Origin of the sequence: Pseudomonas sp. 11/12A (assembly GCF_000800055.1) — a bacterium.
Classification (GTDB): domain Bacteria; phylum Pseudomonadota; class Gammaproteobacteria; order Pseudomonadales; family Pseudomonadaceae; genus Aquipseudomonas; species Aquipseudomonas mohnii.
This window is the reverse complement of record NZ_JUGV01000001.1, coordinates 5,768,565-5,883,907: the sequence shown is the minus strand read 5'-3', so window position 1 is coordinate 5,883,907 and position 115,343 is coordinate 5,768,565. Positions and strand designations below refer to the sequence as shown.

General features: G+C 60.3%; 99 protein-coding genes, 1 tRNA gene and 2 pseudogenes (2 of these 102 cut by a window edge). 45 read left to right on the top strand and 57 right to left on the bottom strand.

Annotation, left to right across the window (positions count from 1 at the left end):
- The 9 genes from gltB to GQ39_RS26950 form a co-directional block, all read right to left on the bottom strand.
- Positions 1 to 3,513, bottom strand: partial view of a glutamate synthase large subunit gene (gltB, locus tag GQ39_RS26990; RefSeq protein ID WP_047536480.1) — the 5' portion only. Its footprint begins 933 nt before the window's first position; 3,513 of the gene's 4,446 nt are visible here — the first part of the coding sequence; its start codon is at positions 3,511 to 3,513; the stop codon falls past the left edge of the window.
- A 349-nt stretch (positions 3,514 to 3,862) separates the two neighbouring features.
- Positions 3,863 to 5,461, bottom strand: coding sequence for an AAA family ATPase (locus tag GQ39_RS26985; protein WP_047536478.1), 1,599 nt, complete (start codon positions 5,459 to 5,461; stop codon positions 3,863 to 3,865).
- A 10-nt stretch (positions 5,462 to 5,471) separates the two neighbouring features.
- Positions 5,472 to 6,572, bottom strand: coding sequence for a 3-dehydroquinate synthase (aroB, locus tag GQ39_RS26980; RefSeq protein ID WP_047536476.1), 1,101 nt, complete (start codon positions 6,570 to 6,572; stop codon positions 5,472 to 5,474).
- Between the two features lie 152 nt (positions 6,573 to 6,724).
- Positions 6,725 to 7,243, bottom strand: a complete 519-nt coding sequence (gene aroK, locus GQ39_RS26975) for a shikimate kinase AroK (protein WP_047536474.1) — start codon at positions 7,241 to 7,243, stop codon at positions 6,725 to 6,727.
- Positions 7,244 to 7,247: 4 nt separating this feature from the next.
- Positions 7,248 to 9,320, bottom strand: coding sequence for a type IV pilus secretin PilQ (gene pilQ / locus GQ39_RS26970; RefSeq protein WP_047536470.1), 2,073 nt, complete (start codon positions 9,318 to 9,320; stop codon positions 7,248 to 7,250).
- Positions 9,321 to 9,333: 13 nt separating this feature from the next.
- Entirely contained in the window at positions 9,334 to 9,861 is a 528-nt protein-coding gene (locus GQ39_RS26965; RefSeq protein ID WP_047536468.1) for a pilus assembly protein PilP, read from the bottom strand.
- Positions 9,858 to 10,481 carry a type 4a pilus biogenesis protein PilO gene (locus GQ39_RS26960; protein WP_047536466.1) on the bottom strand — a complete coding sequence of 208 codons (624 nt, stop codon included), beginning with the start codon at positions 10,479 to 10,481 and terminating at the stop codon, positions 9,858 to 9,860. Before GQ39_RS26960 ends, GQ39_RS26965 begins: the two co-directional genes overlap by 4 nt.
- Positions 10,478 to 11,044 carry a PilN domain-containing protein gene (locus GQ39_RS26955; protein ID WP_047536464.1) on the bottom strand — a complete coding sequence of 189 codons (567 nt, stop codon included), beginning with the start codon at positions 11,042 to 11,044 and terminating at the stop codon, positions 10,478 to 10,480. Before GQ39_RS26955 ends, GQ39_RS26960 begins: the two co-directional genes overlap by 4 nt.
- Positions 11,044 to 12,105, bottom strand: coding sequence for a pilus assembly protein PilM (locus GQ39_RS26950; protein ID WP_047536463.1), 1,062 nt, complete (start codon positions 12,103 to 12,105; stop codon positions 11,044 to 11,046). The genes GQ39_RS26955 and GQ39_RS26950 overlap by 1 nt, the downstream gene beginning before the upstream one ends.
- A 215-nt stretch (positions 12,106 to 12,320) precedes the next feature.
- Between GQ39_RS26950 and GQ39_RS26945 the strand changes: the two genes are divergently transcribed.
- The gene (locus GQ39_RS26945) at positions 12,321 to 14,759 is read left to right on the top strand and encodes a penicillin-binding protein 1A (protein WP_425272121.1); all 2,439 of its coding nucleotides are present in this window, start codon (positions 12,321 to 12,323) and stop codon (positions 14,757 to 14,759) included.
- A gap of 209 nt (positions 14,760 to 14,968) precedes the next feature.
- Here the strand turns inward: GQ39_RS26945 and GQ39_RS26940 are convergent, their stop codons facing one another.
- From GQ39_RS26940 to rpmE, 3 genes are all read right to left on the bottom strand, one after another.
- Complete coding sequence (locus GQ39_RS26940; protein ID WP_047536459.1) at positions 14,969 to 16,237, bottom strand: malic enzyme-like NAD(P)-binding protein; 1,269 nt, start codon at positions 16,235 to 16,237, stop codon at positions 14,969 to 14,971.
- 182 nt (positions 16,238 to 16,419) lie between these two features.
- Positions 16,420 to 17,208 carry a thermonuclease family protein gene (locus GQ39_RS26935; RefSeq protein WP_047536457.1) on the bottom strand — a complete coding sequence of 263 codons (789 nt, stop codon included), beginning with the start codon at positions 17,206 to 17,208 and terminating at the stop codon, positions 16,420 to 16,422.
- A gap of 35 nt (positions 17,209 to 17,243) precedes the next feature.
- Positions 17,244 to 17,462 (bottom strand): 50S ribosomal protein L31, encoded by a 219-nt coding sequence (gene rpmE / locus GQ39_RS26930; protein ID WP_018929146.1) that lies wholly within the window; start codon positions 17,460 to 17,462, stop codon positions 17,244 to 17,246.
- Between the two features lie 292 nt (positions 17,463 to 17,754).
- Between rpmE and GQ39_RS26925 the strand changes: the two genes are divergently transcribed.
- From GQ39_RS26925 to GQ39_RS26880, 10 genes are all read left to right on the top strand, one after another.
- Positions 17,755 to 19,974 carry a primosomal protein N' gene (locus GQ39_RS26925; protein ID WP_047536452.1) on the top strand — a complete coding sequence of 740 codons (2,220 nt, stop codon included), beginning with the start codon at positions 17,755 to 17,757 and terminating at the stop codon, positions 19,972 to 19,974.
- Between the two features lie 169 nt (positions 19,975 to 20,143).
- A complete protein-coding gene (argS, locus tag GQ39_RS26920; RefSeq protein WP_047536450.1) occupies positions 20,144 to 21,880 on the top strand; it encodes an arginine--tRNA ligase in 1,737 nt (578 codons plus the stop codon).
- Between the two features lies 1 nt (position 21,881).
- Positions 21,882 to 22,592 carry an SPOR domain-containing protein gene (locus GQ39_RS26915; RefSeq protein ID WP_047536448.1) on the top strand — a complete coding sequence of 237 codons (711 nt, stop codon included), beginning with the start codon at positions 21,882 to 21,884 and terminating at the stop codon, positions 22,590 to 22,592.
- 233 nt (positions 22,593 to 22,825) lie between these two features.
- Positions 22,826 to 23,356, top strand: coding sequence for an ATP-dependent protease subunit HslV (gene hslV / locus GQ39_RS26910; protein ID WP_007975582.1), 531 nt, complete (start codon positions 22,826 to 22,828; stop codon positions 23,354 to 23,356).
- A 55-nt stretch (positions 23,357 to 23,411) separates the two neighbouring features.
- Positions 23,412 to 24,749 carry an ATP-dependent protease ATPase subunit HslU gene (gene hslU / locus GQ39_RS26905; protein ID WP_047536446.1) on the top strand — a complete coding sequence of 446 codons (1,338 nt, stop codon included), beginning with the start codon at positions 23,412 to 23,414 and terminating at the stop codon, positions 24,747 to 24,749.
- Between the two features lie 136 nt (positions 24,750 to 24,885).
- Entirely contained in the window at positions 24,886 to 25,263 is a 378-nt protein-coding gene (locus GQ39_RS26900; RefSeq protein WP_047536444.1) for a gamma-butyrobetaine hydroxylase-like domain-containing protein, read from the top strand.
- A gap of 259 nt (positions 25,264 to 25,522) precedes the next feature.
- On the top strand, positions 25,523 to 27,202 hold the full coding sequence (gene phaC / locus GQ39_RS26895) for a class II poly(R)-hydroxyalkanoic acid synthase (RefSeq protein WP_047536442.1): 1,680 nt from the start codon (positions 25,523 to 25,525) through the stop codon (positions 27,200 to 27,202).
- 156 nt (positions 27,203 to 27,358) lie between these two features.
- Entirely contained in the window at positions 27,359 to 28,213 is an 855-nt protein-coding gene (phaZ, locus tag GQ39_RS26890; protein WP_047536441.1) for a poly(3-hydroxyalkanoate) depolymerase, read from the top strand.
- Between the two features lie 112 nt (positions 28,214 to 28,325).
- The gene (gene phaC, locus GQ39_RS26885) at positions 28,326 to 30,008 is read left to right on the top strand and encodes a class II poly(R)-hydroxyalkanoic acid synthase (RefSeq protein ID WP_047536440.1); all 1,683 of its coding nucleotides are present in this window, start codon (positions 28,326 to 28,328) and stop codon (positions 30,006 to 30,008) included.
- A 59-nt stretch (positions 30,009 to 30,067) separates the two neighbouring features.
- Entirely contained in the window at positions 30,068 to 30,688 is a 621-nt protein-coding gene (locus GQ39_RS26880) for a TetR/AcrR family transcriptional regulator (RefSeq protein WP_047536438.1), read from the top strand.
- A gap of 194 nt (positions 30,689 to 30,882) precedes the next feature.
- Here GQ39_RS26880 and GQ39_RS26875 read toward each other — a convergent pair whose 3' ends face one another.
- The 3 genes from GQ39_RS26875 to GQ39_RS26865 form a co-directional block, all read right to left on the bottom strand.
- Positions 30,883 to 31,749, bottom strand: a complete 867-nt coding sequence (locus tag GQ39_RS26875; protein WP_047536436.1) for a phasin family protein — start codon at positions 31,747 to 31,749, stop codon at positions 30,883 to 30,885.
- 10 nt (positions 31,750 to 31,759) lie between these two features.
- Complete coding sequence (locus GQ39_RS26870) at positions 31,760 to 32,182, bottom strand: phasin family protein (RefSeq protein WP_047536435.1); 423 nt, start codon at positions 32,180 to 32,182, stop codon at positions 31,760 to 31,762.
- A gap of 250 nt (positions 32,183 to 32,432) precedes the next feature.
- Complete coding sequence (locus GQ39_RS26865) at positions 32,433 to 32,708, bottom strand: polyhydroxyalkanoic acid system family protein (RefSeq protein WP_047536433.1); 276 nt, start codon at positions 32,706 to 32,708, stop codon at positions 32,433 to 32,435.
- Positions 32,709 to 32,863: 155 nt separating this feature from the next.
- On the opposite strand from GQ39_RS26865, the gene ubiE reads away from it, so the two are divergent.
- The 11 genes and pseudogenes from ubiE to GQ39_RS33905 all read left to right on the top strand — a co-directional run bounded on the left by ubiE (position 32,864) and on the right by GQ39_RS33905 (position 41,008).
- Positions 32,864 to 33,634, top strand: coding sequence for a bifunctional demethylmenaquinone methyltransferase/2-methoxy-6-polyprenyl-1,4-benzoquinol methylase UbiE (gene ubiE / locus GQ39_RS26860; protein ID WP_007989286.1), 771 nt, complete (start codon positions 32,864 to 32,866; stop codon positions 33,632 to 33,634).
- Positions 33,634 to 34,257 (top strand): ubiquinone biosynthesis accessory factor UbiJ, encoded by a 624-nt coding sequence (locus GQ39_RS26855; RefSeq protein WP_047536431.1) that lies wholly within the window; start codon positions 33,634 to 33,636, stop codon positions 34,255 to 34,257. Before ubiE ends, GQ39_RS26855 begins: the two co-directional genes overlap by 1 nt.
- Positions 34,254 to 35,858 (top strand): ubiquinone biosynthesis regulatory protein kinase UbiB, encoded by a 1,605-nt coding sequence (gene ubiB, locus GQ39_RS26850; protein WP_047536429.1) that lies wholly within the window; start codon positions 34,254 to 34,256, stop codon positions 35,856 to 35,858. The genes GQ39_RS26855 and ubiB overlap by 4 nt, the downstream gene beginning before the upstream one ends.
- Before the next feature lie 115 nt (positions 35,859 to 35,973).
- Complete coding sequence (gene hisI / locus GQ39_RS26845) at positions 35,974 to 36,375, top strand: phosphoribosyl-AMP cyclohydrolase (RefSeq protein WP_047536428.1); 402 nt, start codon at positions 35,974 to 35,976, stop codon at positions 36,373 to 36,375.
- Positions 36,368 to 36,700, top strand: coding sequence for a phosphoribosyl-ATP diphosphatase (locus GQ39_RS26840; protein ID WP_047536426.1), 333 nt, complete (start codon positions 36,368 to 36,370; stop codon positions 36,698 to 36,700). The genes hisI and GQ39_RS26840 overlap by 8 nt, the downstream gene beginning before the upstream one ends.
- A gap of 25 nt (positions 36,701 to 36,725) precedes the next feature.
- Positions 36,726 to 36,998 (top strand): twin-arginine translocase TatA/TatE family subunit, encoded by a 273-nt coding sequence (locus tag GQ39_RS26835; RefSeq protein WP_047536424.1) that lies wholly within the window; start codon positions 36,726 to 36,728, stop codon positions 36,996 to 36,998.
- A gap of 10 nt (positions 36,999 to 37,008) precedes the next feature.
- Positions 37,009 to 37,464, top strand: coding sequence for a Sec-independent protein translocase protein TatB (gene tatB / locus GQ39_RS26830; protein ID WP_047536422.1), 456 nt, complete (start codon positions 37,009 to 37,011; stop codon positions 37,462 to 37,464).
- Positions 37,461 to 38,255, top strand: coding sequence for a twin-arginine translocase subunit TatC (tatC, locus tag GQ39_RS26825; RefSeq protein WP_047536420.1), 795 nt, complete (start codon positions 37,461 to 37,463; stop codon positions 38,253 to 38,255). Before tatB ends, tatC begins: the two co-directional genes overlap by 4 nt.
- Positions 38,252 to 38,959 (top strand): 16S rRNA (uracil(1498)-N(3))-methyltransferase, encoded by a 708-nt coding sequence (locus GQ39_RS26820; protein ID WP_047536419.1) that lies wholly within the window; start codon positions 38,252 to 38,254, stop codon positions 38,957 to 38,959. The genes tatC and GQ39_RS26820 overlap by 4 nt, the downstream gene beginning before the upstream one ends.
- A gap of 132 nt (positions 38,960 to 39,091) precedes the next feature.
- A pseudogene (locus GQ39_RS33910) lies at positions 39,092 to 40,150 on the top strand (methyl-accepting chemotaxis protein); the annotation flags it as partial.
- The gene (locus GQ39_RS33905) at positions 40,145 to 41,008 is read left to right on the top strand and encodes a methyl-accepting chemotaxis protein (RefSeq protein ID WP_442961753.1); all 864 of its coding nucleotides are present in this window, start codon (positions 40,145 to 40,147) and stop codon (positions 41,006 to 41,008) included. The pseudogene GQ39_RS33910 and the gene GQ39_RS33905, both read left to right, overlap by 6 nt.
- Positions 41,009 to 41,151: 143 nt before the next feature.
- Here GQ39_RS33905 and GQ39_RS26810 read toward each other — a convergent pair whose 3' ends face one another.
- The 19 genes from GQ39_RS26810 to hutU all read right to left on the bottom strand — a co-directional run bounded on the left by GQ39_RS26810 (position 41,152) and on the right by hutU (position 65,060).
- Positions 41,152 to 41,886 carry an amino acid ABC transporter ATP-binding protein gene (locus GQ39_RS26810; protein WP_047536416.1) on the bottom strand — a complete coding sequence of 245 codons (735 nt, stop codon included), beginning with the start codon at positions 41,884 to 41,886 and terminating at the stop codon, positions 41,152 to 41,154.
- Positions 41,879 to 42,838, bottom strand: coding sequence for an amino acid ABC transporter permease (locus GQ39_RS26805; protein WP_047536413.1), 960 nt, complete (start codon positions 42,836 to 42,838; stop codon positions 41,879 to 41,881). The genes GQ39_RS26810 and GQ39_RS26805 overlap by 8 nt, the downstream gene beginning before the upstream one ends.
- A 162-nt stretch (positions 42,839 to 43,000) precedes the next feature.
- Positions 43,001 to 43,798, bottom strand: a complete 798-nt coding sequence (locus tag GQ39_RS26800; protein WP_047536412.1) for a transporter substrate-binding domain-containing protein — start codon at positions 43,796 to 43,798, stop codon at positions 43,001 to 43,003.
- A gap of 223 nt (positions 43,799 to 44,021) precedes the next feature.
- A complete protein-coding gene (mdoH, locus tag GQ39_RS26795; protein ID WP_047536410.1) occupies positions 44,022 to 46,592 on the bottom strand; it encodes a glucans biosynthesis glucosyltransferase MdoH in 2,571 nt (856 codons plus the stop codon).
- Positions 46,585 to 48,399, bottom strand: coding sequence for a glucan biosynthesis protein G (locus GQ39_RS26790; RefSeq protein WP_047539198.1), 1,815 nt, complete (start codon positions 48,397 to 48,399; stop codon positions 46,585 to 46,587). Before GQ39_RS26790 ends, mdoH begins: the two co-directional genes overlap by 8 nt.
- Before the next feature lie 321 nt (positions 48,400 to 48,720).
- Positions 48,721 to 49,158, bottom strand: a complete 438-nt coding sequence (gene dtd, locus GQ39_RS26785) for a D-aminoacyl-tRNA deacylase (RefSeq protein ID WP_047536408.1) — start codon at positions 49,156 to 49,158, stop codon at positions 48,721 to 48,723.
- The gene (pip, locus tag GQ39_RS26780; RefSeq protein ID WP_047536406.1) at positions 49,155 to 50,126 is read right to left on the bottom strand and encodes a prolyl aminopeptidase; all 972 of its coding nucleotides are present in this window, start codon (positions 50,124 to 50,126) and stop codon (positions 49,155 to 49,157) included. Before pip ends, dtd begins: the two co-directional genes overlap by 4 nt.
- A gap of 104 nt (positions 50,127 to 50,230) precedes the next feature.
- On the bottom strand, positions 50,231 to 51,148 hold the full coding sequence (locus tag GQ39_RS26775; protein ID WP_047536405.1) for an alpha/beta hydrolase: 918 nt from the start codon (positions 51,146 to 51,148) through the stop codon (positions 50,231 to 50,233).
- Between the two features lie 150 nt (positions 51,149 to 51,298).
- Positions 51,299 to 52,246, bottom strand: coding sequence for a choline ABC transporter substrate-binding protein (locus GQ39_RS26770; protein WP_047536402.1), 948 nt, complete (start codon positions 52,244 to 52,246; stop codon positions 51,299 to 51,301).
- A 457-nt stretch (positions 52,247 to 52,703) separates the two neighbouring features.
- Positions 52,704 to 53,171, bottom strand: a complete 468-nt coding sequence (locus GQ39_RS31975) for a DUF3757 domain-containing protein (RefSeq protein WP_081997985.1) — start codon at positions 53,169 to 53,171, stop codon at positions 52,704 to 52,706.
- Positions 53,172 to 53,479: 308 nt separating this feature from the next.
- Complete coding sequence (hutG, locus tag GQ39_RS26760) at positions 53,480 to 54,283, bottom strand: N-formylglutamate deformylase (protein ID WP_047536398.1); 804 nt, start codon at positions 54,281 to 54,283, stop codon at positions 53,480 to 53,482.
- 10 nt (positions 54,284 to 54,293) lie between these two features.
- Positions 54,294 to 55,499, bottom strand: a complete 1,206-nt coding sequence (hutI, locus tag GQ39_RS26755; RefSeq protein WP_047536396.1) for an imidazolonepropionase — start codon at positions 55,497 to 55,499, stop codon at positions 54,294 to 54,296.
- Between the two features lie 125 nt (positions 55,500 to 55,624).
- Positions 55,625 to 57,157, bottom strand: a complete 1,533-nt coding sequence (gene hutH, locus GQ39_RS26750; protein ID WP_047536394.1) for a histidine ammonia-lyase — start codon at positions 57,155 to 57,157, stop codon at positions 55,625 to 55,627.
- Between the two features lie 130 nt (positions 57,158 to 57,287).
- Positions 57,288 to 58,811: a histidine ammonia-lyase gene (gene hutH, locus GQ39_RS26745; protein WP_047536392.1), complete on the bottom strand. Its 1,524-nt coding sequence runs from the start codon at positions 58,809 to 58,811 to the stop codon at positions 57,288 to 57,290.
- A 163-nt stretch (positions 58,812 to 58,974) separates the two neighbouring features.
- Complete coding sequence (locus GQ39_RS26740) at positions 58,975 to 59,805, bottom strand: quaternary amine ABC transporter ATP-binding protein (protein ID WP_052193646.1); 831 nt, start codon at positions 59,803 to 59,805, stop codon at positions 58,975 to 58,977.
- A complete protein-coding gene (locus GQ39_RS26735; protein ID WP_047536390.1) occupies positions 59,802 to 60,653 on the bottom strand; it encodes an ABC transporter permease in 852 nt (283 codons plus the stop codon). The genes GQ39_RS26740 and GQ39_RS26735 overlap by 4 nt, the downstream gene beginning before the upstream one ends.
- 70 nt (positions 60,654 to 60,723) lie before the next feature.
- Entirely contained in the window at positions 60,724 to 61,692 is a 969-nt protein-coding gene (locus GQ39_RS26730; protein ID WP_047536389.1) for an ABC transporter substrate-binding protein, read from the bottom strand.
- Positions 61,693 to 61,761: 69 nt separating this feature from the next.
- Complete coding sequence (locus GQ39_RS26725) at positions 61,762 to 63,234, bottom strand: purine-cytosine permease family protein (RefSeq protein ID WP_047536387.1); 1,473 nt, start codon at positions 63,232 to 63,234, stop codon at positions 61,762 to 61,764.
- Between the two features lie 137 nt (positions 63,235 to 63,371).
- Complete coding sequence (hutU, locus tag GQ39_RS26720) at positions 63,372 to 65,060, bottom strand: urocanate hydratase (protein WP_047536385.1); 1,689 nt, start codon at positions 65,058 to 65,060, stop codon at positions 63,372 to 63,374.
- Positions 65,061 to 65,513: 453 nt separating this feature from the next.
- On the opposite strand from hutU, the gene GQ39_RS26715 reads away from it, so the two are divergent.
- A complete protein-coding gene (locus GQ39_RS26715) occupies positions 65,514 to 67,151 on the top strand; it encodes a methyl-accepting chemotaxis protein (protein WP_047536383.1) in 1,638 nt (545 codons plus the stop codon).
- A gap of 6 nt (positions 67,152 to 67,157) precedes the next feature.
- Here the strand turns inward: GQ39_RS26715 and GQ39_RS26710 are convergent, their stop codons facing one another.
- Together GQ39_RS26710 and hutC are read right to left on the bottom strand one after the other, a co-directional pair.
- Positions 67,158 to 67,730, bottom strand: a complete 573-nt coding sequence (locus GQ39_RS26710) for a HutD/Ves family protein (protein WP_047536382.1) — start codon at positions 67,728 to 67,730, stop codon at positions 67,158 to 67,160.
- Positions 67,727 to 68,437, bottom strand: a complete 711-nt coding sequence (gene hutC, locus GQ39_RS26705) for a histidine utilization repressor (protein ID WP_161793960.1) — start codon at positions 68,435 to 68,437, stop codon at positions 67,727 to 67,729. The genes GQ39_RS26710 and hutC overlap by 4 nt, the downstream gene beginning before the upstream one ends.
- A gap of 146 nt (positions 68,438 to 68,583) precedes the next feature.
- Here hutC and GQ39_RS26700 point away from each other — a divergent pair, with 146 nt between their 5' ends.
- On the top strand, positions 68,584 to 69,948 hold the full coding sequence (locus GQ39_RS26700; protein ID WP_047536377.1) for a formimidoylglutamate deiminase: 1,365 nt from the start codon (positions 68,584 to 68,586) through the stop codon (positions 69,946 to 69,948).
- Positions 69,949 to 70,054: 106 nt separating this feature from the next.
- Here GQ39_RS26700 and GQ39_RS26695 read toward each other — a convergent pair whose 3' ends face one another.
- Positions 70,055 to 70,624, bottom strand: a complete 570-nt coding sequence (locus GQ39_RS26695) for a lipocalin family protein (protein ID WP_047536375.1) — start codon at positions 70,622 to 70,624, stop codon at positions 70,055 to 70,057.
- A gap of 31 nt (positions 70,625 to 70,655) precedes the next feature.
- Positions 70,656 to 70,910: a lipoprotein gene (locus tag GQ39_RS26690; protein WP_047536373.1), complete on the bottom strand. Its 255-nt coding sequence runs from the start codon at positions 70,908 to 70,910 to the stop codon at positions 70,656 to 70,658.
- Between the two features lie 285 nt (positions 70,911 to 71,195).
- Here GQ39_RS26690 and GQ39_RS33900 point away from each other — a divergent pair.
- Together GQ39_RS33900 and GQ39_RS33895 are read left to right on the top strand one after the other, a co-directional pair.
- Positions 71,196 to 72,230: pseudogene (locus GQ39_RS33900) on the top strand (HAMP domain-containing protein); the annotation flags it as partial.
- A 93-nt stretch (positions 72,231 to 72,323) separates the two neighbouring features.
- Positions 72,324 to 73,088, top strand: coding sequence for a methyl-accepting chemotaxis protein (locus GQ39_RS33895; protein WP_442961752.1), 765 nt, complete (start codon positions 72,324 to 72,326; stop codon positions 73,086 to 73,088).
- A 354-nt stretch (positions 73,089 to 73,442) separates the two neighbouring features.
- On the opposite strand, the gene GQ39_RS26680 is transcribed toward GQ39_RS33895, so the two are convergent.
- The 5 genes from GQ39_RS26680 to GQ39_RS26660 form a co-directional block, all read right to left on the bottom strand.
- Positions 73,443 to 74,045 (bottom strand): DUF924 family protein, encoded by a 603-nt coding sequence (locus GQ39_RS26680; RefSeq protein WP_047536370.1) that lies wholly within the window; start codon positions 74,043 to 74,045, stop codon positions 73,443 to 73,445.
- A gap of 3 nt (positions 74,046 to 74,048) precedes the next feature.
- The gene (locus GQ39_RS26675; protein WP_047536368.1) at positions 74,049 to 75,059 is read right to left on the bottom strand and encodes a class 1 fructose-bisphosphatase; all 1,011 of its coding nucleotides are present in this window, start codon (positions 75,057 to 75,059) and stop codon (positions 74,049 to 74,051) included.
- Positions 75,060 to 75,330: 271 nt separating this feature from the next.
- A complete protein-coding gene (locus tag GQ39_RS26670) occupies positions 75,331 to 76,701 on the bottom strand; it encodes a DUF3999 domain-containing protein (RefSeq protein ID WP_047536366.1) in 1,371 nt (456 codons plus the stop codon).
- Entirely contained in the window at positions 76,698 to 80,285 is a 3,588-nt protein-coding gene (locus GQ39_RS26665; protein ID WP_047536365.1) for a DUF2339 domain-containing protein, read from the bottom strand. Before GQ39_RS26665 ends, GQ39_RS26670 begins: the two co-directional genes overlap by 4 nt.
- Positions 80,286 to 80,443: 158 nt before the next feature.
- Complete coding sequence (locus tag GQ39_RS26660; RefSeq protein WP_047536363.1) at positions 80,444 to 82,894, bottom strand: glycogen/starch/alpha-glucan phosphorylase; 2,451 nt, start codon at positions 82,892 to 82,894, stop codon at positions 80,444 to 80,446.
- A 255-nt stretch (positions 82,895 to 83,149) separates the two neighbouring features.
- Between GQ39_RS26660 and GQ39_RS26655 the strand changes: the two genes are divergently transcribed.
- The gene (locus tag GQ39_RS26655) at positions 83,150 to 83,587 is read left to right on the top strand and encodes a YkgJ family cysteine cluster protein (protein ID WP_047536361.1); all 438 of its coding nucleotides are present in this window, start codon (positions 83,150 to 83,152) and stop codon (positions 83,585 to 83,587) included.
- A 228-nt stretch (positions 83,588 to 83,815) separates the two neighbouring features.
- Here the strand turns inward: GQ39_RS26655 and typA are convergent, their stop codons facing one another.
- Positions 83,816 to 85,636: a translational GTPase TypA gene (typA, locus tag GQ39_RS26650; protein WP_047536358.1), complete on the bottom strand. Its 1,821-nt coding sequence runs from the start codon at positions 85,634 to 85,636 to the stop codon at positions 83,816 to 83,818.
- A gap of 139 nt (positions 85,637 to 85,775) precedes the next feature.
- The gene (thiI, locus tag GQ39_RS26645; protein WP_047536356.1) at positions 85,776 to 87,230 is read right to left on the bottom strand and encodes a tRNA uracil 4-sulfurtransferase ThiI; all 1,455 of its coding nucleotides are present in this window, start codon (positions 87,228 to 87,230) and stop codon (positions 85,776 to 85,778) included.
- 328 nt (positions 87,231 to 87,558) lie between these two features.
- Here thiI and glnA point away from each other — a divergent pair, with 328 nt between their 5' ends.
- From glnA to ntrC, 5 genes are all read left to right on the top strand, one after another.
- Complete coding sequence (glnA, locus tag GQ39_RS26640) at positions 87,559 to 88,965, top strand: type I glutamate--ammonia ligase (protein ID WP_047536354.1); 1,407 nt, start codon at positions 87,559 to 87,561, stop codon at positions 88,963 to 88,965.
- A 182-nt stretch (positions 88,966 to 89,147) separates the two neighbouring features.
- Complete coding sequence (locus tag GQ39_RS26635) at positions 89,148 to 89,567, top strand: cupin domain-containing protein (protein WP_052193644.1); 420 nt, start codon at positions 89,148 to 89,150, stop codon at positions 89,565 to 89,567.
- Positions 89,568 to 89,592: 25 nt separating this feature from the next.
- A complete protein-coding gene (locus GQ39_RS26630) occupies positions 89,593 to 90,108 on the top strand; it encodes a DUF4124 domain-containing protein (protein ID WP_047536352.1) in 516 nt (171 codons plus the stop codon).
- Between the two features lie 315 nt (positions 90,109 to 90,423).
- Positions 90,424 to 91,509, top strand: coding sequence for a nitrogen regulation protein NR(II) (glnL, locus tag GQ39_RS26625; protein ID WP_047536351.1), 1,086 nt, complete (start codon positions 90,424 to 90,426; stop codon positions 91,507 to 91,509).
- Positions 91,506 to 92,942, top strand: coding sequence for a nitrogen regulation protein NR(I) (gene ntrC, locus GQ39_RS26620; RefSeq protein WP_047536349.1), 1,437 nt, complete (start codon positions 91,506 to 91,508; stop codon positions 92,940 to 92,942). The genes glnL and ntrC overlap by 4 nt, the downstream gene beginning before the upstream one ends.
- 739 nt (positions 92,943 to 93,681) lie before the next feature.
- Here the strand turns inward: ntrC and GQ39_RS26615 are convergent.
- Positions 93,682 to 94,122 (bottom strand): hypothetical protein, encoded by a 441-nt coding sequence (locus GQ39_RS26615; protein ID WP_047536348.1) that lies wholly within the window; start codon positions 94,120 to 94,122, stop codon positions 93,682 to 93,684.
- Between GQ39_RS26615 and trmL the strand changes: the two genes are divergently transcribed.
- On the top strand, positions 94,121 to 94,576 hold the full coding sequence (gene trmL, locus GQ39_RS26610; protein WP_047536346.1) for a tRNA (uridine(34)/cytosine(34)/5-carboxymethylaminomethyluridine(34)-2'-O)-methyltransferase TrmL: 456 nt from the start codon (positions 94,121 to 94,123) through the stop codon (positions 94,574 to 94,576). The genes GQ39_RS26615 and trmL overlap by 2 nt on opposite strands.
- A 114-nt stretch (positions 94,577 to 94,690) precedes the next feature.
- On the opposite strand, the gene secB is transcribed toward trmL, so the two are convergent.
- From secB to GQ39_RS26595, 3 genes are read right to left on the bottom strand one after another with little or no spacing between them, the layout of a single operon-like run.
- On the bottom strand, positions 94,691 to 95,176 hold the full coding sequence (gene secB / locus GQ39_RS26605; protein WP_047536344.1) for a protein-export chaperone SecB: 486 nt from the start codon (positions 95,174 to 95,176) through the stop codon (positions 94,691 to 94,693).
- Positions 95,177 to 95,232: 56 nt separating this feature from the next.
- A complete protein-coding gene (gene grxC / locus GQ39_RS26600) occupies positions 95,233 to 95,487 on the bottom strand; it encodes a glutaredoxin 3 (protein ID WP_008149430.1) in 255 nt (84 codons plus the stop codon).
- Between the two features lies 1 nt (position 95,488).
- Positions 95,489 to 95,902 (bottom strand): rhodanese-like domain-containing protein, encoded by a 414-nt coding sequence (locus GQ39_RS26595; RefSeq protein ID WP_047536339.1) that lies wholly within the window; start codon positions 95,900 to 95,902, stop codon positions 95,489 to 95,491.
- A gap of 153 nt (positions 95,903 to 96,055) precedes the next feature.
- On the opposite strand from GQ39_RS26595, the gene gpmI reads away from it, so the two are divergent.
- From gpmI to GQ39_RS26575, 4 genes are all read left to right on the top strand, one after another.
- A complete protein-coding gene (gene gpmI, locus GQ39_RS26590; RefSeq protein WP_047536337.1) occupies positions 96,056 to 97,585 on the top strand; it encodes a 2,3-bisphosphoglycerate-independent phosphoglycerate mutase in 1,530 nt (509 codons plus the stop codon).
- Between the two features lie 239 nt (positions 97,586 to 97,824).
- The gene (locus GQ39_RS26585) at positions 97,825 to 99,120 is read left to right on the top strand and encodes a murein hydrolase activator EnvC family protein (protein ID WP_047536335.1); all 1,296 of its coding nucleotides are present in this window, start codon (positions 97,825 to 97,827) and stop codon (positions 99,118 to 99,120) included.
- A 31-nt stretch (positions 99,121 to 99,151) separates the two neighbouring features.
- Positions 99,152 to 100,471: a S41 family peptidase gene (locus GQ39_RS26580; protein ID WP_047536333.1), complete on the top strand. Its 1,320-nt coding sequence runs from the start codon at positions 99,152 to 99,154 to the stop codon at positions 100,469 to 100,471.
- 2 nt (positions 100,472 to 100,473) lie between these two features.
- Complete coding sequence (locus GQ39_RS26575) at positions 100,474 to 101,250, top strand: divergent polysaccharide deacetylase family protein (RefSeq protein WP_047536331.1); 777 nt, start codon at positions 100,474 to 100,476, stop codon at positions 101,248 to 101,250.
- A gap of 54 nt (positions 101,251 to 101,304) precedes the next feature.
- Here the strand turns inward: GQ39_RS26575 and GQ39_RS26570 are convergent, their stop codons facing one another.
- The 7 genes from GQ39_RS26570 to GQ39_RS26540 all read right to left on the bottom strand — a co-directional run bounded on the left by GQ39_RS26570 (position 101,305) and on the right by GQ39_RS26540 (position 107,378).
- Entirely contained in the window at positions 101,305 to 102,060 is a 756-nt protein-coding gene (locus tag GQ39_RS26570; RefSeq protein WP_047536329.1) for a substrate-binding periplasmic protein, read from the bottom strand.
- A gap of 236 nt (positions 102,061 to 102,296) precedes the next feature.
- The gene (hisF, locus tag GQ39_RS26565; protein ID WP_007897430.1) at positions 102,297 to 103,067 is read right to left on the bottom strand and encodes an imidazole glycerol phosphate synthase subunit HisF; all 771 of its coding nucleotides are present in this window, start codon (positions 103,065 to 103,067) and stop codon (positions 102,297 to 102,299) included.
- A 91-nt stretch (positions 103,068 to 103,158) separates the two neighbouring features.
- Positions 103,159 to 103,908, bottom strand: coding sequence for a 1-(5-phosphoribosyl)-5-[(5-phosphoribosylamino)methylideneamino]imidazole-4-carboxamide isomerase (hisA, locus tag GQ39_RS26560; RefSeq protein ID WP_047536324.1), 750 nt, complete (start codon positions 103,906 to 103,908; stop codon positions 103,159 to 103,161).
- Between the two features lie 92 nt (positions 103,909 to 104,000).
- Positions 104,001 to 104,264, bottom strand: coding sequence for a DUF2164 domain-containing protein (locus GQ39_RS26555; protein ID WP_047536323.1), 264 nt, complete (start codon positions 104,262 to 104,264; stop codon positions 104,001 to 104,003).
- Positions 104,265 to 104,903 carry an imidazole glycerol phosphate synthase subunit HisH gene (gene hisH / locus GQ39_RS26550; RefSeq protein WP_047536321.1) on the bottom strand — a complete coding sequence of 213 codons (639 nt, stop codon included), beginning with the start codon at positions 104,901 to 104,903 and terminating at the stop codon, positions 104,265 to 104,267.
- Complete coding sequence (gene hisB, locus GQ39_RS26545; RefSeq protein WP_047536319.1) at positions 104,903 to 105,496, bottom strand: imidazoleglycerol-phosphate dehydratase HisB; 594 nt, start codon at positions 105,494 to 105,496, stop codon at positions 104,903 to 104,905. Before hisB ends, hisH begins: the two co-directional genes overlap by 1 nt.
- 217 nt (positions 105,497 to 105,713) lie before the next feature.
- Entirely contained in the window at positions 105,714 to 107,378 is a 1,665-nt protein-coding gene (locus GQ39_RS26540) for an OFA family MFS transporter (protein ID WP_047536317.1), read from the bottom strand.
- 289 nt (positions 107,379 to 107,667) lie between these two features.
- Between GQ39_RS26540 and GQ39_RS26535 the strand changes: the two genes are divergently transcribed.
- The 8 genes from GQ39_RS26535 (at position 107,668) to GQ39_RS26500 (ending at position 114,950) form a co-directional block, all read left to right on the top strand.
- Positions 107,668 to 108,072, top strand: coding sequence for an acetyl-CoA sensor PanZ family protein (locus tag GQ39_RS26535; protein WP_047536315.1), 405 nt, complete (start codon positions 107,668 to 107,670; stop codon positions 108,070 to 108,072).
- Between the two features lie 78 nt (positions 108,073 to 108,150).
- Positions 108,151 to 110,376 carry an AsmA family protein gene (locus GQ39_RS26530; RefSeq protein WP_047536313.1) on the top strand — a complete coding sequence of 742 codons (2,226 nt, stop codon included), beginning with the start codon at positions 108,151 to 108,153 and terminating at the stop codon, positions 110,374 to 110,376.
- Positions 110,373 to 111,440 carry an A/G-specific adenine glycosylase gene (gene mutY / locus GQ39_RS26525; RefSeq protein ID WP_047536311.1) on the top strand — a complete coding sequence of 356 codons (1,068 nt, stop codon included), beginning with the start codon at positions 110,373 to 110,375 and terminating at the stop codon, positions 111,438 to 111,440. The genes GQ39_RS26530 and mutY overlap by 4 nt, the downstream gene beginning before the upstream one ends.
- Entirely contained in the window at positions 111,437 to 111,709 is a 273-nt protein-coding gene (locus GQ39_RS26520; RefSeq protein ID WP_047536309.1) for an oxidative damage protection protein, read from the top strand. The genes mutY and GQ39_RS26520 overlap by 4 nt, the downstream gene beginning before the upstream one ends.
- A gap of 103 nt (positions 111,710 to 111,812) precedes the next feature.
- Positions 111,813 to 111,888 (top strand) — tRNA-Phe (locus tag GQ39_RS26515).
- A 234-nt stretch (positions 111,889 to 112,122) separates the two neighbouring features.
- A complete protein-coding gene (locus GQ39_RS26510) occupies positions 112,123 to 112,560 on the top strand; it encodes a hypothetical protein (RefSeq protein ID WP_047536308.1) in 438 nt (145 codons plus the stop codon).
- A 448-nt stretch (positions 112,561 to 113,008) separates the two neighbouring features.
- A complete protein-coding gene (locus GQ39_RS26505; protein WP_047536306.1) occupies positions 113,009 to 114,088 on the top strand; it encodes a hypothetical protein in 1,080 nt (359 codons plus the stop codon).
- 70 nt (positions 114,089 to 114,158) lie between these two features.
- On the top strand, positions 114,159 to 114,950 hold the full coding sequence (locus tag GQ39_RS26500; RefSeq protein WP_047536304.1) for a TSUP family transporter: 792 nt from the start codon (positions 114,159 to 114,161) through the stop codon (positions 114,948 to 114,950).
- Positions 114,951 to 115,059: 109 nt separating this feature from the next.
- Here GQ39_RS26500 and GQ39_RS26495 read toward each other — a convergent pair whose 3' ends face one another.
- Positions 115,060 to 115,343 carry the 3' portion of a hypothetical protein gene (locus tag GQ39_RS26495; protein WP_047536302.1) on the bottom strand. It continues 166 nt past the right edge of the window, so the window shows 284 of its 450 coding nt (coding positions 167-450); the start codon falls outside the window, past its right edge — the gene reads right to left on this strand; the stop codon is at positions 115,060 to 115,062.

Here is a 115,343-nt window from a genome sequence, read left to right as displayed (position 1 = left end):
GATGATTTCCAGCAGATCGGTACGGCCGATCAGCTCTTCGAGGGAGCGCACACCCAGCTTGGCCAGCCACTCGCGGGTTTCTTCGGCGACGTAGGTGAAGAAGTTCACCACCATGTCGACGGTGCCGATGTAGTGATCCTTGCGCAGCTTCTCGTTCTGGGTCGCAACGCCGGTAGCGCAGTTGTTCAAGTGGCAGATGCGCAGGTATTTGCAACCCAGGGCGATCATCGGCGCGGTGCCGAAGCCGAAGCTTTCAGCGCCGAGGATGGCGGCCTTGATCACGTCGAGGCCGGTTTTCAGGCCGCCGTCGGTTTGTACCCGGACTTTGCCGCGCAGGTCGTTGCCGCGCAGGGTCTGGTGGGTTTCGGCCAGGCCGAGTTCCCACGGGGCGCCCGCGTATTTGATCGAGGTCAGCGGCGATGCACCGGTCCCGCCGTCGTAGCCGGAGATGGTGATCAGGTCCGCGTAGGCCTTGGCCACGCCGGCAGCGATGGTGCCGACGCCCGCTTCTGCTACCAGCTTCACCGAGACCAGCGCTTTCGGGTTGACTTGTTTCAGGTCGAAAATCAGCTGCGACAAGTCTTCGATCGAGTAGATGTCGTGGTGCGGCGGTGGCGAAATCAGGGTCACGCCCGGTACTGCATAACGCAGCTTGGCGATCAGACCGTTGACCTTGCCGCCCGGCAGTTGACCGCCCTCGCCTGGCTTGGCGCCTTGGGCGACCTTGATCTGCAGCACTTCGGCATTGACCAGGTATTCCGGGGTCACGCCAAAACGGCCAGTGGCAACTTGCTTGATTTTCGAGCTACGGATGGTGCCGTAGCGCGCAGGGTCTTCGCCGCCTTCACCGGAGTTGGAACGCGCACCGAGGCGGTTCATGGCTTCGGCCAGGGCTTCGTGAGCTTCCGGCGACAGGGCGCCCAGGGAGATACCGGCGGAGTCAAAGCGCTTGAGCACCGATTCCAGCGGTTCGATCTCGCTGATGTCCAGCGGCGTGTCGAGGGTTTTGACTTTCAGCAGGTCGCGGATCATCGACACCGGGCGGTTGTCCACCAGCGATGTGTATTCCTTGAACTTGCTGTAGTCGCCCTGCTGCACAGCGGCTTGCAGGGTGTTGACCACGTCCGGGTTGTACGCGTGATATTCGCCACCGTGGACGAACTTCAGCAGGCCGCCTTGCTGGATCGGCTTACGCGGGCTCCAGGCTTCGGTGGCCAGGGCTTTCTGCTCGGCTTCGATGTCGACGAAACGCGCACCCTTGATGCGGCTTGGCACGCCACGGAAGCTCAGGTTGCAGACTTCCTCGGACAGGCCGATGGCTTCGAACAACTGCGCGCCACGGTAGGACGTGATGGTCGAGATACCCATCTTCGACAGGATCTTGAGCAGGCCTTTGGTGATGCCTTTACGGTAGTTCTTGAACACCTCGTAGAGGTCACCCAGCACTTCACCGGTACGGATCAGGTCACCCAGCACTTCATAAGCCAGGAACGGATAAACGGCAGAGGCACCGAAACCGATCAACACCGCGAAGTGATGCGGGTCACGCGCTGTCGCGGTTTCCACCAGGATGTTGGAGTCGCAACGCAGGCCTTTTTCGGTCAGGCGATGGTGCACCGCGCCGGTGGCCAGGGAAGCGTGGATCGGCAGTTTGCCCGGGGCGATGTGACGGTCACTCAGTACGACCTGGGTACGACCGGCGCGCACGGCTTCTTCAGCCTGATCGGCAACGTTGCGGATCGCCGCTTCGAGGCCGACGCTTTCGTCGTAGTTCAGGTCGATGATCGCGCGCTCGAAGCCCGGACGATCGAGGTTCATCAGCGAGCGCCACTTGGCCGGGGAAATGACCGGCGAGCTGAGGATCACGCGCGAGGCGTGCTCCGGCGACTCCTGGAAAATGTTGCGCTCGGCACCGAGGCAGATTTCCAGCGACATGACGATGGCTTCACGCAGCGGGTCGATCGGCGGGTTGGTCACCTGCGCGAACTGCTGGCGGAAATAGTCGTACGGCGTGCGCACGCGCTGGGACAGCACGGCCATCGGCGTATCGTCGCCCATGGAGCCCACGGCTTCGTAGCCCTGTTCGCCGAGCGGACGCAGCACCTGGTCGCGCTCTTCGAACGTGACCTGGTACATCTTCATGTATTGCTTGAGCTGGTCGACGTCGTAGAACGCCGAACCGTGGTCGTTGTCTTCCATGGTCGCCTGGATGCGCAGGGCGTTCTTGCGCAGCCATTGCTTGTACGGATGACGAGACTTCAGGCGGTTGTCGATGGCATCGGTGTCGAGGATCTGACCGGTTTCGGTGTCCACGGCAAAGATCTGGCCAGGGCCCACACGGCCCTTGGCGATCACGTCTTCAGGCTGGTAGTTCCAGACACCGATTTCCGAAGCCAGGGTGATGAAGCCGTTCTTGGTGGTGACCCAGCGCGCCGGACGCAGACCGTTACGGTCGAGCAGGCACACCGCGTAGCGACCATCGGTCATGACCACGCCGGCCGGGCCGTCCCACGGTTCCATGTGCATCGAGTTGTATTCGTAGAACGCACGCAGATCCGGGTCCATGGTCTCGACGTTCTGCCACGCAGGCGGAATGATCATCCGCACGCCACGGAACAGGTCGATGCCACCGGTGACCATAAGCTCGAGCATGTTGTCCATGCTGGAGGAGTCGGAACCGACGCGGTTGACCAGCGGGCCGAGCTCTTCCAGGTCCATCAAATCGTTGGTGAACTTGGTGCGACGGGCCACGGCCCAGTTGCGGTTGCCGGTAATGGTGTTGATCTCGCCGTTGTGCGCCAGGAAGCGGAACGGTTGAGCCAGCGGCCATTTCGGCAGGGTGTTGGTGGAGAAGCGCTGGTGGAACACGCAAATCGAGGTTTGCAGGCGCTCATCGCTCAGGTCTGGATAGAAGGCGGTCAAGTCCGCCGGCATCATCAGGCCTTTATAAATGATGGTCTTGTGGGAAAAGCTGCAGACGTAGTGATCGACGTCGGCGGCGTTGGCCACGGACGAGCGACGACGGGAAGTGAACAGCTTGACGGCCATGTCCTGGTCGCTCAGGCCTTCACCGCCGATGTACACCTGCTCGATCTGCGGCAGGCGCTCAAGGGCCAGGCGGCCGAGGACGCTGGTATCGATCGGTACTTTGCGCCAGCCGACCAACTGCAGGCCGGCGGCCAGGATCTCGCGGTTCATGTTCTCGCGAGCGGCTTCGGCTTTGACCGGGTCCTGGTTGAAGAAGACCATGCCCACGGCATATTGCTTGGGCAAGTCGACGCCGAACGTTTCCTGGGCGATGGCTCGCAGGAACACGTCCGGCTTTTGAATTAGCAGACCGCAACCGTCACCGGTCTTGCCGTCGGCATTAATCCCACCGCGGTGGGTCATGCAGGTCAGGGCCTCGATGGCCGTTTGCAAAAGGGTATGACTGGGCTCGCCCTGCATATGAGCTATCAGGCCGAAACCGCAGTTATCCTTGAATTCATCTGGTTGGTACAGACCTGCTTTCATAGACACTTTCTCACCAGGCTGCCTCTTGTCGAGGCAAATTTCTTTTTAATTCAACCACTTACCATCCACGCCGAACGTACGCCGGCTTTGCGGGGGCAAAAGGGAGGTCATTGTACACACCGTCACTGGGCCTCACAAATTTGACGACGAAATGTCGCAAATTCATGTCGCATTTGTGAAAGGTTTAAAGCGATCTGCTGTGCTAGTCAAAACTTTTTTAATTTTGACCGCAACGACTCAAAGACTACTGTGACGCAGACACCACAAGGCACGCAGCCCGAAGGGTTGCGCGCACTCGTAGAAATTTTGAGGTGCTTGGAGAGGCGGCCTGGGTAAGGCCGCCGAATCTTCAGCGAGTTGTTGCCAGTTCCTGTTGGACGCTGGCGACAGTGCGAGGCCAAGGTTTACCAGCCTGAACCTTCGCTGGCAAGGCCTTGATGGCGGAAACGGCTGCATCACGATTGGCGAAACTGCCGTAGGTAATCACATAGAGCGGCTTGCCGTTGAGGACTTTCTTGAAGTAGCGGTACTCGCCGCCCTGCTCCTTGACGAAGTTTTGCGCGGCCGCTTCAGAGCTGGTGCCGAGGATCTGCACCACGTAGTTGCCCGGAGCCTGACCGGCGTACCAGGTGCCGCCCGCGGCCTTGGCCACGGCGGCAGGTTTCTCGACTGGCTTCTCGACCGGCTTGGCCGCTGGTGCGGCTTTAGCCACGGGCGCGGGTGCAGGCTTGGCCGCTGGAACCGGCGCTGGCTTGGCGGTAGCGACTTGAGTCGGAGCAGGCGTCGGCTTGGCTGCGGGTGTCGGTGCAGGACCAGCAGGCACGCCCACAGGCGGCGCAGTCGTGGTCACGGTCGGCGGCGTGGCGCTGGAGCCTTCGACCGGCACGCCATCATCTCCCTCGGAAATGCCACCCGCAGCTTCGGCCAGCGGACCACGCATGACCGGTTGCGAATTACCGACCAACGGCAACGGCATCGGCTGCGTATTGCCGGCGAATTCGACAGACGGCGCACCACCGTTGGCTTGCGGTTTGCCCTGGCCAAGTGGCAGTTGCGCCTGTTCGTTGGCAGGCGCACCCGTGGTCGGCGCTTTGTTGCGACCCGGCATCAACCAGGCGGCGGCCACCGCGACCACGACGACGGCGGAAATCGCCAATACGTGTTTCTTCGGCATATTGAACCCCATACTTGGACGCTTGACCGCTGTGCGGCTGGCAATCATGGCTTCGATCATGGCATCGCGGGCGACCTGATTGATGTTGCCAGGCCAACCGTCGGAGCTTTCATGAATATCAGAGATCTGATCCGCGGTAAAAAGTTCGATACCCCGGCCAGCGCCTTCGAGGCGCTGGTCCAGGTATTCGCGAGTTTCCTCTACGGTATAAGGCTGCAGCTCGATGACGTGGAAACGCTCTTCCTCCAGGCTCAACTGCTCCAGCTGAGCGATCAGGGAGGACTCACCGAACAGGAACACGTGCGGACGGCCTTCCGGCGCGCCGGCGGCCAGGGCCATCAAGGCTTCGAGCGCGGACTCGTCGAGTTGCTCGGCGTCATCCACCAGCAGATAGACTTCCTGACCGGTCAGCGCCAGTTGCACCACCTGCGCCAGAATCGCGCCGACCTCGGCCTGGGCAACGTCCAGCGCCTGGGCAACCTGCCGGAGAATGCCAGCCGAATCGCCTGCGCCACGGGCGGAAACCACCACGCTTTGCACGGACTGTTTGTTGGTGCTGGCCACCAGGGCCTGACGCAACAGCGTCTTGCCGCTGCCTTGGGGCCCTGTAACGACCAACAGCAACTGGCTGTAACGCGCCAGGTGGTGCAGCTGTCCCAGCACCGGTTTGCGCTGGGCCGGGAAAAACTTGAAGCCAGGCACCCGTGGAGCAAAAGGGTCATGACTCAACTGGTAATGGCCGAGGAAAGCCTCGTCCGCATGCAAACTAGTCATCGCGATCTTATTAACCTTTAAGCTGAGCCAGGGCGCGGTAATCCGCTCCCAGCGTGGCCTGTAAAACCTCTTTCGGATAATCGTCGGTCACCACTGCCTCGCCCATTTGGCGCAGCAGCACCAGGCGCAAACGACCGTCGATCACTTTTTTATCAATTGCCATATGTTCGAGAAAATCGGCTTCCGTCATCTCCTCGGGCGGGATGACCGGCAGCCCGGCGCGCTGGAACAGACGAATGCCGCGATCACGGTCCTGTTCGCTGATCCAGCCCAGGCGGGCGGACATTTCCAGCGCCATTACGGTGCCAGCAGCGACGGCCTCACCATGAAGCCAGACACCATACCCCATGTGGGTTTCGATGGCGTGACCGAAGGTGTGGCCCAGGTTCAAGGTGGCACGAACACCGGTTTCCTTTTCGTCGGCGCCGACCACCGCTGCCTTGGCCGCGCAGGAGCGTTCGATGGCGTAGGTCAGGGCTTGCTGATCCAGATTACGCAGGCGATCGACGTTGTCTTCGAGCCAGGTCAGGAACGGCTCATCGCAGATCAGCCCGTATTTGATGACCTCAGCCAGACCGGCGGACAGTTCGCGGGCCGGCAGGGTATTAAGGGAGGCCGTGTCGATCAGCACCACATTCGGCTGATAGAAGGCACCCACCATGTTCTTGCCCAGCGGGTGGTTGATCCCGGTCTTGCCGCCCACCGAGGAGTCCACTTGCGACAGCAGTGTGGTCGGAACCTGAATGAAATCGACGCCGCGCTGATAGCAGGCGGCAGCAAAACCGGCCATGTCACCGATCACACCGCCACCCAGAGCGATCACCGTGGTACGGCGGTCGTGCCGTGCGGTCAGCAGGCCATCGAAGATCAGTTGCAGGGTTTCCCAGGTTTTGAAGGCTTCGCCGTCGGGCAACACGACGGAAATCACCGAGAACTGCGCGAGGCTGCGAGTCAGACGTTCAAGATAGAGCGGCGCGACCGTTTCATTGGAGATGATTGCCACTTGCCGTCCGCGAATATGCGGGGCCAGCAGCTCAGGCTGATCCAACAAACCTTCGCCAATATGAATCGGGTAGCTGCGCTCGCCTAGATCGACCTTGAGTGTCTGCATGTGTCCCCACAGTGAAGATGGAATCAGGCGTTCCGCCTTGAGTTAACGAATGTCCACGGCCTTTGCTGTTATTGACGCCGCCGGGTCGCCGTTCGCCACAACCTTGAGCGGTTGCGGCAGGACGCCGAGGATAGCGCATTTCGCGCCGCGCATTAACGGGGAGGCAGCTGCTGCAAGCGTTCCAGGATATCGAGCACGACCATGCGTGGCGGCCGCTCATCGGTTTCCACCACCAGATCAGCGATTTCCCGATACAGCGGATCGCGGATCGCCAGCAGATCCCGAAGGGTCTTGGCCGGATCGGCGGTGCGCAACAAGGGCCGATTGCGGTCGCGGGACGTACGGCCGACCTGCTGCTCGACAGAGGCATGCAGATAAACCACCCGCCCACCGGCGTGCAGGGCCCGACGATTGGCTTCGCGCATTACTGCACCGCCGCCGGTCGCCAGCACCACACCATCGTAATCGCACAGCTCGGCAATCATTGCCTCCTCGCGGTCACGAAAGCCCGGTTCGCCTTCTTTATCGAAGATCCATGGGATATTGGCGCCCGTGCGTAATTCAATTTCCTTATCGGAATCTTTGAATGGCAAGCGCAGCTCTTTGGCCAGCAACCGGCCGATGGTGCTTTTTCCAGCGCCCATCGGTCCTACAAGAATCAAATTTCGCACAGAATCAACGACTCACAGCAATCGCCTGGTTATTCATGATACGCGGAGTGAGAAACACCAACAGCTCGGATTTTTTCTCCGAAACCACGTCACGCCGGAAAAGGCGGCCAAGATACGGCACATCGCCAAGAAATGGCACCTTATCTACAACCTTGCTTTGAGTATTTGAGAAAACACCGCCAATGACGATGGTCTCTCCATCGTTGACCAGGACCTTGGCATTGACCTCGTTTTTCTTGATGGGCGGCACATCCTGGACCTTGTTCAGGTAGTCCGGTTCGTCCTTGGTGACCTTGACCTCCATGATGATCCGGTTGTCCGGAGTGATCTGTGGCGTCACTTCCAGCGACAGCGATGCTTCCTTGAAGGACACCGAAGTCGCGCCGCTGGAACTGGCTTCCTGATAGGGAATCTCGGTGCCCTTGAGGATTTTGGCGGTTTCCTTGTCGGACGTGACGACCTTGGGTTGCGAGACGATTTCCCCGTTTCCGGTCTTCTCCATGGCCGTCAGCTCAAGGTCCAGCAAGACGTTATCGGTGATGAACGCAATGCCGATCCCCGAGGTGTTGTTCGCCGCCCCTAAATCGACGAACGGTGAGTTGGTGCTGGTGCTGCCCGGCGTGCCAATGGTCGAGGAGCCGTTGGCGCCGTTGCTCACCCCGGATGTATTCCAGTTGCCCCTGTTCTGGACGGAACCGCCCCAGCGCACACCCAGGCTTTTGTCGTAATCGACGTTGGCTTCGACGATTCGCGCTTCGATCATGACCTGACGCACCGGAATATCCAGCTGGGCAACGATTCGCCGCAGTTCGTCGAGTCGATCCTGGGTCTGGTAGGCGATGATGTTGTTGGTACGCTCATCGACGGTAATAGAGCCCCGTTCGTCGACTTTCGCCTCGGCACTGGTCACCGACTGGAAGAGTTTGGCGATATCCGCCGCCTTGGCGTAATTGACCTGCAACAGTTCCCGCCGTAGCGGTGCCAGATCGGCGATCTGTTTTTGCGATTCCAGCTCCTGACGTTCCCGGGCGGCAATTTCGTCGGCCGGCGCCACCAGCAGGACGTTACCGATCTTGCGCTTGTCCAGCCCCTTGGTTTTCAGCACCAGATCCAGCGCCTGATCCCAAGGTACGTTCTGCAGGCGCAGGGTAATGCCGCCCTGCACGGTGTCGCTGGCGACCAGATTGAGATTGGTGAAATCAGCGATCAGTTGCAGCACCGAGCGCACGTCGATGTCCTGAAAATTCAAAGAAAGTTTTTCGCCGCTGTAGGCATGGCGGTCGGCATCCCGCTTTTGCAGGTCGTCGGCGGTCACCGGACGGACGCTGACGGTCAGTTTGTTTTCGGTCTGATAGGTCGAGTAGTCGAAGGCGCCGCCGCCGGGCTCGATCGTGATGGTGGCCCGATCACCCGTGGCGCTGGCGTTGACGAACTGTACCGGCGTGGCGAAATCCTTCACATCCAGACGCACGCGCAAGGGGTCGGGCAATTGGGTCCTGGCAAACCCGACGATGATCTTGCCGTCGCGCTCCTGAATGTCCGGCGCAATCGACGGATCCGACAGATCGATCAGCACATTGCCTTCGCCCTGGGTACCCCGCTGGAAATCCACACCGCGTATAGCCTTGCTCGATGGCATTGGGGGGCGCGCCGGAGCCGGCGTTGTGATGGTGGGAGATGTGGTCGCCGCGATTTTGCCGCCCTGCCCGACCACCACAAACAGGTTGTTGCCCTCGACTCGCGTGCTGTAGGGGGCCGATTGGGTCAAATTGATGATCAGACGCGTACGATCCTCGACTTCCACCACTGTCGCGCTTCGGGCATTGCCAGCGCCCAGGTCACGGGTTTTGTTCGCCAATTGACTGACGACACCCGGCAGATCCAGTGCGATCCGCGCCGGTGATGCTGTGGTGTAACCCTGAGGGGCCGGTGGCGGCTCGTCGAATGCCAGCTTCAACTCGACGCGGTCTCCCGGCAGCGCCGCAACATCCAGCGCCTTGAGGCTGGCCGCTTGTGCCATCGGCGACAACAACGCTATCCATAGCGTCATTCCGAGGGCTGAGAAAGTCCTGTTCATTTTTCCAGTTCCACTATGAGTGCTCTTTCAGAGGGAGGGTCCGCGGCCGTTCCAGCCAGGCACCTTCGCCGTCGGGGACGATTTCGACCACATCCACTTGTGAGCCGCTGATGGCGACGATCCGCCCGTCATTACGCCCCAGGTAATCACCGACTTTCAGCCTGTGCACCCCGCCAGCCCCGCGCAGCAATGCAAAGGAGCCCGCCGCATTGGAGATCGTGCCGACCATTTCAAACTGCTCGATGTTGAACCCCTCAAGGTATTGCTTGATTCGGTCGGGGTCGGGCTTGACGTTGCTTGAGCCGTGTTTCTGACCGGACAGGTCGATTCTGACCTGGGGTGAAAACGGGCTGCGCAGGTTGGCTGCGTTGTAAGTGAATGTCGGGTAAGACCGGATTGTGGGCGTTGGTTCAATCTTGCCTGGTGCGCGCAGGCGCATTTCGTCCAGGTAGGCATCCAGGTCGCCGAAGTCATCGCCACCGCCACAGCCGGCAAGGACGACGAGCGACACGACCATCGATAAACAACGAATCGGGCTCATTGATGCGCCCCCTGATCGTTGTAGCGATAGGTCTTGGCAAGGATGCTCATGCGCAGCTTCGGGCCGCCGTCGGGTTTGGCCGGTGCCAGGTCGAAATCATGCAGGGTAACGATGCGCGGCAACCCGGCCACACCACTGACGAACGTGGCCAGGTCGTGATAGGTACCGGTAACGGTGATCTGGATCGGCAGTTCGATGTAGAACGGCCGGGTCACCTCCGGCAGCAGCTTGATCTCTTCAAACTCCAGCCCGCTACCCAGACCTGTGCGAGTGATGTCCTCCAGCAAGCCGGGCACTTCGGTATCACTGGGCAGTTGCCGCAGCAGCACACCAAAAGAGTTTTCCATCTCTTTCAGTTGCTGGGTATAGCGCGCCAGATTCGCCGCCCTGTACGCCTTGCTTGCGAACTGCTCCTTGAGGGCCGTCTCTTCTTCGCGCTTGAGGTCGAGCTGGCTCTGAACCTCACTTGTGGAAATGCTGTAACCGAGCGCCAGGACCAGAATCATGACCAACACGCCCACCAGAACCTTGATCGCTGGTGGCCAAGAACCGATGTTGTGGGTGCCCAGTTCGTGAATATCGATCCTGCGCAGCTCTTCCAGCCATCCGGAAGGACTCATTGTTCATCCTCCACGGCGGCCGGTTGAGTCTGACGAACGGTCAACTGGAAGACATTGGCCTGATCCAACTGACCCGCAGTGGTCGCTTTGACTTCAGTCAGGCTCGGTGCATCGAACCAGTCCGAAGCGTTCAAGTTGCGCATCAGGTCGGAAACACGATTGTTGGATTCAGCGGCGCCAGAAATCGACAAGGTTTTGCCCACCCTTTTGACTTCGGTGAAATACACCCCGTCGGGCAGGGTCCGCGCCAGCTGATCAAAAATTCGCCCACTGATCGGCCGATTGCCTTGCAGGTCCTGGATGATGCGCATGCGCTCGAGCAATTGCTGGCGACGCGCCTTGAGATCGCTGATCTGTTTGATCCGCTCGTCGACCACGACAATCTGCTGATTGATGTAATTGTTACGGGCGACTTGCCGTTCAATGGCGCCGTTGATGGCTTGATTCGCGACCAGCACCGCACCCGCCGATCCCACCAGCACGCCTGCCAAAATCAATAAAAAACGTTTTCGACGCTCCTCGCGCCGCTCTTCGCGCCAGGGCAAAAGATTGATCCGCGCCATCAGTCGAAGCTCCTGAGGGCCAGCCCGCAGGCAATCATCATGGCCGGCGCGTCGCTGGCCAGCGCGGCGGCGTTGACCTTGGCGCTCAACGTCATTCCGGCAAATGGGTTGGCCACCTGGGTCGGTGTGCCCAACCGCTCCTCGATCAACCGTTCCAGCCCATAGATTGACGCGGTGCCGCCGACCAGCAGGATGTGATCGATAGCGTCGTATTGGCCGCCAGCGAAGAAAAACTGCAATGAACGCGATACCTGTTGCACCAGCGCCTCGCGAAACGGCTGCAACACTGCACTGACGTAATCATCCGGCAAACCACCCTGCTTCTTTGCCAACCCCGCCTGTTCGAGGGTCAGGCCGTAGCGGCGCTGAATGTCCTCCGTCAGCTGCCGGCCACCGAACAGTTGTTCGCGGGTGTAGATGATGCGCCCGTGGTGCAATACGCTCAGGGTGGTCATGGTCGCCCCGATGTCGACCACTGCCACCAGGCGGTCCTTGGGCAGCACCGATTGATTGGCCAGCAACCCGAATGATCGTTCCAGGGCATGAGCCTCGACGTCGACCACGCGAGCGGTGAGGCCGGCAAGAGCCAGGGCTGCCTCACGGACCTCGACGTTTTCCTTGCGGCAGGCCGCGAGCAGCACATCGACCCGCTCGGGATTGCGCGCTGAAGCGCCCTGCACTTCAAAGTCGATGGCGACTTCGTCCAGCGGATAGGGAATGTACTGATCGGCCTCGATCTTCAGCTGGTTTTCCATGTCGTCGTCGCAAAGTCCGGCGTCCATCTCGATGGTCTTGGTGATCACCGCCGAGCCAGCCACCGCCACAGCCACGTTCCTGAGGCGGGTTCTGGCCTTGATCAACACGCGAGAGAGCGCCTGGCCCACAGCATCGAGCTCGGCAATATTTTTTTCGATAACGGCGTTGGCGGGCAGCGGTTCGACCGCATAGGCCTCGACCCGATAACGGGCGCCCTGGCGGCTCAGCGCCAGAAGCTTCACCGAAGTGGAGCTGATGTCGATACCCAAAAGCGTATCGGCCTTTTTGTTGAAGAGTCCTGGCACTGGCAATTCCCTATGACTATCCGTGAGTTACGGACTCTGCTTTGTGTTTTGCGTTCCATCCGCCCGTCTTGACATCAGCGCAAATGACGCTTCTGGCGGAAAAATGCTTATAATGCCCAGCGTTTTTTTCCGCTTTTCTCAAGCGCGGGTCGTTCGCCTTTAGCCTGAACCCTGATGCCTAATTCATTCTTTGCCCTGGATATCCAAAAGCCTTGATTCGTCTGCTGAAATTTTTCGGTTGGTCCATCGTCGCGGTTTTCTGCGGACTGCTTCTGGGTCTGAGCGGGGCGTTTCTCTACCTTAGCCCCGGATTGCCGTCCGTAGAGGCGTTGCGAAGCATCCAGTTGCAGATCCCTTTGCGGGTCTACAGCAGCGATAACAAGTTGATCGCAGAATTCGGCGAAATGCGCCGTACACCGATCCGTTTCGCCGACATTCCCCCCAACTTCATTAATGCGTTACTAAGTGCTGAAGACGATAACTTCGCCAACCACTATGGCGTCGACCCCAGCAGCCTGATGCGTGCCGCCACCCAATTGGTGAAAAGCGGGCACATCCAGTCCGGCGGCAGCACCATCACCATGCAGGTGGCGAAGAACTTCTTCCTGACCAGCGAACGCAGCTTCTCGCGCAAGACCACTGAAATCCTCCTGGCCTTGCAGATCGAACGGCAACTGACCAAGGACGAGATCCTCGAGCTGTACGTCAACAAGATCTATCTGGGCAACCGCGCCTACGGCATCGAGGCGGCGGCGCAGGTCTATTACGGCAAGTCGATTCGAGACGTCAGCCTCGCGCAGATGGCGATGATCGCCGGCCTGCCCAAAGCCCCGTCGCGCTTCAACCCGCTGGCCAACCCGGCCCGCAGCAAAGAGCGTCGCGACTGGATCCTGGGGCGCATGTACAAGCTCGGCAAAATCAGCGAGGCCGACTACACCACCGCGATCAACGAACCGCTGAACGCCAGCTATCACGTCCCGACGCCGGAAGTGAATGCGCCGTACATTGCCGAGATGGCCCGTGCCGAAATGGTCGGCCGTTATGGCAGCGACGCCTACACCGAAGGTTTCCGCGTGACGACCACGGTGCCGAGCAATCTGCAGGAAATGGCCAACACCGCCGTCCACGAAGGCCTGATGACCTATGACCAGCGCCACGGCTATCGCGGCCCTGAGTCGCGCCTGCCGGGCAAGACCCGCGAGGCCTGGGCGACCGAGCTGACCAAGCAGCGCACCATCAGCAGCCTTGAACCGGCCATCGTCACTCAGGTCGAGAAGAACGGCCTGCAGGTGCTGACCCGCAATGGCGACGAGCACGTCAGCTGGGACAGCATGAAATGGGCGCGTCCGTTCCTGAACACCAACAGCATGGGCGCTAATCCGAAGCAGCCGTCCGACGTGGCCCAGGTCGGGGACCTGATTCGCGTGCAACGTCAGGCGGACAATTCGTTGAAGTTCAGCCAGATCCCGCAGGCCCAGGGCGCGCTGGTTTCACTTGATCCGCAAAACGGCGCGATCCGCGCGCTGGTCGGTGGCTTCGCCTTCGAGCAGAGCAACTACAACCGCGCCTTGCAGGCCAAACGCCAGCCGGGCTCGAGCTTCAAGCCTTTCGTCTACGCCGCTGCGCTGGATAACGGCTACACCGCCGCCAGCCTGGTGAACGACGCACCGATCGTGTTCGTCGATGAGTACCTGGACAAGGTCTGGCGTCCGAAAAACGACACCAACACTTTCCTCGGCCCGATCCGCTTGCGCGAAGCGCTGTACAAGTCGCGTAACCTGGTGTCGATCCGCCTGCTGCAGGCGATGGGCGTTGGCAAAACCATCGACTACATCACTCGCTTTGGCTTCAACAAGCAGGATCTGCCGCCCAACCTGTCCCTGGCCCTGGGCACCGCGACCCTGACGCCAATGGAGATCGCCACCGGCTGGAGCACCTTCGCCAACGGCGGCTACAAGATCACCCCTTACATCATCGACAAGATCGAAAGCCGCAACGGCGACACGCTGTTCGTCGCCAACCCGGCAAGCGTGCCGAAAGGCGGCGCCGCCAACGACGGCATCGCCGCACCGTCCGCCCAGGCCTTCACGGTCAACGCAATGCCGGGTGAAGCGCCAACCACCCAACCGGCGCCACAGGCACCGGCCGTGGCTGAGCGCATCGTCGATGGCCGTACCACTTACATCCTCAACAGCATGCTTGAAGATGTGATCAAACTCGGCACCGGCCGCCGTGCACTGGCCTTGGGTCGCCCTGACATCGCCGGCAAGACCGGGACCACCAACGAGTCCAAGGACGCCTGGTTCTCCGGTTACAACGCCGATTACGTGACCACCGTCTGGACCGGCTTCGATCAGCCGGAAAGCCTGGGGCGCAAGGAGTTCGGCGGCACCGTCGCGCTGCCGATCTGGATGACCTACATGGGCGCCGCGCTCAAAGGCCTGCCACCCCATACACAACCGGAGCCGGAAGGCATCCTGAGCTTGCGCGTCGACCCGGTCAGTGGCCGTGCGGCAAGCCCAGGCACGCCTGGAGCCTACTTCGAACTGTTCAAGGCCGAAGACACGCCACCGTCGGCCAGCGAACTGGGCAACGGCAATGCGCCGGGCAGCCCGCTGCCAGCGGATGAATCGGCGCCGATCGACCTGTTCTAGAGAAGCAGCCCGTAGGAGCGAGCCTGCTCGCGATGGTCGTCAACAATGACGCGGGTAGTCTGAATACCCGCGTTGTCTGACTATTTTTCGCGAGCAGGCTCGCTCCTACAGGGTTTGGCATCGCACACAACTGCGCCATCGACCCTCCAGACAACAAAAAAGCCCCGACTCTCACGAGCCGGGGCTTTCTTTTGAAGCGCTACAACGGCTTAGCCGTTGAACACGTCATCCACGCTTTTGAGCGGGTAGTTCTTCGGATACGGCAGGGTCGCCACACCGGTCTCGATTGCGGCCTTGGCCACAGCGTCGGAGATCAGGGTGATCAGGCGCTTGTCCATTGGCTTCGGAATGATGTACTCACGACCGAATTCCAGCGGCGCACCACCGTAGGCATCACACACGTCCTGAGGCACTGGCAGCTTGGCCAGTTCACGCAGGGCGTTGGCCGCAGCCACTTTCATTTCCTCGTTGATGCGCTTGGCGCGAACGTCCAGGGCACCACGGAAGATGAACGGGAAGCCCAGTACGTTGTTGACCTGGTTCGGGTAGTCGGAACGACCGGTGGCCATGATCACGTCATTACGGGTCGCGTGTGCCAGTTCCGGGGAGATTTCCGGATCAGGGTTCGAGCAAGCGAACACGATCGGGTTGGCCGCCATGGATTTCAGGCCTTCAGCGCTCAGCAGGTTCGGACCGGACAAGCCGACGAACACGTCTGCACCTTCCAGAGCGTCTGCCAGGGTACGTTTGTCGGTCGCGTGGGCAAAGACAGCCTTGTACTGGTTCAGGTCGTCACGGCCGGAGTGGATCACGCCGGTACGGTCAACCATGAAGATGTTTTCGATGTTCGCGCCCATGCTGACCAGCAGCTTCATGCAGGAGATCGCGGCAGCGCCGGCGCCCAGGCAAACGATCTTGGCTTCCGGCAGGGTTTTACCGGCGATTTCCAGGGCGTTGATCATGCCAGCGGCGGTCACGATAGCGGTACCGTGCTGGTCATCGTGGAATACCGGGATGTCGCACTGCTCGATCAGAGCACGTTCGATCTCAAAGCACTCAGGCGCCTTGATGTCTTCCAGGTTGATGCCACCGAAGGTGATGGAGATGCGCTTGACGGTGTCGATGAAGGCTTGCGGGCTTTCGGAGTCGACTTCGATGTCGAAAACGTCGATGCCGGCAAAGCGCTTGAACAGCACGCCCTTGCCTTCCATGACTGGCTTGGAGGCCAATGGGCCGAGGTTACCCAGACCCAGAATCGCGGTGCCATCGGAAATGACTGCAACCAGGTTGCCTTTGCCGGTGTATTTGTAGGCCAGTTCAGGGTCGCGAGCGATTTCGCGTACTGGTTCGGCTACGCCGGGGCTGTAGGCCAGCGACAGGTCGCGGGCGGTAGCGGTGGCCTTGGTGAGCTCGACGCTCAGCTTCCCTGGACGAGGATTGGCATGATATTCGAGAGCGGCAGTTTTCAAATCAGACATGGGGGCATTCCGCTTTTACTGTTGGACAGACTGGTCAGCGAGGATACGCGCCTCGCAAAATCCCCACAAGACTGACCGGTCACCCCTGTCAAGCACCCTGACCTACGACTTTGGGCCAAGAGCCGCGGAACACAAGGGATAGACTGTTCACAATCGACATAAAAAATGTCTACAATTTTTTATCAGTGCGCGACCTGAAGCATCGCTGGATCGGTCAACGGCAACATCCAGCGCGCCTGCCCCTCCTTGAGACCGCCCTTGCGCGAACGATCCAGCACCCAGCCGCGAGCCTCGACTTGCTTGCCTTTGAGGCCATCAAGCGTGGCAGCGGGGAATCTGTCCAGCATATTGGGTGCAACGCGCAATACAACCGAATCCTGCAACTCGATCCAAACCCCGCCGCGATTGCGCTGAACCTTGCTCACACGACCGCTGAGCACGGCAAACCCGGAGGTATTGATCTGCTCCGCCTTTAGTACAGGTGACTGGCGCCACACACCAAGGCCGGCCTGTCGGGCGCTGCGTTCTGCCGCTTGCTGACAGTCGACCAAATCGACATTGGGTGCGACTGCCACTTGAAAGCCGAGTCCTTCGGCGAGCATCTGCGCTTCGAGGTTGGCACCCTCGGCACCGTAGACATGGGCCAGGGTACGGCCGTAGTGATCCTTGCCTTCCTTGCCGGGAAGCAATCCGACCCGTCCGCCGCTCGCGGCCACCAAGGCTTCGAGACGCTTTCGCGCCGCCACGGCAAATGGTTCGTCGGACCGGCCTTTCTTGCCCAGCTCCGGCGTATTCAAGCCGATCATGCGCACACTGCGACCATCCGCGAGGCGCAGCGTGTCACCGTCCACTACCCGCTGCACCGCGACCGATGCCAGACCACTCGGTGCCGGGCAGAAGGCCTGGGCGCCGGAGAGCCAAATCGCGGACACAAAAAAGGCGCCCGCAAGGGACGCCTTTTTCATCAGCATGGAAAAACCGAAACGGCCTCCCAAGTTGATCGGCCTTAGGCCTTTTTCGCGCCGAAAGCACCGAAACGGTCTGCGAAACGCTGAACGCGGCCGCCAGTGTCCAGAGTCTTTTGCTTACCGGTGTAGAACGGGTGGCATTCGTTGCAAACGTCGATCGCCAGGGCTTTGCCGTAGGTCGAACGGGTTTCGAACTTGTTGCCGCAGCTGCAGGTAACAGCAACTGCTGGGTATTCTGGATGGATATCAGCTTTCATGATGTCTTCCTCGGGCTAGCGTGCCGCCACCCAACACTATTGTTGAATACCGCACGTAATTAGGCCGCGGATTCTACCAGACAATGCCAATCACGCAAGCTGTCCCTGAGACCGACCGTCTGCTAGGCTCCCGAGCCTGAACACATTCCCCTGTGGGAGTGAGCTTGCTCACGAAGAGGGAGTGTCAGTCTGCATTTATGTCGCCTGACACAATGCTTTCGCGAGCAAGCTCGCTCCCACAGGCTATGCATGAAGCCTTTTTTCCAGTGTTCGTTGATCGAGATCCCCCCGCGTGCCCGACGCCATCCTGCGCCTCGCTTTGCCTTCGCCGCTGCGCCGCCTGTTCGACTACCGAGCTCCGACCGGGGTCCTGCGCGCCCAGTTGCATCCCGGCATGCGCCTGCGGGTGCCGTTCGGCCGGCGGGAGATGATCGGGATTCTGGTGGAGGTCACCGACACCAGCGAAGTCCCGGCGGAAAAACTCAAGCCCGCACTGGCATTGCTCGATGCCACGCCGCCGCTGCCACCCGCCCTGTTCAAGCTATGCCTGTGGACTTCCCAGTATTACCAGCACAGTCTCGGCGACACCTTGAGCTGGGCGCTGCCGGTGCTGCTGCGTCAGGGCGAACTGGCCGAGGCGCGCCAGGAGCGTTTCTGGTCCGCTGCCCCCGGCGCCAGCCTCGATGACCCGCGCATCGCCCGCGCCCCGCGCCAACGTGAAGCGCTGGCGACGCTGGCCCAGCACCCCCACGGCGTCGCACATCAATTGCTGAGCAAACTGATGCTGAGCAAGGACAGCCTCGACCTGTTGCTGGCTAAAGACCTGGTGCAGGTAGAGATACGCAAGCACGCCCCTGGCGCACGCCACGAACACTGGCTGGCGCAGCCTGAACTGCCGCTCAATCCGGAGCAGCGCGCCGCTTATGAAGCGATTCGCGCCGGGTTCGACAGTTATCACGCGTTCCTGCTGGCCGGCGTCACCGGCAGTGGCAAGACCGAAGTCTATTTGCAACTGATCCGCGAAACCCTGGAGGCCGGTAAACAAGCGCTGGTGCTGATCCCGGAAATCAACCTCGGCCCGCAGACCCTGGCGCGCTTCGAACAGCGCTTCAATGCGCGCATCGCCCTGATCCACTCGGCCGTCAACGATCGTGAACGCCTCGATGCCTGGCTCGCCGCCCGCGACGGCGAAGCCGATATCATTATTGGCACCCGCTCGGCACTGTTCACGCCGATGAAGAATCCCGGCCTGATCATCATCGATGAAGAACACGACGGCTCGTATAAACAGCAGGAAGGCCTGCGCTACCACGCCCGCGACCTGGCCTTGGTGCGCGCCCGCCAGGAAAACATCCCGATCGTGCTCGGCTCCGCCACACCTTCGCTGGAAAGCCTGCACAACGCCTACACCGGACGCTACGGCCTCCTGCGCCTGAATGAGCGCGCCGGTGGCGCCAAGCAGCCACGCTTCCTGCGCCTTGACGTAAAAAGTCGCCCACTGGACAGCGGCATTTCCGGGCCGATGCAACAAGCCATCGGTCAGACGCTGGCTGCTGGCCAGCAAGTATTGGTGTTCCTCAATCGCCGCGGCTTCGCACCGACCCTGCTCTGTCACGATTGCGGCTGGATGTCCGAATGCCAGCGCTGCGATGCGCGGATGACCGTGCACCAGCGCCACGGCGAGTTGCGCTGCCACCATTGCGGCTACGTCGAGCGAGTGCCGCGCCAGTGCCCGAAATGCAACAAGGTCGATTTGCGTCCGGTGGGGGCAGGTACCGAACGGGCCGAAGAGCGACTGGGCATTTTGTTCCCCGACTACCCGGTTTTACGGGTCGACCGCGACAGCACTTCGCGCAAAGACGCCATGAATCAGTTGTTCGCGACCATCCAGAAAGGCCAGCCCTGCATCCTGGTGGGCACGCAAATGCTTGCCAAAGGGCATCACTTTCCACGGGTGACCCTGGTGTCGATTCTCGACGCCGACGGCGGGCTGTTTTCCGGTGACTTCCGTGCCAGCGAGCGCATGGCACAGCTGATTGTCCAGGTCGCCGGGCGTGCCGGGCGTGCCGAAGAGCCGGGCAAGGTGATCATCCAGACGCATTTGGCCGATCACCCGCTGCTGGTGCAATTGACCGAGCAAGGTTATTTCGCCTTTGCCGAGCAAGCCTTGAGTGAACGCCGCGCGGCAGGCCTGCCGCCCTTTGCGCACCTGGCACTGCTGCGAGCCGAAGCGCACAAGCCGGGACAGGCCGAAGGATTTCTCGACGAGGCGTGCAGCGAGGCCGAACGCCTGCTGGCCGAACAGGGTTTGACCGGCATCGAATTGCTGGGGCCGGTACCGGCACCGATGGAACGCCGCGCCGGACGCTATCGTGCACAGCTATTGTTGCAAGCCACCGCGCGGGGGCCGCTGCATCGCTTGCTTGCCAGTTGGTTGCTGGTGCTGGAGCAGATGCCGAGCGGGCGGGCGGTGCGCTGGTCGCTGGATGTGGATCCGGTCGATTTGTATTGATTTGGGTACCTCCATCGCGAGCGAGCGTGCTCACGATGGGGCCTTAATTGTCACCACACATCCACATCCTGCCTGCTAAGGTTGGCAAGCCCGTCTTCGCCACGGATAATGCCCAGTTTTTCCACCAGCGCACGATGCGCCGCCGCGCCAGCGGTCGAAAGAGAAGACCATGAAAGACACCATTCGCCAGCTGATCCAACAAGCCATCACCCAACTCGTCAACGAAGGTGTGTTGCCTGAAGGCCTGACGCCGGCGATCCAGGTGGAAAACTCTCGCGATAAGAAGAACGGCGACTTCGCCAGCAACATCGCCATGATGCTGGCCAAGCCTGCCGGCATGAAGCCGCGTGACCTGGCCGAGAAAATCATCGCCGCGCTGCCGGCTGACGAAAATGTCGCCAAGGCCGAAATCGCCGGCCCCGGCTTCCTCAACTTCTTCCAGAACACCGATGCCCTGGCGACCCGCCTGGACGCCGCCCTGGCCGATGAGCACATCGGCGTTCGCAAGGCCGGCCCGGTGCAACGCACGGTGGTTGACCTGTCGGCCCCGAACCTGGCCAAGGAAATGCACGTCGGCCACCTGCGCTCGACCATCATCGGCGACGGCGTGGCACGGGTGCTCGAGTTCCTCGGCGACGAAGTGATCCGCCAGAACCACGTCGGCGACTGGGGCACCCAGTTCGGCATGTTGATGGCTTATCTGCAGGAAAACCCGATCACCAGCGACGAACTGTCGGACCTGGAAAACTTCTACCGCGCCGCCAAGCAGCGCTTCGACGAATCCGAAGAGTTCGCCGATCGCGCCCGTGGCCTGGTGGTCAAGTTGCAGGCCGGTGACCCGGACTGCCTGGCGCTGTGGACCAAGTTCAAGGACATCTCGCTGTCCCACTGCCAGAAGATCTACGAACTGTTGAACGTCAAGCTGACCATGGCTGACGTGATGGGCGAAAGCGCCTACAACGACGACTTGATCAACGTGGTCAACGACCTCAAGGCCGCCGGCATGCTGGTCGAGAGCAATGGCGCCCAGTGCGTGTTCCTCGATGAATTCAAGAACGCCGACGGCGATCCGCTGCCGGTGATCATCGTCAAGGCCGATGGTGGCTACCTCTACGCCACCACCGACCTGGCCGCCGTGCGCTACCGCAGCGGCAAGCTCAAGGCCGACCGCGCGTTGTACTTCGTCGACCAGCGTCAGGCCCTGCACTTCCAGCAAGTGTTCGCCGTGGCGCGCAAGGCCGGCTTCGTGACCCACCCGATGGACATGGAGCACATGGGCTTCGGCACCATGAACGGCGCTGATGGCCGCCCGTTCAAGACCCGCGATGGCGGCACCGTGAAGCTGATCGATCTGCTGACCGAAGCCCAGGAACGCGCCTACACCCTGGTCAAGGACAAGAACCCGGAACTGGCCGAAGCCGAGCTGCGCAACATCGCCAGGGTCGTGGGCATTGGCGCGGTGAAATACGCCGACCTGTCCAAGCACCGCACCAGCGACTACAGCTTCAACTTCGACCTGATGCTGAACTTCGAAGGCAACACCGCCCCGTACCTGCTGTATGCGTATACCCGCGTGGCCGGCGTGTTCCGCAAACTCGGCAAGGACTTCAGCGAAGTCGACGGCCAGATCGTCCTCGAAGCGCCCCACGAACACGAACTGGCGGCAAAACTCGCGCAATTCGGCGAAGTGCTGAATAACGTGGCTGAAAAAGGCACGCCGCACATTCTCTGCACTTATCTGTATGACGTCGCCGGCCTGTTCTCCAGCTTCTACGAGAACTGCCCGATTCTCGCCGCCGATACCCCGGCGCAAATGCAGAGCCGCCTTCGCCTCGCCGCGCTGACCGGACGCACCCTCAAGCAAGGCCTGGAACTCTTGGGCCTGGAAACTCTGGAGCGTATGTAAGTTGGCTGCTAAGAAAAAACCTGCACCCAAGCGTGGCGCCAGCCGTTACCAAGCTCCAGCGAAGCAGCCGATTCCGGGTTGGCTGTGGATGGCCATCGGCCTGACGGTCGGCGCATTCATCGTATTCCTGATGAAGCTGGAGCCGGGCAAGGGCAGCGATACGGTCAAACGCGAGAAGGTGGAGCAACAACAGAAAGCCACCAAGATCGCCGAGGCCAACAAGACCCCGCCGAGCCCGACGCAACCGGTGAAGCCGAAGTACGACTTCTACACCTTGCTGCCGGAATCGGAAGTCATCGTGCCGCCGGATGCCGTGCCGGAAAAAACCCTGCCGACGCCGCAAGTGCCGGCCGTTCCGACGACGCCGGTTACGCCGGCGGAAGCGGCGAAGATCGACACCGCCCGCGCTCAGGCGGCGCTGTCCGGTATCACGCCGCCACCCGCGCCACCCGTCACCAAAGCCGCGCCGGTGACCAAGTTCTTCCTCCAGGCGGGTTCGTTCCGCAAGCAAACTGACGCCGACAAGGTTCGTGCGCAGATCATCCTGCTCGGCCAGGCGGTGGCGGTCGAATCCGGCACAGTGAAAGACGAGACCTGGTATCGGGTTCTGGTCGGACCGTTCAGCAACCGCGAACAACTGACCACCGCCCAGAAACAACTGGCCGGCGCCGGCTTCAGCAACCTGTTGTTACAACAGCGCCAGAGCCGCTGATCCTGCCAAGGTTATCGCGTCATCGTTCTTCGCTGGTAAGCCAGCTCCTACAGAATATTCGCCAAACCCTGTAGGAGCTGGTTTGCCAGCGAAGGCGCGCTTCCAGGCAATACATCCTTCACCCCCCGCCCAACCGCTCGTCCCTCAACACCCCCCACAGTTGAAATCCATTCCACCACCCCCATATGAGTGGGCATAAGGCATTTTCGCCCCGCTGCGTGGAGACTCTTCCCTTGACCACCATCGTTTCAGTTCGCCGCCACGGCAAAGTCGTCATGGGCGGCGACGGCCAGGTATCCCTTGGCAATACCGTGATGAAAGGCAACGCGAAAAAAGTTCGCCGCCTGTACCACGGTCAGGTCATCGCCGGTTTTGCCGGCGCCACCGCTGACGCCTTTACCCTGTTCGAACGTTTCGAAGGCCAGCTGGAAAAGCATCAGGGCCACCTGGTTCGTGCCGCCGTCGAACTCGCCAAAGAATGGCGAACCGACCGTTCACTGAGCCGCCTCGAAGCCATGCTCGCCGTCGCCAACAAAGACGCCTCGCTGATCATCACCGGCAACGGCGATGTGGTTGAACCTGAAGATGGCTTGATCGCCATGGGCTCCGGTGGCGCTTACGCCCAGGCCGCCGCCAGCGCACTGCTGAAGAAAACCGATCTGTCGGCCCGGGAAATCGTCGAGACCGCCCTGGGCATTGCCGGCGACATCTGTGTATTCACCAACCACACCCAGACCATTGAGGAGCAGGACTGCGCCGAATAAGTCCGCTCTGGCCATCGCGCCACGGCTCATTCTTGCTTGAGGTCCGCCAAATACTATGTCCATGACTCCCCGTGAAATCGTCCACGAACTCAATCGCCATATCATCGGCCAGGACGATGCCAAGCGCGCCGTCGCCATTGCCCTGCGCAATCGCTGGCGCCGGATGCAGCTGCCCGAAGAGCTGCGCGTTGAAGTCACCCCGAAAAACATTCTGATGATCGGCCCGACCGGCGTCGGTAAAACCGAAATCGCCCGTCGCCTGGCCAAACTGGCCAACGCACCGTTCATCAAGGTCGAAGCCACCAAGTTCACTGAAGTCGGCTACGTCGGCCGCGACGTCGAATCGATCATTCGTGACCTGGCCGATGCGGCGATCAAGCTGCTGCGCGAACAGGAAATCATCAAGGTTCGCCACCGCGCCGAAGACGCCGCTGAAGAGCGCATCCTCGACGCGCTGCTGCCGCCACCGCGCATGGGCTTCAGCAACGACGATGCCCCGACCTCGGATTCCAACACCCGTCAGCTGTTCCGCAAGCGCCTGCGCGAAGGTCAGCTGGATGACAAGGAGATCGAAATCGAAGTCGCCGAAATCGCCGGCGTCGATATCTCCGCGCCACCGGGCATGGAAGAAATGACCAACCAATTGCAGAGCCTGTTCGCCAACATGGGCAAAGGCAAACGCAAGAGCCGCAAGCTCAAGGTCAAGGAAGCGCTGAAAATGGTGCGCGACGAAGAAGCCAGTCGCCTGGTCAACGATGAAGAGTTGAAGGCCAAGGCACTGGAAGCGGTCGAGCAGCACGGCATCGTGTTCATCGATGAAATCGACAAGGTCGCCAAGCGCGGCAATGTCGGCGGCGCCGATGTGTCCCGCGAGGGTGTGCAGCGCGACTTGCTGCCGCTGATCGAAGGTTGCACCGTCAACACCAAACTGGGCATGGTTAAAACCGACCACATCCTGTTCATCGCCTCGGGCGCTTTCCACCTGAGCAAGCCGAGCGATCTGGTGCCGGAGCTGCAAGGTCGCCTGCCGATTCGTGTCGAACTGAAGGCACTGTCGCCGGAAGACTTCGAACGCATTCTCAGCGAACCGCACGCTTCGCTCACCGAGCAATACTGTGCACTGCTGAAAACCGAAGGCCTGACCATCGAGTTCCAGCCAAGCGGCATCAAACGCATTGCGGAAATCGCCTGGCAGGTCAACGAGAAAACCGAAAACATCGGTGCCCGTCGTCTGCACACGTTGCTTGAGCGCCTGCTTGAAGAAGTGTCGTTCAGCGCCGGCGACCTGGCCAGTGCCCATGACGACAAGGCGATCCAGATCGACGCTGACTACGTCAACAGCCACCTCGGCGAATTGGCGCAGAACGAAGACCTGTCCCGTTATATCCTGTAAGCAACACTTGTAGGAGCGAGCCTGCTCGCGATGAACCCGAGAGCGACGCGTTTGTTCAGACAACACGCGTTATCGTTAACGGCCATCGCGAGCAAGCTCGCTCCTACAGGGTTCCACCCCTAACAGAACTCAGGTCATGACCCAACTCCCCACCGACATCAAACTGCACAAAGCCTCGAAAACCCTGACGCTCAAATACGCGACCGGCGAGGAATTCACCCTGCCCGCCGAATTCCTTCGCGTGCACTCTCCTTCCGCCGAAGTCCAGGGCCACGGCAAACCCATCCTGCAATTTGGCAAGATCAACGTTGGCCTGAGCAAGATAGAACCGGCCGGTCAGTACGCACTGAAATTGACCTTCGATGACGGCCATGACAGCGGCCTGTTCACCTGGGAATACCTCTATGAGCTGGGGCGCCGTCGTGACGCACTCTGGGAGGATTATCTTGCCGAGCTCAAAGCTGCCGGAAAAACCCGCGACCCGAACGAATCCGTCGTCAAGCTGATGCTCTAGCCTGAGCCTCTTGCTCTTTAGAGGGCATTTTCTAATTTCATCTGTTTGAATGCTTGGCCGTAAGGTCAGTCATTGGCCTGCTTGCGAAAAAAATTAAACTCGGGTAACCAATGGAGCTGGCAAGTTCCCTGCAGTGTTCTCTGCGAAACAAAAGCAGCGATGCAGCACTAACGGTCACCCGAGCAGTAGTACCTGGCATTGGCTGTGTAGCTGCACAGCAGGCCCCGGGTACTCGTCTCAGGACAATGGAGCGTCGTAGATGAGTAACAAGAATAACGATGACTTGAAGTATCAGGCCTCGGAAAACACCTTGGGACTGAATCCTGTCGTTGGACTGCGTGGAAAGGATCTACTGGCTTCTGCTCGAATGGTGCTCAGGCAGGCCATCAAACAACCGGTGCACAGCGCCAAGCATGTTGCGCACTTCGGCCTTGAACTCAAGAACGTGCTATTCGGCAAATCCGCACTGCAACCGGGCAGCGACGACCGTCGCTTCGCCGATCCGGCCTGGAGCCAGAACCCACTCTACAAACGCTACCTGCAAACCTACCTGGCGTGGCGCAAGGAACTCCACGACTGGATCGATGACAGCAAACTCTCGGCCAGTGACGCCGCTCGCGGGCACTTCGTGATCAACCTCATGACCGAAGCCATGGCCCCGACCAACACGGCGGCCAACCCGGCGGCCGTCAAACGCTTCTTCGAAACCGGCGGCAAGAGCCTGCTCGACGGCCTCTCGCATATGGCCAAGGACCTTGTGCACAACGGCGGCATGCCGAGCCAGGTCAACATGGGAGCGTTCGAGGTCGGCAAGAGCCTCGGCGTGACCGACGGGGCGGTGGTCTTTCGCAACGATGTGCTGGAGCTGATCCAGTACAAGCCGATTACCGAGCAAGTCCACGAGCGTCCATTGCTGGTGGTGCCGCCACAGATCAACAAGTTCTACGTTTTCGACCTGAGCCCGGACAAGAGCCTGGCGCGGTTTTGCCTGCGCAATAATGTACAGACCTTCATCGTCAGCTGGCGCAACCCGACCAAGGAACAGCGCGAGTGGGGTCTGTCGACCTACATCGAGGCGCTCAAGGAAGCGGTCGACGTGGTCACCGCCATCACCGGCAGCAAAGATGTGAACATGCTCGGCGCCTGCTCCGGTGGTATCACCTGCACCGCCCTGCTGGGCCACTACGCTGCGATCGGCGAGAACAAGGTCAACGCCCTCACCCTGCTGGTCAGCGTGCTCGATACCACGCTGGACAGCGACGTCGCCCTGTTCGTCAACGAGCAGACCCTCGAAGCCGCCAAGCGCCACTCCTACCAGGCCGGCGTACTGGAAGGCCGCGACATGGCGAAAGTCTTTGCGTGGATGCGTCCCAACGACCTGATCTGGAACTACTGGGTCAACAACTACCTGTTGGGCAACGAACCGCCGGTGTTCGACATCCTGTTCTGGAACAACGACACCACCCGGTTGCCCGCCGCGTTCCATGGCGATCTGATCGAGATGTTCAAAAACAACCCGCTGATTCGCCCCAATGCACTGGAAGTGTGCGGCACGCCCATCGACCTGAAGCAGGTCACGGCCGACATCTTTTCCCTGGCCGGCACCAACGACCACATCACCCCGTGGAAGTCCTGCTACAAGTCGGCGCAACTGTTCGGCGGCAATGTCGAGTTCGTGCTGTCCAGCAGCGGGCATATCCAGAGCATCCTGAACCCGCCGGGCAATCCGAAATCCCGTTACATGACCAGCACCGAAATGGCTGCCAATGCCGAGGAGTGGCAAGAGAATTCCACCAAGCACACCGACTCCTGGTGGTTGCACTGGCAGGCCTGGCAGGCCCAGCGTTCGGGCGAACTGAAAAAGGCCCCGGCGAAACTGGGCAACAAGGCTTATCCGGCAGGCGAGACTGCGCCAGGCACTTACGTACACGAGCGGTAACTGACGCACCCCGCACTTCCTGTAGGCGCGAGCTCGCTCGCGATGGACGTTAACGAAAACGCATGCTGTCTGAATTAACGCGTTGCCTTAACATTTTTCGCAAGCAGGCTCGCGCCTACAGGGGTCGGGGATGAATTCATAAACAGGGCCAGAAGCATGCCGCAACCGTTCATATTTCGTACCGTCGACCTGGATGGCCAGACCCTCCGCACGGCGGTACGCCCCGGCAAGCCTCACTTGACGCCCTTGCTGATTTTCAACGGCATCGGCGCCAACCTGGAGCTGGTGTTTCCGTTCGTCGCGGCACTGGACCCGGACCTGGAAGTCATCGCTTTCGACGTGCCCGGTGTCGGTGGCTCTTCGACGCCGAATCGACCGTATCGCTTTCCGGGCCTAGCCAAACTGACGGCACGCATGCTCGACTACCTCGACTACGGGCAGGTCAACGTCATCGGCGTGTCCTGGGGCGGAGCCCTTGCCCAGCAGTTCGCCTACGACTATCCGGAGCGCTGCAAGAAACTGGTGTTGGCCGCCACCGCCGCAGGCGCGGTGATGGTACCGGGCAAGCCGAAAGTGCTGTGGATGATGGCCAGTCCGAGGCGCTACATCCAGCCGTCGCACGTGATTCGCATTGCACCGATGATCTACGGCGGCTCATTTCGCCGCGACCCGACACTGGCCGCGAGCCACGCGGCAAAAGTGCGTTCGGCAGGCAAGCTCGGTTACTACTGGCAACTGTTTGCCGGCCTCGGCTGGACCAGCATCCACTGGCTGCACAAGATCCATCAGCCGACCCTGGTACTGGCGGGCGATGACGATCCGTTGATCCCGCTGATCAACATGCGCTTGCTGGCCTGGCGGATTCCCAATGCCCAGCTGCACATCATCGATGACGGCCATCTGTTTTTGATCACACGAGCCGAAGCGGTGGCGCCGATCATCATGAAATTCCTCGAAGAAGAACGACAACGCGCCGTGATGCATCCGCACCCGGCGCCATTGGGCGGTTAGCGGCTCATTGACGGGTGGCAGGACGCCGCGCCGCGCAACAACCCGAAACAGCGTCTATGGTGTTCTGGTTCGGTTGTGTGTTTTTGGCCTGAAGACGAAGGAGTGTTGACTCATGCGTGACAAACCAGCGCGGGACACTTTGCCCACTCCCGCCGCGTTCATCAACGCACAGAGTGCGATTACCGGCCTGCGCGGCCGGGATCTGATTTCGACCCTGCGCAGCGTTGCCGCCCATGGCCTGCGCAACCCGGTGCACAGCGCCCGGCACGCCCTGAAACTGGGCGGGCAGTTGGGCCGTGTGCTGCTCGGTGAGACCCTGCACCCGACCAATCCACAGGACAGCCGTTTCGCCGACCCGGCCTGGAGCCTCAACCCGTTTTACCGTCGCAGCTTGCAGGCCTACCTGGCTTGGCAAAAGCAGGTGAACAGCTGGATCGACGACAGCAACATGAGCCCGGACGATCGTGCCCGCGCGCATTTCGCCTTCGCCCTGCTCAACGATGCCGTGTCACCGTCCAACAGCCTGCTCAATCCACTGGCGATCAAGGAGATCTTCAACTCCGGCGGCAACAGCCTGGTGCGCGGGATCGGTCACCTGGTGGATGACTTGCTGCACAACGACGGCCTGCCCCGGCAAGTCACCAAACAGGCTTTCGAAGTCGGCAAGACCGTCGCCACCACCACCGGCGCCGTGGTGTTTCGCAACGAATTGCTGGAACTGATCCAGTACAAGCCGATGAGCGAAAAGCAGTATTCCAAGCCGCTGCTGGTGGTTCCGCCGCAGATCAACAAGTACTACATTTTCGACCTGAGCCCGCACAACAGCTTTGTCCAGTTCGCCCTCAAGAACAGCCTGCAAACCTTCGTGATCAGCTGGCGCAACCCGGATGTGCGTCACCGCGAATGGGGCCTGTCGACCTACGTCGAGGCGGTTGAAGAAGCCATGAATGTGTGCCGGGCGATCACCGGTGCCCGCGAAGTCAACCTGATGGGTGCCTGCGCCGGCGGGCTGACCATCGCTGCGTTGCAAGGTCACTTGCAAGCCAAGCGGCAACTGCGCCGGGTCTCCAGCGCGACGTATCTGGTAAGCCTGCTCGACAGTCAACTGGACTCGCCAGCGACCCTGTTCGCCGACGAACAGACCCTGGAAGCCGCCAAGCGTCGTTCCTACCAGAAAGGCGTGCTCGACGGTCGCGACATGGCCAAGGTGTTCGCCTGGATGCGCCCCAACGACTTGATCTGGAGCTACTTCGTCAACAACTACCTGTTGGGCAAAGAACCCCCGGCGTTCGACATCCTCTACTGGAACAACGACAACACGCGCTTGCCGGCGGCCCTGCATGGCGACCTGCTGGATTTTTTCAAGCACAACCCGCTCACCCACCCGGGCGGCCTGGAAGTGTGTGGCACGCCGATCGACTTGCAGAAGGTCAACGTCGACAGCTTCAGCGTGGCCGGTATCAATGACCACATCACACCGTGGGACGCGGTGTATCGCTCGACGCTGCTGCTCGGTGGTGATCGCCGCTTCGTGCTGTCCAACAGCGGACACGTGCAGAGCATTCTCAACCCGCCGAACAACCCGAAAGCCAACTACGTCGAGAACGGCAAACTGAGCAGTGATCCACGGGCCTGGTACTACGATGCCAAGCACGTCGATGGCAGCTGGTGGACCCCTTGGCTGAGCTGGATTCAGGAACGCTCGGGGGCGCTAAAGGAAACCCAGATGGCCCTCGGCAACCAGAACTATCCACCCATGGAGGCGGCACCCGGTACTTACGTGCGCGTGCGCTGACACTCAACGACCCACGGCCCCGACCGGCCGTGGCATCACCCGATCAATAAGAAGACTGGATGAAAACCCGCGACCGCATCCTCGAATGTGCCCTGCAGTTGTTCAATCAGAAGGGCGAACCAAACGTCTCCACCATGGAAGTTGCCAACGAAATGGGCATCAGCCCCGGCAACCTCTACTACCACTTCCACGGCAAGGAGCCGCTGATTCTCGGGTTGTTCGAACGCTTCCAGAATGAGCTGGCCCCGCTGCTCGACCCGCCATCGGACGTTGAACTGGCACCGGAAGATTACTGGCTGTTCCTGCACCTGATCGTCGAACGCCTGGCCCACTACCGGTTTCTGTTCCAGGACCTGTCGAACCTGGCCGGCCGCCTGCCGAAGCTGGCCAAGGGCATCCGTAACCTGCTCAATGCACTCAAGCGCACGCTGGCGTCGTTACTGGCGCGATTGAAAGCCCAGGGGCAATTGGTCAGCGACACCCAGGCACTGGGGCAACTGGTGGAGCAGATCACCATGACGCTGCTGTTCTCGCTGGACTATCAGCGGATTCTCGATCGCGAAGGTGAAGTGCGATTGGTGGTCTACCAGATCATGATGCTGGTGGCGCCTCATCTGCTGCCGCCGATCAAGGTGGCGACGGAGCGACTCGCGATGCAGTACCTGGAAGACCACGATTAATGCTGATCACACCTATCCCTGTGGGAGCGAGCCTGCTCGCGATGGCGGTGTTTGAGTAGGAAATTTTTTTGAATGTGATGGCCTCATCGCGAGCAGGGCTCGCTCCCACATCAGGTTTGTGGTGCTTTCAAATGCAACCACAAAAAAAACGCCCGGCCTTGGCAGGCCGGGCGTTCTTTTGAGCCCTGAAAAAATCAGGACTGACTGGTTGGCGTCGAAGGTGCCGGCGCGGCAGTCGGGGTTACAGCAGGGGTCGGCGCGGTCGCGGAGTTCGACGAGCTGACCGGTGCTGCCGGCGTTGCGGCAGCCACTGCTGGTTTTGGTGCGGCAGCTTTTGGAGCGGCCGGTTTTTTCACCGCTGGCTTCTTCGCAGCGGCAGGTTTTGCTGCTGGTTTGGCTGCCGGCTTGGCCGCTGCGGTTTTCGCTGCAGGCTTGGCGGCGGCAGGCTTGGCAGCAGGTTTAGCGGCGGCTTTTGCGGCAACCGGTTTAGCCGCTGGTTTGGCTGCAGCGGGTTTGGCAGCGGCCGTTTTCGCCGCTGGCTTGGCAGCAGGTTTAGCCGCCGCTTTAGCCAGTGGCTTGGCAGCGGTTTTGGCGGCTGGTTTAGCCGCTGGTTTGGCGGCCGCGGTTTTCGCCGCCACAGGCGCAACCTTGGCACCGGTGAGCTTTTCGATCTGCTTGGTCAGTGTATCGACCTTGCTGTGCAGTGCCTTGACTTCGTTGCGGCTCGGTACGCCCAGGCGCGAGATGGCGCTGTTCAGACGCTTGTCGAAAGCGCCTTCCAGCTCGTCCCACTTGCCCAGTGCACGATCTTTCACGCCGCTGATGCGCGACTTGGCCGAAGAAGCGGAGTCCTTGGCGGCGTCGACAGTTTTGCCAACGGCGCTCTTGGTCAGCTTCTCGGCTTTTTCGCCGTCCTTAACCAATGCATCGAAGAGTTTGCTGCCGTCAGTGTCGATCTTCGAGTACACGCCTAAACCCGCCAGCCAGATTTTTCGGGAGTAGTCTTCGACTTTCCCGATCCACGAGCTGCCTTCTTTTTCAGTATTCTTTTTGCCAGCCATCCCGTTCTCCTTAAGATTTACGCGCGACGCGTTCGAGCAATGCCGTCAGCTCATCGAGCTTGGCAGAGAGTGTCTCAACGTCATGTTTAGACGGAATGCCGATACGATTCAAGGCACTTGCGACACGCGTGTCGAACGCCTTCTCCACTTTGTCGAGTTGAACTTCGACCTTGCCTTTGAAAGTGCGCACTTCGCCTTTTGCTTCATCGATCTCGGCATTCGCCGCTTCAAGCTTCTCAGTGACCGCTTTTTTGCCTTTCTTTTCAACAGTTTGACCAGCCTTGATCAACTCTTGAAAGTAGTCGCTGCCCTCTTGGCCAACCTTGGTGTAGGCACCCAGGCCTGCCAGCCAGATCTTGCGGGCATAGGATTTGACGTCGCTCAGGGCGGTGGTCGATGCGTCGATTTTTTTCTTCAAAATAACTTTGGCCATGGTGCACCTCACGCGCAAAAGGTTTGAGGAACTGCCCGTGAAAGTGTCGGGCTCTGGCACAAAGTAGGGAGAAAAATTAGAAACGGCACCCTAACAACTGACATAAACAGCAAGCAGAGCAAACACGAAACCTGTGGGAGCGGGCTTGCCCGCGATGGCGGTGGGTCATCCAATAAAGATGCTGGATGTGCCGGCCTCATCGCGGGCAAGCCCGCTCCCACAGGAACCTCATTTCATGGAAAGCACCTGATCAGGCCAAAGCTTTATCCAGCGCCTTTTCGATTTCCGATTTGATCATGCCGCTCATGGCCGACATCATCAGGCCCAGTTCCACATCGACCTTGATCGAATCGTCACTGACATGCACCGCGCCTTTCACACCCGAGCGCTTGAGGTTCAAGGTGTCGCCAGACCACTGCGGCTCAAGGCCATATTGATCGGAAAGTTTCTGCGCCAGCTTGTTGGCCTTCTCGCGAGCCGCTTCCTTACCCAGGCCGTGGGCACGCTCAACACTAATATGGGCCATCGAATGACTCCTGCTTTATGAATGCTTGTTCGGTGAATCTTGACCACTGATGCGGCAAAACGTCCCGAGGGTGATCCATCTTACCTTCAGCCTTGCCAAGACAAAGCATCCCTTGGGGATTAGAATGTCGCGCATTCTATTTTGGTGACAGCGATATGACTGATCAGCGCAAAGGCAGCGATGCCGAACCCACCACTCACTTCGGCTTCAAAAACGTTCCGGAAAGCCAGAAAGCGGAAAAAGTCGCTGAGGTTTTCCATTCGGTAGCCGCCAAGTACGACTTGATGAACGACCTCCTGTCGGGTGGCATGCACCGCCTGTGGAAGCGTTTTGCGATCGAATTGTCGGGTGTACGCACAGGCAATCGCGTGCTGGACATCGCCGGCGGTACCGGCGACCTGACCCGCAAGTTCTCGCACCTCGTTGGCCCGACCGGCCAGGTCGTGTTGGCCGACATCAATGAATCCATGCTCAAGGTCGGTCGTGACCGCCTGCTGGACCTCGGTGTGGCCGGCAACGTCGAATTCGTCCAGGCCGACGCGGAAAAACTGCCGTTCCCGGACAACCACTTCGACTGCGTGACCATCGCCTTCGGCCTGCGCAACGTCACGCACAAGGAAGATGCCCTGCGTTCGATGCTCCGCGTACTCAAGCCAGGCGGCCGCCTGCTGGTGCTGGAGTTCTCCAAGCCGACCAACGCGCTGATGTCCAAAGCCTACGACGCCTACTCGTTCGCCTTCATGCCGCTGATGGGCAAGCTGATCACCAACGATTCGGAAAGCTATCGCTACCTGGCCGAATCGATCCGCATGCACCCGAATCAGGAAACCCTGAAGTCGATGATGGTCGAGGCCGGTTTCGACCGCGTGACCTATCACAACATGACCGCGGGCATCGTCGCCCTGCACCGCGGCATCAAGCCCTGATGCTGCTCGCCGGCCTGCTCGCCAGCGTTGAACTCGGTCTGAACCGGGTGCTGCGCCTCGACAGCACGGCGCTGCCGCGGCTGGCGCATTTGAGCGGCAGGGTGATTGCCGTCGATTGCCGCAGCCCGGCGTTTCAAGTGTTCATCCTGCCCAGCGACGAAGGCCTGATGCTGGCTTCCCAGTGGGAAACCGGTGCCGACTGCACCTTGCGGGCCCCGGCCTCGAGCCTGCTGAAACTGGCGATGAGCAAGGACAAGACGTCGGTGCTGCATGGGCCCGAGGTCGAGCTTGAGGGTGACAGCGGTGTATTGCTCGAGCTGGCAGCCATCCTTCAGGACCTGGAGCTGGACTGGGAGTACGAACTCTCACGCTGGCTCGGCCCTGTCGCCACACAACTGGTCGGTGGTCACCTGCGCAGCCGCGCCCGCTGGTATCAGCAAGGGTTCGCCAGCCTGGGCCAGAACCTTGGCGAATACCTGGCCGAAGAATCGCGCACCCTCGTCGGTCAGCGCGAAGCCGAAGCCCGATTCAGTGAACTGGACCAGATCAAGCTCGATCTGGAACGTCTCGAGGCGCGTTTCGAGCGCCTTTCCCGATCCCTCGACCCAAGCGATAACGCATGAAGCTGCTTGCCGTCCGCCGTTTGTTGCGCATCCAGCGCGTCGTGATCCGCTACCGCCTCGATGACCTGCTGTTCGCCCTGCCGCTGCCCTGGTTTCTGCGGGCGCTGCGTTACGCCCTGCCGTGGCGCTGGTTCCCGCGCAAGACGCTGGACCTGAGCCGAGGCGCGCGACTGCGCCTGGCGATGCAGGACCTGGGGCCGATTTTCATCAAGTTCGGACAGATCCTGTCCACCCGCCGCGACTTACTGCCCGAAGACATCGCCGATGAGCTGATGAAGCTGCAGGACCGCGTCCCGCCGTTCGATTCGCAGCTGTCGGTCAAGCTGATCGAAGAGCAGCTCGGCAAGAAAATCAGCGAAGTCTTCAGCCGTTTCGATGTCGAACCGCTGGCCTCGGCCTCGGTGGCGCAGGTGCACGCCGCGCAGCTGAAAACCGGCGAAGAAGTCGTGGTCAAAGTGATTCGTCCAGGGCTGAAACCGGTGATCGCCCAGGATCTGGCGTGGCTGTTCATCCTCGCCCGCGCCGCCGAAAAACTCTCGGCCGACGCTCGCCTGCTGCACCCGGTGGACGTGGTCAGCGACTACGAAAAAACCATCTACGACGAACTCGACCTGCTGCGCGAAGCCGCCAACGCCAGCCAGCTGAAGCGCAACTTCGACGGTTCGCCGTTGCTGTACGTGCCGCAGGTCTATTGGGACTGGTGCCGGCCGAAAGTGCTGGTGATGGAGCGCATCTACGGCATCCAGGTCACCGACCTGGCGACCCTGGCCGACCAGCGCACCGACATGAAGATGCTGGCCGAACGCGGCGTGGAGATTTTCTTCACCCAGGTGTTCCGCGACAGCTTCTTCCACGCCGACATGCACCCTGGCAACATCTTCGTCAGCACCGTGAACCCGTGGAGTCCGCAGTACATTGCGATCGACTGCGGCATCGTCGGCAGCCTGACCCCGGAAGACCAGGATTACCTGGCCCGCAACCTGTTCGCGTTCTTCAAGCGTGATTACCGTCGCGTGGCGCAATTGCACATCGATTCGGGCTGGGTGCCGGCGGAGACCAAGCTCAACGAGTTCGAAGCGGCGATCCGTACCGTGTGCGAGCCGATTTTCGAAAAACCGTTAAAAGATATTTCATTCGGCCAGGTGCTGATGCGCCTGTTCCAGACCGCGCGGCGCTTCAACATGGAAGTGCAGCCGCAACTCGTACTGCTGCAAAAAACCCTGCTGAACATCGAAGGCCTGGGCCGTCAGCTGTATCCGGACCTCGATCTGTGGAACACCGCCCAGCCGTTCCTGGAGCGCTGGATGCGCGAGCGGGTCAGCCCCAAAGCCTTGCTCGGCAATGTGCAGAGCCAGTTCGAGCAGATCCCGCACCTGGCCAACATGGCCCGCGACCTGCTCGAACGCATGTCCCAACCCCATGCCAACGACCCGCCGCCACCCTGGCATCGACCTCGTGACGACTGGTTCCTGCGCCTGCTCGGTACCGCGCATCTGGCCGGTGGCGCCCTTCTCGCCGCCGGTGGGCCGTTGAACCAGTTGGCGTATTGGCCGGCCGGCATCATGATGGCCGTCGGCTTGTATCTGGTCGTTCGTCGATAGCCGGATTGAGCTGCAAGCGATAAGCTTCAAGCTTCAAGCGATTCGTTAGCACGACGCAGATTGTTTTTTACTTGCAGCTTGCAGCTTAAAGCTCGCCGCTGCTCCGGGACGGAACATGAAAAACTGGCTGGACGAGATCAAATGGGACGCCGATGGCCTGGTGCCGGCGATTGCCCAGGATCACAAGACCGGGCGCGTCCTGATGATGGCCTGGATGAACCGTGAAGCACTGGCGTTGACCGCTGCCGAGAACCGCGCCATTTACTGGTCGCGCTCCCGTGGCAAGCTGTGGCGCAAGGGCGAAGAGTCCGGCCACGTGCAGAAGCTGCACGAAATGCGCCTGGACTGCGACGCCGACGTGATCATCCTGATGGTCGAACAGATTGGCGACATTGCCTGCCATACCGGCCGCCAGAGCTGCTTCTATCGCGTCTTCGAGAACGGCGACTGGACAACCGTCGACCCGGTCCTGAAAGATCCTAATGCCATCTATTCCGCAGGACACAAACATGAGTGACACTCTGACCCGTCTGGCCGCTGTGCTGGAAGAGCGCAAAGGCGCCACTGCCGATAGCTCGTACGTCGCCAGCCTGTACCACAAGGGCTTGAACAAGATTCTGGAAAAAGTCGGCGAAGAGTCGGTCGAAACCATCATCGCCGCCAAGGACGCCGCCATCAGCGGCGACTGCAGCGATGTGATCTATGAAACCGCCGATTTGTGGTTCCACAGCATGGTCATGCTCGCCCAATTGGGGCAGCATCCACAGGCTGTACTCGATGAACTGGACCGTCGCTTCGGTCTGTCCGGACACGCCGAGAAAGCCTCGCGCCCGTCCGCCTGAATAACGATTAGAGAGGAGCAGCAGCATGGGCATTTTTGACTGGAAACACTGGATCGTCATCCTGGTTGTCGTGGTACTGGTGTTCGGCACCAAGAAACTGAAAAACCTCGGCACCGACGTCGGCGAATCGATCAAAGGCTTCCGCAAAGCCATGAACGACGACGAAAAACCGGCTGATCCGACCGCGACGCCGGCCCAACCTGTTCCGCCCGCTCAACCACAGCCCTCTGTCAACCAGCCGCACACCATCGACGTGCAGGCGCAAAAAGTCGAAGAGCCGATCCGCAAAGACGTGTGAGCACTGACTAATGTTTGGTATCAGCTTCTCTGAACTGCTGCTCGTCGGCCTCGTCGCCCTGCTGGTGCTGGGCCCCGAGCGTCTGCCGGGCGCTGCGCGCACCGCTGGCCTGTGGGTCGGGCGTCTGAAGCGCAGCTTCAACGCGATCAAACAGGAAGTTGAACGTGAAATCGGTGCCGACGAGATTCGTCGGCAACTGCACAACGAGCACATCCTGTCGCTTGAGCAGGAGGCGCGGAAGATCTTCACGCCGACCCAGCAGGAGCCGACGCCGGTGGAGCATGTGGGCGAGCAGTCGATCCACACACCCGCGGCACCCACGCCAACGACTGCGACAGCTCCCGTTGTCGCGACAACCGAAGCGGCGCCCGTTGTGGCGGCACCTGCGGTTGAACCCGCTGCTCCAGCCGCCGCGCCTGTCGCGCCGGCTCCTCATGACCCAACACTGCCGCCGCGAGCCCCATGAGCGATCTTCCTGAAAACGACCAGCACATGCCGCTGGTTTCGCACCTCACCGAGTTGCGTACCCGCCTGCTGCGCTGCGTAGCGGCGATCTTCGTCATCTTCGCCGGGTTGTTCGCCTTCACCCAGCAGATCTACACCTTCGTCTCGACGCCGCTGCGCGCCTATTTGCCAGCAGGCGCGACGATGATCGCCACCGATGTGTCGTCGCCATTCCTGACGCCGCTGAAACTGACGATGATGGTGTCGCTGTTCCTGGCGATCCCGGTGATCCTGCACCAGATCTGGGGCTTCATCGCGCCGGGCCTGTACAAGCACGAGAAGCGCATTGCCGTGCCCTTGCTGATCTCCAGCATCATGCTCTTCTACACCGGCATGGCGTTCGCCTATTACCTGGTGTTTCCGCTGATATTCAAATTCTTCGCCGCCGCCACGCCGGCCGGCGTGGAAATGATGACCGACATCACCAGCTACCTCGACTTCGTCATGACGCTGTTCTTCGCCTTCGGCGTCGCGTTCGAGATTCCGGTGGCCGTGGTGCTGCTGGTCTGGATCGGCGTGGTCGACGTCAAATACCTGAAGAAAATCCGCCCGTACGTGATCATCGGCTGCTTCGTGGTCGGCATGATTCTGACGCCGCCGGATATCTTCTCGCAGACCCTGCTGGCCGTACCGATGTGGCTGCTGTTCGAGATCGGCATCCTGTTTGGCAGCCTGGTCAGCAAGCGCGGCGAACATCCGGACGATCAGCCGGCTGACGATCACAACGACCAGCCGCCAGCGACCCAAGCGTGAACCTCCTGCTCCTTGAATCGGCCGACTTCATCGCGGCCGACCGGGTGATCTTGCGTGATCGCCGGTTGACCCACATGCAGGAAGTCCACCGCTGCGAAGTCGGCGACAGCATGCGTGTCGGGCGTATCGACGGGCTGATGGGTTCGGCCGAGGTGCTGCGCCTGGATGCCGATGAAGCGGAATTGCGCGTCACCCTCGACCAGCCACCGCCGGCCAAGCTGCCATTGACCCTGGTGCTGGCCCTGCCACGGCCCAAGATGCTGCGCAGGGTGTTCCAGACCGTCGCTGCCATGGGTGTGCCACGGATCGTGCTGGTCAACAGCTATCGCGTCGAGAAGAGCTTCTGGCAGACCCCGTTCCTGGAGCCTGAAGCGATTCGCGAGCAGTTGATCCTCGGCCTCGAACAGGCCCGGGACAGCGTGCTGCCGCAAGTCGTCATCGAGAAACGCTTCAAGCCGTTCGTCGAAGATCGCCTGCCGGCCATCGTCGAAGGCACCCTTGGCCTCGTCGGCCATCCGGGCCATTACCCGCCCTGCCCGCGCGCGCTGAGCGAACCGGTGACCCTGGCCATCGGTCCGGAGGGTGGCTGGATTCCTTACGAAATCGACTTGTTCGGCAAAGCCGGTTTGCAGCCGGTGCAATTGGGCGAGCGCATCCTGCGAGTCGAAACCGCCGTCACCGCCCTGCTGGCACGACTCTTCTAAACCTGACACTTCCCCCCTGAGCAGGCTCGCCCACGGGCCTTTCATCTGCCACCCGTCGGGCGACGCCTACAGAACCCGGCTCGCCCGCCGATATACCCTCAAAATCAATATGTTGTTTGAGGGAGTTGCAGCATGTACCCATGGTTGGCCGATAAGCTGGGAAACGTAGGCGTTAATCGCAAATTGGGTATTGGCTTCGGTCTTGTCTTGATGCTGACGCTGCTGACCACGGTCACCGGCTGGACCGGCCTGAGCGACGTGACAAGCCGCGGCGATAAGCTGGCATTCATTTCCGAAATCAACGACCTGACCAAAGACCTGCGCGTTGCACGCCTTAACTATGAAATGCAGCATGGCGAACAAGGCCCGGGCGCCGTCAGCGAGCAGTTGGTCAAGCTCGACACCAGCCTGCAATCCGCCCGCAAGATGATCGATCAGCCTGCCGACGCGGCCATGATCGAACAGCAACTGGCCGCCGTCGGCCAGTACAAGCAAGCCTTCGCCGCCATGATCCAGGCCGGTGCCAGTCGTGAAGACGCCCGCAGCAAACTCGGCGCCACGGCAGACAATGCGGCGGCTCGCGTGGCCGAAGTGGAAAAATCGATGCTGCAGGGCGACAGCCTCAGCGCCTTCAACAGCGTGATCAACCTGAGCAAACTGCTTCAGCAAGCACGCTTCCAGGTTCGCGGCTACACCTACAGCGGCAAGACCGAGGCCGAGCAGCCCGCACTGGATGCCATTGACAGCACGCTGAAGTACCTCGAAAACCTGCCATCCACACTGCCGGAACAACACACCGCCAATCTGCAGCAGGCCGCCGAATCCCTCAAAGCCTACCGCGCGGCGGTCAGACAGTTCCGTGATGCCCAGGTCGCTAGCGTCGACGCGCTCCAACGCATGGCGGCGCAAGGTCAGATCCTGATCGACGTCAGCAAGAAGCTCACGATTTCGCAAACGATCGTGCGTGACACCGATGTCGCCCACGCCAAGAACACGTTGCTGTTGGCCACCGCCCTGGCGCTCGCCTTTGGCCTGTTTGCCGCGTGGTCGATCACCCGGCAGATCGTGGTCCCGCTGGGTCAGACCCTCAAAGTGGCCGAGCGCATCGCTGCCGGCGACCTGACTCACAACCTGACCTCCAAACGCCAGGACGAATTGGGCCAGTTGCAACGTGCCATTCAGAGCATGACCCTGGGCCTTCGCGAACTGATCGGCGGCATCAGTGATGGCGTCACGCAAATCGCCAGCGCCGCCGAAGAGTTGTCGGCGGTCACCGAGCAGACCAGCGCCGGGGTCAACAGCCAGAAAGTCGAAACCGACCAGGTGGCGACCGCCATGAATGAAATGACCGCCACGGTGCAGGAAGTCGCGCGCAACGCCGAAGAAGCCTCCGAGGCCGCTGTCGCTGCCGACCAGCAGGCCCGTGAAGGCGACAAGGTGGTGGCTGAAGCGATCGCACAGATCGAGCGCCTGGCCCTGGAAGTGGGTCACTCCACCGAGGCCATGGGCGAGCTCAAGTGTGAAAGCGACAAGATCGGCAGCGTCCTCGACGTGATCAAGTCCGTGGCCCAGCAAACCAACCTGCTGGCGCTGAACGCAGCGATCGAAGCGGCGCGCGCGGGTGAGGCCGGGCGCGGTTTTGCCGTGGTCGCCGACGAAGTCCGCAGCCTGGCCCAGCGCACCCAGAAATCCACCGAAGAGATCGAAGAACTGATCGTCGGCCTGCAGAGTGGCACCCAGCAAGTGGCGACCATCATGGACAACAGCCGCAGCCTGACCGACAGCAGCGTCGAACTGACCCGCCGCGCCGGTGGCTCACTGGAAAGCATCACCCGCACCGTGTCGGCGATCCAGGCGATGAACCAGCAGATTGCCGCCGCTGCCGAGCAGCAGAGCGCCGTGGCGGAAGAGATTAACCGCAGCGTGCTGAACGTGCGGGATGTGTCGGATCAGACGTCAGCGGCGAGCGAAGAAACGGCGGCGTCCAGCGCTGAGCTGGCGCGGCTGGGGACTCATCTGCAGATGCTGGTGGGGCGGTTCAGGGTTTGAGGTGATTCATTTGCCTCGGCTCGCTTAGAACCGAGGTGATGCAATCGCCATCAGGCTGGCTCCCACAGCGGATTTTTGGTGTCCACACCAAACCCTGTGGGAGCTAGCCTGCTAGCGATTAGTGGCCCCCCAGGCCGTTGCTTTTAAAGGACCTGCCGCAAAAACGCCTGCGCCCGCGGATCCTTCGGTGCATCGAAGAACTCCGCCGGTGAGGCGTCTTCCAGCAATTTGCCGTGATCGAAGAACAGCACCCGGTCCGCCACTTCCCGGGCGAAGCCCATTTCGTGGGTGACGCAAACCATGGTCATGCCTTCCACGGCCAGGTTTTTCATCACGTCCAGCACTTCACCGACCATCTCCGGATCCAGCGCCGAGGTCGGCTCGTCGAACAGCATGACCTTCGGCTCCATCGCCAGCGCCCGAGCAATCGCCACGCGCTGCTGCTGGCCGCCGGACAGGCGCGAGGGGAACTCATTGGCCTTCTGCGCAATACCGACCTTTTCCAGCAACGCCATGGCCTTGGCCTCGCGCTCTTTCTTGCCACGCTTGCGCACGACCTTCTGCGCCAGGCAGAGGTTTTCCAGCACGGTCATGTGTGGGAACAGGTTGAAATGCTGAAACACCATGCCGACTTCGCGACGATAGGCATTCACATCGGTTTTCGGGTCGGCCAGTTGCACACCGTCAATGCTCACCGAACCCGAATCGAATTCTTCCAGGCCATTGAGGCAGCGCAGAAAGGTCGACTTGCCGGAACCGGAGGGGCCGATCACCACTAACACTTCGCCCTTGGCGACGGTTGTGCTGACGTTATCCACCGCGCGCACCACCTGGCCACGGGTGTCGAAGACTTTTACCAGATCGCGGACTTCAATCACTTTGCGCGAGCCTCCGCTCAAGCCGGCTGGCGATTTTCGACAGCGGCAGGTTGATCAACAGGTACAGGCCGGCGACGCAGAACAGGATTTCGAACGGCGAAAACGAGGTGGTGATGACTTCGCGACCGCTTTTCAGCAGCTCGGTAATCGCGATCACCGACACCAGCGAAGTGTCCTTGACCAGGCTGATGAACTGCCCGGCCAGGGGCGGCAGCACGCGTTTGAACGCTTGCGGCAACACCACGTGACGCATCGACTGGCCGGCACTCAAGCCCAGCGAACGCGCGGCTTCGTTCTGGCCACGGGCGATCGACTGCACGCCGGAACGGATGATTTCCGCCACATAGGCACCCGTGAACAGCGACAGCGCGGCGATCCCGGCGAACTCCCGGGACAGGTTCATCACCGTACCGATGAAGAAGTAAAAAATGAAAATCTGTACCAGCAACGGCGTACCGCGGACCAGTTCGACGTAAAGGGTCGAGAGGTCACGCAGGGTCGGGTTGTTCGACAGCCGGCACAGACCGGTGGCGAGACCGATCAGCAAACCGAGCACGCCGGACACCACCGACAGCCACAAGGTGGTCCAGAGGCCCCACAGCAACGGTCCTGCCGCCCAATGACGGATCACGCCGATGACATCGCCTTCGGCCACATCATCGCCCTGGGCGACTTGCAGGCTGTTGTCATCGACGATCAGGCGTTGCTCGTCGCCCGCATCGTTGCGCAGGGTCACTTCAGCCTTGTCGCCCTTGCGCACCAGTTCGCTGACGGTGGAGATGTCGGCGGCGCGCTGGGACTCTTCGGCGTGGTAGGCAAAGTATTGCGGAACGCGGTTCCAGCGCCATTCGTAGGACATCAGCGAGGTGGCGTAATACAACGCACCAGCCAGGCCGATCAGCACCAGCACGGTCAATACGTGCCAGGGCCATTGGGCTTTTTTCTGTTTCATCTATTTTGCAAGTTCCGAATTCTGTGTCGCATGGCAGGCCGCAATCGCGAGCAAGCTCGCTCCCACAGGGGTTGTGCCGGGCACAAAACCTGGGTTCAACCGGATCAACCGTGGGAGCGAGCTTGCTCGCGATTGCAGCGACGCGGTCTACGTGACCGAGTGTTACTCCATGTCCTTGAGCCACTCGGTGCTCTTGAACCACTTGTCATGGATACGATCGTAGGTGCCGTCTTCGTGGATCTGGTGCAGGAAGTTGTTGATGAAGTTGATGCTGTCGTAGTCACCCTTCTTCAGACCAAACGCCAGGGGCTCGTAGGTGAACGGCTTGTCGAGGAACACCAGTTTGCCGTTGCCGACCTTGTTCACCGCGACCACGTTGTAAGGCGCGTCGTAGATGAAGGCATCCGCCTTGCCGTTGACCACGTCGAGCACGGCTTCCTGCTCGTTGTCGTAGCCATGGTATTTGGCTTTGGCGATCAACTTTTTGGCGACCAATTCGCCCGTCGTGCCGAGTTTGGAAGTGATGCGGTAGTCGGCGGTGTTCAGGTCTTTGTAGGACGTGATGGTGCCCTCCAGCTCCTTGCGGATCAGCAACGTCTGGCCGACCACGATGAAGGGTTCGCTGAAGTTCAGGCGCAGGTTACGTTCCTGGGTCAGGGTCATGCCGCTGCCGATCATGTCGAACTTGTCGGTAAGCAGGGCCGGGATGATGCCGTCGTAACCGGTGGACACCAGCTCCAGCTTGACGCCCATCGCCTTGGACATGGCTTTGAGGAGGTCGACTTCAAAACCGATGATCTCGCCACGCTTGTTGGTCATTTCGAATGGCATGTAGGTCGGGTCCATGCCGACTTTCAAGGTGCCGCGTTTGACCGCGTCATCGATGGCACCGGCCTGTGCCGCGTTGACTGCAACCAATGCCGTGACGCCGACCAGCAGCATCGACAGATACTTCTTCATCTTCAAGCCCCCAAAACCATTGCATTTGCGGCGCCAAATCGACAGTTTTCGAATAAAAACAGACAGATACGGACACAAAACGGTCCGGGCGCACCCATTCGGGGACGGATGCTAACGCACTCACTCGATTGCACAAGGGTTTAGGCAGGATTTGTTGCCTGATGCTGGTGGCCCCATCACTTGCGAACGATCATAAAAAAACCCGCTTTCGCGGGTTTTTTCATCAGGCCAACTGTGGCTGAACGCTCACGGGCTTGAGCGGCAGCAGCGGTGCATGGGGGTCGGCCATGACCGACTTGCGCCACGCGCCCAGCCACTCCTGGTGACCTTCGCTCCAGACCTGCTCATGCAGGCGAGCCAATGCCACCGGGTCGCTCAACAGTTGCACGCGCTCATTGTTGGTCAGCCCTTCAGGCCCGACTTTCATCGCATGCCGTACCCGCTCGACGCGCAGCCACTCGATCGGTTCCGCCTCACGGTGACGGGAGGTCGCCAGCGAGCACGCCAGGGCGTTCTGCTGAGGATCGACCACCGCACGGATGAAGCCGTCGTTCAGTGCATGCCAGCGGTTTTCGTGGGTGTACTGGTCAGTGGCCAGCAACGCCTGCGGCGGATTGTATTCCTCAGGGATCAGGAACAGGCTCTCGTCACGGGACTTGAGGCCCAGGCCGACACGGCTGGAAATCACCGATACCGGGATCGACAGCATCAACGAACCGACAATCGGCACCAGCCACCAGAGGAAGCTCGGGTTCAGCCAGATCACCAGCAAGGCCCAGAAGAAGCCGAGCAAGGTTTGCGGACCGTGGCGTTTGACCGCTTCGCTCCATGGCGTGGAGTCGTCGTCACGCTGCGGCGAGTTCCAGGTCGCGGCCCAGCCCAGGAACGCGGCGAGGACGAAACGGGTGTGGAAAATCATCCGCACCGGCGCCAGCAGCATGGAGAACAGCATCTCCAGCAACATGGACAGGGTCACCTTGAACTTGCCACCGAACTCTTTCGCGCCCTTGGCCCAGATCAGGATGATGCTCAACAGTTTCGGCAGGAACAGCAGCACGATGGTGGTCGAGAACAGCGCAATGGCCTTGTCCGGGTGCCATTGTGGCCACAGCGGATAGAGCTGGCGCGGTTCGAGGAAGTATTGCGGCTCCATCAACGTGTTGACCGCCAGCAGCGCGGTCGACAGCACGAGGAAGAAGAACCATAACGGTGCCGACAGGTAAGACATCACGCCCGTGAGGAACACCGCACGGTGCACCGGGTGCATGCCCTTGACCAGGAACAGGCGGAAGTTCATCAGGTTGCCGTGGCACCAGCGACGGTCACGCTTGAGTTCGTCCAGCAGGTTCGGCGGCAGCTCTTCGTAACTGCCAGGCAAGTCGTAGGCAATCCACACGCCCCAGCCGGCACGGCGCATCAACGCGGCTTCGACGAAGTCGTGGGACAGAATCGCACCGGAAAACGCGCCTTTACCGGGCAACGGCGCCAGGGCGCAGTGGTCGATAAACGGCTTCATGCGGATGATCGCGTTGTGGCCCCAGTAGTGGGATTCGCCCAACTGCCAGAAGTGCAAGCCGGCGGTGAACAGCGGGCCGTACACACGGGTGGCGAACTGCTGCATGCGCGCATACAGGGTGTCCATGCCCGACGCACGCGGCGCGGTCTGGATGATCCCGGCGTCCGGCGTGGCTTCCATCAAGCGCACCAGACTGGTCAGGCACTCACCGCTCATCACCGAGTCGGCATCGAGTACGACCATGTATTTGTAGTCACCGCCCCAACGACGGCAGAAGTCGTCGAGGTTACCGCTCTTGCGCTTGACGCGACGACGACGGCGGCGATAGAAGATCTTGCCGAAGCCACCGGCCTCGCGGCAGACGTCCAGCCAGGCCTGTTGCTCGGCAACGCAGATGTCGGCGTCGTTACTGTCGCTGAGGACGAAGAAGTCGAAGCGATCCAGGTCACCCGTGGCCGCGACCGACTCGAAGGTCGCGCGCAGACCGGCAAATACCCGAGGCACGTCTTCGTTGCAGATCGGCATCACCAGTGCGGTGCGCGCGTCTTTCGGAATCGGCTCATTGCCGGCGCTGGCGCCGGAAATGCGGTACTTGTCGTGACCGGTGAGCAACTCCAGGAAGCCCATCAGTGCCGTCCAGAAACCGGCGGAAACCCAGCAGAACAGAATTCCGAACAGGATCAGGATGCTGGTCTGCAACGCATACGGCAGCACTTGCGTAGCGGTTTGCAGCAGCGGTTGGTGCAGGACTTCTTCGAGGTCGACGAACGACCAGCCCTGGTACGGCATGATGCCTTTCATGTACCAGCCAGCCACGATGGTCTGGCCCAGCATCAGCAGCAACAGAATGTAGCGACGGATCGAACCCACGGTGCGCCAGCGCGCAGCCGGCAGCACACGCTCATCTTTTGGCGGCGCGGGTGGATTGGTGCGGCCGGTCAACCGGCGCCAGCCACGCACCAGGATATTGGTGCGCCATGGCTCCGGCACGACTTTGGTCCGACGGATCGGCGGGGTCGCCTTGAGGCAGACCCGACCGTTGGCGTCGAGCACCAGCATTTCGGCGTCCTGCAACTCTTCGGCGGTACTCAGGGTCAGGCGCTTGCCGACCGAGGCCTGGGCGGCATCGGTCGGGGCGTCGAACGCCTGGGACGACAGGCGTTCGTGCAGTTCGCTGAAAGACTGGCAGCCCGCGAGTTCCGCGCGCTGCTGGTCGGTCATCGGCAGGTGCGCCAGGTACTCGGACAGAGTCTCTGGCTGTACGTGTGAATTACTCATCGGCAGGCAACTGATAGCTCCAGGTCTCGGTCAGGACTTCTTCAGTCGATGCCGATTCCGGTGTGGCTGGGGCCGCATCGGCAGCGACAGGCTGCTTGGCGTCTTTATTGGCCTTGTCCTTGGCTTCTGCAACCGGCTTGGCGTCACCCTGTTTGGCCTCGGCCTGCTTGGCTTCCTTGTCCGCTTTCTCCTGTTGTTTGGCGGCGACCTTGTCGGCCTTGGCCACGGAGGAGCTGGAGGCCGGAATCGAAGTCTTGGCCAGGTCGGCAGGCGTGACGTTCTGAACCAGCGCCGCACGCATCTCGGTGGACTTGCTCGGGTCCTTGATCTTCATGCGCAGGGTCAGGCGCCAGCCCTTGGTTTCAGGGTTGTAGCGCACGCTGTTTTCCACCAGCTCGGCGTTGTCGCCAACGCTCACCTGGCTGCGAACGTCCGTATTCTCTGGCAGTGCCGCCAGGGACGGGCCTTCGAAGTCCACCAGGTAGGCGACGCTACCGTCCGGCTGACGAATCAGGTTGGACTGTTTCACGTCACCGGTGGAGCGCAGGGTCTGCTTGACCCAGGCGCTATCCGGAGCGTGGATGGACGCTTCGTCCATGGTCCAGTGCATACGATATGCGACATCGAGCGGCTGGCCAGGTTCCGGCAGTTTTTCCGGGCTCCAGAAGGCCACGATATTGTCGTTGGTTTCGTCGGCGGTCGGAATCTCTACCAGATCGACGGAGCCCTTGCCCCAATCGCCTTTCGGTTCGATCCAGGCACTTGGGCGCTTGTCGTAGCGGTCGTCGAGGTCTTCGTAGTGGCTGAAGTCACGACCACGTTGCAGCAGCCCGAAACCGCGCGGGTTTTCGACCGAGAAGTTGCTCACGGCCAGGTGTTTCGGGTTGTTCAGCGGACGCCAGATCCACTCGCCGTTACCGGCGTGGATCGACAGACCGCTGGAATCATGCAATTCGCGACGGTAGTTCAGTACTTTCGACGGCTGGTTGGCGCCGAACAGGTACATGCTGGTCAGCGGCGCAACGCCAAGCTTGGCGACTTTGTCACGCAGGAACATCTGCGCCTTGACGTCGACGATGGTGTCGCTGCCCGGACGCAGGATCAGGCGATAGGCACCGGTCGCCCGTGGCGAGTCCAGCAACGCGAAGATCACCAGGTGCTTGTCGCCCGGTTTGGGCTGTTGAATCCAGAATTCGCGAAAACGCGGGAATTCTTCGCCGGACGGCAGCGCGGTATCGATCGCCATGCCGCGAGCGGACAAGCCATAGACGTGGCCCTTGCCGACAACGCGGAAATAACTCGCGCCGAGCATAGTCATGATTTCGTCTTGCTTGTCAGCCTTGTTGACCGGGTACAGCACACGGAATCCGGCGTAGCCCAGTTGTTCGGTGGCTTTTGGATCGAATTTCACGTCGCCGAAGTCGAAGCGACTTGGGTCGTATTTGATCTCTTCGACGTTGTTCGCCGTAATTTCGTTGATTTTCACCGGCGTATCGAAGTGCATGCCCTGGTGATAGAACGACAGCTTGAACGGGGTTTTCTGGTCCGCCCATTCGGCTTTTTCCGTCAGAAAACGAATTTTCTGATAGTCCGCGAATTTCATCTCGCGGAATTCGTTCGGCAGGTTACTGCGCGGCACTTCGTATTTTTGCCCGGCCAGTTCTTTTGCCTTGGCCGAGACATCATCCAGATTGAAAGCCCAAAGCTGGCCGGCGCTGAGCAAGGTGAGCAGAGCAGAGCCCGCTACCAGAGCGCTACGAAACCGTTTGGCAGACAATTTTGGTGCGTTACAGGGACTAACAATCACGAGCAACCCTCGCCGAAAACAGATCAAAAAACCAACGGCCAGTTAAAGGGTATGTACGGAATCCGGTACGAAAAAACCGGCCTTACAGACCACTCTTGCCAAGTTGGCGAGCATTGTTCCGACTCCGATGGGGCTAAATGATTCCCCAAACGGTTCAGGACAAGTCTCTACCTAAGTCAAAATGGACCAACGAACGCTGATCCCCGTAGCGCGCGATTATCTAGTAGCCCGCGTTACAACGCATCAGGGGTAACAAAGTATTTATCGGGAAAAACCCCTGTTTTCAGTCGAAAACGGCGCAAAACAGGGTTTCAAGCGGTTTTACGTCTGTAACAGGAAGGTTACCGGGCCATCATTGACCAGGTGCACCTGCATATCCGCGCCGAATCTACCTGATGCCACAGTGCCATGCACCTGTTTCGCTTTGCCTAATAGATAGTCGAAAAGCTCCTCGCCCAGGGCCGGAGGGGCCGCGGTCGAGAAACTCGGGCGCAACCCGCTCTTGGTGTCGGCGGCCAGGGTGAACTGCGAGACCAGCAGCAACCCGCCGCCCACGTCCGCCAGGGACAGGTTCATCTTGCCCTCGGCGTCACTGAACACTCGATAGTTAAGCAGCTTATTGAGAAGTTTGTCGGCGCTGGCCCGAGTGTCTTCGGGCTCGACGGCTACCAGCACCAGCAAACCCTGGTCGATTGCTCCGACCACCTCGCCCGTCACCTCGACCCGCGCGCCACGCACGCGCTGCAGCAGCCCCTTCATGCTTCTTCAGGAGCCAGGTCGAGCAGGCGCCGGGCCATCTGATCAGCGGCACGCACCAAGGCGTCGGTAATCCCCGGTTCAGCGGCGGCATGACCGGCGTCACGGATAATTTGCAGCTCGCTGTTCGGCCAGGCCTGGTGCAGTTCCCAGGCGTTATCCAGCGGGCAGATCACGTCATAACGACCGTGGACGATCACGCCGGGCAAATGGGCGATTTTGCCCATGTCGCGAATCAACTGGTTCGGCTCGAGGAATGCGTTGTTGGTGAAGTAGTGGCACTCGATACGGGCGATCGACAGTGCACGCTGCGGTTCGGAGAAACGATCGACCAACAGCGGATTGGGACGCAGGGTCGCGGTCCGGCCTTCCCAGGTGGACCAAGCCTTGGCCGCATGCATCTGAGCGATTTGATCGTTGCCGGTCAGGCGCTTGTGGAAAGCCGTGAGCAAGTCGTGGCGCTCGTCCAGCGGGATCGGCGCAATGTAGTCCTGCCAGTAATCGGGGAACAGACGACTGGCACCGGCCTGGTAGAACCACTCGATTTCCTGCGGCCGGCAGAGAAAAATCCCGCGCACGATCAGACCGTGCACACGTTCCGGGTGGGTTTGCGCGTAGGCCAGCGCCAGGGTCGAACCCCAGGAGCCACCGAACAGCACCCATTTTTCAATGCCCAGGTGTTTGCGAATCCGCTCGAGGTCGGCGACCAGATCCCAGGTGGTGTTGTTTTCCAGGCTGGCGTGGGGGGTGGAACGACCACAACCGCGCTGGTCGAAGGTAACAATGCGATACAGATTTGGATCGAAGTAGCAGCGACTCTGGGCGTCACACCCGGCGCCGGGGCCGCCGTGGATGAACACGACCGGCAACCCTTCTGGTGAACCGCTTTCGTCGACGTAGAGCGTATGGGTTTCATCGACAGCCAGATCATGCCGGGCGTAGGGTTTGATCTGCGGGTACAAAGTCTGCATTGCGCGCTCCGTAAGGGGTCTGGGTCATCCCTGGGGGGACTTCAATTATTCTGCCGTTGGGCATCATAAACCCGAATTACGCCAATGAGCATGCCCTTGCAGAGTCAGAGTCTGGGCGCCAGATAACCGAGCAGGTTTTCATAGAGGCTGTCGACCTCGGCAACCTGCCCCCGCGCCCGGAGGCAACCGTGTACCAGGCCCTCGCCGTAATACAACGTCGCTGCTACGCCGGCAGCATTAAGTCGCTCGGCATACAGCACACCGTCATCGCGCAGCGGATCGAATTGCGCCACCGCGATGAAGGCCGGCGGCAATCGGCGAAGATCTGCGGCGAGCAACGGCATCGCATAGGGCCCAGGCTGCGGGGAGCCTCGCAGGTACAAGGCGTGGTAACAATCCACATCACTGCTGCTCAGCAACGGAGCATCGATGCACTCACTGCGCGAAGCCAGATGTTGATCGCCACCCAGTCCGGGATAGATCAGCACTTGCGCGGCCGGCACGGGCTCACCCGCGTCACGCAATGCCAGGCACAGTGCAGCGGCCAGATTGCCACCGGCGCTGTCACCGGCCACCAGCGTGCGTTGGGGGTCGAGACGGAAAGGCCCGCTTCGCAACCCGCGCCAGGCCTTCAGACAATCATCGAACGCCGCCGGAAACGGATGCTCCGGCGCGAGCCGGTAATCGACCGCGATCACCAGCACGCCCAGGGTCGACGCCAGTTCGGCACAGATGAAGTCGTGGGAGTCCAGGCCCCCTACGACCCAACCGCCGCCATGCAGATAGACGATGCACGGCGCACCACCGGTCGGCGGCGAAACCGGCGGTTGATAGGACCGCACCGGGACGCCGGACAATTCAAAGTCCACCACGTAGAGGCCGGCGGGACGTGGCGGGGTGAACGCCCTGCACATCTCGCTGTAGGCCTGGCGCAATCCGGCGAGGCTGCTGTCAGTGCTGTTGAAACTGACGGTTTTCTCGACGAAAGCCGTCATCTGTTCGGAAAGCGGATAAGGCGCCATGATACTGCTGCCCGTTCAGGGAGGGGGAATGTATACCCCTGTAGGAGCGAGCCTGCTCGCGATAATGGCCAACGATAACGCGGTAAGCCTGATACCCCGCGGTGTTCTCGGGTTTATCGCGAGCGAGCTCGCTCCTAGAGGGTTTGGGTGTCAGTTTTTCAGACTGGCCTGCACCGCCGCCACGCCATCCTTGCCGTCAAAACTGCTGACACCCGCCAACCAGCGCTGAAGGTCTTCCGGGTGTTCACGCAGCCATTTTCTGGCAACGTCCTGCGCCGTCTGGCGTTCCATGATCGGCACCATCAACTGACTTTCCTGGGCGGCGGTGAAGGTCAGGTTCTCCAGCAGCCGATTGACGTTCGGGCAGCGCTCGGCGTAATCCGGGGCGGTCACGGTGGAAACGGTCGCCGCCCCTTCGTTCGGCCCGTAGACGTCTTCGCTGCCGGTCAGGTAAGCGATTTTCATGTTGATATTCATCGGGTGCGGGGTCCAGCCGACGAACACCACGAACTCCTTGCGGTTCACCGCCCGTTGCACGGCAGCGAGCATGCCGGCCTCTCCGGACTCGATCAGTTTGAAGTCCTTGAGGCCAAAGTGATTGGTCTCGATCATGGTTTTGATGGTGGTGTTGGCGCCACTGCCCGGTTCGATGCCATAGATCTTGCCCCCGAGCTGATCCTTGAACCTGGCGATATCGGCAAAGGTTTTCAAACCGGCGGCCGCGACATAGTCAGGCACCGCGAGCGTTGCCTGGGCGTCGGCCAGGCTTGGTTTGTCCAGGACCTTCACTTGATTGGCGGCCAGGAACGGCGCGATGTTTTTGTCCATCGCCGGTTTCCAGTAACCGAGGAAAATATCCAGGCGCTTGTCGCGAATGCCGGCGAAGATGATTTGCTGCACGGCGCTGGTTTGCTTGCTTTCATAGCCGAGGCCGTTGAGCAATACATCGGCCATGCCGCTGGTGGCGATCACGTCGGTCCAGTTGACCACGCCCATGCGCACGGCTTTGCAGGAAGCGTCATCAGCCGCCAGGGCGCTGGTGCTCAGCAGAGCGGTGCCGCAGAGGATTGAGAGACAGCGGGTGAACAGTCTTTTCATCAGAATGATCTCGTGCGGCAGCGGATTGTTATGGGTTCGGTGTCTTTGTGCACCGTGGCCAGAACATTACGCAGCAGACGAGGGGTAAAAGCGAACTGTGGCGACCGTGTTTTGCACGGTGGCGACTAGCAGCCTGGCCTGTAGGAGCGAGCTTGATCCGGGCGGCGTTCCGACGATGGAGGACAACGATGACGCGGGCTGTCTGAATGCGCACATTGACCTGACGTTTTTCGCGAGCAGGCTCGCTCCTACAGAAGCCTTAATGCCCGTCGTGTTTTTCACCCCAGGCGAGCAGGCCTTGCAACAACTACTTCAACACCACCCGCGTCGGCTCCCTCGACACAAAAACCTGTTCCGATGCTTGAGATGTTCATGCAACAAAGGAGCGGAAAAAGCGGACTGTGCTGACCGTGTTTCTTTGCACGGCAATGACGGTCAGTCAGCGGCCTGGAATACGTCATTCAACGACCGCAAAAACGCATCCACCCTGCTGCTTGTTCTTGCACACGTAAGTAACTAATCCGGTGGAAGTCGCGGGCTGAAGTTTCCAGTGTTTCAGGTCAAGCAATTTGACCGCGAGATCGGGTCGTACGTCCGGGCGATAGTACAAGTCCAAGTGCTCTCTACTGTCATTCAAGTACATACAGCGACTCAAAACCCCGCGGCTCGTACCATTTTGCTCTGTCGTATAAAACACCGCACCCTGGAGAGCCGACACCGCTGCTGTTGAATAACGGTCATCTGCCGCTGTGCGAGAAGCGGACGCGGTCCCGATCCATTGCCCCTTGCGGCTCACAGTCGGTGCCGTATAGATACCCAGTGTGTTTTTTATATGCTGGGGCAAAGGGCAATGATCAATGTCCAATGCCTGAGCTTCCAATGCGCATGCGCTTAATATCGCAGCTGTTATTGCTTTAAATTTCATTGATACACCTTCCAAAAATAATGACTTGAGTAACGAGTTCCCTCTCGTTCAAACAGTAATTACTTTCAGACAGGAAAAGCTCGGCATACGGCAACAGGACTTGTAGGCATCTTCTTGAATGTCCCGAAGAGGAATCGCCCAATCACCCGGCTGTTACGATGAAAGGGCACTTGCGCCCGCCGGACTGCGCAGCAGTCCCCCTATCATTCAACTGCGTTTCGCCAGAAAAACGCGACTTTACGGTTTTACGACGGCTTCGCCGCCGAGGCGCAAGCAAGCACCCTCACCGCAAGCGTCACACCAGGGCCTCAAGCGCTGTAATGCTTCTCTCCCCATACCAACAATCCTTGCAACAACGCCTTCAACACCACCTGCGTCGGCTCCGCCAGATCCGCCCGATAGCGGAATGGCTCGAACTCTTCCATGTACGTGCACTGGCCCAACTCCAGTTGCACGGCATGGATGTTCTGCGCCGGGTTGCCGTAATGCCGGGTGATGTGGCCGCCCTTGAAGCGTCCGTTCAGCACATGGCTGTAGTCCGGGTGTGCGGCGCAGATCGCTTCCAATTGAGTCGCCAGCTGTGGATCGCAACTGGCGCCGTTGAAGGTGCCGAGGTTGAAGTCCGGCAGTTTGCCGTCGAACAGGTGCGGGATGATCGAGCGAATCGAGTGCGCATCGAACAGCAGCGCATAGCCGAATTCGGCTTTGAGGCGCGCCAGCTCCTGCTGCAAGGTGCTGTGGTATGGCGTCCAGATCTGCTCCAGATAAGTCGCACGCTCTTCTTTCGAAGGCTCCAGCCCTTCGCGGAACAGTGGCACACCGTCAAACAGCGTCGCCGGGTACAGGCCGGTGGTCGCACCCACGTACAACGGTTTGTCGTCGGACGGCCGGTTCAGATCAATGACGAACCGCGAGTATTCGGCAGCCAGGGTGCTGGCACCCAGTTCGGCGGCGAAATCGTAAAGCTGCGGAATGTGCCAGTCGGTGTCCGGCAGGCTTTTCGCGGCCGGGATCAACCCGGCCTCGACCGCCGGGGTCAGGCGCACACCGGCGTGGGGCATGCTGATCAGCAGTGGCACGCGGCCTTGTTTGAAGTTCAGAACCTTATCCACAACTGCTCTCCTACAGACTCGTTTCGACGCCGTGACGCACGACGCGTTTTTCCAGATCACCGCCCAGCCAGTAAGACAGGTCAGCGGGACGATCGATTTGCCAGGCGACGAAATCCGCGACCTTGCCCACCTCCAGCGAACCGTGGGTGTCGGCCATGCCCAAGGCCGTGGCGGCATGAATCGTGGCGCCGGCCAGGGCTTCTTCCGGGGTCATGCGGAAACAGGTGCACGCCATGTTCAGCATCAGGCGCAACGACAGTGCCGGTGAAGTGCCGGGGTTGAGGTCACTGGCGATGGCGATTTTCACCCCGTGCTTGCGCAGGGCGTCCATCGGCGGCAATTGGGTTTCGCGCAGGAAGTAAAAAGCGCCAGGCAACAGCACCGCGACGGTGCCGGACTTGGCCATGGCGATGGCGTCGTCCTCGGTCATGAATTCCAGATGATCGGCGGACAGTGCGTGGTAACGCGCCGCCAGAGTCGAACCGTGCAGGGACGACAATTGCTCGGCATGCAGTTTCACCGGCAACCCCAGTTCCTGAGCGGTGATGAACACCCGCTCGACCTGCGCCGGGGAAAACGCCAGGTATTCGCAGAACGCATCCACCGCATCCACCAGCCCTTCGGCAGCCAGGGCCGGGAGCATCTCGGCGCAGATGTGATCGATGTAGTCGTCGGCGCGATCCACATACTCCGGCGGCAACGCATGGGCGGCCAGGCAAGTGCTGCGCACGCTGATCGGCAGCTCGGCGCCCAGGCGACGGGCCACCCGCAACATCTTGCGTTCGTTGGCCAGGTCGAGGCCGTAACCGGATTTGATTTCGATGCTGGTGACGCCATCGCGCATCAGGCTTTTCAGACGCCTGGCGGCGCTGGCGAACAGTTCATCTTCGCTGGCCGCGCGGGTGGCGCGCACGGTGCTGGCGATGCCACCGCCGGCTGCTGCGATTTCCGCGTAGCTGACGCCTTGCAGGCGCTGTTCGAATTCACCGCTGCGGTTCCCGCCGAACACCGTGTGGGTGTGGCAGTCGATCAGGCCCGGTGTCACCCAGGCCCCGTTCAAATCAGTGACCGTCGTGTACTCGCCTGCGGGCAATTCAGCGCGCGGGCCGACCCACTCAATGTGCGCACCGGACGTCACGATGGCCGCATCCTCGATGATCGAGTAGACGCCTTGCGCCATGGTTGCGACGTGGCAGTGTTGCCAGAGGGTTTTCATCCCAAGTCCTCGTCTTGTTCAAAATCGAATCGCTGGCAAGCCAGCTCCCACAGTAATCAGGGTTGCCTGCAATCCTGTGTTCACAGCAAAAGCCTGTGGGAGCGGGCTTGCCCGCGATGGGGCCCTTACAGGCTAGGCAGCAACTTCGCCGACACCAGCTCGTTCAGGCACCGCGAAGCCAACAATTCGCTGGCGGCATTGATGTCCGGCGCGAAGAAACGGTCTTTCTCATAAAACGGCACTTCTTTACGCAGAATCGCCCGGGCCTGTTCCAGTTTCGGCGAGGTCTTCAGACCGTTGCGCAGGTCCAGGCCTTGAACCGCTGCCAGCCATTCAACGGCGAGAATCCCGCGGGTGTTCTCGGCCATTTCCCACAGACGCTTGCCCGCCGCCGGGGCCATGGACACATGGTCTTCCTGGTTGGCGGACGTCGGCAGGCTGTCCACCGAATGCGGATGGGACAGGGCCTTGTTCTCGCTGGCCAGTGCCGCCGCGGTCACTTGGGCGATCATGAAGCCGGAGTTCACGCCGCCATTGGCCACCAGGAATGGCGGCAGTTGCGACATGTGCTTGTCCATCATCAGCGAGATGCGGCGCTCGCTCAGGGAGCCGATTTCGGCAATGGCCAACGCCATGTTGTCGGCGGCCATGGCCACCGGTTCGGCGTGGAAGTTACCGCCGGAGATCACATCGCCTTCCGCGGCAAACACCAGCGGGTTGTCCGAGACGGCGTTGGCTTCGATGGCCAGCACTTCGGCAGCCTGGCGGAACTGGGTCAGGCAAGCGCCCATGACTTGCGGCTGGCAGCGCAGGGAGTACGGGTCCTGGACCTTTTCGCAGTTCTCGTGGGAGTCGGAGACTTCGCTGCGCTCGCCCAGCAGGTCGCGATAGGCGGCAGCGGCGTCGATCTGGCCCTTCTGGCCACGGGCAGCGTGGATGCGCGCATCGAACGGCGAACGCGAGCCCAGTACCGCTTCAACGGTCAGGCCACCCAGGGCCAGGGCGCCGGCGAACAGGTCTTCGCCTTCGAACAGGCCGCGCAGGGCAAATGCGGTGGACACCTGGGTGCCATTGAGCAGCGCCAGGCCTTCTTTCGCGGCCAGGGTCAGCGGGGTCAGGCCGGCGACTTTCAGTGCTTCAGTCGCTTCCATCCACTCGCCTTTGTAACGCGCCTTGCCTTCGCCCAGCAGCACCAGCGACATGTGGGCCAAAGGCGCCAGGTCGCCGGACGCGCCAACCGAGCCTTTCAGCGGAATGTGCGGGTAAACCTCGGCGTTGATCAGGGCAATCAGCGCATCGATCACCACCCGGCGAATGCCGGAGAAACCACGGCTCAGGCTGTTGACCTTGAGCACCATGATCAAGCGCACCAGGTCGTCGCTGATCGGTTGGCCGACACCGGCCGCGTGGGACAGCACCAGCGAGCGCTGAAGGTTTTCCAGGTCTTCGCTGGCAATGCGGGTCGAAGCCAGCAGGCCGAAACCGGTGTTGATGCCGTACGCGGTACGGTTCTCGGCGAGGATCTGTTCCACGCACGCGACGCTGGCTTCGATCTGGGCCGAAGCGCTGTGGTCGAGGGTCAGTTTCACCGGCTGCTGATAGACATCACGCAGTTGGGCCAGGCTCAGTTGGCCGGGAATGAGATTTAGCGCTGTCATTTTGTTCTCCTTTTGAGAGTTTTTATGCTCTTGGTTTTAGAGGCCTACCAGACGCTCCGGAGATGTCCGTTGTCCGTCGCTTCCCCCTTTTTGAGGGGCTGGCGCCTTGGCACGCTGGTGTTCAGGGAAATCAGTTCAAATTCGGTAAAGCGTTCTGCAGCAAGACAGGGTCTTTCAGAACGCTGGCTGCAGCGGCGATATCCGGTGCCAACCAACGATCCTGATCGTAGGCCGGAACCCGCTCACGCAGCAGGCGCCACGCCGCATCGGTGCCCGCACCGAAGCGTTGCTCTTTCAAAAACTCAAACGCCTGGGCCGCCAGCAAGTACTCGATGGCCAGGATCTGCGTGCAGTTCTCCAGGGCGCGGTGCAGTTTCAGCGCGGCGTTGGTGCCCAGGCTCAGGTGATCTTCCTGCAGGCCCGAGGTGACGTAGTTGTCGAGCACCGCCGGTTGCGCCAATTGGCGGTTTTCCGCGCACAAGGAAGCGGCGACGTATTGCACGATCATCATCCCGGAGTTCACCCCCGGGTTGGCCACCAGGAAGGCCGGCAGACCGCTGACGTGCGGGTTGATCAAACGGTCCAGGCGACGCTCGGCGATGGAGCCGATTTCCGCCATGGCGATGGCCAGCAGGTCCGCCGCCAGTGCCACGGACTGGCCGTGCGGGTTGGCCTGGGACACCACGCGGTAATTGTCTGCGGTGCCCAGCACCAGCGGGTTGTCGGTGGCGCTGTTGAGTTCGGTTTCGATCTGTCGGGTCGCGTGCACCAGTTGGTCACGGGCCGCGCCATGCACCTGCGGGATCGAGCGAATGCTCAGCGCGTCCTGGGTGCGAATACCCTTGCTCCGGGCAATCACTTCGCTGCCGTCGAGCAAGGCCCGCAGGTTGATCCCGACCTGCTGCATGCCCGGATGCGGCTTGAGCGCGATGATCTCGGCATCGAAGGCGTCGATCTGGCCGCGCTGGGCTTCGAAACTCATGGCGCCGACCACATCCGCCCAATGCAGCAGGCGCGTGGCATCGGCGATCGCCAGGCAGCTCAGGCCGGTCATGCAGGGCGTGCCGTTGACCAGGCACAACCCATCCTTGGCACCCAGCTTGACCGGTTGCAGCCCTTCTTCTGCCAGGGCCTGCTGCGCGGAAACGATCTGCCCGCGATAGCTCACATTACCGACGCCCAGCAGGGCGATGCCGATATGAGCCATGTGGGTCAGGTAGCCCACCGAGCCCTGGGATGGCACTTGCGGGGTGATGCCACGGTTGAGCAGCGCCAGCAGCGCTTCAACCACTTGGCGATGCAGCCCGGATTTACCGTGGCTGTAGTTGACGACAGCGGCGCACATGATTGAACGAGTCTGCTCATCGCTCAGCGGGGTGCCGACGCCGCAGGCGTGGCTCAGCAGGGTGTTGCGCGACAACTGACTGAGTTGTTCGTCCTGCAGCGAAACGTTGCACAACGCGCCCAGGCCGGTGTTGATGCCGTAGGCGCGCTCGCCGCTGGTGACGATGCGCTGGACGATGGCCTGCGCGTTTTCAATCCGTGCCCAGACCGGCGCCGACAGCTCCAGCTGTGCGCCATGACGGGCGACGGCGACCACATCCTGCCAACGCACGGAAGCGTCAGCGATAACGATTTTTTCAGCCTGGGACATCTTCAACCTCATACCTGAATATTGATGCAGCATCGCCGACGCCATCGCTGGCAAGCCAGCTCCCACAGTGTTCAGGGGTGTGCACACCCTCTGTGCAACACAACCTATTGCTGTGGGAGCTGGCTTGCCAGCGAAGAGGCCAGCTCACTCACCGCAAAATCTCTTAAACCACCGCCGCCCGACGCTGCACGAAGCGGTCGACATACTCATCGGCTGGCGAATGCAGGATCTCTTTCGGCGTGCCGACCTGGATCAGGCGGCCGTCCTTGAGGATCGCGATGCGGTTGCCGATGCGAACGGCCTCGTCGAGGTCGTGGGTGATGAACACGATGGTCTTGTGCAGGGTCTTTTGCAGTTCCAGCAACTGGTCCTGCATTTCGGCGCGAATCAGCGGGTCAAGCGCACTGAAGGCTTCGTCCATCAAGATGATGTCGGTGTCCGCCGCCAATGCACGGGCCAGACCCACACGCTGACGCATGCCGCCCGAGAGCTGGTGCGGGTATTTGTTTTCGTAGCCCTTGAGGCCCACGGTGTTGATCCAGTGCAGCGCGCGCTCGGCGCACATCTGCTTGCTCTCGCCACGGATTTTCAGGCCGTAGGCGACATTGTCCAGCACGGTCTTGTGCGGCAACAGGCCGAAGCTCTGGAACACCATGCTGATTTTGCGCCGACGAAATTCGCGCAGGGCTTCCATGTCGTATTGCAGGATGTCCACGCCGTCCACCAGGATCGCGCCGCTGGTCGGATCGATCAGGCGGTTGAAGTGGCGTACCAGGGTGGATTTGCCGGAACCCGACAGGCCCATGATCACGAAGATCTCGCCGCTACCGATGCTCAACGACAGGTCGTTCACACCCACCACGCAGCCGGTTTCGGCCAGCACTTGATCCTTGGTCTTGCCCTGGCCAACCATGGCCAGCGCGTCCTTGGCACGGTTGCCGAAAATCTTGAAGACGTTTTTGACTTCGATCTTGCTCACGGTAGCCATGTTCATTTGCTCACCTCATGCCGTGCGCGACCGTACGCTTGTGTAATGCGGTCGATCACCACTGCCAGAATCACGATCGCCAGACCGGCTTCCAGGCCACGTCCGACGTTGAGGGTCTGAATCCCCACCAGCACGTCTTCACCCAGGCCACGGGCGCCGATCATCGAGGCGATCACCACCATCGACAGGGCCATCATGGTGGTCTGGTTGATACCCGCCATGATGCTCGGCAGGGCCAGCGGCAGTTGCACGCCGAACAGTTGCTGCCAGCGGTTGGCACCGAAGGCGTTGATCGCCTCCATCACTTCGCCGTCGACCTGGCGGATACCCAGATCGGTCAGACGGATCAGCGGCGGTGCGGCGTAGATCACTGTGGCGAAAATCGCCGGGACCTTGCCCAGGCCGAACAGCATCAGCACCGGGATCAGGTACACGAAGCTCGGCATGGTCTGCATGATGTCCAGCAACGGCATCAGCACCGAACGCAGGCGATTGCTGCGCGCCGAAAGAATGCCCAGCGGAATGCCGATCAACACCGAGATGATCGTCGCCACCATCATCAGCGCCAGGGTTTGCATCAGCTTGTCCCAGAGGCCGACCGCCCCTACCAGGAACAACAAGCCGACGATCACCACGGTGGTCACGACCTTACGGGTCGCGTGCCAGGCCACGCCCGCCACGATGGCCAGCATCAGCCACCAGGGCGCAGCGCGCAGCAGGCTTTCGAGATTGACGATGGCCCACAACAGGGTGTCGGAGATGTGCCGGAACACGTCGCCGTAGTTGGTGACCAGTGAATCGACCCAACCGTTGACCCAGTCGGCGATGGAAAAGGTAAAGCTTTCGGGAAACATAAGAGGCTCTCAATCAAGGGGTTGCGATCAAGCACCCGACTGCCGCTGCCGGCAGTCGGAGAGGCTTAACCTACAAGGCCGCGTCGATCTTTTTGGCTGCGTCTTCGCTCACCCATGCATGCCAGACTTCAGGATGTTCCTTCAGGAAGATCTTGGCCAGTTTTGGCGACTCGATCCGCTCCTTGGTCATGCGACCCAGGTTCTGGTTCAGCAGGTCGATCGGCAGGTTGACCTTTTCCAGCACGGCCACCAGTTCTGGCGCTTCGTCATGGAACGTCTTGGACAGGCCGACCTTGATGCTCACGGTCTTGTCGACGCCTGGTTTTTCTTCCAGTTTGACCACGTCGACCTGGCCCATCAGCGGCGTTGGCGACCAGTAGTAGAACAGGATCGGCTCGCCACGCTTGTAGCTCGACAATACGGCAGCATCCAGCGCCGGGCCGGTGCCTGGGCGGAAGTTGGTGTAGCTGCTTTCCAGGCCGTAGCTTTTCAGCATTTCACTGTTGTCGAGCTCGCAGGTCCAGCCGGCCGGGCAGTTGTAGAAACGGCCCTTGGACGGTTCTTCGGCGTCCTTGAAAACCGCCGAGTATTTACCCAGATCGGCAATGGCTTTCAGATCCGGCGCCTTGGCTTCCAGCTTGCGCTTGGCATCGCCTTCGATCACGTAGCGCGGCACGTACCAGCCTTCGACAGCGCCCACGACTGGAGCGCCCACACCGACGACTTTGCCGGCCTTCTCGGCCTTGTTCCAGACCTCACTGCGGCCGACCCACTCTTCGGCAAATACTTGGATGTCGTTGCTGCTCAGGGCGTTTTCCATGGTGATGGAGTTGCCCGGCAGGCTGTCGGTCTTACAGTCGTAGCCTTTCTCCAACACGACTTGCAGCACGTCGGTCAGGAGCATGGCGCTTTCCCAGTTCAGGCCGGCAAATTTCACCGGTTTACCCGACTCGCACCAACCCGCCGCCTGAGTGGCGCCGGCGCTGGCCAGCAGGCCCATGGAAATCAAAGTGGTCAGCAGGGTCTTGTTCGATTTCATTGTTGTGACGCTCCTAATCATGAATTGGCTTACGGCAGTCAAGAGGCATCCAGCCCTGGCAACGTCCAATCAGGCCTGCGCCGCAGCGCGGCCGGCCCCACGTGTTTCAGGTTGTACAACGCTGTTCTGCTCGACCGGCAGAATCAGGTGATCGGGCACTGTGCCGTGCCATTTTTTCGCACACACGTAATACAGGGCTGCCGGCAGCACCAGACCGATGATCCAGGAAATATCCACATCACCCAGGGCGGCGACCAGCGAGCCGGTGTAGAACTTGGTGGAAATGAACGGCAACTGCACCAGCACACCGAAAACATAGACGCTGATGCCGAGGACGTTCCAACGACCGTAGCGACCCTTCGGGTCGGCCAGCGCCGGCACGTCGTAACGCTCGCGGGTGATGCAGTAGTAGTCCACCAGGTTGATCGCGCTCCATGGCGTAAAGAACGCCAGCAGGAACAGGATGAAGGACTTGAACGCACCGAGGAACGAGTGCTGACCGAGCAACGCCATCAGGGTCGCGGCACCGACAATGACCAGCACGAAGACCAGACGCTGCAAGCGCGTGACCTTCAGGTCACCCCGGAAACCGCTGATGATGGTCGCGATGCACATGAAGCTGCCGTAGGAGTTCAGCGTGGAAATGGTGACCTTGCCGAACGCGATGCTGAAGTACAGCAGCGCAGCAGTGGCACCGGTACCGCCCAGACCCACGATGTAGGCCACTTCATGGCCGGCGAATTGCCCGTTGGCCGACGCGGCGGCGAACACGCCAAGGACCATCGCCACCTGTGCGCCAATGACCGAACCCGCACCCGCGGCGAAAAAGGTTTTTACCGAGGAAATCTTGCTCGGCAAGTAGCGGGAATAGTCAGCCACGTAAGGGCCGAAAGCGATCTGCCAGGACGCCGCGAGCGATACCGCCAGCAGGAAGCTGCTCCAACTGAAGTGGCGGATTTGCAACAGCGCGCCAACGTCAACCTGGCTCATCAAACGGCTGAACAGATAAACAAAGGCAATCACGCCAATGACACTGGCAACACGGCCGATCCAATGGATCACTCGATAACCAAGCACCGTGACCAGCACGATGACACTGGCGAAAAGCAGGATGCCGACGCTGTCGCTGACGCCAAACAACTGGCCCAGCGCCTGGCCGGAAAGCACGGTTCCCGTTGCCGTGAAACCGAGGTACATCAAACAGACCAGCACGATCGGGATGGCCGCGCCATAAACGCCGAACTGCACACGGCTGGAGATCATCTGCGGCAGGCCAAGCTTGGGCCCTTGCGCGGCATGCAGGGCCATGACGGCGCCGCCGAGCAGTTGACCGATCAACAGACCGATCAACGACCAGAACACGTCACCGCCCAACACCACGGCCAGGGCCCCGGTGACAATCGCGGTGATTTGCAGGTTGGCACCCATCCACAGGGTGAACTGGCTCAACAGACGACCGTGTCTTTCCGCCTCCGGGATGTAGTCGATCGAACGCTTTTCGATCAACGGTTTGTTACCAGCACGTTCGCTGCTGACAGCCATGGTTCAACCTCTGTGGATTGTTATTGTGGGTGGGTGGGCTCCCCTGTAGGAGCGAGCCCGCTCGCGATGGAGTGTCATTCAGCGCTGTGTCGACTGACACACCATCGCGAGCAGGCTCGCTCCTACAGGGGCAAGCATTACTTGCCGGTGATCATCGGCAGGTTCAGGCCCTGTTCCTTGGCGCAATCAATGGCGATCTGGTAACCGGCATCGGCGTGACGCATGACACCGGTGGCCGGGTCGTTGTGCAGCACGCGAGCGATACGCTCGGCCGCTTCGTCGGTACCGTCGCAGACAATCACCATGCCCGAGTGCTGGGAGAAGCCCATGCCGACACCGCCGCCGTGGTGCAAGGACACCCAGGTCGCGCCGCTCGCGGTGTTCAGCAGGGCGTTGAGCAGTGGCCAGTCGGACACGGCATCGGAACCATCCTGCATCGATTCGGTTTCACGGTTCGGGCTAGCAACCGAGCCGGAATCGAGGTGGTCGCGACCGATCACGATCGGCGCCGACAGCTCGCCGCTGCGTACCATTTCGTTGAACGCCAAGCCGAGTTTGGCGCGCAGGCCCAGGCCGACCCAGCAGATACGTGCCGGCAGGCCCTGGAAGCTGATGCGCTCGCGAGCCATGTCCAGCCAGTTGTGCAGGTGGGCGTCGTCCGGGATCAGTTCCTTGACCTTGGCGTCGGTCTTGTAGATGTCTTGCGGATCGCCCGACAGTGCCGCCCAACGGAACGGGCCGATGCCACGGCAGAACAGCGGACGGATGTACGCCGGTACGAAGCCCGGGAAATCGAAGGCGTTTTCAACGCCTTCTTCCTGGGCCATCTGGCGGATGTTGTTGCCGTAGTCGAAGGTCGGGATGCCTTGCTTCTGGAAGTCGAGCATCGCTTTGACGTGCACCGCCATCGATTGCTTGGCGGCCTTGATCACGGCAGCAGGTTCGGTCTTGGCGCGAGCGCGGTATTGCTCCCAGGTCCAGCCGGCTGGCAGGTAGCCATTGAGCGGGTCGTGGGCGCTGGTCTGGTCGGTGACCATGTCCGGACGCACACCGCGACGGACCAGTTCCGGCAGAATTTCCGCGGCGTTGCCCAGCAGCGCGATGGAGATGGCCTTGCCTTCGGCGGTGTATTTTTCGATGCGAGCCAGCGCGTCGTCGAGGTCTTTGGCTTGCTCATCGACATAGCGGCTTTTCAGACGGAAATCGATGCTCACCTGTTGGCATTCGATGTTCAGCGAGCAAGCGCCAGCCAGGGTGGCGGCCAGAGGCTGGGCGCCGCCCATGCCACCCAGGCCGGCGGTCAGGACCCACTTGCCCTTCAGGTCATCGTTGTAGTGCTGGCGACCCGCTTCGACGAAGGTTTCGTAGGTGCCCTGGACGATGCCCTGGCTGCCGATGTAGATCCAGCTGCCGGCGGTCATCTGGCCGTACATGGCCAGGCCTTTGGCGTCCAGTTCGTTGAAGTGTTCCCAGTTCGCCCAGTGCGGCACCAGGTTGGAGTTGGCGATCAATACGCGCGGGGCGTTGGTGTGGGTCTTGAACACGCCGACCGGCTTGCCGGATTGCACCAGCAGGGTCTCGTCGTCGTTCAGGTGGGTCAGGCTCTCGACGATTTTGTCATAGCACTCCCAGTTACGCGCCGCACGACCGATACCACCGTAAACCACCAGTTCCTTCGGGTTCTCGGCCACTTCCGGGTCGAGGTTGTTCATCAGCATGCGCAGCGGCGCTTCGGTCAGCCAGCTCTTGGCGGTCAGCTTGTTGCCGCGGGCAGCGCGGATTTCGACGTCACGGTATTTCGTAGGTTTCTGGGTATTGTCAGTCACGAAAAAGACTCCTCAGCGATCAATTCAAACCAACCCTGGCAGGGGGCAAGCCAGCCTGTGCGCATCGTTGCGCGACAAGCGAATCAGTGGACGCTGCGGAGAGTCTCGATCGACTCATACGCATACGTCTTTACTTGTACATACAAGCATATGCAATCAAGCGGCCAACTTTCTGGACAGGCATTCAAGAAAAACTCTGAAACGACTGGAGAGCGCCTGAATCGCGGGTTCTGGCGTAGATAAAATTTTTCGCGGGGATTTTTTGCGGGGGTGACGGCGGTTACTGCAACGTGGTTTTGCGCCACGTTGGGGCGTTCGGTAACACGTGATGCCCAATTAAGCGCATTCCAGAAACACCCTACAACCTCATCAGAAGCGTCCGACTCCACCTCCAATGATCCTCGCCGACTTCACGAGCAAGCCCCCTGAAGTCACTCCTGCGAGGAACGCGCAATGAAACAATGGAAAGTCAAAACCCATCTCCTGTTGCTGGCCGGCATCCTGCTGAGCAGCGTGACCGGCATCGGCGCACTGGGCCTGTACGGCATGCGCGCTACGGTCCAGGGACTGGAAACGGTTTACCTCGACCGGGTCATCCCGCAACAGGACCTGAAGAAAATTTCCGAGCTGTATTCCGTCCAGATCGTCGATGCCATCCACAAGGCCCGCGATGGCATCCACAGTGGCGTCGAGGCGGCGCAACAGATACGCCAGGCAATGCTTGAGATCGATCCACTCTGGCGCACCTACCTGTCGACCCGCCTGATTGATGAAGAGCTGCGACTGATCAACGAAATCACGCCGCTGATGCAGGCCACCGAAGCGCCGCTCCAGCGATTGCAGGCGGTCTTGAACCTCAACGACGCCTCCAGTCAGCGCCTGGAGGATTTCGCCGCACACCAGCTGTACCCCTTGATCGACCCGCTGACCTCACTGTTTTCGCAACTGACGGATGCTCAACTGAAAGAAGCTCGCCAACAGTTCGAACTCAGCGAGGCACTTTACGAGGTCAACATCAGGCTGATGGCCGGGGTCCTGGCCTTCGCACTGTTGTGTGGCAGCCTTTATGCGCTGCTGTTCGGTGCCAGACTGGCGCGATACCTGGGCGCCGAGCCCCACGAACTGGCCAATATCAGCACACGGATTGCCCAGGGCATGCTCGGCGATCCGGCGATCGGCAACGCGAGCCCCACAGGTGTCATGCAATCGGTCGAGGCCATGCGGCGCAGCCTGGCCAGCATGATCGGCAAGGTACGCGAGGCCTCGCGGCACATCGAGTCCTCGACTCTGAACCTGTGCATTTCGGCCGAGCAAGGGCTGAAGCAGGCCGCCGAGCAAAATGGCGCGACCTCTTCCATTGCCGCCGCGGCAGAGCAGATGTCAGCCAACATTACGCACATCGCCGAAAACGCCGCGCAGGCCCACGACACCACACAAAAGGCCGAGCAGATCACTGCCCTGGGCATTGCCAGCATGGACCGCTCTATCATCGAGATGCAGCAGATCGCCCAACTGGTGACCCAGACGTCGAGTGAAATCGATCAATTGACCCAGCACTCCAACGCCATCGGGAACATTGTCGACGTGATCCACAGCATTGCCGAACAGACCAACCTGCTCGCCCTCAATGCCGCCATCGAGGCGTCGCGGGCCGGTGAGCAAGGTCGCGGGTTTGCCGTGGTGGCCGACGAGGTGCGGGAGCTGGCGACCCGCACGACCCGTTCCACCGCCGAGATTGTGGTGCTGGTGAGCACCATTCAAAGCGGCATGCGAAAAGCCAGCAGCAGCATGAACACGGGCCGCGAGCGGGTGCTTCAGGGTCAGCAGCTGATCGACAGCGCGGGCGCGTCGATGAATGACGTCAAGGCCGTGCTCGATGCGTCACTTAACGCCGTCAGCCAGATTTCCCATGCCTTGCAGGAACAGCGCGAAGCCAGCGAAGACGTGGCACGCAATGTGGAAACCGTGGCGCAGCGGGTCGAGGAGAATGTCGTGGCACAACAGGACGTGGTGAAAACCATCCAGGCGCTGAAAAGGATGTCGAGTGAACTGGAGGCAACCGTTCGAGGCTTTACCCTCGAACGGGAGTAATCGGGATCAGCCGCGCGAGGTGAGTTCGATCACGCAGCACAAACCCTTGATGGTGACGTCCAGCAACCCGTCATTGGCCTCCAGCTGCAGGCAATCATGGAGCCCCAATGGCTGGACGCGGTGATCGACCGATACGTCAGATTGCTCGCTCACGCTGAACACCAGCAGTGTGCTGGCCTCGCTGAAAAACCGCTGCTCGCCGGCCAGCCACTGCAACCGTGCACGGTAGCGCTGCGGCGCATAGATCAGGTTGAAATCGCGGATCGCTCCACCGAGCAGCGCGCAGGTCACTTTGCTCTCGCCACTGAAGGCAAACGGGTCGAGCGGTAACAGCGGTCGCGTGTTCTGGCCGTCCACCGACAACGTCATGCCGTCGCCCTGCAACACGGTGATGATCCGCTCGTAACCGGCGAAAGTTGAGAAACCGCCCGACTCACCGATGTCGGCAATCGACAGGCGCCAGCCGAAGCCGTCCAGGCCGGTGCCGGCATCGCGGCTGATTTCTTCAGTGCTGCCGCCGCCGTTTTTCCAGGGCATGCGCGGGTAATCCTTGGCGCGTAAAACTTTCAACTCATTCATTTATGAAACCGGCCTTCCAGACGATGACGGGAACCAGGGTGGATCAAACGGGCGGCCGTTACCGGCTGACGGCCGGACCAGGTGCGGCGACGAATTAGCAGGCACGGCTCGCCTTTTTCGATCTGCAGCAATTTGCATTCGGACGGCTCGGCCAGAATGGCCTCGACCACATGCTCGCCTTCGGTCAGCGGCGCGACCTGGTTGAGGTAGGCGTAAGGCGTTTGCAGGGTGAAGTCCTGCTTGAGGTAATCCGGCGCCACCAGCGCATTGACGAAGCGGTCTTCGATTTGCACCGGGATATCGTTCTCGAAATGCACGATCAACGAATGGAAGACTTTCTGCCCTTCGCGCATGTCGAGGGCCAGGGCGCGTTCCGAGCCGGCGGCCTCTTCTTCCAGGGTGATGACCTTGCACGTGTGGCGATGGCCTCGGGAAGCGATTTCATCGGCAATGTTGTGCACTTCAAACAGCGCGGACTGGCTTTTCGGCTCGGCGACGAACGTGCCGACGCCTTGCATGCGCACCAGCAGACCGTCAGCGGTCATCTCGCGCAGGGCGCGGTTGATGGTCATGCGGCTGAAGCCCAACTGATTGACCAGCTCGCTTTCCGACGGAACGCGGTAGTGCGGCGGCCAGTTTCCACTGTCGATTTGCTGGGTAATCATTTGTTTGACGCGGGCGTACAAGGGCGCCGGACTGTCGCCCATGTTCGCGGCCAACGGAGAGACTGGAGGCGGAGTCGGCACGGTTAATCCTTGTTCGTTTGAATAGGGTTGCTAGCTTGCCGGAGTTTACCGGGCAGGCAAACGTCTGTATATGTATATACAAATAACACACGATGGGGTGCTGAACCATGTCCGCCTTCTTTGCCGAACGCGCGCTGCTGCCTAGTGGATGGGCCAACAATGTACGTCTTGAGGTCAGCGCCGATGGCGTCTTGACCCAAATCCAGGCCGATTCCCACGCAGAAGGCGCCGAACGGCTGAGCGGTCCGCTCTTGCCCGGCATGCCGAACCTGCACTCTCACGCCTTCCAGCGGGCCATGGCCGGGCTGGCGGAAGTGGCGGGGAATCCGAACGACAGTTTCTGGACCTGGCGCGACTTGATGTATCGCCTCGTCGGAAAAATCAGCCCGGAACAACTCGGCGACATCGCCCGTCAGCTGTACATCGAAATGCTCAAGGCCGGGTACACCTCGGTGGCGGAATTTCATTACGTCCACCACGACAACAACGGCCAGCCTTACGCCGACCCGGCCGAACTGGCCCTGCGTATCAGCCAGGCCGCCCGTTCCGCCGGTATCGGTTTGACCCTGCTGCCGGTGCTCTACAGCCACTCCGGCTTCGGTGGCCAGACGCCGAACGAGGGCCAGCGCCGCTTCATCAACAGCACCGACAGCTACCTCAAGCTGCAATCGCGCCTGCGGCCGATTCTGGCGCAGCAACCGGCCCAGTCGCTGGGCCTGTGTTTCCACTCGCTGCGCGCGGTGACACCGCAGCAGATCAGCGAAGTGTTGGCCGCCAGCGACAAGAAGTGCCCGGTGCACATCCACATCGCCGAACAGCAAAAAGAAGTCGACGACTGCCTGACCTGGAGCGGTCGCCGCCCGCTGCAATGGCTGTACGAAAATACCGAAGTCGATCAGCGCTGGTGCCTGGTCCACGCCACCCACGCCAACCCGGAAGAAGTCACGCTGATGGCCAAGAGTCGCGCCATTGCCGGCCTGTGCCTGACCACCGAAGCCAACCTGGGCGACGGGATTTTCCCGGCGGTGGACTTCCTCGCACAAGGCGGACGCCTGGGCATCGGTTCCGACAGCCATGTGTCATTGAGCGTGGTGGAAGAATTGCGTTGGCTGGAATACGGCCAGCGTCTGCGCGATCAACGGCGCAATCGCTTGTATGGCGCGGATCAGCCCATGGTCGGGCGCACCCTGTATGACGCGGCGCTGGATGGCGGCGCTCAGGCGCTGGGACAACCGATCGGTGCGCTGGAAGTGGGCAAGCGTGCGGATTGGCTGGTGCTGGACGGCAACGATCCGTACCTGGCAACGGCCAGTGGCGACGGGATTCTGAACCGATGGTTGTTTGCCGGTGGCGACCGTCAGGTGCGGGACGTGCTGGTGAACGGTCAGTGGGTCGTGCGCGACGGGCGTCATGCCGGGGAAGAGGAAAGCAACCGTGCCTTCACCCAGGTGCTGCGCGAACTTCTGAACTGACACAAAAACCTGTGGGAGCGAGCTTGCTCGTGATGGTGTGTCAGTCGACATCGTTGTGTCTGCTACTCCATCGCGAGCAGGCTCGCTCCTACAGGGTCATGTGCTATTAGTTCGAGGTCTTGGCCATCTGCGTGTCCGACGCTCGCCAGATCAGCCGCGTGGTGTCGTATCCCTGCTGACGCGCCTTGCTCAGCAGTTCTTCACGCACCACACCATTGACGGTCGGCGTGCGCGACAGCAGCCACAGGTAACGTCGGCTCGGGTCGCCGACGATCGCGGTCTTGTAGTCATCGCTGACGTACAACACCCAGTACTCGCCCTTCGCCACACCCGGAATCAGCCTCGAAAACCAGGTATCGAACTCGACCCACAATTTGTCGGTCTTGCCCGGCACCTGTGGATAAGCCGTGCCCTTGACCTCTTCCCATTGGCATTGCGCTGTCAGACAGCGGTTCAGCACCGCCACGTTGCCATCCGGCTTGAGCGTGTAGTGGGCTTCGGATTGCGCACAGTCGCGCTGGAAATACATCGGCAGACGTGCCAACTCGTACCAGGTGCCCTGGTAACGCTTGAGGTTGACGCTGTTGGCGGTCTTGGGCGCCAACGGATCCTGGCCAGAAGTGGCACAGCCGGCCAATACCAGGCCGGCAAAAAGCATTATCAACAACCGCTTCATTGTTTTTCTCCCGTGGGCACATAGCCCCGGTTTACTTCAGGCCTTGGCCGGAAAACATCAGCACTTTGTCACCGGCATACTGCACGCTGATAAAACTGTTCTTGTCACCCCAGGTGCAACTGGACATGCCCAGCGCGCCAGAGCAGTCGGCCGGCTTGCCCAACAAGACTTCTACGTCGGCCTTGGACATGCCGGCAGAGAGCTTCGAGTAGTTTTCCTGATTGACCTTGCTGCACGCAGCCAACAGCACGCAGAACGAAAGCAAGGCAATGGATCGCAGCGACATGGTGTAACTCCAGGGGTGAAGGGGATTGGCATGGCAGCCAAGCTGAACCTTAGAAGAGAAAACCCCTGTCTGGTTCCCTGGCCGAGCGCCTATTTATTGGGCCGCTCGTCCGCCTATTGCCGAAGATTCAGCCACTTCGCCTGGCTCTTGAGCATTTCGTCGGGTTTCGCAAAAAAGCGTCTAATCTTTGGCGCCACTCTGTCGACATAAAAGGCAGCGCAAAGCCCACGACCGTGGCGCTTGCCCCCACCTTTGTTGTCCTGTCTTTCCGCGGTAGTTCATTTAATGACCAGAAACATGAAGTTCAGCCACAAGATTTTGTTGGCTGCTGCCCTCGTGGTGGCCGTTGCATTCGCTTGTTTCATCCTGTTCAACGACTATCGCCAGCGTCAAACGCTGCATAACAGCACCGAAGCCTCGATGCAGGAACTCGGCAGCCTGACCACCCGTAATATTCAGACCTGGCTGGAAAGCCGCATACAGTTGCTGCAATCGATGGCCCAACAGGTCAGCGCCGATGGCAGCGCCCCCACCAGCCTGAAACGCATCATCGACTTGCCCGCCTATACCGGCAACTTCCAGCTGAGCTACTTCGGCGGTGCCGACGGCGTCATGTTCTCTGTCCCGACCGGTAACCGTGCGGCGGACTACGATCCGCGCGCCCGTGGCTGGTACAAGGCGGCCACCGGCGCGCAGCAGACCATCGTCACCGAACCGTATATCTCCGCCTCGTCGGGCAAACTGGTGATCACCGTCGCGACCCCGGTACAACGCCAGGGCCAGATGATCGGCGTCGCCGGCGCCGACATCGACCTGTCCAGCATCAGTGCAATCATCAACTCGCTGAACTTCGGCGGTCATGGCCATGCCTTCATTGTCAGCGCCGACGGCAAGATCCTGATCCACCCGGACAGCAAACTGGTGCTCAAAAACCTGGCCGATGCCTACCCCAACGGTGTGCCGAGAGTCAGCCCGGGCCTGAAAGAAATCGAGGTCGACGCAAAGAAACAGTTCATCTCGTTCACCCACGTCAACGGCGTGCCTTCGGCGGATTGGTATGTGGCGCTGGTGCTGGACCAGGACACCGCGTTCTCGATGCTCAGCGAATTCCGCACCTCGGCGCTCATCGCCATGGTGATTGCCGTGGTGATCATCATCGCGTTGCTGAGCATGCTGATCAGTTTCCTGATGCAGCCGTTGCTGGCCATGGGTCGCGCCATGCATGACATCGCCGAAGGCGAAGGAGATCTGACCAAACGCCTGACCATTCACGGTCACGACGAATTCGGCGCGCTGGGGCTGTCATTCAACCGCTTTGTCGAACGCATTCACACCTCGATCATCGAAGTGTCCTCGGCCACCGGCCAGGTCAACGAAGTGGCGCTGCGTGTGGTGGCCGCCTCGAACTCGTCGATGTTCAACTCCGACCAGCAGGCCTCGCGCACCAGCAGTGTCGCTGCGGCGATCAACCAGCTCGGCGCCGCCGCCCAGGAAATCGCCCAGAACGCTGCCCTCGCCTCCCAGCATTCGAGCGATGCCCGTAGCCTGGCCGAAGACGGCCAGCAGGTGGTGGACAAAACCATCAGCGCGATGCAGCAGCTCTCGGCGAAGATCAGCGATTCGTGCGGCAACATCGAGACGCTCAACAGCAACACCGTCAACATCGGGCAGATTCTGGACGTGATCACCAGCATCTCCCAGCAGACCAACCTGCTGGCGCTGAACGCTGCCATTGAAGCGGCGCGTGCCGGTGAAGCCGGACGCGGGTTTGCAGTGGTGGCCGATGAGGTGCGCAACCTCGCCCATCGCACTCAGGATTCGGCGCAGCAAGTGCAGAAGATGATCGAAGAACTGCAGGTCGGCGCCCGGGAAGCGGTCACCATCATGACCGACAGTCAGCGCCAGAGCGAAAGCAGTGTCGGCATCGCCAACCAGGCCGGAGAACGCCTGGGCAGCGTGACCCAGCGCATCGGCGAAATCGACGGCATGAACCAGTCGGTCGCCACGGCAACCGAAGAACAGACAGCCGTGGTGGAATCGATCAACGTCGACATCACCGAGATCAACACGCTGAACCAGGAAGGTGTGGAGAACCTGCAGGCGACTTTGCGCGCGTGTTCAGACCTGGAGCAGCAGGCGGTGCGATTGAAGCATCTTGTAGGTAGTTTCAGAATCTGAGGTGCTGCTACCGGCACAATCGCTAGCAGGCTAGCTCCCACAGGGGATTTGTGAGCGTGTTCAGACCTGGAACAGCAGGCGGCGCGATTGAAGCACCTGGTGGGTAGTTTCAGAATCTGAGGTGCTGCTACCGGCACAATCGCTAGCAGGCTAGCTCCCACAGGGGATTTGCGCGCGTGTTCAGACCTGGAGCAGCAGGCGGTGCGATTGAAGCACCTGGTGGGTAGTTTCAGAATCTGAGGTGCTGCTACCGGCACAATCGCTAGCAGGCTAGCTCCCACAGGGGATTTGTGAGCGCCACAGATCAAATGTGGGAGCCAGCCTGCTGGCGATGGCAGCCGCCGCCCCAAAAACCTAGAACCGTGACCCCGGCTTCGACAGAAACGCCAACTCCTCAGCCGTAGACGCCCGCCCCAACACCGCATTGCGATGGGGAAACCGTCCAAACTGCGCAATCACTTTCTGATGCTTTTCGGCGTAATCCAGATAGTCGGCAAACAGCGCCCGATCGACGTCCGGCTGTTGCGCCACCAGTTCGATGTAACGCGAGACACCTTCGTTCTGTACCGCCAGATGTTCGCTGTGTTCGAACACCAGGTAGATGAACACCCGCTGAATGGGGCGCAACTGGCGATCGAAGTCCGCAGCCATGCCTTGCGCTACCAGCGCCTGAGCCCTGATGTCGCCGGAAAAAGCCTTGGGGGAGTCGCGAAAGATCATTCGCGGGAGTTGATCGAGTAGCAGCACCAGAGCCAGCCAACCTTCGGGGCATTGCGCCCAATCGGTCAAACCGCCGGTCAGCGCCTGCTCGACCTGGCCCCCGAAACGCGTGCGCGCTTCGAGGTCCTGGCTGTCACGCTTGCCGAACCATAACGTGCCCTTGTCAGCCGCCACCTCCCTGGAAGATTCGGCTTTACCGAACCACCATTCGAGCAACGGCTGCCAGGGCGCGTTCATGGATTATTCCTTGTGGTAACCCGTGACACGTGCAACTTCTTCTTTCGAGCCGAGGAACACCGCAACACGCTGGTGCAGGCCGTCAGGCTTGATGTCGAGGATGCGCTGGTGGCCGTCGGTGGACGCGCCGCCCGCCTGTTCCACCAGGAACGACATCGGGTTGGCTTCGTACATCAGGCGCAGTTTGCCCGGCTTCGATGGCTCGCGGCTGTCGCGTGGGTACATGAACAGACCGCCACGGGTCAGGATGCGGTGCACGTCAGCCACCATCGCGGCGACCCAGCGCATGTTGTAGTTCTTTTTCAGCGGGCCTTCTTCGCCCGCCAGCAATTCGCTGACGTAGCGTTGCACCGGGGCTTCCCAGTGACGCTGGTTGGACATGTTGATGGCGAATTCCTGGGTGGTTTCAGGAATGGTGATGTCTTCGTGGGTGAGTACGAAGCTGCCCATTTCGCGGTCCAGGGTGAAACCTTTGACGCCGTCGCCCAGGGTCAGCACCAGCATGGTCTGCGGACCGTAGATGGCATAACCGGCGGCAACTTGCTGGGTGCCTGGCTGCAGGAAGGCCTTTTCGTTCAGGGCTTCGTTCTGGCTCAGGTATTCGCTCGGGCAACGCAGCACCGAGAAGATCGTACCGACCGGCGCGTTGATGTCGATGTTCGACGAACCGTCCAGCGGGTCGAATACCAGCAGGTAGGCACCCTTCGGGTATTTGCCCGGGATCTGGTAAGCGTTGTCCATTTCTTCGGACGCCATGCCAGCCAGGTGACCGCCCCATTCGTTGGCTTCCAGCAGGATCTCGTTGGACAGAACGTCGAGCTTCTTCTGCACTTCGCCCTGGACGTTTTCAGTGCCCATGCTGCCCAGAACGCCGCCCAGGGCGCCTTTGGAAACGGCGTGGCTGATCTCCTTGCAGGCACGCGCCACCACTTCGATCAGGAAGCGCAGATCGGCAGGAGTGTTGTTGCTACGGGTCTGCTCAATCAAATAGCGACTCAAGGTAACGCGGGACATGGAAGGCTCCGGAGGAATGGGGGGCTAAAAACCCGCGCAGTTTAACGCGAGTCGGGGCGCATTTCCTCCTATCAGACGTGATCGACCGAAGAGAGTTCATGCGCGGGGTTCAGCGTAGTTGGAAATGGTCCGGGTGTGAGCCGAAAAGTAGCGGTCATTTCAGCCTTTCCATTGACTGATCGACCGCTATCGCGGGCAAGCCCGCTCCCACGGGTACTGCGCTTTCTTGTGGGAACGAGCCTGCTCGCGATGGGGTGCGAAGCACCCGAGTTCAGGATTTGGCGGGCGGTTTGCGCAGCAGACTGAACGCCATCGCCGCCAGGAACAGCACGCTCAGCAACAAAACGGCCCACAGGCCGAATTTCTTCCAGTCAGTGCCTGTGGACGCCTGCACCGGCGAAGCAACCGGCGTAACCACCACCCCACCCTCGACCGAAGCCTTGCCCAGCGTCGCCAGTTTCGCAGCGCTGTAATCCGGAATCAGCGTCGACAACGGCAAGTTAGCGGCCTTCACCGTGGAACTTCCCAGCGCCAGGGTATAAGGCCCCGGCCCGCGAGCCAGGAACACCAATTGCGTGGCGCGCACGGCGTACTTGACCATCGGCGCCTGAGCACCCAGACCGCCGCCGCGCTCGTCCACGGTCAGTTTCAACTGCTGGACCGTTTGCCCCGGCAGCTGTAGCTCGTTCTGCACCACATCCTGGCCGTTCTGCGTCAGGCGATAGAGCAAAGCGCTGCTCATCGGTTGCCATGGCAGGCTGCTGTCCCGACGCCCGTACAAGGTCACTGGCGCCAGGCTGTTGGGCTGGCTCAACTCGACCTGCACCCGCTCGACGTTCAGCCCCATCGGCAACTGCCAGGTGTATTCACCGGCCTTCACGCTGCTGCCGGCCAACGCTGGCGACCAGACCAACGGCAGCGGCAGGCGGCGGGAGCTGGCGCTTTCCAATTGCGCCGACGTGAGGGTCGGTGCCGAGTACGGGGTGTCCCACAGCAAGCGCAGATAGCGCGCCGACAGTCCTGGCAGACCGACCTCGTGTTGTTCGACCCGCTCATCGGCAAAGGTCAGCCGCGCCACCTGTCCTTCGCCCCAGGACTGCCAATGCTGCAAATCGTCGCTGGCCTCGATACTGAAACGTTGAAAACCATCGCGCTCACTGGTCCAGTCGAGAATCAGCTGCTGCAACGGCGCCTTGATGGCACTGGCGTCGAGCAACCAGCCACGCAACGCTTCTTCGCCGGCCTCCAGCTGACTGGAGGGCTGCACCTCGACCAGGGTGCCATTGGCGCTCGATTGCACCCGCACGCTTGGCGCGTGTTCGGTGGCGTCCATCGAGTTGTACAGCGGGAACCATTTCACGTCGGTCAGCCTGCGGTTGTCAGCGGTTTGCGCGGTTTCCCGGGCCAGGGCGTAGGCCTGTGCATCACCCGCCGCGTCGAACACACGTACATCGCTCAGGTCGGTCTGCCGTGCATTCAGTTGCACGACCATGGGCAGATCGAGGCGATACCAAGGGCCTTCGCCACTGACGGACAACGGCACCTGCGTGGCGAAGTCCGCCGGTTTGTCCTGGGCAACAGCGGCCATGGCCATTCCCATTGCAACTGCGCCCAACCAGCCCAGGTTCAGCTTATGACTCAAGACGACACTCCTTCGGATTCCGGGGCCGGTTTTTCAGCTTCCGGCACAGGCTCGGCGCGCTTGGGCGGCAACGGGGCGAAATAGCCCACCACCAGCAGCAATACACCAACGCCGATAAACGAAACGATCCGCGCCAGACCGCCGCGGTTACTCAACTCAACAAAGAACAGCTTGGCCACCACCACGCCGATCAGCGCCGCACCGATCAACCAGACTTCGCGACGGTGGCGCAAATGGCCACCAATCATCAGCCCCAGGGCCATCAAGGTCCAGACGATCGACAGGCCGGCCTGCACCAACATGGATTCGAGCAACGCATCCAGCTCGAACGCTACACCGCCCCAATGGTGCGCGGCACGCATCACCAGCGCAGTGAAGAACGCGAACAACGAGACACCGGCGATCAGTTGCGTGGCGCAAGCGGCGTAAGCGCTGCCGATAACCCGTTGTGTCACCGCGCTGCGGGACCAGGCGTAGACACCGGACAGCGCAAACAACAAACCCAATTCGAGCGGGTTGATCAACGGCACGTACGGCAGCGGTTCGGCGGTGCCGTCACTGACGATATTGGCCAGCCAGAACCAGCCCAGCATCAGCAAGGCCAACGGCGCGGCGGCATACACGCGGTACTCGCGGGGATAAGCCGAAACCGGCCAAGGCCATGCACGCGCAGCGGCCATCAGCACCAGATACAGGCTCGGCAGGATCGCCCAACCCAACCAGCGCCAAGCGTTGTACTGCTCGGACAACAGCAGCAGGCCATAACGCAGTTCCAGGGCCAGCACACCGATCAACAGCCAGCAGCCGAGCACGTGGGCGGCACTCAGCGCCCGCCCCGGCAGCATCGGAGCCAAACGTCGCAACGCGATGAAGTGCACGACAAACACGCCCACCCACGCCAGCCATCCGACATTGGCCGCCGGGTGATAACGCCCATGCCAGGCGCCGAGCAACACCAGGCCAGCCGCCGGAATCAGCAACGTGCAGAGTAAACCCAGCGACGGCCATTTCAGGCGCAGCGTCAGCCACCCCCATAGCGCAACGCTTAGCGCGGCAACGGCGAGCAGCAAAGTCGCTTGCAGATTCAGCGGGGCAAAGCGCAGTACTTCACTGATCCACGCCAGCGCCCACCAGCCCGCGCCCCACACCAGCAACACATCGGACAAACGCTGCAAGTTCAGCACAGCGAACGCCGTGTCATGGTTGCCGAGCTGCAAACGCCAGGCCCCGACCAGTGCAGCCAACCCCAAGACCAGCGGCGTCCAGAAACCGCCATGGGCCAAGGGGCGCAAACCTTCACTGGCCAACGGCCCGAGCAACTCCGGCCCGGCCATCAGGAAGGCCGCGCCGCCAATCACCTGCAACACCAGGCCAAAGGCAAAACTCACCCGCTGCTTCAGGTACAGGCTCAGCCAGATGATCAACAAACCACTGGCCGCCCACACCGCACTCGCCGTTTGCCATGGCAGGACAAACAACACCGCGAGGTTGATCAGCATCAGACCGGCCAATAACACCACCGACAATCCGCGCAGCAGTCGCACATCGCTGCGCACCCTGTCATCACGCGCCGCCAACAGCATGCCGACGATCAACGCCAGGCCGATCAAGGATGCACTGAGCAATCCGTTCCAACCGGCGCTCAACACCGCGCCAGACTCGTCGTCGGCGCCTTGCAGGCGCAACAGGAACAGCGCGCCGCCCAGCAACTGCACGGCAAACGCAGTGAACAGGAAGGTGCGCGATTGCAGGCGCAAGCCGACGAACAGGGTCGCCAGCCCCGCCAGCGCCCAACTGATCGCCGTGCCATGGGTGAAGAAGAACAGCGGCGCCAGCAGATAGAGAAACGTCAGGCCGAGGCAAGCCAGCACCGGCAGGCCCTGTCGTTCCCGATTCGAGACCTGTTCAGGCAAGGCTTTGTGTAGTTGATAAAAACTGAACAGCAGCGCGGCGCCGAGCATCAATGCCCCCAGCGGCGCGCCGTCCAGCAAGCTGCTCTCGCCGCCGCGCAACTCGCTCAGAAACGCCAGCGCCGCCCCCAATTGCAGGAACAACGCAAACGCGCGGGCCAACGGTCGTTGCTGACGCAAGCCAAGCCAGAAAATACCCGCCCCCTCCACCGCCCATGCCGCGGATGTCCACCGCGCATCGAGCCCCAGTGGAATCGCCAGACTGGCGAAGATCACGCCCAGCGCCAGGCAGGTTTCCGCCAGCAGCAGCGCCCGGCCCCCCATCAATGCCCGCGCCAGCCCCATGTAGATCATGCCCAATGCCAAGGCACTGAACGCAGCGGCGAACTCCAGGTGCTGCACCAGGGCGAACTGCAATCCGAAACCCACCAATGGCGGGCCGAACAGCATCGTGCCATCGACGTAATCGCCTTTGCGCGCCGACCAGTGCAGCAGCGCTTCACGGCTGTCATCCTCCGGCGCGTCGCTCATCTCCAGAAGCTTTCGTCGGGCAAACAACAGGCCGATGGCCAGGTACATCAGGAAGAACAGAATCAGAAACGGCTGGGTGCTCCACAGCAACTCTGGCGTATAGGAACGCAGCCCCCAGGCGAAGCCGATACCGAAAGTGCCGACAAAGCCGATCAGGTTCAGCAGGCGCCAGGCCTTGAACCACGCGATGGCGAGGATGCCGGCATTGAGTAGCGCGAAGTAACTGAACAAAGCGACGTGATTGCCGGCACCGGTAGAGGTCAGGATCGGCGCGGCGAACCCACCCAGTGCGGCGGCAGCGGCCAGCCCCAAGGCATCCTGGGTAATGGCCAGAATCGCTGAAAACACCGTCACCGCCACCAGCAACCCCAGCGCCGCCGAGGGATCGAGCAACGGGTGCAGACGCATCGCCGCAAACACCGTCAAGTACAACACCGCGATACCGGTGCCTTGCAGCATTAACGCGTAATGGTTGTTGCGTGTTCGCAGCCACCAACCCAGCCCAAGCAGACCGAGTGCCACCGCCGCGACTGCGGCGTAACGCAACTCGATCGGCACCACCATGCCTTCAGTGGCGTAACGCAGCAGGAAGGCCAGACCGAGGAATAACAACACGACGCCGACCCGCAGCACGGTGTTGCCGCCGAACAGCCACGCACGGGCACCGCTGATCGCGCGCTCGACGAAATTGGGGCCGCGAGGAATGGCAGGGGATTGTGCCTCGCGGGCAACCGGCTCCGGTTTCCAGGCATCGACCGGTGACGGACGAATGGCTTCGGTGGCCGCAGCAGCGACGGGTTCGAGTTCGGGCGGCAGCTCCCAAATCAATTCCGGGGTTTCGGCCGGGGCTTGCGCGACAACGAGGTCCGGGACGGGAACGGTTGCACCCATGACCGGTTCGCGGGTTTCAGACGCTGCAACGCCGGTGACTTCCAGCACCGCGAGCCGTTGCTCGACCGCATGCAGCGCGACCTGCGCCTGCTCCAGCAAGCGACGCTGCTCGTTGGCCTGGGAACCCAATCGAGCGATGCGAATGGCCTGGCCGATGCCCAACCCGAGTAACGCGCCGAGCAGCGCATCGCTGAACGACTCATCGAGTATCCAGCCCAGCACCAGGCCAATCAGCATGAACATCCATTGCATGGTCGATATCCTTGAGCACAATCCCTGAAAGACTAGCCTGGCCAGCCCCAAAAGATCGCAGCCTTCGGCAGCGCCTACAGGACGATATGTTCACCTGTAGGCACCACCGAAGGCTGCGATCTTTTCCCGGGCGCCAGTATATCGGGCCGGGCGAATAGTTACTCCAGTGCCTTCCAGATATCGGTCGCGTACTCACGAATGGTCCGGTCGGACGAAAACCAGCCCATCCGCGCCGTGTTCAGCACCGCAGAGCGCCACCATTCGTTCGAGTCATGCCAATGGGCTTCGACGCGCATTTGCGCATTCCAGTAGGAGTCGAAATCGGCGCAGACCAGGAAGCGGTCGTAATCCACCAGTGAATCGATCAGTCCGGTGTAACGGGACGGATCATCCGGCGAGAACACCCCGCTACGAATGGCTTGCAACACGTCGCTGAGCCGATGGGATGCGGCGATGTCCGGCACTGCGCTGAACTCCTGGTTCTGCTTGCGCGCTTCGACTTGCTGGGCGCTGAGACCGAAGATGAACATGTGTTCGGCGCCGATGCGTTCGCACATTTCCACGTTCGCGCCGTCCAGTGTGCCAATGGTCAACGCGCCGTTCAGGCCGAATTTCATGTTACTGGTGCCCGAGGCTTCGTAGCCGGCGGTAGAGATCTGCTCGGACAAGTCCGCCGCCGGAATGATGCTTTCCGCCAGGCTGACGTTGTAGTTGGGCAGGAACACCACTTTCAGCAACCCACGCACGGTCGGGTCGTTGTTCACCACCCGGGCGATGTCGTTGGTCAGTTTGATGATCAGCTTGGCCTGGTGATAACTCGCCGCCGCCTTGCCGGCAAAGATTTTCACCCGCGGCACCCAATCGACCTCCGGCTCGGCACGAATTGCCTGATAGAGCGCGACGGTGTGCATCAGGTTGAGCAGTTGCCGTTTGTATTCGTGGATGCGCTTGACCTGCACGTCGAACATGGCCGCCGGGTTGACCGCCACCCCCAGCCGTTCGTGAATGATGTAGGCCAGGGCTCTTTTGCTGTGCAGCCGTTGCTCGGCAAACGCCTTGCGGAATGCGCTCTTGTCGGCGAACGGTTCCAGACCGAGCAAGCGATCTTCAGGGTTGTCCAGCAGCTGCGGGCCAAGGGCATCGACCAGCATCGAAGTCAGTTCGGAGTTGGCCTGATAGAGCCAACGGCGGAAGGTGATACCGTTGGTTTTGTTATTGATCCGGTCCGGATAGAGCTTGTGCAGTTCGGAGAACACGGTTTTGCGCATCAACTGCGTGTGCAGCCCGGACACGCCGTTGACGCTGTGGGAGCCGAGGAATGCCAGGTTGCCCATGCGCACGCGGCGGCCGTTGTCTTCTTCGATCAGTGATACCGCGCGCAACACGTCGAAGTCGTGAATGCCTTTGGCCCGCAACGAGTCGATGTGCTGGGCGTTGATCAGGTAAATGATCTGCATGTGCCGCGGCAGCATGCGCTCCATCAAGCCGACCGGCCAGGTTTCCAGCGCTTCAGGCAGCAGCGTGTGGTTGGTGTAGGACAACGTGTCGACCGTAACCTGCCAGGCGGCGTCCCACGCCACATCGTAGACGTCGACCAATTGACGCATCAGCTCGGCCACGGCAATCGACGGGTGGGTGTCATTGAGCTGGATCGCCGCGTGATCGCCCAGCGTCAGTACCGAGGTGTGCATGTTGCGATGGCGGCGCAGCAAATCCTGCAGGGACGCGGCGACGAAGAAGTATTCCTGGCGCAAGCGCAGTTCCTGGCCGGCTTCAGTGCTGTCGGCCGGGTAGAGCACGCGGGAGATACTTTCGGCCCGGGCCACTTCGGCGACCGCTCCCAGGTGGTCACCGGCGTTGAAACGTTCCAGGTGCAGATCTTCCATGGCCCGCGCACGCCACAGTCTCAGCGTGTTCACGCTCGCCCCGCGCCAGCCGACCACCGGCGTGTCGTAGGCAATGGCCCGCACGGTTTCCGCCGGGTGCCAGACTTGCCTGGACTTGCCGCCTTCATCGGTCACGGTCTCGACGCTGCCGCCGAAACCAATCGGATAAACCACTTCCGGCCGCTCGAACTCCCAGGGGTTGCCGAAATCCAGCCAGTGTTCGGTCTGCTCCTGTTGCCAGCCGTCGACAATGGCCTGACGGAACAAGCCATGCTCGTACCGAATGCCATAGCCATGACCGGCGATGCCCAGGGTCGACATGCTTTCCATGAAGCACGCCGCCAGACGACCGAGGCCGCCATTGCCGAGCGCCGCGTCGGGCTCCAGCAAGCGAATGCGTTCAAGGTCGACGCCCAGCTCGGTCAGCGCTTCACGCGCCACGTCCAGCAAACCGAGGTTGCTCAGGCTGTCGTAGAGCAAGCGGCCGATGAGGAATTCCAGGGACAGGTAGTAAACGCGCTTCTGACCTTTGCGGTAGATCTGGCGCGTATGGTCCATCCAGTGCTCGACCATGTGATCACGCGCCGCCAGCGCAATGGCTTCGAACCAGTCATGGTCGAAGGCGTGATCCGGGTCTTTGCCCACCGCGTAGGTGAGCTTGGTCAAGACGGCGTCGCGGAATGCGGCCACCTCTGCTTCGCGAACAAGTGGTTCTTGAGTCATCGATAAGACCTCGAGCGAGCTTTGAGTTGTCTGAGCCTAGACGGTCTGACAGGCGGTAGAGGCTCTGGTTCGGCAGTTTTTCCTGTTAGTGCGACTTAGATCGTTAATACATTGTCGTGTACTGGAATCAATGCAGGGGCCGTGCCGAATTTATGGCCAATCGGCCACCCAACGCAAAAAATCTGGCGAAAGGTTGTTCAAAAATCCACCAGTCCCGGTATGATCGCGCGCCCTGATGCATGCTGGTAACAACCGATGATGAAGCCGAACCTGATCGCCGCCGCGGAGATCGACCGACTCGATACCTGGGCCAAGTACTCTGCTCCGATGTGCGGCTCCTGCATATCCAGCTGCTGCACGCTGCCTGTCGAGGTCAAGATCAAGGATCTGATCCGTATCGGTATCGTCGACGAGTTCGAGCGCGGCGACCCGCCGAAGAACATCGCCAAGCGCCTGCAGAAGGAAGGGATCGTCGAGCGCTACAACCAGAAGTCCGAGATCTTCACCCTTCAGCGCATGAGCAACAACGATTGCCTGTACCTGGATCGTAAGAGCCGTCTGTGCACTATTTATGAAAAGCGCCCGGACACCTGCCGAAACCACCCGAAAATCGGCCCGCGGCCGGGGTATTGCGCGTACAAGCCCAAAGAAGTGGAGCGCGAGAAAAATTCGCGGCATATCGAGCGGTTCTGATTCCGCCTGACATTGGCGGTGGCTGATCGGCCGCCTTCGCTGGCAAGCCAGCTCCCACAATGATTGTTGTCGTACAAAAATTTCATGTACGACTCAAAACCCTGTGGGAGCTGGCTTACCAGCGAAAAGGGCAGCACCGACACCGCACCAACTCCAGACAAATCCCAGACAAACAAAAACGCCCCCGGCCTTTCGACCGGGGGCGTTTTCGTTGAGCCAGGCTAAAGGTTACGCCTTGGCTTTCTTGGCAGCGCGGGTACGCTCGCTTTCGTCCAGGATCTTCTTGCGAAGACGGATGGACTTAGGAGTGACTTCACACAGCTCGTCGTCCTGGATGAATTCCAGAGCCTGTTCCAGGGTGAAGCGAACAGGTGGAACCAGGGCGATGGTTTCGTCTTTACCCGAAGCACGCATGTTGTCGAGCTTCTTGCCCTTGGTAGGGTTAACGCCCAGGTCGTTGTCACGGCTGTTCAGACCAACGATCTGACCGTTGTAGATTTCCTGACCGTGTTCAACGAACAGCTTGCCACGCGCCTGCAGGGTTTCCAGGGAGTAGGTCAGCGCCTTGCCGGTTTCAACCGAAACCAGAACGCCGTTCTGACGGCCGGACATGTCGCCGGACTTCATCACGTCGTAACGGTCGAAGATCGAGGTCAGGATGCCAGCACCGTTGGTCAGGGTCAGGAACTGGTTACGGAAACCGATCAGACCACGAGCAGGGATGTTGTATTCCAGACGTACACGGCCCTTGCCATCCGGCACCATGTTGGTCAGGTCGCCCTTACGCAGGCCCATCTCTTCCATTACCTTGCCTTGGGATTCTTCCGGCAGGTCGATGGTCACGTTTTCGTACGGTTCGTGCTTCACGCCATCAACCAGACGGATGATCACTTCCGGACGGCCTACAGCCATTTCGAAGCCTTCGCGACGCATGGTTTCGATCAGTACCGAGAGGTGCAGCTCACCACGGCCGGAAACCTTGAACTTGTCAGCCGAGTCGCCTTCTTCAACGCGCAGTGCAACGTTGTACAGCAGCTCTTTGTCCAGACGTTCCTTGATGTTACGGGAAGTCACGAACTTGCCTTCTTTACCGCAGAAAGGCGAGTCGTTTACCTGGAAGGTCATGGAAACGGTTGGCTCGTCAACGGTCAGAGGCTTCATCGCTTCCGGGGTGTCGAGCTGGCACAGGGTGTCGGAGATGAACAACTCGTCCATACCGCTGATGCACACGATGTCGCCGGCAGCTGCTTCTTCAACGTCGATACGGTGCAAACCGTGGTGACCCATCAGCTTCAGGATACGACCGTTACGCTTTTTGCCGTCGGCGCTGATCGCCACAACCGGAGTGTTCGGCTTGACGCGACCACGAGCGATACGGCCAACACCGATAACACCCAGGAAGCTGTTGTAGTCCAGTGCGGAGATTTGCATCTGGAACGGACCGTCACGGTCAACAGCCGGCGCAGGTACGTTGTCGACGATCGACTGGTACAGCGGGGTCATGTCTTCAGCCATTTCGTTGTGGTCCAGACCGGCAATACCGTTCAGGGCCGAGGCGTAGACGACTTTGAAGTCCAGCTGTTCTTCGGTGGCACCCAGGTTGTCGAACAGGTCGAAGATCTGGTCCAGAACCCAGTCCGGACGCGCGCCTGGACGGTCAACCTTGTTGATGCACACGATTGGACGCAGGCCGGCTTCGAAAGCCTTCTTGGTCACGAAACGGGTTTGCGGCATAGGGCCGTCTTGAGCGTCAACCAGCAGCAGAACGGAGTCGACCATCGACATTACGCGTTCAACTTCACCGCCGAAGTCGGCGTGGCCCGGGGTGTCCACGATGTTGATGTGGTAGCCGTTCCAGTTGATGGCGGTGTTTTTCGCCAGAATGGTAATACCGCGCTCTTTTTCCTGGTCGTTGGAGTCCATCACGCGCTCGTCGTTGAGCTCGTTGCGCTCCAGGGTGCCGGATTGACGCAGGAGTTTGTCTACCAGGGTGGTTTTACCATGGTCAACGTGGGCAATGATGGCGATGTTGCGTAGATTTTCGATCACTTGTGTATCTCGATCAGAGGATTCGGTGTGCTGACAGGTCGTGGCAGCGATTAACAGTAGCGTCCGTGAAAGCCGTTACAGCTTGACGGCGGCGTCGGGGGGCCGGTGACGCAAGCCACAGGCAAACAGCCCCGGGCACTTAGCTCGGTCGATAAACGCGCACATTGGCATGCCCCTCACTGAGCAAATGGTGGGCATGCAGGCGACTCATCACGCCTTTGTCGCAATACAACAGGTACTGGCGAGTAGGGTCCAGTTCCTTGAAACGAGCGTTCAGAGCATAAAACGGCATCGTTTGTACCTCGATACCAGCGAGTTCCAGCGGGTCATCCTCGGCGGCATCCGGGTGGCGGATGTCGATCACGATCTGACCGGCCAGCGCTTCGCTGACTTCTTCAATCTGAACGTCCTGGCCCAATTCATCGATTACGCGATCGATCGGCACCAGTTTGGCGTTCTCGAGCGCACGCTCAAGCACCGCCATGTCGAATTCTTTCTCTTCGTGCTCCACCCGATGGCGCTTGGCCGCCGTCTTGGGGTTCACCGAAATGACCCCGCAGTACTCCGGCATGTGCCGGGCGAAGTCGGCGGTGCCGATTTCGTTGGCCAGGTCGATGATGTCCTGCTTGTGGCTGGCGATCAGTGGGCGCAGCACCAGCTTGTCGGTCACACAGTCGATCACGGACAGGTTCGGCAGTGTCTGGCTCGAAACCTGGGAAATCGCTTCACCGGTAACCAATGCATCAATGTGCAGGCGATCGGCGATTTGGGACGCAGCGCGCAACATCATACGCTTCAATACTACGCCCATATGACTGTTATCGACTTTACCGAGAATTTCTCCCAGCACTTCCTCGAACGGCACACTGACAAATAACACGCGTTGGGAGCTGCCGTACTTCTTCCAGATGAAATGCGCGACTTCCATAACGCCCAATTCATGGGCCCTGCCGCCCAGGTTGAAGAAGCAGAAATGGGCCATCAGGCCACGGCGCATGATCTGGTAGGCGGCGACGGTCGAGTCGAAACCGCCGGACATCAAGACCAGCGTCTGCTCCAGCGCACCCAGCGGATAACCGCCGATGCCGTTGTGCTGGCTGTGGATCACGAACAACCGTTGGTCGCGAACTTCGATGCGGACTTCGACTTCCGGCTTTTTCAGGTCGATCCCGGCGGCACCGCACTGACGGCGCAACTGGCTGCCGACATATTTCTCGATGTCGATCGAGCTGAATGGGTGCTTGCCGGCGCGCTTGCAGCGCACCGAAAAAATCTTCCCGGCCAGTGCATCACCGTAGTGCTGCTTGCACTTTTCGACGATGTCGTCGAAATCGCCCAGCGGGTATTCGTCGATCTGCAGAAAGTGCGCGATGCCCGGCATGCAGCTCAGGCGCTCGCCCATCTCTTTCAGGGCCTTGGGGTCGCTGACACGGGTTTCCAGCTCGAGGTTGTCCCACACACCGTTCACCACCACAGCCGGGTCCAGATCGCGGAGCACGGCACGGATGTTCTTGGCCAATTGACGGATGAAACGCATCCGTACCGGGCGGCTCTTGATGGTGATCTCGGGAAAGACTTTTACGATTAGTTTCATGAAAACAGCGCGCGCTGGGCCAGCCGAAAAAGGGGGGCGCGGATTATAGCGGAAATTGCTCAAGGTTTAACCAGTTAATGTGCAGAAGGTTTTGCGCGCACCAAAACAGGTCACTTTGAGGTCTGAGCGCCACATTAAGGGGCGCTAATTCAAGCATTTATAGGCCTCGCACCTCTATAAGCGTGAAATTGGGGCAAAAAACCCATGCTGGGGCACTGGCATGCAATTTGCTCCCTTGTGAGGCAGGTTGCCTTGGCAGAGTATTCGCGCCGGCATCACAAACATTTAAGGGCATCCACTACCAGCCCTAAGCCACCCGGAGGACACTATGTCGAAGTCGGTTCAACTCATCAAAGATCATGACGTCAAGTGGATTGATCTGCGGTTCACGGACACCAAAGGCACTCAGCACCACGTGACCATGCCGGCTCGCGACGCGCTGGATGAAGACTTCTTCGAAGTCGGCAAGATGTTCGACGGTTCTTCCATCGCTGGCTGGAAAGGCATCGAAGCCTCCGACATGATCCTGATGCCGGACGATTCCACCGCCGTTCTCGACCCATTCACCGAAGAGCCGACCCTGATCCTGGTCTGCGACATCATCGAACCTTCGAGCATGCAAGGCTACGATCGCGACCCACGTGCGATCGCCAAGCGCGCCGAAGAGCACCTGAAAGCCACCGGTATCGGTGACACCGTGTTCGCCGGTCCAGAGCCAGAGTTCTTCATCTTCGACCAGGTCAAGTTCAAGTCCGACATTTCCGGTTCCATGTTCAAGATCTACTCCGAACAAGGTTCCTGGATGTCCGACCAGGACATCGAAGGCGGCAACAAGGGCCACCGTCCAGGCGTCAAAGGCGGCTACTTCCCGGTTCCACCGTTCGACCACGACCACGAAATCCGTACCTCCATGTGCAACGCACTGGAAGAAATGGGCCTGACCGTCGAAGTTCACCACCACGAAGTGGCAACTGCCGGCCAGAACGAAATCGGCGTCAAGTTCAACACCCTGGTGAAGAAAGCCGACGAAACCCAAACCCTGAAGTACGTCGTGCACAACGTTGCCGATGCCTACGGCCGTACCGCTACCTTCATGCCTAAGCCTCTGTACGGCGACAACGGTTCGGGCATGCACGTACACATGTCCATCTGGAAAGATGGCAAGAACACCTTCGCAGGCGAAGGCTATGCCGGCCTGTCCGATACCGCCCTGTACTTCATCGGCGGCATCATCAAGCACGGTAAGGCCCTGAACGGCTTCACCAACCCGGCCACCAACTCCTACAAGCGTCTGGTTCCAGGTTTCGAAGCTCCAGTAATGCTGGCCTACTCGGCTCGCAACCGTTCCGCTTCGATCCGTATTCCTTACGTGTCGAGCCCGAAAGCCCGCCGTATCGAAGCGCGCTTCCCGGACCCGGCTGCCAACCCGTACCTGGCGTTCGCCGCACTGCTGATGGCTGGCCTGGACGGCATCCAGAACAAGATCCACCCTGGCGATGCAGCTGACAAAAACCTGTACGACCTGCCGCCTGAAGAGGCGAAAGAGATCCCACAAGTTTGCGGCAGCCTGAAAGAAGCCCTGGAAGAGCTGGACAAAGGTCGTGCGTTCCTGACCAAAGGCGGCGTTTTCAGCGACGACTTCATCGACGCTTACATCGCCCTGAAAAGCGAAGAAGAAATCAAGGTTCGTACCTTCGTACACCCACTGGAATACGAGCTGTACTACAGCTGCTAATCCGGTAGCGCCTGCGCAAGCGGCGTGACAAAAAAGAGGCCTTCTTCGGAAGGCCTTTTTTGTGGGCAGTTTCCGACAACTGCTTGCTCATTCTCCTCGGACATTCACAGCATCGTCCGGCATCAATCCATTCGAGTAGCTCGTAGCCTATATCGACTTGCTTGAATTCAATGGACGGAAGAATGAAGACCTGCCTGCTCACACCCCTGATCGCCACTTTGACCACTGCGTTGCTGGGCTGCAGCCCCGCCTCACCTCCGGCGGGTATCGAACGCAAAATCCTGCTGCAAACCAGCACATCCTGGGACAGCACGCCTTACATTCGCTACCCCGACTCCGCACCCGAACTGTCAATGCTCAAACTCAAGATACCTGCCAACACCGAACTCGACTGGCATACCCACCCGATCCCCAACGCGGCATACATTCTTGCGGGCGAATTGACGGTGGAGAGCAGGGACAACGGCAAGATCCAGCACTTCAAACAGGGCGACGCGCTGGCTGAAATGGTCAATATCACGCATCGTGGAAAGACCGGTAACAAGCCGGTAGAACTTATTGTGTTCTATGCTGGCAGCCAAGGTATTCCATTGTCGGAGTAATCCTCGCGGCCCACCTGGAGTCTGAATGCGGCTGTTATCAATGCTTTTGCTGCTGTCTTTGGCTTTTCCCGTGATGGCGCAGATTTACAAATACACCGACGCCGATGGCAACACCGGATACAGCAATCAACCGCCAGATGGCGTTAAAGCCCAACCGGTCGAGTTGCCACCACTCAACAGTGTCGAAAGTCAGCCGCCGAGAAAACCGGAACCGCCAGCCAAAGCCGGCAACCGCGAACAACCTCACGTCACGTATGAGGTACTGGAACTCACTGGCCTGCCCGTCACCGAAGCCCTGCGCGCCAACGACGGCACCTTCACCGTCAACGTACTCATCAAGCCCCGCCTGCAAGGAACGCATCTGCTCAGACTATGGCTGGACGATCAACCGTATGGCCAACCCGGCAACGTACCGAGCCTGCAACTGGTGAATATCGATCGCGGCCAGCATCGTCTCGCCGTGCAAGTGATCGATGGCGATACGGTCATACAGCAAAGCCCAACCGTGACTTTTACCCTTCAACGGATGCATAAGCGTTGAACGCCTGGCGCTGATCGCTTGCCGGTACACGCTGCTGGAATCGGGTCTTCAGCGGCCGACCCGCCACAAAAAATCTACGCCTGCGCTTCTCCCCATCTCGTTCAGGTTTGCGCACTATATTGGTGCGATTGGTTGCACTCACGTCGAAATCCAACCCATTTTGGTTCGAAAGTACCCGCAAAAGCTGGCAGAGCGCCACGCAATCGAGCGTCAAACGCCTGTTTCAGGGGGACGACGCTTCTTTTCGGAGCCTTGGTTTGGTTTTTGCAGTTTCCTCGCATCAGCTCTTTATTCATGCGCCAAAAGAGGTCCTGAATGACCATCAGTGACGCACTACACCGCTTGCTACTCGACAACCTGACCACGGCGACCATCCTGCTCGATGCCGAATTGCGCCTTGAGTACATGAACCCGGCCGCGGAAATGCTCCTGGCCATCAGCGGCCAGCGCAGCCACGGGCAGTTCATCAGCGAGCTGTTCACCGAGTCCACCGAGGCGCTGAATTCCTTGCGCCAGGCGGTGCAGCAGGCGCATCCGTTCACCAAGCGCGAAGCGATGCTCACCGCCCTCACCGGCCAGACCCTGACGGTCGATTACGCGGTCACGCCGATCCTGAGCAATGGCGACACCCTGCTATTGCTCGAGGTCCATCCCCGTGACCGTTTGTTGCGGATCACCAAGGAAGAAGCGCAGCTGTCGAAACAGGAAACCAGCAAGATGCTGGTGCGTGGCCTGGCGCACGAAATCAAGAACCCGCTGGGCGGGATTCGTGGCGCGGCACAATTGCTGGCCCGCGAACTGCCGGAAGAAAGCCTGCGCGACTACACCAACGTGATCATTGAAGAAGCCGATCGCCTGCGTAATCTGGTGGATCGCATGCTCGGCTCCAACAAACTGCCGTCGCTGGCCATGTGCAACATCCATGAAGTGCTGGAGCGCGTCTGTCACTTGGTCGAGGCCGAAAGTCAGGGCTGCATCACATTGGTGCGCGATTACGACCCAAGCATTCCGGACGTCCTGATCGACCGCGAACAAATGATTCAGGCCGTGCTGAACATCGTGCGTAACGCAATGCAAGCGATCAGCAGCCAGAACGAGCTGCGCCTGGGCCGCATCACGCTGCGCACCCGTGCCATGCGCCAATTCACCATCGGCCACGTACGCCATCGCCTGGTGACCAAGATCGAAATCATCGACAACGGCCCGGGCATTCCTGCGGAACTACAGGAAACCATTTTCTTTCCCATGGTCAGCGGCCGTCCGGACGGTACCGGGCTGGGCCTGTCCATTACCCAGAACATCATCAGCCAGCACCAGGGCCTGATCGAGTGTGACAGCCACCCGGGCCACACCACTTTCTCGATCTTTCTGCCACTGGAACAAGGAGCCACATCGACATGAGCCGTAGTGAAACCGTGTGGATCGTCGATGACGACCGTTCTATCCGTTGGGTCCTGGAAAAAGCCTTGCAACAAGAAGGCATGACCACGCAAAGCTTCGACAGCGCCGATGGCGTGATGAGCCGCCTGGCTCGCCAGCAGCCGGACGTGATCATCTCCGACATCCGCATGCCAGGCGCCAGCGGCCTGGACCTTCTGGCACGGATTCGCGAACAACACCCACGGCTGCCGGTGATCATCATGACCGCGCACTCCGATCTGGACAGCGCTGTCGCGTCCTACCAGGGCGGTGCGTTCGAATACCTGCCCAAGCCGTTCGATGTCGACGAGGCGGTGTCCCTGGTCAAGCGCGCCAACCAGCACGCCCAGGAACAGCAAGGACTCGAAGTCGCCCCGACCCTGACCCGCACCCCCGAAATCATCGGCGAAGCGCCGGCGATGCAGGAAGTGTTTCGCGCCATCGGGCGCTTGAGCCACTCCAACATCACCGTGCTGATCAATGGCGAATCGGGTACCGGTAAAGAACTGGTGGCCCACGCCCTGCACCGTCACAGTCCGCGCGCGGCGTCGCCGTTCATTGCGCTGAACATGGCGGCGATCCCCAAAGACCTGATGGAATCCGAGCTGTTCGGCCACGAGAAAGGCGCCTTCACCGGCGCGGCCAACCTGCGGCGCGGGCGTTTCGAGCAGGCGGACGGCGGCACGCTGTTCCTCGATGAAATCGGCGATATGCCGGCCGACACCCAGACTCGGCTGCTGCGGGTCTTGGCCGATGGCGAGTTCTATCGCGTCGGTGGTCACGTGCCAGTGAAGGTCGATGTGCGAATCATCGCCGCGACGCACCAGAATCTGGAAACCCTGGTGCACGCCGGGAAATTCCGTGAGGACTTGTTCCACCGCCTCAACGTGATCCGCATCCACATTCCGCGCCTGTCGGATCGTCGCGAAGACATCCCGACCCTGGCCAAGCACTTCCTCAGCCGTGCCGCGCAGGAGCTGGCCGTCGAGCCGAAGCTGCTGAAAAACGAAACCGAGGAATACCTGAAAAACCTGCCATGGCCGGGCAACGTGCGTCAGCTGGAGAACACTTGCCGCTGGATCACCGTCATGGCGTCAGGCCGTGAAGTGCACATCGGTGACTTGCCGCCGGAGCTGCTGAGCCTGCCTCAGGATTCGGCACCGGTGACCAATTGGGAGCAGGCGCTGCGCCAATGGGCTGATCAGGCGCTGGCGCGTGGCCAGTCGAGTCTGCTCGACAGCGCGGTGCCGGCGTTCGAACGGATCATGATCGAAACCGCCCTCAAGCACACCGCAGGCCGTCGTCGCGATGCCGCCGTGTTGCTGGGCTGGGGTCGCAACACCCTGACTCGCAAGATCAAGGAGCTGGGGATGAAGGTCGATGGCGGGGATGACGATGAGGGGGATGAAGGTTAAGCAACCTTCAGTTCTTCACTCACCACAGCATCCAATCGCGAGCAGGCTTGCTCCCACCGTGGGTCCTGAGTGTTTTCGCAATCGCGTGAACACCACTCCCCTGTAGGAGCGAGCCTGCTCGCGATGGGGCCAGCACATTCAACATCATTGCTGCCGGCCAACATTTAGCACCCTGTGCACCGCCGCAACGCACCGTGACCTGCAATCGGGCACTACTTCTGATCCGACATCTCGCCTGAATTCGCAATCGAACCCCAATTGAAAAAACACGAAAGCCCCGAAATACGGGGCTTTCAGCGTTATCCGGCGGATATCTGTTTCATATTGTTAAAACCTGGCACGCCCCCTGCAATAGTCCATTCAGTGATTCAGTTCACTACCCAGTTTCGGGGACCTTGGTACAGGCAGGCCGGGGATTCCCCTCTTTACACCGGGCTCACACCGCACTAGCGACGAGCCGCCGTTTTTGGGGTCCTTGGTACAGGCAGGCCGGGGATTCCCTCTTTACACCGGGTTCACGATGCAATGCGCGAACCCTCCCGTTTTGGGAACCTTGGTACAGGCAGGCCGGGGATTCCCCCTTTACACCGGGTTCACGATGCAATGCGCGAACCCTCCCGTTTTGGGAACCTTGGTACAGGCAGGCCGGGGATTCCCCCTTTACACCGGGTTCACGATGCAATGCGTGAACCCTCCCGTTTTGGGAACCTTGGTACAGGCAGGCCGGGGATTCCCTCTTTTATTGCTCTCGGAGATGGATCTCCAGCCGCCAGCGGTTATCGACCTCGCTTCCGGTCCAGTCGCCCTGCAGGGGCCGGGCCGCCACCAGCGTCAGCAACAACCCCCCATCACTCAAACGCGTTCGCCAGTTGACGTCCTTGCCGTTGAGCTTGAGCTGACCCTTTTGCACCTTGCCTTCGGCTTCGAACAACAACGCGACACTGCCATCGACAATCTCGCCATGGACCTTGGGTTCATTGTTGAACCAGACCACCAGCCCGTTATCCATCACTTCGACCTGCTGCAGTTCGCTGGGGTCGGGCGTGGTCAGGCGTCCGATCATCATCCCGACCATCACCCCGACAATCGCCAGCGAACCCATCACGCGCGGGAATAGTTTCGAACGAGAGTCGGGTTGCGGCGTAGAATGCCGCTCATCTTTACCTTCGGAGCCGTGCATGTTTCACGTCATCCTCTTCCAACCGGAAATTCCGCCGAATACCGGCAACGTTATCAGGCTGTGCGCCAACAGCGGCTGCCACCTGCATTTGATCGAACCGCTGGGCTTCGAGATGGACGACAAGCGACTGCGCCGGGCCGGCCTCGACTATCACGAGTATGCCACCCTGCAACGCCACGCAGACCTCGCGAGCTGCCTGGAAAGCCTCGGCCATCCGCGAGTGTTCGCCTTCACCACCAAGGGTTCGCGGCCATTCCACGACGCCAGCTTCGCCGAGGGTGATGCCTTCCTGTTCGGCCCCGAAAGCCGTGGCCTGCCCGCCGATGTGCTGGACGCCCTGCCTGGCGAACAACGCCTGCGCCTGCCGATGCGCGAAGGCTGCCGCAGCCTGAACCTGTCCAACACCGTAGCCGTGGCCGTGTACGAGGCTTGGCGGCAGAACGGCTTCAAATAACACCGCAAAAAAATGTGGGAGCGAACTTGCTCGCGATGGCGGTGTTTCAGTCAACATCAATGTTGAAGCTGATGACCTCATCGCGAGCAAGCTCGCTCCCACATTTGGACCCGCTTATTGAACGGTTGGAGTCTCGCCAGCCGCCTGCATGCGTTGCAGCTCTTGCGCGTACAGCGCGTCGAAGTTAACCGGAGCCAGCATCAGCGCCGGGAACGAACCACGGGTCACCAGGCTGTCCAGGGTTTCGCGAGCGTACGGGAACAGGATGTTCGGGCAGAACGCGCCGAGGGTGTGGCTCATCGAAGCGTCATCCAGGTTCTTGATCAGGAAGATCCCGGCCTGTTGCACTTCAGCGATGAACGCCACTTCGTCACCGTTCTTCACCGTGACCGACAGGGTCAGCACGACTTCATGGAAATCGTTTTCCAGAGCCTTTTGACGGGTGTTCAGGTCCAGACCGACGCTCGGCTCCCACTGCTGGCGGAAGATCGCCGGGCTTTTCGGGGCTTCGAAGGACAGGTCACGGACATAAATGCGCTGCAAGGAGAATTGCGGTGCAGTTTCTTCTTCGTTCGCAGCAGTGTTCTGTTGGTCAGTCATCGCAGATCCTTCTTGATCCAGGGGTCTTTTAGGTTTGCTTGTTTTGAATACAGCAGTCAGGCCTTGAGCATCGCGTCGAGCTTGCCGGCGCGCTCCAGGGCAAACAAGTCATCACAACCGCCAACATGGGTGCTGCCGATCCAGATCTGCGGCACGGACGTACGTCCGGCTTTTTGAGCCATTGCGGCGCGCACCTGCGGCTTGCCATCGACCTTGATCTCTTCGAAGGCCACGCCTTTGTTCTCGAGCAGGTATTTGGCTCGCGAGCAATAAGGGCAGTAATCGCTGGAATAGACGACGACGTTGCTCATATCACTTCACCAGCGGCAGGTTGTCGGCTTTCCAGCTGGAAACGCCACCGGACAACTTGGCGGCGGTGAAGCCGGATTTCATCAGCTCGCGTGCGTGCGTGCCGGCGGTCTGGCCCAGGGCATCGACCAGAATGATGGTCTTGGCCTTGTGTTTTTCCAGCTCGCCGATGCGGGCGGCCAGTTTGTCCTGGGGAATGTTCACCGCGCCCACGATGTGACCAGCGGCGAAATCCTTGCTCGGACGGATGTCGACCACTACCCCGGCGTCCTTGTTGACCAGTGCGGTCAGTTCGCCGGTGCTCAGGCTACGGCCGCCGCCCTGCATTTGGTAGGCAATCAGCAACGCCAGCAGTACGACGAAGATACCGACGAGAATGTAGTGGTTAGTGGCAAATTCAATCAGGTGAGCAACCATCGAAGGAGGTTCCAGGGCGTTAAAATGTCGGCCAGTATACACAGCCACCAAGGTGGGCCAAACCCCGTCCGGCGGTGACGCCGCAGGAACTTCGCTTTAAACTGCCACTCCCTTTTCCATCACCCCTTTTTATCTCAGCCACGAGTGGATTCCATGACTACCACGCCTAAACCTTTGGTCCTGATGATTCTCGACGGCTTCGGTCACAGTGAAAGCCAGGAAGGCAATGCCATCTATGCCGCCAAGAAGCCTGTGCTCGACCGTTTGTGGGCCACCACGCCAAACGGCCTGATCTCGGGCAGCGGCATGGACGTCGGCCTGCCGGATGGCCAGATGGGTAACTCCGAAGTTGGCCACATGAACCTCGGCGCCGGCCGCGTGGTGTACCAGGACTTCACTCGCGTGACCAAATCGATCCGCGACGGTGAGTTCTTCGAGAACCCGACCATCTGCGCCGCCGTGGACAAAGCTGTTGCCGCCGGTAAAGCCGTGCATTTCATGGGCCTGCTGTCCGATGGCGGGGTGCACAGCCACCAGGATCACCTGGTCGCCATGGCTGAACTGGCCGCCAAGCGCGGCGCGGAAAAAATCTACCTGCACGCCTTCCTCGATGGCCGCGATACCCCACCGAAAAGCGCGCAATCGTCGATCGAACTGCTGGACGCGGCTTTCCAGGCGCTGGGCAAGGGCCGCATCGCCAGCCTCATCGGTCGTTATTTCGCCATGGACCGCGACAACCGCTGGGACCGCGTAGCCCAGGCCTACAACCTGATTGTCGACGGCCAGGGCGAATTCAACGCCGCCACCGCCCAGGAAGGCCTGCAAGCGGCCTATGAACGTGGCGAGAGCGACGAGTTCGTCAAGGCCACCTCCATCGGTGAACCGGTGAAAGTCGAGGACGGCGACGCCGTTGTCTTCATGAACTTCCGCGCCGACCGCGCCCGCGAGCTGACCCGGGTGTTCGTTGAAGACGACTTCAAGGAGTTCGAACGCGCGCGCCAGCCAAAACTGGCCGGCTTCGTGATGCTGACCCAATACGCCGCCAGCATTCCCGCGCCAGCCGCCTTCGCCGCCGGCAGCCTGGAAAACGTGCTGGGCGATTACTTGGCGAAAAACGGCAAGACTCAGCTGCGCATCGCTGAAACCGAGAAATACGCCCACGTGACCTTTTTCTTTTCCGGTGGTCGCGAAGAACCGTTCCCGGGCGAAGAGCGCATCCTGATTCCGTCGCCGAAAGTCGCCACTTATGACTTGCAGCCAGAGATGAGCGCGCCGGAAGTGACCGATCGCATCGTCGATGCCATCGAACACCAGCGTTATGACGTGATCGTCGTCAATTACGCCAACGGCGACATGGTTGGACACAGTGGCGTGTTCGACGCGGCGGTAAAAGCCGTTGAATGCCTGGACCAGTGCGTCGGCCGTATCGTCGAAGCCCTGGAAAAAGTCGGTGGCGAAGCGCTGATCACCGCCGACCACGGCAATGTCGAGCAGATGTCCGATGAATCCACCGGTCAAGCGCACACCGCGCACACCACCGAGCCGGTGCCGTTCATTTATGTTGGCAAGCGCGACCTGAAGGTTCGCGAAGGCGGCGTGCTGGCGGATGTGGCGCCGACCATGCTGAAACTGCTGGGCCTGGAAAAACCGGCAGAAATGACCGGGACTTCCATTTTGGTGTAATCACCGTTAATCCCTGTGGGAGCTGGCTTGCCAGCGATAGCAATCTGCCAGCCAACTTCTATGTTGAATGTCAGGCCGCCATCGCGGGCAAGCCCGCTCCCACAGTGGTTTTTGGCGGTTTGGAAGCCTAATTCCCCCTGCATTCCCCTCCAGTTATCACACAGCCCCAATTGGGCGTTTTTTTTGCAGCGTGGGGCGGGCATACTAGGCCGTCCCTTTCCCTGGTGTCGCCCGCCTCTATGCTTCGCGTCCTGATAGCCCTCGCTCTGACTTGCCTGCTCCAACCGGCCTTTGCTGACGAGCGCGCGCAAACCCAACAGCAGCTGGACGCTACGCGCCAGGACATTGCCGAGCTGAAAAAACTGCTGGGCAAATTGCAGGAAGAAAAATCCGGTATCCAGAAGGATCTGAAAGGCACCGAGACCGAAATGGGCAAGCTCGAGAAGCAGGTCGAAGCCCTGCAAAAAGAGCTGAAGAAGAGCGAATCCGAGCTGCAGCGGCTCGATGCAGAGAAAAAAAAACTCCAGAGCGCACGCACTGAACAGCAACGACTGATCGCCATCCAGGCCCGCGCGGCCTACCAGAATGGCCGTCAGGAGTATCTCAAGCTGCTACTCAATCAGCAGAACCCCGAGAAATTCGCCCGCACCCTCACCTATTACGACTACCTGAGCCAGGCCCGCCTGGAACAGCTGAAGAACTTCAACGAAACCCTGCGCCAGCTGGCTAATGTCGAAAAAGACATCGCCGCCCAGCAAGCGCAATTGCTCGTGCAGCAAAGCAGCCTGGAAACCCAGCGCGGCGAACTCGAGAAAGTTCGCCAGGAGCGCCAGCAAGTCCTGGCCAAGCTCAATGACGACGTCAAGGCGCGCGACCAGAAACTGGCCGCCCGCGAGCAGGATCAGGCAGACCTGTCTAAAGTCCTTAAAACCATCGAGGAAACCCTGGCCCGCCAGGCTCGTGAGGCTGAAGAAGCGCGGCAAAAAGCGCTGATAGCCCAGCAGGAAGCCGAAAAAAAGCGTTTACGTGAGGCCCAGGCGCAGGCAGAAGCCACCGACGATGCCCCACGAAAACCCGTTAAATCGACACCCGGCGCACTGGTTTCAAGCTCAGGCGAGACCTTTGGCGGTCCATTTGCGTCAACCCGAGGCAAACTTCCATGGCCTGTCGACGGTCGACTGTTGGCACGCTTCGGTGAAAGCCGTGGCGACGATGCCCGGACCAAGTGGGACGGCGTGATGATCGGCGCCTCCGCCGGCAGCGCGGTGCATGCGGTTCACGGCGGTCGCGTCGTGTTCGCCGACTGGTTGCGCGGTGCCGGGTTGCTGGTGATTCTCGACCACGGCAACGGTTTTTTGAGTCTTTACGGTCACAACCAGACGCTGCTCAAGTCTGCGGGTGACGTGGTAAAAGCCGGTGAGTCCATCTCCACTGTCGGTAACAGTGGCGGGCAGGACACACCAGCGCTGTATTTTGCTATTCGTCAGCAGGGTCACCCGAGTGATCCGGCGCAATGGTGCCGCGCGCAAGGATAAGCGTGCCGCCTAATTCAGGAGTTCGTTCGACATGCTGCATTTGTCCCGCCTTACCTCGCTGGCCCTGACGATCGCCCTGGTGATCGGCGCGCCGTTGGCGTTTGCCGCTCAACCGGCCCCGGCCGTCGCGCCTGCTGGCACTGCTGCGACCACCAAGGCGCCATTGCCCCTGGAAGAGTTGCGCACCTTTGCCGAGGTCATGGATCGGATCAAAGCCGCTTATGTCGAGCCGGTAGACGACAAGACCCTGTTGGAAAACGCCATCAAGGGCATGCTCAGCAACCTTGATCCGCACTCCGCCTATCTGGGCCCGGAAGACTTCGCCGAACTGCAGGAAAGCACCAGCGGCGAATTCGGCGGCCTGGGCATCGAAGTCGGCGCCGAAGACGGCTTCATCAAGGTGGTATCGCCCATCGATGACACCCCGGCCTCCAAGGCTGGCATCCAGGCCGGCGACTTCATCGTCAAGATCAATGGCCAGCCGACTCGCGGCCAGAGCATGACCGAAGCCGTGGACAAGATGCGCGGCAAGATCGGCCAGAAAATCACCCTGACCCTGGTGCGCGATGGCGGTACGCCGTTCGACGTGACCCTGGCCCGCGCCATCATCCAAGTGAAGAGCGTGAAGAGCCAGCTGCTGGAGTCCGGCTACGGCTACATCCGCATTACCCAATTCCAGGTCAAGACCGGCGAAGAAGTCTCCAAGGCTCTGGCCAAGCTGCGCAAGGAAAACGGCAAGAAGCTCAACGGCATTATTCTTGACCTGCGCAACAACCCTGGCGGGGTGCTGCAAGCGGCGGTGGAAGTGGTCGACCACTTCATCACCAAAGGCCTGATCGTCTACACCAAGGGCCGCATCGCCAACTCCGAGCTGCGCTTCTCGGCCACCGGCAAGGACGAAAGCGAAGCCGTGCCAATGGTCGTGCTGATCAACGGCGGCAGCGCCTCGGCTTCGGAAATCGTCGCCGGTGCCCTGCAGGATCAGAAACGCGCCGTGCTGATGGGCACCACCAGTTTCGGCAAAGGCTCGGTCCAAACCGTGTTGCCGCTGAACAACGACCGCGCGCTGAAGATCACCACGGCGCTGTACTACACGCCGAACGGCCGCTCGATCCAGGCGCAGGGCATCGTGCCGGACATCGAGGTGCGCAAGGCCAAGATCACCAACGAGCAGGACGGCGAGTACTTCAAGGAAGCCGATCTGCAAGGGCACCTGGGCAATGGCAACGGCGGCGCCGACAAACCAACCGGCTCCAGCGGCAAGGCCAAGCCAATGCCGCAGGACGATGATTACCAACTGGCCCAGGCCCTGAGCCTGCTCAAAGGGCTGAGCATTACGTCCGGCCGTTGAGGATGACGCTGCGCTTCATCCTCGTGCTGTTGTGCTGTCTGGCGGGTACTGCTCACGCGGAGCCCGCCAGGCAGAAGCCTCACAAAGCCTATCTGAGCCTGATCATCGATGACCTGGGGCAAAATTTGCCCCGGGATCGTCGTGTGCTGGCGCTGCCCGGCCCGGTGACCACAGCGATCATGCCCGACACGCCCCACGCCGGCGAATTCGCTCGCGAGGCCCATCGCGCCGGCAAAATCGTCATCCTGCACATGCCCATGGACCCGGCCACCGGTCCGTTCGCCTGGCACCCTGACCTGCCCATCGAAGAACTTGAGAAACGACTCGACGCCGCGTTCAAAGCAGTGCCCTTCACCGCCGGAATCAACAACCACATGGGCAGTCGCATGACCGCTCAGCAACCAGCGATGGCGTGGTTGATGGCGAACTTGCAGGGGAGACACAAATTCTTCGTCGATAGCCGCACCAGCGCGCAAACCGTGGCGGCTGCCGAAGCGCAGAAGATCGGCCTGGCGAGTGTTTCTCGGGATGTGTTCCTGGACGACGAGCGCACCGAGGCGGCGATCCTCACGCAGCTCCAGACGGCGATCAGCCTGGCGCAAAAACAGGGTTCGGCGGTGATGATCGGGCATCCGTATCCGCAGACGCTGGCGGTCCTGGAGCGCGAGCTGCCCAAGCTCAAGGCTCAGGGCATCAACTGGATCGATATCAAGCAGATGATCAGTGTACGCAGCAATCGGGCGACAGCTGCCCATGGAAAGGACGGGGTGTACCGCTAGTTAGCGGCAGCACGCACCCCCACAGGGGAATGCAAAAAACTCCGCAGAGCGGCTTTAGAGATACCGCGCCATGATCTCTTCCACTTTGCCTTCCTTGCGCAGTTGATCCAGCGCCGCCTGAAGCCTGGCCACCATCTCGTCCGGCACATCCTTGTTCAACGCCAGGTACAACTCGGCACTGTTGAACCGCAATACGGTCTTGAGCCCGTTCACGCCTTCCTGACGCGCCAGGTAGCGCCCGGCCGGATCTCCCGTCGCCCACAGATCGATCTGGCCGTCGACCAGCTTGCTGGCGTTATCCTGATCGCGTAGCACCACGATGGGATTGAGCCCCTGCTTGGCCAGTGTCTCGGCGATCGCGTCGCCTTTGTAGGCGCCAATCTTGTATTGACGGGCGTCATCCAGGGTTTCGAGGGTGATTTTGCTGTCAGCTTTGGCCAACATGATCCAGTCGTCCGGACCGATGGGGCCAACCCATTTGAAGAGCTTTTCGCGATCAGGCAGCCGCGCCATGACGAACACCCCGTAGCCGGGCTTTTCCAGGGTGAGTTTGTAGATTCGTTCCCATGGGAAACGTAGCGTCAGGCTGTAGGTAATCTCGGCGCGCTTGAAAATTTCGCGGACGATATCGGTGGCGATGCCATTGATGTTTTCGTCCTGCGCAAAGTTCTTGCCATTCTTCGCCATGTTGTACGGAGGGAAGTTTTCCGTCAGCAACACTATGTCGGTGGCGGGATTGTCTGCCGCCCGCACTCCACTGAGGAACAACAGGCAAGCGCTGGCGAGGACAAGCAGAAGGCGTTTAAACATTGTCTGGCTACCGAAATCCATGGCGTACCCAAGAGTGCCTTGAGCCCGCCATGATGTCCACTGGCCTGCATCGGTTTGTTGAAGGTCTGTGCGAAAACTTGCCGAGCGGCAATCAGGCAAGGCAAAAACAGGCGAGGAACGGCCGGGGTCGCGTTCGACTGTAGGGGCCTACATGAGCATTCCGAGCCTGTTTTTAACGCAGCATGATTGTCGCGCAGGCAGTTTTCGCGCAGAGCTTAGCGCATCACAATTCCGCGATGGGCCATATAAGCCTTGGCTTCCTGCACGGTGTATTCGCCGAAGTGGAAGATACTCGCTGCCAACACCGCGCTGGCGTGGCCTTCGAGGATACCGTCGGCCAGGTGTTGCAGGTTGCCGACGCCACCGGAGGCGATCACCGGAATGCCCAGTGCATCGCTGATGGCGCGGGTGACGCCCAGGTCGAAGCCGTTTTTCATGCCGTCCTGGTCCATGCTGGTCAGCAGGATCTCACCAGCACCCAGGCCTTCCATTTTCTTCGCCCACTCAACCGCGTCGAGGCCGGTCGGCTTGCGCCCGCCGTGGGTGAAGATTTCCCAGCGCGGGGTTTCGCCCGGGCCGGAAACCTTCTTCGCGTCGATCGCGACCACGATGCATTGCGAACCGAAATGCTGCGCCGCTTCGCCGACGAACTCCGGGTTGAACACTGCTGCAGTGTTGATCGAGACCTTGTCCGCACCGGCATTGAGCAGGTTGCGAATGTCTTGCACGGTGCGCACGCCACCGCCCACGGTCAGCGGGATGAACACCTGGCTGGCCATGCGCTCGACGGTATGCAACGTGGTGTCGCGACCATCGACGCTGGCGGTGATGTCGAGAAAGGTAATCTCGTCCGCGCCCTGCTCGTCGTAACGACGGGCGATTTCCACCGGGTCACCGGCATCGCGGATGTTTTCGAATTTCACACCCTTGACCACCCGGCCGTTGTCCACGTCCAGGCAAGGGATGATGCGTTTGGCCAGGGCCATGCTTAATCTCCGATTAAGAGTTGCAAGCTTCAAGCTTCAAGCTGCAAGAAAGAGCGGACCGCAGTCACGCTTCTAACTTGCAGCTTGTAGCTTACAGCTTGGAGCTGGTCGCGTAGCTATCGCAGAAAGCCTGAGCTTCTGCCACATCCAGCGTGCCCTCGTAGATCGCCCGGCCGGTGATGGCGCCGATGATGCCTGGCGCCTTGGCGTCGAGCAGCGTCTTGATGTCGCCCAGGTTGTGGATACCCCCGGAAGCGATCACCGGGATCTTGGTCGCAGCGGCCAGCGCGGCGGTGAACGGTACGTTGCAGCCCTGCATCATGCCGTCTTTGGCGATGTCGGTATAAACGATGGCGGACACGCCGTCGGCTTCAAACTGCTTGGCCAGGTCGATGACCTGAATGGTGCTGATTTCAGCCCAGCCGTCGGTGGCGACGAAACCATCCTTGGCATCCAGGCCGACGATCACCTTGCCGGGGAACGCGCGGCAGGCTTCGGCAACGAACGCTGGATCCTTCACGGCCTTGGTACCGATGATCACGTAGCTCACGCCCGCTTTGACGTAGTGCTCGATGGTTTCCAGGGAGCGGATACCGCCGCCGATCTGGATCGGCAGGTTCGGGTAGCGCTTGGCAATCGCGGTCACCACTTCGCCGTTGACCGGCTGGCCTTCGAAGGCGCCGTTCAGGTCGACCAGATGCAGACGACGGCAACCACCCTCGACCCACTTGGCAGCCATGCTCACCGGATCATCGGAGAACACTGTGGAATCTTCCATGCGGCCCTGGCGCAGACGAACACAGGCACCGTCTTTAAGATCGATAGCGGGAATAATGAGCATGCTTTTTCCTTCGTCAAAAGAGCTGCAAGCTGCAAGCTATAAGCTGCAAGCAAGCACGCGTACTAATTCTTGCAGCTTGAAGCTTGAGGCTTTCAACTGCTTTTTTCGAGCGCCCATAGGTCGCTTTCGATGCTTTCGAACCTCTCTTTGAGGTGCGCCTGCACATCGAAAATCGCCCTGTTGTAATAGTGCGGAGCAATTTCACGGGTAAACAGCTCAAGAATCTCAGCCGCCTCGAATGTGCCGAGGTCGAGTTCGAAGCGGTCTTCCATGAAACGCTTGATCTTGCTGTTGGCCTCGCTCTCCTGCTCAGGGGTGAGCGTGAGGATCGGCGGCCTGGATTTCTTGATGGCCATTTACCAGCGACCGTCCCACGCAGCGAAGTTCTGCAGCAACTGCAGGCCATGGGTATGGCTCTTCTCCGGGTGGAACTGCACGGCGAAACGCGAGCCATCGGCCAGCGCCGCGGCGAAATCGACACCGTAGTGACCGCCACCGACCACCTGACGCGCATTGGCGGCGGCGATGTAGTAGCTGTGTACGAAGTAGAAGCGCGCCAGGTCCGGAATGTCGTGCCACAGCGGGTGACTCACCTTCTGCTTCACTTCGTTCCAGCCCATGTGCGGGACTTTCAGGTGTTCGCCGTCTTCGTGCAGGTCCTTGCCGAAGAACTTCACCGCACCCGGAAACAGGCCGATGCAGTCGACGCCGTCGTTCTCTTCGCTGCTGTCGAGCAAGGCTTGCATGCCGACACAGATGCCGAGGAACGGACGGTCCTGGCTGACTTCACGCACCAGCGAGTCGAAGCCCAGGCGACGGATCTCCGCCATGCAATCGCGAATCGCGCCGACGCCGGGGAAAACCACCCGGTCGGCTTCGCGAATCACATTCGCATCGCTGGTGATCAGGACCTTGCCGGCACCGACGTGCTCGAGGGCCTTGGCCACCGAGTGCAGGTTGCCCATGCCGTAATCGATAACCGCAACTGTCTGCATTACAGGACGCCCTTGGTCGATGGCATTTGCCCGGCCATGCGATCATCGAGTTCGACGGCCATGCGCAGGGCGCGGCCGAAAGCCTTGAACACGGTTTCGATCTGGTGGTGGGTGTTGTGGCCACGCAGGTTGTCGATGTGAAGGGTGACATTGGCGTGGTTGACAAAGCCCTGGAAGAATTCCTGGAACAGGTCAACGTCGAAGCCGCCGACAGTCGCGCGGGTATACGGAACATGCATCTGCAGGCCGGGACGGCCGGAGAAGTCGATCACCACGCGCGACAGCGCTTCATCGAGCGGCACGTAGGCGTGACCGTAGCGACGGATACCTTTCTTGTCGCCGATGGCTTTGGTGAATGCCTGACCCAGGGTGATACCGACATCTTCCACCGTGTGGTGGTCATCGATATGCAGGTCGCCTTTACTGACGATATCCAGGTCGATCAGCCCGTGACGGGCGATCTGGTCGAGCATGTGCTCAAGAAAAGGAACACCGATCTCAAATCGGGCCTTTCCAGTGCCATCCAGGTTGATCGAGGCTTTGATCTGGGTTTCCAGAGTGTCGCGCTCGACAGACGCCTTACGTTCGGCCATCACCAGCTCCGCAAAATCATTGGGCGAAAAAGGCAACCATTATAGGGGCGCGGGCCGGAAACAGAAACACGGGAGGTGATATCGCTGACGGAGTGAATCCGGGGGTGTCGGCGATGTACATGTCCATACAAGCCATTCTGGACGCTATGAAACAACTGTGGGAGCGAGCTCGCTCCCACAGGTTCGGTATCGGCCTGAGAATGCTCGGGCCAGTTCCTTAGTGGAACAACACTGCCGTTTTTTGCAGGGTCACCCACACACCCCACGCCAACGGAAGGCCCACTACCAGCCACGCCGCCACCGCCAACGGCTTGGAGCCCGCATCAGCTTTCCACTCCAGCACGGTGCTGCTGTCAGCGCCCTTGTCGTGGCCCAGCGCCTGTTCGGCGGCCAGTTCGGCGTCGGTCATGAAGTACTTGTCGGCCACCGGGCGTACCAGCAGGTTGCACAGGAAGCCCAGCACCAGCAGGCCGGCGAGGATGTACAAGGTGATGTCGTAGGCAGCCGCGCGCTCAACGCCGATGCTCAGCTGATACTCGCGCAGGTAGTTCACCAACACCGGACCCAACACACCCGCCGCCGCCCACGCGGTCAGCAGACGACCGTGAATCGCACCGACCATTTGCGTACCGAACAGGTCAGCCAGGTAAGCCGGCACCGTTGCAAAGCCACCGCCGTACATCGACAGAATGATGCAGAACGCCGCCACGAACAGCGAGATGTTGCCCAAATGACCGAGGTTCGGGATCAGCGCATACAGGGCAAAGCCCAGGGCGAAGAACACGAAGTAGGTGTTTTTGCGGCCCAGATAGTCCGAGAACGAAGCCCAGAAGAAGCGGCCACCGATGTTGAACAGGCTCAGCAGACCGGTGAAGCCTGCGGCGATCGCGGCAATCGAAGCCAGTTGCGCAGCGTCCAGCTGACCAAACGTCAGCCCATTACCCAGCAACTTGCCGGCGAACACTTCCTGCAACAATGGCGAAGCCATGCCCAGGATGCCGATACCGGCGGACACGTTCAGGCACAGCACCAGCCACACCAGACGGAATTGCGGGGTCTTCCACGCCACATTCACGTGGACGTGGCGATGCGTGATCATCGCGTTCGAAGCTTTCTTCACCGGCGCGGTCCAGCCTTCAGGCTTCCAGCCAGTAGGCGGCACGCGGTAAGACAAGGCGCCACCGATCATGAACACGAAATAGATCGCGGCCATCACCAGGAAGCTCTGCCACACGCCGACGCTGGTGGGCGAGGCGAAATGCCCCATCAACGCCGCAGCCAATGGTGCACCGACCATCGCGCCACCGCCGAAGCCCATGATCGCCATGCCGGTGGCCATGCCACGCTTGTCCGGGAACCACTTGATCAGGGTCGACACCGGCGAGATATAACCCAGGCCCAGGCCGATACCACCAATCACACCGGAGCCGATCCACATCAGCCAGATCTGGTGCGTGTACACACCCAGCGCCGAAATCAGCAGACCACCGCACCAGCACAGTGCTGACACAACGCCAGCCTTGCGTGGCCCGGCATGTTCCAGCCAGCCACCCCAGATCGCTGCAGAGCAACCCAGGAAGATGAAGAACAAGGTGTAGATCCAGCCGAGCATCGAGATCGGCCAGTCGCATTGCGAAGAAAAGACTTGAGCGATGAAGCTCATGTCCGGCGCGCAAGCCACCGGAGCGGTAATGCCCAGCGCCTTGGACAGTGGCAGCCAGAACACCGAGAAACCGTAGGCCATGCCAATGCACAAGTGGATGGCCAGCGCGGCCGGTGGCACCAGCCAACGGTTGAAACCGGGCTTGGCGATGATGCGCTCCTTGGACAGGAACGCGGGCTGATCGGCTTTCAAGCCGTCCGCCGCTATGCTCGTGGTCATTGTGTATCCCCCAATTATTAGTATGGTGCGTCAGTCACTCCTCACCCTCAGCCTTGATTGCACGCAGGCACGACCGTTTTTTCAGGCTAAAGCTGCATTTTGCTGCGACGACTCGCCGCAGAAGGACCGACGAACGGACGAAGGTTACCATTTGCACGTGACAGTAAAACCAAACTGACATCATGTTTTGTACGTTATCCGATCTCTTCTCCTGTGGGTGCTGCCGAACGGCCCGAGCCGCCGGCATCTCCGACAGGGAGCAATCCGTTTATAACTGACAGGAAACGATATGCCGATCATTGTCGAGCCGCTGAACGAAGCTACCTACCAGGATCAGCAAGACCTGCAGAAAATTTACCGCGATGCCCCGGACTGGCTGTTCACACCGTTTGCCACAGATACACAGCTGATTGAAAGCTGCCTGCAGGAAGGTTCGCTGATTGCAGGACGCTTCAACGACCGACTGTTGGGCGCTGCCCGCCTGCAACGGCACCCCGACGCTTGGTATTTGTCTCAATTGTGCGTACGAAAAATCACCCGTCGTCGTGGGGTAGCAGAACGCCTGGTGTGCGAAGCGCAGAAAATGGCTGCGCAATCGGGCGCCTCATTGCGTCTTCTGGCCCCCGCCGGACATCTGGAAGCCCAAGCACTGGCTGCCAAGTTGCACGTACCGCTGGATGCTCTGGCGGAATGATCGCTGACCGGTCGTCCGTTTTGGGGCGCTATACTCCTCGGCTAAATTACGAATTCGACTAATTAAAAGGACTCGCCCATGAAAGCGTTCGGCAAAATCCTGGGTCTGGTGCTTCTCGGGCTGTTGCTGATCATTGTGGCGCTGGGCTTTGCCCTGACCCACCTCTTCGATCCCAACGACTACAAAGACAAGATTCGCCAGATAGCCCGCGACAAGGCCCACATCGAGCTGACGCTCAATGGCGATATCGGCTGGAGCCTGTTCCCATGGCTGGGCCTGGAGTTGCACGATGCCGGTGTTGCGACCCTGGCCAAGCCCACCGAACCGTTTGCCGACTTGCAGATGCTCGGCCTGTCGGTCCGCGTGCTGCCGCTGCTGCGCCGTGAAGTGCAAATGAGCGATGTGCGCGTCGAAGGCCTGAATCTGCGCCTGACCCGCGATAAGGATGGCCACGGCAATTGGCAAGACATCGGCAAGGTCCCGGCGCCGACCACTGCTGGCACGCCTGCCGCTACCGCCAATGAATCGCCCCCCCCAACCACGGCCCAGGTTGAAAAACCGTCCCAGCCGATCCGCCTCGACATCGACAGCCTGACCATCAATAACGCCCGCGTTGAATACAACGACGAGCAGACCGGCAAGCAGTTCAGCGCCGAAAGCATTCAGCTCAGTACCGGCCCGGTGCATGACTCGACCAGTATCCCGGTCAAACTCACCGCTTTCCTGGGTACCAACCAGCCGGTTCTGCGGGTGCGCACCGAACTCAACGGCGAGCTGCGTTTCGAACGCGCCTTGCAGCGCTACAAACTCGAAGACATGCGACTGTCCGGCGAAGTGGCCGGCGACCCGCTGCAAGGCAAGACCATGACCTTCGCCGCCCAGGGCCAGTTGTTACTGGACAAGGCGGCCAACGTCGCCGAATGGACCGGCATCAAAATCTCCGCTAACCAACTGCGTGCGCTGGGTGAACTGAAGGTCAATGACCTCGATAAGACGCCGCAGGTCAGTGGCGGCCTCTCGATCGCCCAGTTTGATCTGGCGAAGTTCGTCGACAGCATCGGTCAGACCCTCCCGGCCATGGCCGAGGGCAGCCTGAGCAAGGTCGAACTGGTCAGTCGCCTGTCGGGTACGCCGAGCAGCCTTGTACTGGACGACATCAACCTCAAAGTCGACGACAGCACCTTCAGTGGCCGCATCGCCGTCGAGGACTTCGCCAAGCAATCGCTGCGGGCGGTGCTCAAGGCCGACACCTTCAATGTCGACCGTTACCTGCGGCCAAAATCGGCGGAGGCCAACAGCGCGACGCAAGTGCGTCAGGCCGAAGTCGCCAGCACCGAAGCGGATGCCCTGGCCGGCGCGGGCAGCACACCACTGCCACAGGCACCGACCAAGGGCGCTTGGAGCAGCGAGCGCCTGTTGCCGGTGGAGCGCCTGAGCAAACTTGATGTGGATGCCGATCTGACCTTTGGCCAGTTGACCCTGGACAAACTGCCGATCCAGAACGCCGCGCTCAAGGCCAACGGCCAGGGCGGACTGCTGACCCTGACAAACCTGCGTGGCGATCTGTACGGGGGCAATTTCGAAGCCACCGGCACCCTGGATGTACGCCAGCAGGTACCCGCGCTGAACCTGCAGACGAAAATCAACCGGGTCCCGGTGGAGAAAATCCTCGAAAGCCAGGGCAAGAATCCACCGGTCAAAGGTCTGGTCACACTCAACAGCAACCTGACCGGCAACGGCAACAGCCAGAAAGCGCTGATCGAAACCCTCAATGGCAACGCCGGCTTCGTCATCAACAATGGCGTGTTGCTCAACGCTAACCTTGAACAACAACTGTGCAAGGGCATCGCCACGCTCAACCGCAAAAGCCTCAGCGGCGAGCCACGGGGCAAGGACACACCGTTCCAGGAGCTCAAGGGCAACCTGACCTTCCACAACGGCGTGGCCAGCAACCCGGACCTGAAAGTGCGCATCCCGGGCATGACCGTCAAGGGTGACGGTGATGTCGACCTGCGGGTGCTGGGCATGGATTACCGCGTGGGCATCATCGTCGAAGGCGATACCAGCGCCATGCCGGACCCCGCTTGCCAGGTGGGCGACAAGTTTGTCGGCATCGAGTGGCCACTGCGTTGCCGCGGTCCGCTGGAGCTCGGTGCCAAGGCTTGCCGTCTCGATAACGAGCGCATGGGTCAGGTCGCGAGCAAACTGGCAGGCGACAAGATCAGCGAAAAAATCGACGAGAAGCTGGGCGACAAAGTCAGCCCTGAACTGAAAGATGCACTCAAGGGGCTGTTCAAGCGATGAAAGCCGAGCAGTTTTCAACGGCGGTGCTGGACTGGTACGACCGCCACGGCCGTCACGATCTGCCCTGGCAGCAGGACATCAACCCGTATCGGGTGTGGGTTTCGGAAATCATGCTGCAGCAGACCCAGGTCAGCACCGTGCTCAATTACTTCGACCGCTTCATGGCCTCGCTGCCGACGGTCGAAGCCCTGGCCGCTGCGCCGGAAGACGAAGTGCTGCACCTGTGGACAGGCCTGGGCTACTACACCCGTGCGCGCAACCTGCAAAAGACCGCGAAGATCGTCGTCGAACAGTACGGCGGCGAATTTCCGCGGGACGTGGAAAAACTCACCGACCTTCCGGGCATCGGACTGTCGACAGCCGGGGCCATTGCCAGCATCAGCATGGGCCTGCGCGCGCCGATCCTCGACGGCAACGTCAAACGCGTGCTGGCGCGGTTTACGGCGCAAGAGGGTTATCCGGGCGAGCCCAAGGTCGCCAAACAGCTCTGGGCCAACGCTGAACGCTTTACGCCCCATGACCGGGTCAACGCCTACACCCAGGCGATGATGGATCTGGGTGCCACACTCTGTACCCGCAGCAAGCCGGGTTGCCTGCTCTGCCCGCTGCAAAAGGGCTGTGAAGCGCACATGCTCGGTCTGGAGACGCGCTACCCGATCCCCAAACCGCGCAAGGCCGTGCCACAGAAGCGCACGCTGATGCCGCTGCTCGCCAATGGCGACGGCGCGATTCTGCTCTACCGTCGCCCTTCCACAGGCCTGTGGGGCGGTTTGTGGAGCCTGCCGGAACTCGATGACCTCGACGATCTGCAGCACCTGGCGTCGCAGCACTCTCTGGCGCTGGGCAACCAACAGGCCCTGCCGAACCTGGTGCACACCTTCAGCCATTTTCAGTTATCCATCGAACCCTGGCTGGTACAGGTCCAGGAGGACGGCCACCACGTGGCCGAGGCCGACTGGCTCTGGTATAACCTCGCCACCCCGCCGCGCCTGGGCCTTGCCGCCCCGGTCAAAACCTTGCTCGAACGCGCGGCCGCCGTATTGAACGCAGGAGAGTCGTCATGACCCGCACCATCATGTGCCGCAAGTACAAAGAAGAATTGCCAGCCCTGGAGCGCGCTCCATTCCCGGGCGCCAAGGGCCAGGACATTTTTGACCACGTCTCGGCCAAGGCCTGGGCCGACTGGCAAAAGCACCAGACCCTGCTGATCAACGAAAAACGCCTGAACATGATGAACGCCGAAGACCGCAAATATTTGCAGGGCGAGATGGACAAGTACTTCTCCGGCGAGGATTACGCCAAGGCTGAAGGCTACGTTCCGCCTACAGAGTAACCCTGCAAAATCGGGGGGCGGATCGTAAGCGACGGAATTAATTTAAGAAATTTTAAAAAAGTCGTTGACGTAAATCCGAAAAACCCTTTTAATGCGCCCCGTTGCCCAGATAGCTCAGTCGGTAGAGCAGGGGATTGAAAATCCCCGTGTCGGCGGTTCGATTCCGTCTCTGGGCACCAAATACCGAAAACCCTGAATCGCAAGATTCAGGGTTTTTTTTATGCCCGTGATTTGCCCAGTCCTAACACCGCCGAAAATTCCTACGCCAGCCACGCCCTTTTCTCTCTAGTCGCATCCCCCTCCTCACACATCACCTTGGGATACGTCTCATTGAGCGCACCCCCCTTACAAAGTGAAACTTTTGCAGCAGCAAATCTGCCTGCATTCAACGTTTCAAAGTAAGGAAACATTTCTTGAATACGCTTTTGAAGTTCCTCGCCCTGTCGACAATTATTGCGACAGCAAGCGGCTGCGTCAGCTACAACAACAGCCAACCTTCTTCGCCGATCGACAGCACCGTCAAAGCAGACCTGAAAGCAGACATCGCCGTCGGTGACGCCATCTCCGGCCAATCTTCGGTCAACGTCCTGTTCGGCGTCCTCAAGTTTGGTGGCGACTCCCAGTTTGCGGATGGCGTCAGCTACGGCGGCGAGAGCGGTGGCCTGAGCGGTCTGGGTCTGGATCCCGTCAGCGCCGTCAAATCGGCTGCGGCCTACAAAGCGGTCAAATCCTCCGGAGCCGACCTGATCGTCGCCCCTCGCTATGAAGTGAACGAAGAAAACTACTTCATCTTCAAAAAAGTTTCCGTCACGGTAAAAGGCAACAAAGGCAACATCCGCAGCATCCGCTAACACATCCCCCCAGGTGTTTGTTCGGCAATCCATCCATTGAGCTTTGGCAAACCGAAAACCCTAGCGCAATGCATTCCGCAAGCAGCCAGTGAAAAATGGCTGTTTGCGGACTTGAGAACCGCCTGGCTCCCCCTTTCCAAGTGCCGAAATACGGCCAACGCCCGCCCCTTTCCCGCCTAATACCGCCGGGTAACCCCGTTTTGCTTTTTCCTCCGGCCTTGAGGGCTGATGGCCTGCCCGTGCAAACAAAGCAACACTTGCGAGAGCTGAGCTTCGAGAAGCGCCTGATATGGATGACCAGCCCCGGTCCTGGATATCTCTCAGGCTTGTCGGAACGCTCCGTACGCTTTGACCGAAACGGATGACATACGCTGATCTCCGAACTGAGCAGAATAGGAAAAAGGAGCTGCCGCATAACCGGGAGTAGCTACATAGCAAGGATGTAGAAATGACTTACGCCATCAAATCGGACGTCGGTACCGCTGATTTTTTTACTGAGCTGGAAATCAGAGTTTTCCATTTTGATGCTCAGCAATCGACATTGCTTCACAAGTTCGCCGAAGAACTGGCTGCCATTGGGGGGCCGCAGGCACCGGGAGCCAGGTCCAAAGCCTCTCTTGCAGCTTCCGAACTAAAGTTCTCGCTCTCGAAAACCCAATGCGCTCTACTGGCCACCTACTCCGACGGCCTTGTTTCCGCGCTGATCTTTGAAGGGCTGCAAAAAATCACCGATGCCAGCCCTCCAAATGAATTGCCTGATCTGACCTCCCTGGAAAATCGTTACGACGTCCTTTGCCTTGCCTCCCGCAACCAGATCTTGTTGGAGCTGGTGGATAACCGTGCTTTTGCCTATGACATGGATAACGAAGGAAAGCTGGTTCGACTGGTGGCCAACTTCAAGGGCGGCGGACTCATCAAAATCAATGCCGAGCCGGAAACAAAAGAACTGAGCTCCCATTCCGGTCTCGCGCTTGGCCCGCACACGGAGGCGCCTTACTGGTGCGCCGTGAACGCCAAGGACGGGCACTCACCGTCTCCGTCGTCACTCATACTTTCCGCCTTATGGAACCCGAGCCTGGAAGCTACGCGGATCATCGCGCTACCTCCCATACTCGAAAAAATTGGCGTCACCAACTGCCTCGCACTGACCACGGGTAACTTCCAGTTCACCCGCAGTGACTCCTTTGTCAGAGGCAAGGGAGAGGATGGTCGCAACGTTTCGATTCTGGAGTTCGATGACAAGATAGGGTTCGCGGCCCGCTTTAACTCGTACCGTTTTTCCGTCAACGACAACGCCTCGCATTTTGTCAAAGCAGCCTATGCCGCCCTCTGCCAGGGTGTAGGCGAAGCTACTCCAGCCCAATACACGCTGACGCAAGAGACGGCCTTGGTCATCAATAACGTTCGGGCGCTGCATTGTAGGGATGTCATCAGAGACAACAGGCGGGTCTTGGTCCGTACTTTCGGACTTTCAAAATTTTCCACCCCTATCGTAATTTCAGAGGATCCATTACTGGTGCAGGGCTGAGTGCTTAAGTTCGGGCCGTTGCATGACCAATCATGTGATTGCCGGCCAATTACCAACAGGGAGGAATGTAATGTCTTGGGATCTCATTGGCATGTTGGCGCTCGTCGCTTTCTGCGCCGGCTTTTTTGATGCGATTGCCGGTGGGGGTGGCCTGATCACTTTGCCTGCCTTGTTTCTGGCAGGGGTAGATCCGATCAGCGCGATTGCAACGAACAAGTTCCAGGCCGCGTCGGCAACTGTTTCTGCCACGGTGACCTTTGCTCGCAAAGGACTTATCGAGTGGCGTGAAGGCCGCTTCCTGGTTATCTGCGGATTTATGGGTGGCGCCAGTGGCGCCTTACTGGTCAGCTCTATTGATAAGCGCTATCTGGAAGTATGCGTGCCCATCATGCTGATTCTGGTGGCCATTTATTTTGCGCTATCTCCAAAGCTGGCCAATGAAGATCGACGCAAAAGAATCGGCATTCTGCTGTTTTCCTTTACCCTGGCGCCGATCCTGGGTTTCTACGACGGCATATTTGGCCCGGGCGTGGGCTCTTTCTTCATTGTCGGATTCGTACTTCTCTGCGGCCTGGGCATGATGCGAGCCATGAGTTTTACCAAACTGGCCAACGCCTCCTGCAATCTCGGCTCTCTTTCGATCTTCATAACCAAAGGCGTGATCATCTGGCCAGTGGCCATCGCCATGGCTTTGGCAGCCTTCGTCGGCGCGCAACTGGGTGCCAGAGCCGCTGTTCGAGTCGGTCCACGACTGATCAAACCCATGTTGATCGTGGTCTGCTGCGCCTTGGCCATCAAGCTGCTAAGCGTAGAAACCAACCCCTTGCGCGTTGCGGTGATCCAATCGCTGGCTTGGTTATGAGCACTCCAATCAACCGGCTCCCCCCAACCAATCACCGCCCACACATACAAAAAACCCTGAATCAAAAGGTTCAGGGTTCTATTTCCCTCCCCCGGTTTTTGCCCACTCGCTAACTTTTACTGTTCCAGTGAAAGACCATGTTGCGGGCCGCTCCGCTGCCGATATCCGCCGTGTCACGCCGCTCCTCGCCGTTACGCGAGGCGACGACGGTGTATTTGCCAGCGGGCAATTGCACATAAACCAACGGGCCGGCCTCGTTCAATGTCAGCACGGTTTGTCCGTGGTCTTTCTGTATGACCACGCTCACATCAGGGATGTACTCGTTCAGGGGGCCAACGGAGAAGGTCATGTGCAGGTTATAGCCTGTGGCCTGCTGGATGGCGTGCGCTTCAT

What these genes read in the sequence shown, in the direction of transcription:
- GQ39_RS26985 (WP_047536478.1), bottom strand. Translation starts at nt 5,461, where the DNA reads ATGACTAGTTTGCATGCGGACGAGGCTTTCCTCGGCCATTACCAGTTG.
- aroB (WP_047536476.1), bottom strand. Translation starts at nt 6,572, where the DNA reads ATGCAGACACTCAAGGTCGATCTAGGCGAGCGCAGCTACCCGATTCAT.
- pilQ (WP_047536470.1), bottom strand. Translation starts at nt 9,320, where the DNA reads ATGAACAGGACTTTCTCAGCCCTCGGAATGACGCTATGGATAGCGTTG.
- GQ39_RS26965 (WP_047536468.1), bottom strand. Translation starts at nt 9,861, where the DNA reads ATGAGCCCGATTCGTTGTTTATCGATGGTCGTGTCGCTCGTCGTCCTT.
- GQ39_RS26960 (WP_047536466.1), bottom strand. Translation starts at nt 10,481, where the DNA reads ATGAGTCCTTCCGGATGGCTGGAAGAGCTGCGCAGGATCGATATTCAC.
- GQ39_RS26955 (WP_047536464.1), bottom strand. Translation starts at nt 11,044, where the DNA reads ATGGCGCGGATCAATCTTTTGCCCTGGCGCGAAGAGCGGCGCGAGGAG.
- GQ39_RS26940 (WP_047536459.1), bottom strand. Translation starts at nt 16,237, where the DNA reads ATGTCTGATTTGAAAACTGCCGCTCTCGAATATCATGCCAATCCTCGT.
- GQ39_RS26935 (WP_047536457.1), bottom strand. Translation starts at nt 17,208, where the DNA reads ATGCTGATGAAAAAGGCGTCCCTTGCGGGCGCCTTTTTTGTGTCCGCG.
- rpmE (WP_018929146.1), bottom strand. Translation starts at nt 17,462, where the DNA reads ATGAAAGCTGATATCCATCCAGAATACCCAGCAGTTGCTGTTACCTGC.
- argS (WP_047536450.1), top strand. Translation starts at nt 20,144, where the DNA reads ATGAAAGACACCATTCGCCAGCTGATCCAACAAGCCATCACCCAACTC.
- hslU (WP_047536446.1), top strand. Translation starts at nt 23,412, where the DNA reads ATGTCCATGACTCCCCGTGAAATCGTCCACGAACTCAATCGCCATATC.
- GQ39_RS26900 (WP_047536444.1), top strand. Translation starts at nt 24,886, where the DNA reads ATGACCCAACTCCCCACCGACATCAAACTGCACAAAGCCTCGAAAACC.
- phaC (WP_047536442.1), top strand. Translation starts at nt 25,523, where the DNA reads ATGAGTAACAAGAATAACGATGACTTGAAGTATCAGGCCTCGGAAAAC.
- phaZ (WP_047536441.1), top strand. Translation starts at nt 27,359, where the DNA reads ATGCCGCAACCGTTCATATTTCGTACCGTCGACCTGGATGGCCAGACC.
- phaC (WP_047536440.1), top strand. Translation starts at nt 28,326, where the DNA reads ATGCGTGACAAACCAGCGCGGGACACTTTGCCCACTCCCGCCGCGTTC.
- GQ39_RS26880 (WP_047536438.1), top strand. Translation starts at nt 30,068, where the DNA reads ATGAAAACCCGCGACCGCATCCTCGAATGTGCCCTGCAGTTGTTCAAT.
- GQ39_RS26875 (WP_047536436.1), bottom strand. Translation starts at nt 31,749, where the DNA reads ATGGCTGGCAAAAAGAATACTGAAAAAGAAGGCAGCTCGTGGATCGGG.
- GQ39_RS26870 (WP_047536435.1), bottom strand. Translation starts at nt 32,182, where the DNA reads ATGGCCAAAGTTATTTTGAAGAAAAAAATCGACGCATCGACCACCGCC.
- GQ39_RS26865 (WP_047536433.1), bottom strand. Translation starts at nt 32,708, where the DNA reads ATGGCCCATATTAGTGTTGAGCGTGCCCACGGCCTGGGTAAGGAAGCG.
- ubiE (WP_007989286.1), top strand. Translation starts at nt 32,864, where the DNA reads ATGACTGATCAGCGCAAAGGCAGCGATGCCGAACCCACCACTCACTTC.
- GQ39_RS26855 (WP_047536431.1), top strand. Translation starts at nt 33,634, where the DNA reads ATGCTGCTCGCCGGCCTGCTCGCCAGCGTTGAACTCGGTCTGAACCGG.
- ubiB (WP_047536429.1), top strand. Translation starts at nt 34,254, where the DNA reads ATGAAGCTGCTTGCCGTCCGCCGTTTGTTGCGCATCCAGCGCGTCGTG.
- hisI (WP_047536428.1), top strand. Translation starts at nt 35,974, where the DNA reads ATGAAAAACTGGCTGGACGAGATCAAATGGGACGCCGATGGCCTGGTG.
- GQ39_RS26840 (WP_047536426.1), top strand. Translation starts at nt 36,368, where the DNA reads ATGAGTGACACTCTGACCCGTCTGGCCGCTGTGCTGGAAGAGCGCAAA.
- GQ39_RS26835 (WP_047536424.1), top strand. Translation starts at nt 36,726, where the DNA reads ATGGGCATTTTTGACTGGAAACACTGGATCGTCATCCTGGTTGTCGTG.
- tatB (WP_047536422.1), top strand. Translation starts at nt 37,009, where the DNA reads ATGTTTGGTATCAGCTTCTCTGAACTGCTGCTCGTCGGCCTCGTCGCC.
- tatC (WP_047536420.1), top strand. Translation starts at nt 37,461, where the DNA reads ATGAGCGATCTTCCTGAAAACGACCAGCACATGCCGCTGGTTTCGCAC.
- GQ39_RS33905 (WP_442961753.1), top strand. Translation starts at nt 40,145, where the DNA reads ATGACCCTGGGCCTTCGCGAACTGATCGGCGGCATCAGTGATGGCGTC.
- GQ39_RS26805 (WP_047536413.1), bottom strand. Translation starts at nt 42,838, where the DNA reads ATGAAACAGAAAAAAGCCCAATGGCCCTGGCACGTATTGACCGTGCTG.
- GQ39_RS26800 (WP_047536412.1), bottom strand. Translation starts at nt 43,798, where the DNA reads ATGAAGAAGTATCTGTCGATGCTGCTGGTCGGCGTCACGGCATTGGTT.
- mdoH (WP_047536410.1), bottom strand. Translation starts at nt 46,592, where the DNA reads ATGAGTAATTCACACGTACAGCCAGAGACTCTGTCCGAGTACCTGGCG.
- dtd (WP_047536408.1), bottom strand. Translation starts at nt 49,158, where the DNA reads ATGAAGGGGCTGCTGCAGCGCGTGCGTGGCGCGCGGGTCGAGGTGACG.
- pip (WP_047536406.1), bottom strand. Translation starts at nt 50,126, where the DNA reads ATGCAGACTTTGTACCCGCAGATCAAACCCTACGCCCGGCATGATCTG.
- GQ39_RS26775 (WP_047536405.1), bottom strand. Translation starts at nt 51,148, where the DNA reads ATGGCGCCTTATCCGCTTTCCGAACAGATGACGGCTTTCGTCGAGAAA.
- GQ39_RS26770 (WP_047536402.1), bottom strand. Translation starts at nt 52,246, where the DNA reads ATGAAAAGACTGTTCACCCGCTGTCTCTCAATCCTCTGCGGCACCGCT.
- GQ39_RS31975 (WP_081997985.1), bottom strand. Translation starts at nt 53,171, where the DNA reads ATGAAATTTAAAGCAATAACAGCTGCGATATTAAGCGCATGCGCATTG.
- hutI (WP_047536396.1), bottom strand. Translation starts at nt 55,499, where the DNA reads ATGAAAACCCTCTGGCAACACTGCCACGTCGCAACCATGGCGCAAGGC.
- hutH (WP_047536394.1), bottom strand. Translation starts at nt 57,157, where the DNA reads ATGACAGCGCTAAATCTCATTCCCGGCCAACTGAGCCTGGCCCAACTG.
- hutH (WP_047536392.1), bottom strand. Translation starts at nt 58,811, where the DNA reads ATGTCCCAGGCTGAAAAAATCGTTATCGCTGACGCTTCCGTGCGTTGG.
- GQ39_RS26740 (WP_052193646.1), bottom strand. Translation starts at nt 59,805, where the DNA reads ATGAACATGGCTACCGTGAGCAAGATCGAAGTCAAAAACGTCTTCAAG.
- GQ39_RS26735 (WP_047536390.1), bottom strand. Translation starts at nt 60,653, where the DNA reads ATGTTTCCCGAAAGCTTTACCTTTTCCATCGCCGACTGGGTCAACGGT.
- GQ39_RS26730 (WP_047536389.1), bottom strand. Translation starts at nt 61,692, where the DNA reads ATGAAATCGAACAAGACCCTGCTGACCACTTTGATTTCCATGGGCCTG.
- GQ39_RS26725 (WP_047536387.1), bottom strand. Translation starts at nt 63,234, where the DNA reads ATGGCTGTCAGCAGCGAACGTGCTGGTAACAAACCGTTGATCGAAAAG.
- GQ39_RS26715 (WP_047536383.1), top strand. Translation starts at nt 65,514, where the DNA reads ATGAAACAATGGAAAGTCAAAACCCATCTCCTGTTGCTGGCCGGCATC.
- GQ39_RS26710 (WP_047536382.1), bottom strand. Translation starts at nt 67,730, where the DNA reads ATGAATGAGTTGAAAGTTTTACGCGCCAAGGATTACCCGCGCATGCCC.
- hutC (WP_161793960.1), bottom strand. Translation starts at nt 68,437, where the DNA reads ATGGGCGACAGTCCGGCGCCCTTGTACGCCCGCGTCAAACAAATGATT.
- GQ39_RS26700 (WP_047536377.1), top strand. Translation starts at nt 68,584, where the DNA reads ATGTCCGCCTTCTTTGCCGAACGCGCGCTGCTGCCTAGTGGATGGGCC.
- GQ39_RS26695 (WP_047536375.1), bottom strand. Translation starts at nt 70,624, where the DNA reads ATGAAGCGGTTGTTGATAATGCTTTTTGCCGGCCTGGTATTGGCCGGC.
- GQ39_RS26690 (WP_047536373.1), bottom strand. Translation starts at nt 70,910, where the DNA reads ATGTCGCTGCGATCCATTGCCTTGCTTTCGTTCTGCGTGCTGTTGGCT.
- GQ39_RS33895 (WP_442961752.1), top strand. Translation starts at nt 72,324, where the DNA reads ATGTTCAACTCCGACCAGCAGGCCTCGCGCACCAGCAGTGTCGCTGCG.
- GQ39_RS26680 (WP_047536370.1), bottom strand. Translation starts at nt 74,045, where the DNA reads ATGAACGCGCCCTGGCAGCCGTTGCTCGAATGGTGGTTCGGTAAAGCC.
- GQ39_RS26675 (WP_047536368.1), bottom strand. Translation starts at nt 75,059, where the DNA reads ATGTCCCGCGTTACCTTGAGTCGCTATTTGATTGAGCAGACCCGTAGC.
- GQ39_RS26665 (WP_047536365.1), bottom strand. Translation starts at nt 80,285, where the DNA reads ATGCAATGGATGTTCATGCTGATTGGCCTGGTGCTGGGCTGGATACTC.
- GQ39_RS26660 (WP_047536363.1), bottom strand. Translation starts at nt 82,894, where the DNA reads ATGACTCAAGAACCACTTGTTCGCGAAGCAGAGGTGGCCGCATTCCGC.
- GQ39_RS26655 (WP_047536361.1), top strand. Translation starts at nt 83,150, where the DNA reads ATGATGAAGCCGAACCTGATCGCCGCCGCGGAGATCGACCGACTCGAT.
- thiI (WP_047536356.1), bottom strand. Translation starts at nt 87,230, where the DNA reads ATGAAACTAATCGTAAAAGTCTTTCCCGAGATCACCATCAAGAGCCGC.
- glnA (WP_047536354.1), top strand. Translation starts at nt 87,559, where the DNA reads ATGTCGAAGTCGGTTCAACTCATCAAAGATCATGACGTCAAGTGGATT.
- GQ39_RS26635 (WP_052193644.1), top strand. Translation starts at nt 89,148, where the DNA reads ATGAAGACCTGCCTGCTCACACCCCTGATCGCCACTTTGACCACTGCG.
- GQ39_RS26630 (WP_047536352.1), top strand. Translation starts at nt 89,593, where the DNA reads ATGCGGCTGTTATCAATGCTTTTGCTGCTGTCTTTGGCTTTTCCCGTG.
- glnL (WP_047536351.1), top strand. Translation starts at nt 90,424, where the DNA reads ATGACCATCAGTGACGCACTACACCGCTTGCTACTCGACAACCTGACC.
- ntrC (WP_047536349.1), top strand. Translation starts at nt 91,506, where the DNA reads ATGAGCCGTAGTGAAACCGTGTGGATCGTCGATGACGACCGTTCTATC.
- trmL (WP_047536346.1), top strand. Translation starts at nt 94,121, where the DNA reads ATGTTTCACGTCATCCTCTTCCAACCGGAAATTCCGCCGAATACCGGC.
- GQ39_RS26615 (WP_047536348.1), bottom strand. Translation starts at nt 94,122, where the DNA reads ATGCACGGCTCCGAAGGTAAAGATGAGCGGCATTCTACGCCGCAACCC.
- secB (WP_047536344.1), bottom strand. Translation starts at nt 95,176, where the DNA reads ATGACTGACCAACAGAACACTGCTGCGAACGAAGAAGAAACTGCACCG.
- grxC (WP_008149430.1), bottom strand. Translation starts at nt 95,487, where the DNA reads ATGAGCAACGTCGTCGTCTATTCCAGCGATTACTGCCCTTATTGCTCG.
- GQ39_RS26595 (WP_047536339.1), bottom strand. Translation starts at nt 95,902, where the DNA reads ATGGTTGCTCACCTGATTGAATTTGCCACTAACCACTACATTCTCGTC.
- gpmI (WP_047536337.1), top strand. Translation starts at nt 96,056, where the DNA reads ATGACTACCACGCCTAAACCTTTGGTCCTGATGATTCTCGACGGCTTC.
- GQ39_RS26585 (WP_047536335.1), top strand. Translation starts at nt 97,825, where the DNA reads ATGCTTCGCGTCCTGATAGCCCTCGCTCTGACTTGCCTGCTCCAACCG.
- GQ39_RS26580 (WP_047536333.1), top strand. Translation starts at nt 99,152, where the DNA reads ATGCTGCATTTGTCCCGCCTTACCTCGCTGGCCCTGACGATCGCCCTG.
- GQ39_RS26575 (WP_047536331.1), top strand. Translation starts at nt 100,474, where the DNA reads ATGACGCTGCGCTTCATCCTCGTGCTGTTGTGCTGTCTGGCGGGTACT.
- GQ39_RS26570 (WP_047536329.1), bottom strand. Translation starts at nt 102,060, where the DNA reads ATGTTTAAACGCCTTCTGCTTGTCCTCGCCAGCGCTTGCCTGTTGTTC.
- hisF (WP_007897430.1), bottom strand. Translation starts at nt 103,067, where the DNA reads ATGGCCCTGGCCAAACGCATCATCCCTTGCCTGGACGTGGACAACGGC.
- hisA (WP_047536324.1), bottom strand. Translation starts at nt 103,908, where the DNA reads ATGCTCATTATTCCCGCTATCGATCTTAAAGACGGTGCCTGTGTTCGT.
- GQ39_RS26555 (WP_047536323.1), bottom strand. Translation starts at nt 104,264, where the DNA reads ATGGCCATCAAGAAATCCAGGCCGCCGATCCTCACGCTCACCCCTGAG.
- hisH (WP_047536321.1), bottom strand. Translation starts at nt 104,903, where the DNA reads ATGCAGACAGTTGCGGTTATCGATTACGGCATGGGCAACCTGCACTCG.
- hisB (WP_047536319.1), bottom strand. Translation starts at nt 105,496, where the DNA reads ATGGCCGAACGTAAGGCGTCTGTCGAGCGCGACACTCTGGAAACCCAG.
- GQ39_RS26540 (WP_047536317.1), bottom strand. Translation starts at nt 107,378, where the DNA reads ATGACCACGAGCATAGCGGCGGACGGCTTGAAAGCCGATCAGCCCGCG.
- GQ39_RS26535 (WP_047536315.1), top strand. Translation starts at nt 107,668, where the DNA reads ATGCCGATCATTGTCGAGCCGCTGAACGAAGCTACCTACCAGGATCAG.
- GQ39_RS26530 (WP_047536313.1), top strand. Translation starts at nt 108,151, where the DNA reads ATGAAAGCGTTCGGCAAAATCCTGGGTCTGGTGCTTCTCGGGCTGTTG.
- mutY (WP_047536311.1), top strand. Translation starts at nt 110,373, where the DNA reads ATGAAAGCCGAGCAGTTTTCAACGGCGGTGCTGGACTGGTACGACCGC.
- GQ39_RS26520 (WP_047536309.1), top strand. Translation starts at nt 111,437, where the DNA reads ATGACCCGCACCATCATGTGCCGCAAGTACAAAGAAGAATTGCCAGCC.
- GQ39_RS26505 (WP_047536306.1), top strand. Translation starts at nt 113,009, where the DNA reads ATGACTTACGCCATCAAATCGGACGTCGGTACCGCTGATTTTTTTACT.
- GQ39_RS26500 (WP_047536304.1), top strand. Translation starts at nt 114,159, where the DNA reads ATGTCTTGGGATCTCATTGGCATGTTGGCGCTCGTCGCTTTCTGCGCC.